General features: G+C 65.0%; 113 protein-coding genes and 2 pseudogenes (1 of these 115 cut by a window edge). 64 read left to right on the top strand and 51 right to left on the bottom strand.

The features are described 5' to 3' along the window. The 5 genes in view from ASD35_RS18435 to ASD35_RS18415 are tightly spaced (at most 59 nt apart) and all read left to right on the top strand, a layout consistent with a single transcriptional unit that may run on beyond the window. Positions 1-66 carry the final stretch of a fumarylacetoacetate hydrolase family protein gene (locus ASD35_RS18435; RefSeq protein WP_056876433.1) on the top strand. 804 nt of this gene lie to the left of the window's left edge, so 66 of the gene's 870 nt are visible here — the last part of the coding sequence; its start codon lies off the left edge, out of view; the stop codon is at positions 64-66. 3 nt (positions 67-69) lie between these two features. Next, positions 70-3,066 (top strand): molybdopterin-dependent oxidoreductase, encoded by a 2,997-nt coding sequence (locus tag ASD35_RS18430; protein WP_056876432.1) that lies wholly within the window; start codon positions 70-72, stop codon positions 3,064-3,066. A 10-nt stretch (positions 3,067-3,076) separates the two neighbouring features. Further along, the gene (locus ASD35_RS18425; RefSeq protein WP_056876431.1) at positions 3,077-3,922 is read left to right on the top strand and encodes a 4Fe-4S dicluster domain-containing protein; all 846 of its coding nucleotides are present in this window, start codon (positions 3,077-3,079) and stop codon (positions 3,920-3,922) included. Positions 3,923-3,981: 59 nt separating this feature from the next. Next, positions 3,982-5,436 (top strand): aldehyde dehydrogenase, encoded by a 1,455-nt coding sequence (locus ASD35_RS18420; RefSeq protein ID WP_056876430.1) that lies wholly within the window; start codon positions 3,982-3,984, stop codon positions 5,434-5,436. Positions 5,437-5,452: 16 nt separating this feature from the next. Beyond that, complete coding sequence (locus tag ASD35_RS18415) at positions 5,453-6,349, top strand: acetoacetate decarboxylase family protein (RefSeq protein ID WP_056876429.1); 897 nt, start codon at positions 5,453-5,455, stop codon at positions 6,347-6,349. A gap of 21 nt (positions 6,350-6,370) precedes the next feature. Here ASD35_RS18415 and ASD35_RS18410 read toward each other — a convergent pair whose 3' ends face one another. Both ASD35_RS18410 and norR read right to left on the bottom strand, forming a co-directional pair. Continuing rightward, positions 6,371-7,330 carry a helix-turn-helix transcriptional regulator gene (locus tag ASD35_RS18410; protein ID WP_056876428.1) on the bottom strand — a complete coding sequence of 320 codons (960 nt, stop codon included), beginning with the start codon at positions 7,328-7,330 and terminating at the stop codon, positions 6,371-6,373. Between the two features lie 210 nt (positions 7,331-7,540). Beyond that, positions 7,541-9,055 (bottom strand): nitric oxide reductase transcriptional regulator NorR, encoded by a 1,515-nt coding sequence (norR, locus tag ASD35_RS18405; protein WP_056876427.1) that lies wholly within the window; start codon positions 9,053-9,055, stop codon positions 7,541-7,543. A gap of 160 nt (positions 9,056-9,215) precedes the next feature. On the opposite strand from norR, the gene hmpA reads away from it, so the two are divergent. Further along, complete coding sequence (hmpA, locus tag ASD35_RS18400) at positions 9,216-10,400, top strand: NO-inducible flavohemoprotein (protein ID WP_056876426.1); 1,185 nt, start codon at positions 9,216-9,218, stop codon at positions 10,398-10,400. Between the two features lie 416 nt (positions 10,401-10,816). On the opposite strand, the gene ASD35_RS18395 is transcribed toward hmpA, so the two are convergent. Further along, a complete protein-coding gene (locus ASD35_RS18395; protein ID WP_056876425.1) occupies positions 10,817-12,049 on the bottom strand; it encodes a tyrosine-type recombinase/integrase in 1,233 nt (410 codons plus the stop codon). Positions 12,050-12,153: 104 nt separating this feature from the next. Here ASD35_RS18395 and ASD35_RS18390 point away from each other — a divergent pair, with 104 nt between their 5' ends. The 4 genes from ASD35_RS18390 to ASD35_RS18375 all read left to right on the top strand — a co-directional run bounded on the left by ASD35_RS18390 (position 12,154) and on the right by ASD35_RS18375 (position 14,328). Continuing rightward, positions 12,154-13,200: a DNA-binding protein gene (locus ASD35_RS18390; protein ID WP_056876424.1), complete on the top strand. Its 1,047-nt coding sequence runs from the start codon at positions 12,154-12,156 to the stop codon at positions 13,198-13,200. A 41-nt stretch (positions 13,201-13,241) separates the two neighbouring features. Then, complete coding sequence (locus tag ASD35_RS18385; protein WP_157275656.1) at positions 13,242-13,559, top strand: hypothetical protein; 318 nt, start codon at positions 13,242-13,244, stop codon at positions 13,557-13,559. A 179-nt stretch (positions 13,560-13,738) separates the two neighbouring features. Further along, a complete protein-coding gene (locus ASD35_RS18380; protein ID WP_056876422.1) occupies positions 13,739-14,068 on the top strand; it encodes a helix-turn-helix domain-containing protein in 330 nt (109 codons plus the stop codon). 5 nt (positions 14,069-14,073) lie between these two features. After that, positions 14,074-14,328: a helix-turn-helix domain-containing protein gene (locus tag ASD35_RS18375; RefSeq protein ID WP_056876421.1), complete on the top strand. Its 255-nt coding sequence runs from the start codon at positions 14,074-14,076 to the stop codon at positions 14,326-14,328. A gap of 11 nt (positions 14,329-14,339) precedes the next feature. Here the strand turns inward: ASD35_RS18375 and ASD35_RS18370 are convergent, their stop codons facing one another. Beyond that, complete coding sequence (locus tag ASD35_RS18370; protein ID WP_056876420.1) at positions 14,340-14,666, bottom strand: helix-turn-helix domain-containing protein; 327 nt, start codon at positions 14,664-14,666, stop codon at positions 14,340-14,342. 131 nt (positions 14,667-14,797) lie between these two features. Here ASD35_RS18370 and ASD35_RS18365 point away from each other — a divergent pair, with 131 nt between their 5' ends. The 3 genes and pseudogenes from ASD35_RS18365 to ASD35_RS18355 all read left to right on the top strand — a co-directional run. Next, positions 14,798-15,298, top strand: coding sequence for a hypothetical protein (locus ASD35_RS18365; RefSeq protein ID WP_157275655.1), 501 nt, complete (start codon positions 14,798-14,800; stop codon positions 15,296-15,298). Next, positions 15,295-15,636, top strand: a complete 342-nt coding sequence (locus ASD35_RS18360) for a hypothetical protein (RefSeq protein ID WP_056876418.1) — start codon at positions 15,295-15,297, stop codon at positions 15,634-15,636. Before ASD35_RS18365 ends, ASD35_RS18360 begins: the two co-directional genes overlap by 4 nt. Before the next feature lie 706 nt (positions 15,637-16,342). Then, positions 16,343-17,011, top strand: a pseudogene (locus ASD35_RS18355) (transposase); the annotation flags it as partial. Between the two features lie 122 nt (positions 17,012-17,133). On the opposite strand, the gene ASD35_RS27365 reads toward ASD35_RS18355, so the two are convergent. Continuing rightward, on the bottom strand, positions 17,134-17,355 hold the full coding sequence (locus ASD35_RS27365) for a hypothetical protein (protein WP_157275654.1): 222 nt from the start codon (positions 17,353-17,355) through the stop codon (positions 17,134-17,136). A 245-nt stretch (positions 17,356-17,600) separates the two neighbouring features. Here ASD35_RS27365 and ASD35_RS18350 point away from each other — a divergent pair, with 245 nt between their 5' ends. From ASD35_RS18350 to ASD35_RS18335, 4 genes are all read left to right on the top strand, one after another. Beyond that, positions 17,601-18,104 (top strand): hypothetical protein, encoded by a 504-nt coding sequence (locus tag ASD35_RS18350; RefSeq protein ID WP_056876417.1) that lies wholly within the window; start codon positions 17,601-17,603, stop codon positions 18,102-18,104. A 235-nt stretch (positions 18,105-18,339) separates the two neighbouring features. Continuing rightward, positions 18,340-18,606, top strand: a complete 267-nt coding sequence (locus ASD35_RS27360; RefSeq protein WP_162254493.1) for a hypothetical protein — start codon at positions 18,340-18,342, stop codon at positions 18,604-18,606. A 566-nt stretch (positions 18,607-19,172) separates the two neighbouring features. After that, positions 19,173-20,492: a hypothetical protein gene (locus ASD35_RS18340; RefSeq protein WP_157275652.1), complete on the top strand. Its 1,320-nt coding sequence runs from the start codon at positions 19,173-19,175 to the stop codon at positions 20,490-20,492. Continuing rightward, on the top strand, positions 20,482-20,796 hold the full coding sequence (locus ASD35_RS18335; RefSeq protein ID WP_056876414.1) for a hypothetical protein: 315 nt from the start codon (positions 20,482-20,484) through the stop codon (positions 20,794-20,796). Before ASD35_RS18340 ends, ASD35_RS18335 begins: the two co-directional genes overlap by 11 nt. Here ASD35_RS18335 and ASD35_RS18330 read toward each other — a convergent pair. The 4 genes from ASD35_RS18330 to ASD35_RS18315 all read right to left on the bottom strand — a co-directional run bounded on the left by ASD35_RS18330 (position 20,793) and on the right by ASD35_RS18315 (position 24,176). Continuing rightward, positions 20,793-21,419, bottom strand: a complete 627-nt coding sequence (locus ASD35_RS18330; protein WP_056876413.1) for a hypothetical protein — start codon at positions 21,417-21,419, stop codon at positions 20,793-20,795. The genes ASD35_RS18335 and ASD35_RS18330 overlap by 4 nt on opposite strands. Next, positions 21,416-22,543 (bottom strand): XRE family transcriptional regulator, encoded by a 1,128-nt coding sequence (locus ASD35_RS18325; protein ID WP_056876412.1) that lies wholly within the window; start codon positions 22,541-22,543, stop codon positions 21,416-21,418. Before ASD35_RS18325 ends, ASD35_RS18330 begins: the two co-directional genes overlap by 4 nt. Before the next feature lie 119 nt (positions 22,544-22,662). Next, positions 22,663-23,427, bottom strand: a complete 765-nt coding sequence (locus ASD35_RS18320) for a hypothetical protein (RefSeq protein ID WP_056876411.1) — start codon at positions 23,425-23,427, stop codon at positions 22,663-22,665. Next, entirely contained in the window at positions 23,427-24,176 is a 750-nt protein-coding gene (locus ASD35_RS18315) for a hypothetical protein (protein WP_056876410.1), read from the bottom strand. Before ASD35_RS18315 ends, ASD35_RS18320 begins: the two co-directional genes overlap by 1 nt. A 211-nt stretch (positions 24,177-24,387) precedes the next feature. Here ASD35_RS18315 and ASD35_RS18310 point away from each other — a divergent pair, with 211 nt between their 5' ends. The 5 genes from ASD35_RS18310 to ASD35_RS27660 all read left to right on the top strand — a co-directional run bounded on the left by ASD35_RS18310 (position 24,388) and on the right by ASD35_RS27660 (position 31,172). Continuing rightward, positions 24,388-24,771 (top strand): hypothetical protein, encoded by a 384-nt coding sequence (locus tag ASD35_RS18310; protein ID WP_056876409.1) that lies wholly within the window; start codon positions 24,388-24,390, stop codon positions 24,769-24,771. A gap of 77 nt (positions 24,772-24,848) precedes the next feature. Further along, positions 24,849-26,081: a TolC family protein gene (locus ASD35_RS18305; protein ID WP_056876408.1), complete on the top strand. Its 1,233-nt coding sequence runs from the start codon at positions 24,849-24,851 to the stop codon at positions 26,079-26,081. Then, the gene (locus ASD35_RS18300; protein WP_056876407.1) at positions 26,078-27,553 is read left to right on the top strand and encodes an efflux RND transporter periplasmic adaptor subunit; all 1,476 of its coding nucleotides are present in this window, start codon (positions 26,078-26,080) and stop codon (positions 27,551-27,553) included. The genes ASD35_RS18305 and ASD35_RS18300 overlap by 4 nt, the downstream gene beginning before the upstream one ends. Further along, positions 27,550-30,669, top strand: coding sequence for an efflux RND transporter permease subunit (locus ASD35_RS18295; RefSeq protein WP_056876406.1), 3,120 nt, complete (start codon positions 27,550-27,552; stop codon positions 30,667-30,669). The genes ASD35_RS18300 and ASD35_RS18295 overlap by 4 nt, the downstream gene beginning before the upstream one ends. A gap of 86 nt (positions 30,670-30,755) precedes the next feature. After that, positions 30,756-31,172: an N-acetyltransferase family protein gene (locus tag ASD35_RS27660; protein ID WP_369819237.1), complete on the top strand. Its 417-nt coding sequence runs from the start codon at positions 30,756-30,758 to the stop codon at positions 31,170-31,172. Positions 31,173-31,569: 397 nt separating this feature from the next. On the opposite strand, the gene ASD35_RS18285 is transcribed toward ASD35_RS27660, so the two are convergent. Next, positions 31,570-31,788 carry a hypothetical protein gene (locus ASD35_RS18285; RefSeq protein ID WP_056876404.1) on the bottom strand — a complete coding sequence of 73 codons (219 nt, stop codon included), beginning with the start codon at positions 31,786-31,788 and terminating at the stop codon, positions 31,570-31,572. A gap of 54 nt (positions 31,789-31,842) precedes the next feature. On the opposite strand from ASD35_RS18285, the gene ASD35_RS18280 reads away from it, so the two are divergent. From ASD35_RS18280 to ASD35_RS18255, 6 genes are all read left to right on the top strand, one after another. Then, positions 31,843-32,163, top strand: coding sequence for a hypothetical protein (locus tag ASD35_RS18280; RefSeq protein ID WP_056876403.1), 321 nt, complete (start codon positions 31,843-31,845; stop codon positions 32,161-32,163). Continuing rightward, positions 32,163-33,068 (top strand): hypothetical protein, encoded by a 906-nt coding sequence (locus tag ASD35_RS18275; RefSeq protein ID WP_056876402.1) that lies wholly within the window; start codon positions 32,163-32,165, stop codon positions 33,066-33,068. The genes ASD35_RS18280 and ASD35_RS18275 overlap by 1 nt, the downstream gene beginning before the upstream one ends. A gap of 105 nt (positions 33,069-33,173) precedes the next feature. Next, on the top strand, positions 33,174-33,965 hold the full coding sequence (locus ASD35_RS18270) for a HipA family kinase (RefSeq protein WP_157275651.1): 792 nt from the start codon (positions 33,174-33,176) through the stop codon (positions 33,963-33,965). A 7-nt stretch (positions 33,966-33,972) separates the two neighbouring features. Beyond that, entirely contained in the window at positions 33,973-34,890 is a 918-nt protein-coding gene (locus ASD35_RS18265; RefSeq protein ID WP_056876400.1) for a hypothetical protein, read from the top strand. Between the two features lie 16 nt (positions 34,891-34,906). Next, a complete protein-coding gene (mauJ, locus tag ASD35_RS18260) occupies positions 34,907-36,310 on the top strand; it encodes a methylamine utilization protein MauJ (RefSeq protein WP_056876399.1) in 1,404 nt (467 codons plus the stop codon). Positions 36,311-36,321: 11 nt separating this feature from the next. After that, positions 36,322-37,092, top strand: a complete 771-nt coding sequence (locus ASD35_RS18255; RefSeq protein ID WP_056876398.1) for a serine protease — start codon at positions 36,322-36,324, stop codon at positions 37,090-37,092. Positions 37,093-37,769: 677 nt separating this feature from the next. Here the strand turns inward: ASD35_RS18255 and ASD35_RS18245 are convergent. Continuing rightward, positions 37,770-38,084, bottom strand: a complete 315-nt coding sequence (locus ASD35_RS18245) for an H-NS family nucleoid-associated regulatory protein (protein ID WP_162254492.1) — start codon at positions 38,082-38,084, stop codon at positions 37,770-37,772. Positions 38,085-38,599: 515 nt separating this feature from the next. Between ASD35_RS18245 and ASD35_RS18240 the strand changes: the two genes are divergently transcribed. Both ASD35_RS18240 and ASD35_RS18235 read left to right on the top strand, forming a co-directional pair. After that, on the top strand, positions 38,600-38,884 hold the full coding sequence (locus ASD35_RS18240; RefSeq protein WP_056876395.1) for a hypothetical protein: 285 nt from the start codon (positions 38,600-38,602) through the stop codon (positions 38,882-38,884). Next, positions 38,881-39,903, top strand: a complete 1,023-nt coding sequence (locus ASD35_RS18235) for a hypothetical protein (RefSeq protein ID WP_056876394.1) — start codon at positions 38,881-38,883, stop codon at positions 39,901-39,903. The genes ASD35_RS18240 and ASD35_RS18235 overlap by 4 nt, the downstream gene beginning before the upstream one ends. Before the next feature lie 165 nt (positions 39,904-40,068). On the opposite strand, the gene ASD35_RS18230 is transcribed toward ASD35_RS18235, so the two are convergent. The 6 genes from ASD35_RS18230 to ASD35_RS18205 form a co-directional block, all read right to left on the bottom strand. Next, positions 40,069-40,965 carry a serine protease gene (locus ASD35_RS18230; protein ID WP_056876393.1) on the bottom strand — a complete coding sequence of 299 codons (897 nt, stop codon included), beginning with the start codon at positions 40,963-40,965 and terminating at the stop codon, positions 40,069-40,071. 11 nt (positions 40,966-40,976) lie between these two features. Beyond that, the gene (locus ASD35_RS18225) at positions 40,977-42,383 is read right to left on the bottom strand and encodes a dsDNA nuclease domain-containing protein (RefSeq protein ID WP_056876392.1); all 1,407 of its coding nucleotides are present in this window, start codon (positions 42,381-42,383) and stop codon (positions 40,977-40,979) included. Beyond that, positions 42,380-42,850 (bottom strand): Mov34/MPN/PAD-1 family protein, encoded by a 471-nt coding sequence (locus ASD35_RS18220; RefSeq protein WP_056876391.1) that lies wholly within the window; start codon positions 42,848-42,850, stop codon positions 42,380-42,382. The genes ASD35_RS18225 and ASD35_RS18220 overlap by 4 nt, the downstream gene beginning before the upstream one ends. Further along, on the bottom strand, positions 42,847-44,568 hold the full coding sequence (locus ASD35_RS18215; RefSeq protein ID WP_056876390.1) for a ThiF family adenylyltransferase: 1,722 nt from the start codon (positions 44,566-44,568) through the stop codon (positions 42,847-42,849). The genes ASD35_RS18220 and ASD35_RS18215 overlap by 4 nt, the downstream gene beginning before the upstream one ends. Next, entirely contained in the window at positions 44,568-45,596 is a 1,029-nt protein-coding gene (locus tag ASD35_RS18210; protein WP_056876389.1) for a nucleotidyltransferase, read from the bottom strand. Before ASD35_RS18210 ends, ASD35_RS18215 begins: the two co-directional genes overlap by 1 nt. A gap of 249 nt (positions 45,597-45,845) precedes the next feature. Then, a complete protein-coding gene (locus ASD35_RS18205) occupies positions 45,846-46,121 on the bottom strand; it encodes a hypothetical protein (protein ID WP_157275650.1) in 276 nt (91 codons plus the stop codon). Between the two features lie 376 nt (positions 46,122-46,497). Here ASD35_RS18205 and ASD35_RS18200 point away from each other — a divergent pair, with 376 nt between their 5' ends. From ASD35_RS18200 to ASD35_RS18150, 11 genes and pseudogenes are all read left to right on the top strand, one after another. After that, positions 46,498-46,839, top strand: a complete 342-nt coding sequence (locus tag ASD35_RS18200) for a hypothetical protein (protein ID WP_056876387.1) — start codon at positions 46,498-46,500, stop codon at positions 46,837-46,839. Positions 46,840-47,029: 190 nt separating this feature from the next. Beyond that, positions 47,030-47,488, top strand: a pseudogene (locus ASD35_RS18195) (efflux RND transporter permease subunit); the annotation flags it as partial. Positions 47,489-47,723: 235 nt separating this feature from the next. Next, positions 47,724-48,050, top strand: coding sequence for a helix-turn-helix transcriptional regulator (locus tag ASD35_RS18190; RefSeq protein WP_056876385.1), 327 nt, complete (start codon positions 47,724-47,726; stop codon positions 48,048-48,050). 12 nt (positions 48,051-48,062) lie between these two features. Next, positions 48,063-48,557: an arsenate reductase ArsC gene (locus ASD35_RS18185; RefSeq protein ID WP_056876384.1), complete on the top strand. Its 495-nt coding sequence runs from the start codon at positions 48,063-48,065 to the stop codon at positions 48,555-48,557. Between the two features lie 7 nt (positions 48,558-48,564). Continuing rightward, positions 48,565-49,068 (top strand): arsenate reductase ArsC, encoded by a 504-nt coding sequence (locus ASD35_RS18180; protein ID WP_056876383.1) that lies wholly within the window; start codon positions 48,565-48,567, stop codon positions 49,066-49,068. Between the two features lie 2 nt (positions 49,069-49,070). Further along, the gene (locus tag ASD35_RS18175; protein WP_056876382.1) at positions 49,071-49,763 is read left to right on the top strand and encodes an MIP/aquaporin family protein; all 693 of its coding nucleotides are present in this window, start codon (positions 49,071-49,073) and stop codon (positions 49,761-49,763) included. Then, entirely contained in the window at positions 49,756-50,487 is a 732-nt protein-coding gene (arsH, locus tag ASD35_RS18170; protein ID WP_056876381.1) for an arsenical resistance protein ArsH, read from the top strand. Before ASD35_RS18175 ends, arsH begins: the two co-directional genes overlap by 8 nt. A gap of 105 nt (positions 50,488-50,592) precedes the next feature. Continuing rightward, entirely contained in the window at positions 50,593-51,090 is a 498-nt protein-coding gene (locus ASD35_RS18165; protein ID WP_056876380.1) for a MarR family winged helix-turn-helix transcriptional regulator, read from the top strand. After that, positions 51,081-52,964 carry an arsenic resistance N-acetyltransferase ArsN2 gene (arsN2, locus tag ASD35_RS18160; RefSeq protein WP_082580269.1) on the top strand — a complete coding sequence of 628 codons (1,884 nt, stop codon included), beginning with the start codon at positions 51,081-51,083 and terminating at the stop codon, positions 52,962-52,964. The genes ASD35_RS18165 and arsN2 overlap by 10 nt, the downstream gene beginning before the upstream one ends. Before the next feature lie 2 nt (positions 52,965-52,966). After that, on the top strand, positions 52,967-54,172 hold the full coding sequence (locus tag ASD35_RS18155) for an MFS transporter (RefSeq protein ID WP_056876379.1): 1,206 nt from the start codon (positions 52,967-52,969) through the stop codon (positions 54,170-54,172). After that, a complete protein-coding gene (locus ASD35_RS18150) occupies positions 54,169-54,705 on the top strand; it encodes an arsinothricin resistance N-acetyltransferase ArsN1 family B (RefSeq protein WP_056876378.1) in 537 nt (178 codons plus the stop codon). Before ASD35_RS18155 ends, ASD35_RS18150 begins: the two co-directional genes overlap by 4 nt. 47 nt (positions 54,706-54,752) lie before the next feature. On the opposite strand, the gene ASD35_RS18145 is transcribed toward ASD35_RS18150, so the two are convergent. Continuing rightward, positions 54,753-55,538: a sulfite exporter TauE/SafE family protein gene (locus ASD35_RS18145; RefSeq protein ID WP_056876377.1), complete on the bottom strand. Its 786-nt coding sequence runs from the start codon at positions 55,536-55,538 to the stop codon at positions 54,753-54,755. A 114-nt stretch (positions 55,539-55,652) separates the two neighbouring features. Further along, entirely contained in the window at positions 55,653-55,988 is a 336-nt protein-coding gene (locus tag ASD35_RS18140) for a YnfA family protein (protein ID WP_200956071.1), read from the bottom strand. Positions 55,989-56,338: 350 nt separating this feature from the next. Between ASD35_RS18140 and ASD35_RS18135 the strand changes: the two genes are divergently transcribed. Together ASD35_RS18135 and ASD35_RS18130 are read left to right on the top strand one after the other, a co-directional pair. Beyond that, a complete protein-coding gene (locus ASD35_RS18135; protein WP_157275649.1) occupies positions 56,339-56,698 on the top strand; it encodes a hypothetical protein in 360 nt (119 codons plus the stop codon). Between the two features lie 9 nt (positions 56,699-56,707). Next, the gene (locus ASD35_RS18130; protein WP_056876375.1) at positions 56,708-57,178 is read left to right on the top strand and encodes a helix-turn-helix domain-containing protein; all 471 of its coding nucleotides are present in this window, start codon (positions 56,708-56,710) and stop codon (positions 57,176-57,178) included. 18 nt (positions 57,179-57,196) lie between these two features. On the opposite strand, the gene cadR is transcribed toward ASD35_RS18130, so the two are convergent. Next, positions 57,197-57,649, bottom strand: coding sequence for a Cd(II)/Pb(II)-responsive transcriptional regulator (gene cadR / locus ASD35_RS18125; protein WP_056876374.1), 453 nt, complete (start codon positions 57,647-57,649; stop codon positions 57,197-57,199). 93 nt (positions 57,650-57,742) lie between these two features. On the opposite strand from cadR, the gene ASD35_RS18120 reads away from it, so the two are divergent. The 7 genes from ASD35_RS18120 to ASD35_RS18090 all read left to right on the top strand — a co-directional run bounded on the left by ASD35_RS18120 (position 57,743) and on the right by ASD35_RS18090 (position 69,163). After that, a complete protein-coding gene (locus ASD35_RS18120) occupies positions 57,743-60,025 on the top strand; it encodes a heavy metal translocating P-type ATPase (protein ID WP_082580268.1) in 2,283 nt (760 codons plus the stop codon). A 55-nt stretch (positions 60,026-60,080) separates the two neighbouring features. Then, positions 60,081-62,021, top strand: a complete 1,941-nt coding sequence (locus ASD35_RS18115) for a cytochrome c/FTR1 family iron permease (RefSeq protein ID WP_056876372.1) — start codon at positions 60,081-60,083, stop codon at positions 62,019-62,021. A 51-nt stretch (positions 62,022-62,072) separates the two neighbouring features. Beyond that, a complete protein-coding gene (gene czcI, locus ASD35_RS18110) occupies positions 62,073-62,459 on the top strand; it encodes a cation efflux protein, CzcI family (protein ID WP_056876371.1) in 387 nt (128 codons plus the stop codon). Positions 62,460-62,528: 69 nt separating this feature from the next. Further along, positions 62,529-63,746: a TolC family protein gene (locus ASD35_RS18105; RefSeq protein WP_056876370.1), complete on the top strand. Its 1,218-nt coding sequence runs from the start codon at positions 62,529-62,531 to the stop codon at positions 63,744-63,746. Positions 63,747-63,760: 14 nt separating this feature from the next. Then, positions 63,761-65,002, top strand: a complete 1,242-nt coding sequence (locus ASD35_RS18100) for an efflux RND transporter periplasmic adaptor subunit (protein ID WP_056876369.1) — start codon at positions 63,761-63,763, stop codon at positions 65,000-65,002. A gap of 14 nt (positions 65,003-65,016) precedes the next feature. After that, positions 65,017-68,181: a CusA/CzcA family heavy metal efflux RND transporter gene (locus tag ASD35_RS18095; protein ID WP_056876368.1), complete on the top strand. Its 3,165-nt coding sequence runs from the start codon at positions 65,017-65,019 to the stop codon at positions 68,179-68,181. 10 nt (positions 68,182-68,191) lie between these two features. Next, positions 68,192-69,163 carry a cation diffusion facilitator family transporter gene (locus ASD35_RS18090; RefSeq protein ID WP_056877414.1) on the top strand — a complete coding sequence of 324 codons (972 nt, stop codon included), beginning with the start codon at positions 68,192-68,194 and terminating at the stop codon, positions 69,161-69,163. 241 nt (positions 69,164-69,404) lie between these two features. Here ASD35_RS18090 and ASD35_RS18085 read toward each other — a convergent pair whose 3' ends face one another. Further along, positions 69,405-69,989, bottom strand: coding sequence for a hypothetical protein (locus tag ASD35_RS18085; RefSeq protein WP_056876367.1), 585 nt, complete (start codon positions 69,987-69,989; stop codon positions 69,405-69,407). 72 nt (positions 69,990-70,061) lie between these two features. Further along, positions 70,062-70,619, bottom strand: coding sequence for a TetR/AcrR family transcriptional regulator (locus ASD35_RS18080; protein ID WP_056876366.1), 558 nt, complete (start codon positions 70,617-70,619; stop codon positions 70,062-70,064). Positions 70,620-70,734: 115 nt separating this feature from the next. Here ASD35_RS18080 and ASD35_RS18075 point away from each other — a divergent pair, with 115 nt between their 5' ends. Next, on the top strand, positions 70,735-71,352 hold the full coding sequence (locus ASD35_RS18075; RefSeq protein ID WP_056876365.1) for a hypothetical protein: 618 nt from the start codon (positions 70,735-70,737) through the stop codon (positions 71,350-71,352). A gap of 193 nt (positions 71,353-71,545) precedes the next feature. Here ASD35_RS18075 and ASD35_RS18070 read toward each other — a convergent pair whose 3' ends face one another. The 17 genes from ASD35_RS18070 to ASD35_RS17995 form a co-directional block, all read right to left on the bottom strand. Beyond that, positions 71,546-71,908 carry a hypothetical protein gene (locus tag ASD35_RS18070; RefSeq protein ID WP_157275648.1) on the bottom strand — a complete coding sequence of 121 codons (363 nt, stop codon included), beginning with the start codon at positions 71,906-71,908 and terminating at the stop codon, positions 71,546-71,548. Positions 71,909-72,028: 120 nt separating this feature from the next. Then, a complete protein-coding gene (locus ASD35_RS18065; RefSeq protein WP_056876363.1) occupies positions 72,029-75,160 on the bottom strand; it encodes an efflux RND transporter permease subunit in 3,132 nt (1,043 codons plus the stop codon). Continuing rightward, positions 75,157-76,674, bottom strand: a complete 1,518-nt coding sequence (locus ASD35_RS18060; RefSeq protein ID WP_056876362.1) for an efflux RND transporter periplasmic adaptor subunit — start codon at positions 76,672-76,674, stop codon at positions 75,157-75,159. The genes ASD35_RS18065 and ASD35_RS18060 overlap by 4 nt, the downstream gene beginning before the upstream one ends. 4 nt (positions 76,675-76,678) lie before the next feature. Beyond that, positions 76,679-77,884, bottom strand: a complete 1,206-nt coding sequence (locus ASD35_RS18055) for a TolC family protein (protein ID WP_162254491.1) — start codon at positions 77,882-77,884, stop codon at positions 76,679-76,681. 148 nt (positions 77,885-78,032) lie between these two features. Beyond that, positions 78,033-78,440 (bottom strand): hypothetical protein, encoded by a 408-nt coding sequence (locus ASD35_RS18050; RefSeq protein ID WP_056876360.1) that lies wholly within the window; start codon positions 78,438-78,440, stop codon positions 78,033-78,035. 99 nt (positions 78,441-78,539) lie between these two features. After that, complete coding sequence (locus ASD35_RS18045) at positions 78,540-78,887, bottom strand: DUF305 domain-containing protein (protein ID WP_082580266.1); 348 nt, start codon at positions 78,885-78,887, stop codon at positions 78,540-78,542. Between the two features lie 97 nt (positions 78,888-78,984). Then, the gene (locus tag ASD35_RS18040; RefSeq protein WP_056876358.1) at positions 78,985-79,383 is read right to left on the bottom strand and encodes a hypothetical protein; all 399 of its coding nucleotides are present in this window, start codon (positions 79,381-79,383) and stop codon (positions 78,985-78,987) included. Between the two features lie 62 nt (positions 79,384-79,445). Further along, positions 79,446-81,854, bottom strand: a complete 2,409-nt coding sequence (locus tag ASD35_RS18035) for a copper-translocating P-type ATPase (protein WP_082580265.1) — start codon at positions 81,852-81,854, stop codon at positions 79,446-79,448. A gap of 13 nt (positions 81,855-81,867) precedes the next feature. Beyond that, positions 81,868-82,164: a hypothetical protein gene (locus tag ASD35_RS18030; RefSeq protein WP_157275647.1), complete on the bottom strand. Its 297-nt coding sequence runs from the start codon at positions 82,162-82,164 to the stop codon at positions 81,868-81,870. A gap of 216 nt (positions 82,165-82,380) precedes the next feature. Beyond that, entirely contained in the window at positions 82,381-82,722 is a 342-nt protein-coding gene (locus ASD35_RS18025) for a copper-binding protein (RefSeq protein WP_056876356.1), read from the bottom strand. A 32-nt stretch (positions 82,723-82,754) separates the two neighbouring features. Next, positions 82,755-83,246 (bottom strand): plastocyanin/azurin family copper-binding protein, encoded by a 492-nt coding sequence (locus ASD35_RS18020; RefSeq protein WP_056876355.1) that lies wholly within the window; start codon positions 83,244-83,246, stop codon positions 82,755-82,757. A gap of 11 nt (positions 83,247-83,257) precedes the next feature. Then, positions 83,258-84,625: a multicopper oxidase family protein gene (locus tag ASD35_RS18015; RefSeq protein WP_056876354.1), complete on the bottom strand. Its 1,368-nt coding sequence runs from the start codon at positions 84,623-84,625 to the stop codon at positions 83,258-83,260. An 11-nt stretch (positions 84,626-84,636) separates the two neighbouring features. Continuing rightward, a complete protein-coding gene (locus tag ASD35_RS18010; RefSeq protein WP_056876353.1) occupies positions 84,637-86,034 on the bottom strand; it encodes a TolC family protein in 1,398 nt (465 codons plus the stop codon). After that, entirely contained in the window at positions 86,031-86,372 is a 342-nt protein-coding gene (locus ASD35_RS27355) for a hypothetical protein (RefSeq protein WP_157275646.1), read from the bottom strand. The genes ASD35_RS18010 and ASD35_RS27355 overlap by 4 nt, the downstream gene beginning before the upstream one ends. Before the next feature lie 116 nt (positions 86,373-86,488). Further along, on the bottom strand, positions 86,489-86,875 hold the full coding sequence (locus ASD35_RS18005; protein WP_056876352.1) for a DUF2946 family protein: 387 nt from the start codon (positions 86,873-86,875) through the stop codon (positions 86,489-86,491). A 145-nt stretch (positions 86,876-87,020) separates the two neighbouring features. Then, positions 87,021-87,485, bottom strand: a complete 465-nt coding sequence (gene cueR / locus ASD35_RS18000) for a Cu(I)-responsive transcriptional regulator (RefSeq protein WP_200956087.1) — start codon at positions 87,483-87,485, stop codon at positions 87,021-87,023. Positions 87,486-87,517: 32 nt separating this feature from the next. After that, entirely contained in the window at positions 87,518-89,929 is a 2,412-nt protein-coding gene (locus tag ASD35_RS17995; protein WP_056876351.1) for a heavy metal translocating P-type ATPase, read from the bottom strand. A gap of 175 nt (positions 89,930-90,104) precedes the next feature. Here ASD35_RS17995 and ASD35_RS17990 point away from each other — a divergent pair, with 175 nt between their 5' ends. From ASD35_RS17990 to ASD35_RS17980, 3 genes are all read left to right on the top strand, one after another. Beyond that, complete coding sequence (locus ASD35_RS17990; RefSeq protein ID WP_056876350.1) at positions 90,105-90,365, top strand: heavy-metal-associated domain-containing protein; 261 nt, start codon at positions 90,105-90,107, stop codon at positions 90,363-90,365. 109 nt (positions 90,366-90,474) lie between these two features. Continuing rightward, positions 90,475-90,702, top strand: coding sequence for a DUF2933 domain-containing protein (locus tag ASD35_RS17985; RefSeq protein WP_200956070.1), 228 nt, complete (start codon positions 90,475-90,477; stop codon positions 90,700-90,702). A gap of 491 nt (positions 90,703-91,193) precedes the next feature. After that, positions 91,194-92,198, top strand: a complete 1,005-nt coding sequence (locus ASD35_RS17980; protein WP_235538391.1) for a three-Cys-motif partner protein TcmP — start codon at positions 91,194-91,196, stop codon at positions 92,196-92,198. Positions 92,199-92,214: 16 nt separating this feature from the next. On the opposite strand, the gene ASD35_RS17975 is transcribed toward ASD35_RS17980, so the two are convergent. From ASD35_RS17975 to ASD35_RS17965, 3 genes are all read right to left on the bottom strand, one after another. Then, the gene (locus ASD35_RS17975; RefSeq protein WP_056876348.1) at positions 92,215-92,964 is read right to left on the bottom strand and encodes a phage Gp37/Gp68 family protein; all 750 of its coding nucleotides are present in this window, start codon (positions 92,962-92,964) and stop codon (positions 92,215-92,217) included. Further along, entirely contained in the window at positions 92,961-93,767 is an 807-nt protein-coding gene (locus tag ASD35_RS17970) for a SprT-like domain-containing protein (protein WP_082580263.1), read from the bottom strand. Before ASD35_RS17970 ends, ASD35_RS17975 begins: the two co-directional genes overlap by 4 nt. 69 nt (positions 93,768-93,836) lie before the next feature. Further along, complete coding sequence (locus tag ASD35_RS17965) at positions 93,837-95,261, bottom strand: hypothetical protein (RefSeq protein WP_157275645.1); 1,425 nt, start codon at positions 95,259-95,261, stop codon at positions 93,837-93,839. 89 nt (positions 95,262-95,350) lie between these two features. On the opposite strand from ASD35_RS17965, the gene ASD35_RS17960 reads away from it, so the two are divergent. Continuing rightward, a complete protein-coding gene (locus ASD35_RS17960; protein WP_056876346.1) occupies positions 95,351-96,523 on the top strand; it encodes a hypothetical protein in 1,173 nt (390 codons plus the stop codon). Positions 96,524-96,544: 21 nt separating this feature from the next. Here the strand turns inward: ASD35_RS17960 and ASD35_RS17955 are convergent, their stop codons facing one another. Further along, positions 96,545-97,777, bottom strand: coding sequence for a tyrosine-type recombinase/integrase (locus tag ASD35_RS17955; protein WP_056876345.1), 1,233 nt, complete (start codon positions 97,775-97,777; stop codon positions 96,545-96,547). Positions 97,778-97,881: 104 nt separating this feature from the next. Between ASD35_RS17955 and ASD35_RS17950 the strand changes: the two genes are divergently transcribed. Next, positions 97,882-98,913, top strand: coding sequence for a DNA-binding protein (locus ASD35_RS17950; protein WP_056876344.1), 1,032 nt, complete (start codon positions 97,882-97,884; stop codon positions 98,911-98,913). Positions 98,914-98,969: 56 nt separating this feature from the next. On the opposite strand, the gene ASD35_RS17945 is transcribed toward ASD35_RS17950, so the two are convergent. Continuing rightward, positions 98,970-99,236: a helix-turn-helix domain-containing protein gene (locus ASD35_RS17945; protein ID WP_235538390.1), complete on the bottom strand. Its 267-nt coding sequence runs from the start codon at positions 99,234-99,236 to the stop codon at positions 98,970-98,972. Positions 99,237-99,325: 89 nt separating this feature from the next. On the opposite strand from ASD35_RS17945, the gene ASD35_RS17940 reads away from it, so the two are divergent. After that, on the top strand, positions 99,326-99,676 hold the full coding sequence (locus tag ASD35_RS17940) for a hypothetical protein (protein ID WP_056876342.1): 351 nt from the start codon (positions 99,326-99,328) through the stop codon (positions 99,674-99,676). 344 nt (positions 99,677-100,020) lie between these two features. Next, positions 100,021-100,308, top strand: coding sequence for a helix-turn-helix domain-containing protein (locus ASD35_RS17935; protein WP_056876341.1), 288 nt, complete (start codon positions 100,021-100,023; stop codon positions 100,306-100,308). A 24-nt stretch (positions 100,309-100,332) separates the two neighbouring features. On the opposite strand, the gene ASD35_RS17930 is transcribed toward ASD35_RS17935, so the two are convergent. Together ASD35_RS17930 and ASD35_RS17925 are read right to left on the bottom strand one after the other, a co-directional pair. After that, on the bottom strand, positions 100,333-100,632 hold the full coding sequence (locus ASD35_RS17930) for a BPSL0761 family protein (protein WP_056876340.1): 300 nt from the start codon (positions 100,630-100,632) through the stop codon (positions 100,333-100,335). After that, positions 100,629-101,030: a helix-turn-helix domain-containing protein gene (locus ASD35_RS17925; RefSeq protein ID WP_056876339.1), complete on the bottom strand. Its 402-nt coding sequence runs from the start codon at positions 101,028-101,030 to the stop codon at positions 100,629-100,631. The genes ASD35_RS17930 and ASD35_RS17925 overlap by 4 nt, the downstream gene beginning before the upstream one ends. A gap of 135 nt (positions 101,031-101,165) precedes the next feature. On the opposite strand from ASD35_RS17925, the gene ASD35_RS17920 reads away from it, so the two are divergent. From ASD35_RS17920 to ASD35_RS17910, 4 genes are read left to right on the top strand one after another with little or no spacing between them, the layout of a single operon-like run. Then, complete coding sequence (locus tag ASD35_RS17920) at positions 101,166-101,678, top strand: hypothetical protein (protein ID WP_157275644.1); 513 nt, start codon at positions 101,166-101,168, stop codon at positions 101,676-101,678. Between the two features lie 11 nt (positions 101,679-101,689). Further along, the gene (locus ASD35_RS27350; protein ID WP_157275643.1) at positions 101,690-102,310 is read left to right on the top strand and encodes an HAD domain-containing protein; all 621 of its coding nucleotides are present in this window, start codon (positions 101,690-101,692) and stop codon (positions 102,308-102,310) included. After that, positions 102,307-102,705 (top strand): hypothetical protein, encoded by a 399-nt coding sequence (locus ASD35_RS27345; protein ID WP_157275642.1) that lies wholly within the window; start codon positions 102,307-102,309, stop codon positions 102,703-102,705. The genes ASD35_RS27350 and ASD35_RS27345 overlap by 4 nt, the downstream gene beginning before the upstream one ends. Positions 102,706-102,733: 28 nt before the next feature. Next, a complete protein-coding gene (locus ASD35_RS17910) occupies positions 102,734-103,000 on the top strand; it encodes an antitoxin Xre/MbcA/ParS toxin-binding domain-containing protein (protein WP_056876336.1) in 267 nt (88 codons plus the stop codon). Positions 103,001-103,014: 14 nt separating this feature from the next. On the opposite strand, the gene ASD35_RS17905 is transcribed toward ASD35_RS17910, so the two are convergent. From ASD35_RS17905 to ASD35_RS17890, 4 genes are all read right to left on the bottom strand, one after another. Beyond that, positions 103,015-103,359 carry a hypothetical protein gene (locus ASD35_RS17905; RefSeq protein WP_056876335.1) on the bottom strand — a complete coding sequence of 115 codons (345 nt, stop codon included), beginning with the start codon at positions 103,357-103,359 and terminating at the stop codon, positions 103,015-103,017. Positions 103,360-103,431: 72 nt separating this feature from the next. Next, positions 103,432-104,130 (bottom strand): hypothetical protein, encoded by a 699-nt coding sequence (locus ASD35_RS17900; protein WP_056876334.1) that lies wholly within the window; start codon positions 104,128-104,130, stop codon positions 103,432-103,434. After that, positions 104,127-105,254 carry a HEPN-associated N-terminal domain-containing protein gene (locus ASD35_RS17895; RefSeq protein ID WP_056876333.1) on the bottom strand — a complete coding sequence of 376 codons (1,128 nt, stop codon included), beginning with the start codon at positions 105,252-105,254 and terminating at the stop codon, positions 104,127-104,129. The genes ASD35_RS17900 and ASD35_RS17895 overlap by 4 nt, the downstream gene beginning before the upstream one ends. Then, a complete protein-coding gene (locus tag ASD35_RS17890; protein ID WP_082580262.1) occupies positions 105,247-106,221 on the bottom strand; it encodes a DUF4238 domain-containing protein in 975 nt (324 codons plus the stop codon). Before ASD35_RS17890 ends, ASD35_RS17895 begins: the two co-directional genes overlap by 8 nt. A 219-nt stretch (positions 106,222-106,440) precedes the next feature. On the opposite strand from ASD35_RS17890, the gene ASD35_RS17885 reads away from it, so the two are divergent. Then, positions 106,441-107,526, top strand: a complete 1,086-nt coding sequence (locus ASD35_RS17885) for a hypothetical protein (protein WP_157275641.1) — start codon at positions 106,441-106,443, stop codon at positions 107,524-107,526. A 75-nt stretch (positions 107,527-107,601) separates the two neighbouring features. Here the strand turns inward: ASD35_RS17885 and ASD35_RS17880 are convergent, their stop codons facing one another. Beyond that, positions 107,602-110,571 (bottom strand): Tn3 family transposase, encoded by a 2,970-nt coding sequence (locus ASD35_RS17880; protein WP_082580261.1) that lies wholly within the window; start codon positions 110,569-110,571, stop codon positions 107,602-107,604. 260 nt (positions 110,572-110,831) lie between these two features. On the opposite strand from ASD35_RS17880, the gene ASD35_RS27340 reads away from it, so the two are divergent. Then, positions 110,832-111,113 carry a hypothetical protein gene (locus ASD35_RS27340; RefSeq protein ID WP_157275640.1) on the top strand — a complete coding sequence of 94 codons (282 nt, stop codon included), beginning with the start codon at positions 110,832-110,834 and terminating at the stop codon, positions 111,111-111,113. Positions 111,114-111,307: the final 194 nt, after the last annotated feature.

The raw sequence follows: 111,307 nt of genomic DNA, 5'->3' as shown, positions 1-111,307 counted from the left end.
AAGGTCGCCATCGAGGGCCTGGGTCACATCGAGAACCCGGTGCGAGCCGAACCTCCGCAGGCCTGAGCGATGCAACGCGCAGTCCTTCGCACCATCCTGTTCGCGCTCGGGCCGATGCTCAATCGCGCAGCGCGGCGACCCGCCTTCCGCGCCTTCCTTTCGCGCCACGACGCGGTGGTCCAGATCGGCCTGAAGGACGGCAGCGTCGTGCGGCACTACTTCATCGCTGGCGGCAAGGTCCGCAGTGTGGCCGGTGCGCATCCGAACCCGGTAGTGCGCATGGTGTTCAAGGACCTGCGCACCGCACTGGCCATGCTGAAGCCGGCGGCCGACATGGGCGAAGTGGTGCATGCGGCCAAGAACTTCAAGGTCATGGTGATGGGGCCCGACCCGCTGGCCACCTGGTTCATGCAGCTGATGAACCTGTCGCAGACGTCGGCCTTGAAGATGGGCACGCCGCTGCCGGACGGCTGCACCCGCTACACGACGATGACCAACGGCGGACCGCTGTTCGTGCACGTGAAGGCGGGGCGCATCGTGCGCCTGGTGCCGATCGAGTTCGATGCCTGGGACGGCGCCAGCTGGACGGTGACGGCCCGCGGCCGGCGCTTCTCGCCGCGCCGCATGGCCACCGTGGCGTCGCACGCGCTGGCGCTGAAGTCGGCGGTGTACTCGCCCGACCGCATCCTCACGCCGATGAAGCGCGTCGACTTCGACCCGAACGGCGAGCGCAACCCGCACAACCGCGGCAAGAGCGGCTATGTGCCGATCACGTGGGACGAGGCGCTGGACCTCGTCGCCAGGGAGATCGTGCGGCAGAAGCAGGTCCACGGCGCCGGGGCGATGACGCTGGCGCACGGTTCGCACCACCAGTGGGGCAACGTGGGCTACTACCTCAGCGCGCTGCTGCGCTTTGGCAACCTCGTCGGCTTCACGCGTGTGGCGGCCAACCCCGACAGCTGGGAAGGCTGGTACTGGGGGGCCATGCACCACTGGGGCCATGCGCAGCGCGTGGGCATCGCCGGCAGCTACGGCACGGTGGAAGACTGCCTGCAGGAATCCGAGCTGATGGTGTTCTGGTCCAGCGACCCGGAGTCGACGCGCGGTGCCTATTCCGCGCACGAGGGCACCGAGCGGCGCCAATGGGCGCGCGAGCTGGGCATCGAGTTCGTGCACATCGACCCGCACCTCAACCCGACCGCCGCCTGGCTGGGCGGGCGCTGGGTGCCGATCAAGCCCGGCACCGATGCCGCGCTGGCCCAGGCCATCATGCAGGTCTGGGTTGCAGAGGGTCTCTACGACAAGGACTACGTGGCCCAGCGCACCACGGGCTTCGAGACCTGGCGCGACCACCTGATGGGCGTGGACGACGGCGTGCCCAAGACGCCCGAGTGGCAGGAGGCGGAGACCGGCGTGCCGGCCAAGGACGTGCGCGCCCTCGCGCGGCTGATGGCGCGCAAGAAGCTCTACCTGGCCGCCGGCGCCGCCGGCGGGGGCTTCGGCGGGGCAGGGCGCGGCGCCACCGGGGCGCAATGGGCGCGCTGCATGGTGATGCTCATGGCCATGCGCGGCCTGGGCAAGCCGGGCATCAACTTCGGCAATCTGGAGTCAGGGGCTCCGGTGGACCTGGAGTTCTACTTCCCTGGCTACGCCGACGGCGGCATCTCCGGGGAGCTGAACTGGAACGGCAATGCGGTCAACAACTACCAGAAGATGCCGCATGTCATCACCGTCAACCCGGTGCGGCAGTTGGTGCCCAAGCAGAAGTTCCCCGAGGCCATCATCGAAGGGCGCGCCAGCGGCTACCTGTGGGATGGCCTGGCCACCGAGATCCAGTTCACGCCGTTCGAATATCCGATGCCGGGCTATCCGCGCATCCACATGATCTACAAGTACGGCGGCTCGTGGTTCAGCACCCTGACCGAGTCGAAGCGCATGGAGGCGGCCTACCGCCACGAGAGTATCGAGTTCGTGGTCAACCAGTCGATCTGGATGGAGGGCGAGGCCCAGTTCGCCGACGTGATCCTGCCGGCGTGCACGCAGTTCGAGCGTTATGACATCGGCGAATGGTGCAACGGCGGAGGTTACCTGCCGCACGGCTTCAACAACGTGAACCACCGTGTCGTCGCGCTGCAGCACAAGTGCATCGAGCCGCTGGGCGAATCCAAGTCAGACTACGAGATCTTCAGCCTGATCCTGCAGCGCCTGGGGCTGGGCGCCATGTTCACCGAAGGCTGCAGCGAACTGGACTGGTGCAAGCGCGTTTTCGACTCCTCCGACGTGGCGCAGCACATCTCCTGGGCCGAGTTCTGCCGCAAGGGCTACCACGTGGTGTCGGCCGAGCAGGAGCCGATGCGCTCGCCGGTGCTGCTGCGCTGGTTCGCCGAGGGGCGCATGAAGGACATCGCCGAGGCGCAACCCTTGCCCTCGCAATGGGCGGGCGAGTTCGGCCAGGGCCTGCAGACGCCCAGCGGCAAGCTGGAGTTCATGCCCACCACGCTGGCGCGCCATGATGCGCACAACCCCGAGCGTCCCGTGCTCAACCGCTATATGCCGTCATGGGAGGGGCCGCGCAGCGAGCATGCGCGCAGCTGGCCGCTGCAGCTCATTGCCACGCACTCGCGCTACAGCTTTCACACCCACGTGGACGGCAAGGGTGGCTTCCTCGACGACATTGAGGACCACCGCGTGCGCATAGCCGGCCATCCCTTCTGGCTGGTTCGGCTGAACGTGGCCGACGCCGCCGCGCGCGGCATCGCCCACCACGACCTGGTGAAGGTGCACAACGCGCGCGGCGCGGTGATCTGCGCCGCCGACGTGTCCACCCTGGTGGCACCGGGCGTGGTCAAGTCCTTCGAGTCCAGCGCCCGCTATACGCCGGTGCAGTCCGACCAGGGTGTGGTCGACATTGGCGGCAGCCTGAACGTGCTGGTGCCCTCACGCACAGCGATGCAGGGCACGCACAGCATGGCGCCCAACGCCTGCATGGTGCAGGTCGAGAAATGGACCGGACAACTGGGGCAGCCGGTGTCATCCGCCCATCCCGTCGCCGAAACGATCGCCTGAAGCCAGACACATGGACAAGTGGAACCTCATCATCGACGTGGCCGAGTGCCACAACTGCCACAACTGCGTGCTGTCGGCCAAGGACGAGTTCGTCGGCAATGACTTCCCCGGCTACAGCGCGCCGCATGCGGCCCACGGGCCGGCGGTCATCCGCATCGAGCGCCGGGTGCGCGGCAGCGGCCATCTCAGCGATGCTGCCTACCTGCCGCGGCTGTGCAACCACTGCGACGACGGCCCCTGCCTGAAGGCCGGCGCGGACGGGTCGGTGCGCAAGCGCCACGACGGCATCGTGATCTTCGACCCCGTCAAGGCCAAGGGCCGGCGCGACCTGGTCGACGCCTGTCCCTATGGCGCCGTGGTGTGGAACGAGGAGCAGCAGTTGCCGCAGACCTGGTTCTTCGACGCCCATCTGCTGGATCAGGGCTGGGCCGCCCCGCGCGCCGCCACCGCGTGCCCGACGCGCGCGCTGCAGGCCGTGCGCGCCACTGACGCCGCCATGGCCGAGCGGTCGCAGCGCGAAGGCCTGCGCGTGCTGCAGCCGGAACTCGGCACGCGGCCACGCGTGCACTACCGCAATCTGCACCGCATCGACTGCCTGTTCATCGGCGGCAGCGTCGTCGCCACGGTCGATGGTCGCGTCGAATGCGTGGAAGACGCCGAGGTCAGCCTCGCGCAGGGCGGGCGCGCCGTGGCCACGACGCGCACCGATGCGTTCGGGGACTTCCGCTTCGACGGTCTCGCGACCGGCAGCGGCGCGTTCACCGTCGACGTGCACCACGCACAACGGGGCCAGGCACAGGTGGCGGTGGTGCTGAGCGACCACAGCATCACGCTGCCGACGGTGCGCCTGAATTGACGACCACCCAACCCGGGCCCAGCGGCTCGCCATCCCTTCCATCTCTGCAAGGAGCAACCATGTTTGACGTCCAGCTGCTGATCGCCGGGCAATCGCGCCCGGCGTCCTCCGGCGCCACCTTCGAGCGCCGCAATCCATTGTCCGAAGCCGTCGTCACGCGGGCCGCCGCGGCGACCCCGGAGGATGCGGTTGCCGCCATCGAGGCAGCGGCCGCAGCCTTCCCCGAATGGTCGCGCCAGGGCCCGGGCGCACGCCGCAGCCTGCTGCTCAAGGCGGCGGCCATTCTGCAAGCCAAGACGCCCCAGTTCATCGAGGCGGTGGCCGCCGAAACCGGCGCAAGTGCCATGTGGGGCGGCTTCAACGCCCACCTGGCCGCCGGCATGCTGCAGGAAGCCGCCGCCCTGACGACGCAGATCAGCGGCGAGGTCATTCCCTCGGACGTTCCCGGCAACCTCGCCATGGCCGTGCGCCAGCCCGTCGGCGTCGTGCTGGGCATGGCGCCCTGGAACGCGCCGGTGATCCTGGGCGTGCGTGCCATCGCCACACCACTGGCCTGCGGCAACACGGTCGTGCTCAAGGGCTCCGAGTTGTGCCCGCGTACCCACCAGCTGATCGTCGAATCGCTGCAGGAAGCCGGCATGCCGGCCGGCGTGGTGAATTTCGTCACCAACGCACCGGCCGATGCGGGTGCCGTGGTCGAAGCGATGATCGCCCATCCCGCGGTGCGCCGCGTCAACTTCACCGGCTCTACCCGCGTGGGCCGCATCATTGCGCAGGCCTGCGCCAGGCACCTCAAGCCTGTGGTCCTGGAACTGGGCGGCAAGGCGCCGCTGCTGGTGCTGGACGACGCCGATCTCGATGCCGCGGTCGACGCCGCCGCCTTCGGCGCCTTCATGAACTCCGGGCAGATCTGCATGTCCACCGAACGCATCGTCGTCGATGCCAAGGTGGCCGATGACTTCGTCGACAAGCTCGTTGCCAAGGTCAAGGCGCTGCCGCTGGGCGACCCGCGCGGACCGGCGCCCGTGGTCCTCGGCTCGGTGGTCGACATGGCCACCGTGGCACGCTGCAATGCACTGATCGACGACGCGCTGGCCAAGGGCGCCAGGCTGCTGTGCGGCGGCAAGGCGCAGGACACCCTGTTCCCCGCCACGCTGCTGGACGGCGTGACGCCGGCCATGAAGATCTACGATGAGGAATCCTTCGGCCCAGTCAAGGGCATCGTGCGGGTGGAAGGCGCAGAAGCCGCGATTGCCTGCGCCAACGACAACGAATACGGGCTCTCGGCTGCCGTCTTCGGTCGCGACGTCGCACGTGCGCTGGAGGTGGCCAGGCGCGTCGAGTCGGGCATCTGCCATGTCAACGGCCCCACCGTGCACGACGAGGCGCAGATGCCCTTCGGCGGCGTGAAGGCCAGCGGCATCGGCCGTTTCGGTGGCCGCGCCGGGGTTCACGAGTTCACCGAGCTGCGCTGGCTGACGGTGCAGACCACGCCGCGCCACTACCCCTTCTGACGTCCCCGAGGAACCCATGAGCTTCGAATTCAAACCCAATGTGCGCTATCGCATGCCCGTCATGTTCGGCCCGGCCCCCGGCCCGCGGCAGAAGGCGACCGGTGTGCCCTGGGAGGCGCAGGAAAGCGGCACGGCCAACGTGCAATGGGCCACCATCGCCTATCGCTCCGACCCCGCGATGCTGGAGGCGCTGCTGCCGCCGGGCTTCACGCTCGCCGAGCCGGTGGTCCATGTGACGTTGGGCTTCTTCCGAAACCTGTACTGGCTGGCTGGCCGCGGCTACGGCATCGTCAACGTCGAGATCCCGGTCGTGTGCAGCGGGCGCGATCAGCGCATCGAAGGCGGCTTGTGCCTGGTGCTGTGGGAGGGGCGCCCGGACGCCATCACCACCGGCCGCGAAGAACTGGGATTCCCGAAGTTGTATGCCGATATCCCGGATGTCCGGCTCGATGCGGACAGCGGGCGCATCGGCGGCCGCGCGTCCTGGTTCGAGCACACCTTCTTCGAGATGGAGATGCAGGGCCTCAAGGAGGTCGAGGTCGCCCCGCAGGACCGCCGCTTGCTCGGTCCGAAGGGCGGCTCGATCTTCTACAAGTACATGCCACGCACCGGGCCCTTCGGCAGCGGCGGCTGCGACGTGTCCTATGTGACCTGCGCGCACCCCTTGCCCGGCGAGGAGCGCAGCGCACAGACGATCAAGTTCGGCGAAGCCCATTACCGGAAGTGGCGCGCAGAAGGTGGCGCCCTGCGGTGGCACCGTGCCAGCTTCGAGCAGTTGCCCACAACCTTCCATGTGGTCAACGGCATCGCCGACTTGCCGATCATCGAATACCTGAGCGCCGAAATGATCGAGTTCAGCGCCCCGGGCAACGCAGTGGCCACCAACGGGCTGCGCGTGCTGGAGATGAGCTGAAAGCCTGAGATTCGTCCTTCTCTAGGACGAGCCCAGCCGAGTCGCGAATGCCGCCTTGTCGGTGACGCCGAGCTTCACGTAGGCCGAACGCAGGTGATGCCTCACGGTGGCCGGCGACAGGTCCAGCGCCAGCGCCACCTCGCGGTAGGACTGGCCGGCGGCAAAGGCGTTTGCGACCTCGCGCTCGCGGCGGGTCAGCATGTCGCGCGGCTCTCGTCGACGCATGGACACGAAGACGTGGTCACCGACCCAATGAATGGCGGCATGCAACTGGCGGCCGAGGAACTCCGTCTTTCTGCCCACGATGCGCTCGACCAGCGGTGCGGGCAGCCTCGGCCCCGTCCATCCCGGCCATTCGAGCCTCAGCATGTCCGCAGCGCTCGCCTCGCCGACCCTCAGCAGCCCCAACGTGTCAGTCGCCAGAAGGGCCGTGCGCTCGGGATTGCGCCGCATGGTCAATTCGTCGGCCAATGCCATGTCCAGCCCTGCGGCCAGATGCGGACTCAGCAACTCGAGGACGTCCAGCTCGCGTGCGGAAAAGCGCGGTGTCGGGCTGCTGCGCGCAAGGGAAACGAAACCGGAAACGCCCAGTTCTGCATCGACATCGGCGATGCAGACCGACTGGGCGATTCCCATGTACTCGGTCAGCAGGGCCGTGCTCGGTTGCGACATCAAGTCGTTCTGCCCGAAGTAGTGCGCACGGCCGGGATCGGTAACGACCCGCCGCGCGACTACGTTATCCGGGTCCGACAGGTTCAGCCGCTCGGCGATGTCGACCGGCAGGCGGTACGGGAACGAACAGTGGACATGGTGAACGCCCTGCGCGAAAGAGCCCCGCCCCCACCACGCGGCGTCGAAGGCAATGTGCCTGGCAACGACGTCGAGCGCGCGACGCTGATAGTCCTCGACATCACCGCAGCGCGAAGCGGCGTAGATCTGGCGGATCGTCTCGCTCAGCTCAGCGAGGGTCAGGTCACTCATGTCGGCGTGAAAACCAATGGTGCAGATGAAGGATTCAGGTGTGACCCGCTATCACTACGCTTGCTCGGCGGACTCGGGGCAATCGGGCCTTGCACGGGCTTAGTCTTACGGTCACGAGAATATCGATGATCGACCGCAGCATGTGCATGGCCCCAATCGAAAGGTCAACTCATGGCTCAGCAGGTGCCGTCGGAATGACACGGTAGGCCCTCAGCCGCTGCGCTGCAAGCCCAGCCGCTTGGCCAGGCGCAGCAGATTGCTTCTGTCCATGCCCGCATCGCGAGCTGCTGCGGCCAGACTGCCGCCGTGCCGGAGCAGCGCCGCCTCTATCCACTGCCGCTGGAAGGACTCCGTGACTTCCCTCAGCCCCTGGCCGGGCGCTGCCTGCATCGGCGCCGCCGGAGCCGACAACGCGGCGGAGGCTTCCGCCGCCCCCTCCAGGCCCAGGTGGCGCAGCTCGATGGCAGTCCAACGGCCGCCGGGCGCCTGCTCGGCCCAGGCCCGCAATGCCGCGCGGCTGATGAGGTGCTCGAGCTCACGGACGTTGCCCGGCCATCCCTGCCTCAGCAACGCGGCCGAGGCCTCGGGCGCCAGCCTTAGGTTACGGGCGCCCAGGCGGTGCTGGTTCTCCTCGAGGAATCCGCCGGCCAGGGTCAGCAAGTCGCGGCCGCGGTCACGCAGTGGCGGCACCAGCAGCGGGTAGACCGACAGTCGGTGGTACAGGTCGGCGCGGAAGCGGCCGCGGGCGACTTCGTGGCCCAGGTCGCGGTTGGTGGCTGCCAGCACGCGGACGTCCACGCGGAGCAGCCGGTCGCTGCCAGGTCGCTGCACCTCACCGCTCTGCAGCACGCGCAGCAGCTTGGCCTGCACGGCCAGCGGCAGCTCGCCTACCTCATCAAGGAACAGCGTGCCGCCGTCGGCCAGCTCGAACTTGCCGACGCGATCCGCTACCGCGCCGGTGAAGGCACCGCGCTTGTGGCCGAACAGCTCGCTGTCCGCCAGCGTCTCGGGCAGCGCGGCGCAGTTGATCTGCACCAGCGGCCGGGCGGAGCGGGCCGAGCGGGCGTGCAGGCGCTGCGCCACCAACTCCTTGCCGACGCCGGTCTCGCCGAGGATGAGCACGGTCAAGTCGGACGCCGCCACCGTGTCGATCTCCCGCTTCAGCTGGTTCATCGCTGCGCTCTTGCCGAGCAGCTCACGTGGACGCCCGCCCTGCCAGTGCTCCTGCGCGACGGCCTGGGCTTGCGCGGCACGGGCCGCCAGCGCCTCTATGGTCTGCTGCGCGGCAATGCCGGATTCGAGCAGGTTGGCGACGACCTGCAGGCGGCCCGGATCGATGCGGTCGAAGGCCTTGGGGTCGAGCGCATCCAGCGTCACCAGGCCCCACAAGCGGCCCTCGTGGTGCAACGGCATGCCCATGCAGTCGTGCACGGCTTGCAAAGCCTGCTGATTGGCCAGCAGGCCGTCGTAGGGATCGGGCAGCCCGGCATCGGCGGCAAAGCGCAGCCCTTGGGGACCGCTGGCCAGCAGCCGCGCCAAGCGCGGGTGCGCCGCGGCCGGAAAGCGCCGCCCCAGCGCCTCTTCCGCCAGCCCGTCCACGGCCACTGGCTGCAACACCGCCTCGCCGACCTGTTCGGGCAGCAGGCGCAGTAGCGCAACGGCGTCGCAGGCGATCAGACCCCTCACCGCTGCGAGCAGCTCGCGGTAGTGGCTATCTGTTGTCATATTGACCATTCGCTGTCACTTCGACCTGGCTTGCATCTCGGTCTATTTGACCTGCATCAGTAAAACTCGTTGTGCAGCAAGGTCTTGCGGTCGAGTCCCATCAGGCACGGTTCTTGGCTATCGAGAGGTATCTATCACCCAGACAGTTAGGAGCCTCTTCATGTTTTCGACAAAGACCATTGCACTGATTCAGGCCACCGTGCCGCTGCTGAAAGCGCGCGGCGAAGAAATTACCCGCCACTTCTACCGGACCATGCTGGACGAGCATCCCGAGCTGAAGGCCTTCTTCAACGAGGCGCATCAGGCACAGGGCACGCAGGCCCGCGCACTGGCCGGCGCAGTGCTGGCCTATGCCAGCCACATCGACCGCCTGGAGGCCCTGGCGCCGGCGCTGCCGCGCATCATCCAGAAACATGTAGCGCTGGGCGTGCAGCCTGAGCACTACCCCATCGTGGGAGGCGTTCTGCTGCGCGCCATCCGCCATGTGCTGGGCGAGGTGGCGACGGACGAGATCATGGCCGCCTGGGCCGAGGCCTACGACGCCCTTGCACGGCTGCTGATCGACGCTGAGGAAGCGGTCTATGCGCAGACAGCGGCGCAGCCCGGCGGCTGGCGCGGCGAACGCACGATGCGCGTCATGCGCAAGGTGCGGGAGAGCGACATCATCACTTCGTTCTACCTCGTGCCAACCGACGCCCGGCCACTGCCGGCCTTCCGCGCTGGCCAGTACCTTACGCTGGCGCTGGACATCCACGGCAGCCGGCTGAAGCGCAACTACTCGCTGTCCGACGGGCCGCATCAGCCCTGGTACCGCATCAGCGTCAAACGTGAGGACGGCGGCATGGCGTCCAACTGGCTGCACGACCACGTCGAGGCCGGCGCCCTCCTGAAGGTGCAGCCGCCAGCGGGCGAGTTCACGCTGGACGACCAGGCCCAACGCCCGCTGCTGCTGGTAACGGGCGGCGTGGGCATCACGCCAGCGATGTCCATGCTGGAGGCTGCAGCGGCCAGCGGCAGGTCAATTCGATTCATCCACGCCGCGCGGCACGGCGGTGCGCATGCCTTCCGCGAACGCGTCGACGAGCTGGCGCGGGCTCATCGCAATGTGGAGGTGGTCTATGTCTACGACGAGCCGCGTGCCGGAGACCGTCCGCACGCGGTGGGCCGCGTCGACCGCGAGTTGCTAGCACGCCATATGCCCGCCGACCGCGATGTCGATGTGTACCTGCTGGGTCCAAAGTCTTTCATGCGGTCGGTCTATGCGCACGGCTTGGCGCTGGGCGTACAGGCGGCACAGCTTCGCTACGAGTTCTTCGGCCCCGCCGAGGATCTGCTGGCCGCCTGACCCGCGCCAGAAGGCACAGACGAGGGGCCGCCTTCAAGCGGGCTAGGCGTTGTCCTGTAGACGGCAATGCGCAGCCCAAGCGCTAGCTTGACTGGCGGCCGAAATGACGTCGGAACATGACCCATGTGCAGTGATCCGGCGCATTGCCTCTCGCAGTCCAGCCCTCACGCGCTCGCGGCAAGAGGGGGGTCTCTTCGCCCACATGCGATTTGAACCCTCGAGGCGCTTACGCGCCCCGGGTCTCCATCGCCTGAATCAGTGTGCTCGTGAAGCGCGATTCGGCTGGCTGCGCGTGAGGACCCACGGAGAAGGGCCCGGGCGCGAGCGCGCCCGGCTGGCGGTGGACGAATGGGGCAACTCCGCAAAGGAGGAACTGCTGGCTAAGACGGCTACGACACCTGTTGAGGGCGGCCCCGCTACCAGCTGATTCGGTGAGACGCGTTTACGGCGTCATGGCGCGCATCGTCCTCGCCATGCACGTAGATGTTCGTGGTCGAAAGCGTGGTGTGGCCCAGCGTGTCACGCACATGACGTAGGTCAATGTCGTTGGCCAGGTTGGACCCGGCGGTGTGGCGCAACCAGTGCGCCGACGCCGCGCTGAGCTTATTGGCCTGCTCTTGGCTCCGGCCTTCCTTCAGCCAGCGGTCGGCCGCTGCGGCGAAAACCTCCTTCAAGATGCCATGCACCGCGCTACGCGTCATGGGTTCTGGCCATACCGGCGCCGGGTGGCTTGAGCGGCGCCACGCAACGGGGAAGACCAATGGCGACGGCTCACCAGGCTGTGGCAATTCCGGCAACTCCAGCGCGCGCCGGTAGGCCATCAACTCGACCATCAGCTCAGTCGTCGCCGGCACCATGCGTTGTTTGTCGCCTTTGCCCAGCACCTCCAACCACCAGCGCTGTTCGCCGCTCTTGTGATTCGAGCGCATGTAGAAGTCGCCCATCCTGTTGCCGACCACCTCTGAAATGCGCAGGCCACCGAGGAAGAAGATGCTGAAGAGCCAACGTGCGCGCGCGTAGACCGCGCGCTGGCGCGGCGTTTCCTGGGGCATCGCCAGGATGGTGCCGCGCACAACTTCCCACAGATCGGTTTCAAGGAAACGCGTGACGCGCGGCTTCGGCGCCTTGCCACGGCGCTTGCTCAGCGACAGCGGGTTGCCAGCCAAGTAGCCGGCTTCCACCAGCCACGAGAACAGCGAGTTGAGCACCGTCATTGCTTGGCGGGTGGAGGCCTCAGAGAGCGGTCCGGCGAAAGGCCGCCAGTCGGGACTGCGACGACTAGCCTTGCGTCCTGGCGCCATCACCCACCGCTCAGCCGGCTGTGGGTTGGACAGGAAACGCCGGTACATCAGCAGGTCCTCGTGAGACAGCGAGGAAAGCGGCTTCGCCCGTTCGGCGACGCTCCACAGCAGCAGGCGTTCGGCCTCGTGGCGGCTGTTCGCTAGCGTGTTGGCGCTGTCGGCAAACCGGGCCAACCACGCCAGTACAGCTTCCTGATCTGTGGTCGCAGAGATCTGCTGATGGCCTGAGCGCGAGCGATTCGTACCGTCTCGACCCGACAACCCATCGAGCACGACGATTTCGCCTAGTGGTGCGAGTTCGGCGAGAGTCAGCGCACCCGTCGAAGGCGGTTTTTCGGACTCACGCATTTCGCTTAGCCGCATTTAAGAGATTTTTGACACTATAGGACTAATGTCAAAACAATTTCATCAAAGGGTGGATATATAACGTATTACGTCATACTATCAACGCCGTGAGCACCGAAACCGAAATCCTGTCCGAAGTCGAGGCCTTGAAGGCCAAATTCAGCGAAACGCGAGCCCTGTACCGCGAGGTCTGCGCGCTGCTGTTTTTCAGGTTCGGGATCACGCCGACAGCGAACAAGCTCTACCAATACGTCCGGCGAGGGTCGATGAACGTGCCGACCGACGAGGTGGGGAAGTTCTGGGACGACCTTCGGCACCGCGCGCGCGTGGACATCCAGCATCCGGATCTGCCGGGCCCCATCAAGGCCGTGGCCGCCGAAGCCATCGCTGCACTTTGGAGCCAGGCGACAGAGGCGGCCCGGGGGGAGTTGGCCGCGGCAAGGCTCGAGCTCCAGGCCGACACCGAACGCGCCCAGCAGGCCCAGGCGGCCGCTGAGCAGGCGCTGGCGTCAGCACAAGCTGCCACCGAGCAGCTCCGTGCCGAGCTCGCTCAGGCGAAAGAACGGGTGCGACAAGCTCAGGCCGAGCTTGAATCCGAGCGCCGTGGCCACGCTGGCACGCAGGCGCGCGTACAGCAGATGCAGAGCCAGCTTGAAGAGGCCGGCCGGCAGCAACAAGCGCTGCAGGACGGATTTACCGCGGAACTGGCCAAAACGCGTGAAGCGGTCGAGGCTGCCAACGAGCGCGCCGCCGGCGCTGAGCGGCGCGCGCTCAAGGAAGTCGAGCAGGAGCGCCAGGCGCGGGCTCGGGCCGACACCGCTGCCGAAGCGGCACGCCAGCGGCTGGCCGAGGTGGAAGCTGCCGCCCGGGAGCAAGCTGTCCAGCATGCCGCCAAGGCGACGCGGCTGGAGATCGACGCCAACCAGGCCAAGCTGGCACTGAATATGGCCGCCCAAGCTCGAGACGAGCTGAACCGGGAGGTTGCCACACTTCAGCAGCAGCTCGCCGACCGCCAGCAGGCCGCCTCGCGGTACCAAGCCGAAGCCAAGACACTGCAGGCCCTGATCGAGCGGTTGACGCCGCCACCCGCACCTGAAGGTGGCGCGTCAACCGGGCGCACCACACGTCGCAAAGCAGGCTCCGGCAAGACGTGAGCGAGGCGACGGAGAGCACGGCCGGCCCGAAGCTGGTGGCAGTGGCCAAGACCATCAAAGACCTTGATGACCTGGTTCGTCTGGTCGTTGCGGGGCTCATCGCTGCGAAGCCGTGGCAGCGGCAGCTCGCCGCGCGCCTTGGCGAGGTCGACCGACTGCTCCAGATGCTGCGGCTGACCATCGCGATGGAAAAGCCGGACACCGAGATTGCCGCAGCGGCACTGGATGTCGCGGCGGCCTGTCGCAGGACGGCGGCCTGCCTCGCCGGCAGCAGGGCCACCAATCCCGCACTGCAGGCGGTGGCGCTGGTCAGCGACCTCGGCGAAAGGCTACGCACCGCTTTCAGCTCGGTGCTATAGCGACCGCCAGCCAACGACCCATCCTGGTCGCTATCAGGGTCAGTAGTGGTTCCGCGGGACAGCGGCCGATACGGTCCAGATGGGCTCAGTTTGGCCAAATTCGCGTACGCAAACGCACCTTATAAGGTGTAGTCCATTAAGGTGCGTGATGAGCCAATGCGGGCCGGAATCGACCCGCGATGAGTCTCAAGGCAGCACCCCCCAAATTCGGCCAGGCGCTTCGCGCCGTGCGGCTCGAGCGCGGGCTGTCCCAGGAAGATTTCTACGAGGTCTCTGGTCGCACGCACCTCAGCCGCCTGGAGAACCAGGGCGCGAGCCCGTCGCTGAACAAGGTTGCCCAACTGGCGCAGACAATGGGCGTCCATCCCTTGACCCTGCTGACGCTGTCGTTCTGCAACAAGGGCACCCCGGCAGAAATCGACAAGGTCCTGGCCGCTGTCCGCGACGAGATCGCCTCGTTCGAGAACCTGCGGCTGGGCACGCGAGACAGGCATCGCCGGACGACGTGAACCCGATGCCGCTGGCGGCCGACACCGCCTTCGCTGCAGAGCTGGCCCAGCTCCGGCTACAGGCGGGACTGAGCCGGCGAGAGTTGGCTGAGCAGGTTGGCATCGAGACAGCCGACGTCGGTCTCAGTGAAGCAGGACAGCGCCACGTCGACGTGGTCGAGCTGTTTTGGTGGTGCCAAGTCTGCGGGTCCTCGCTCGAGGGCTTTGCCGAGCGCATGGATAGGCGCCTGGCGCGGGCCACGGGTTCAGACCACCACTGAGCGGGCCCGGCTCACTTCTCTCCCGAAGCCCGCCGACCGTTTGCCGCCCCGGCAGCACGCTTGCGCGGCCGCTTGGGCAGACGGACGCTGCTGAGCCAGCGCAGCTCATCGTCCAGGTCCTGCAGGAACTCCATGAAGCTGTAGTCCAACGCCTCGATCCACTCCCGCAGCTCGATGACGTTGAGGGTGGTGGCGCCGCTCTCGACATAGCTGACCCAGCCTTGGCTGCGGCCCAGCAGGTCGCCGAGGTCGGACTGGCGCAATTGGCGTGACTCGCGCAGGCCTTTGAGCTTCTTCAAGAAGGCTTCGTTGTGGCGGCTGTACAGGGATTTGGACATGGATTTCTCTCAGCCTCGCACCGTATCCCAGCCGTCTCCATATCAAGAATTTGCATACGGCGTGCGAGCCCCAAGAATCAGCGTCTTCAAAGACTTCGCTGACGGATCGTCCCGCCGGCCACAGCCGACTCATGTTCGTTTCGCACCCCGAGCACAAGTTCCCGATCCCTCCCGCCCTCGATGACCGGGGCACTCAATATTGGCGCATGGTGGAACTGAGCCTGCACGCGCCATGGTTCCTGCTTTCGGTGGAGTTCGTCGATCCGGATGAGCCCGACCTGAGCATCACCCGCACCTTGTGCATCGCCTGGGAGTACGACCTGGCAGACGTGCTGCGCTCGCTCGACGCCGACAGGGTGAAGGGCATCGTCTGCATGATGCCGGCCTGGCAGTCACCTACGAGGCAATGGTGGTCTCGCGAGATCCGAGAGGTTTGGGTTCACAGCTCGCCCAGTGGCCAGCACATCGTGCTGGCCGACACCGCCGGCAAGGAATTCGATTGCGGGCTCATCCCAGAGCACGTCGGCGGTGTCGAGAAGGAACTGCTGCTGCGCGTCGACCCGAAGCCGGCCGGCCAGGCGCCCAACCGCCGGGCGCGCCGTGCCGCCCGCCACGGGAAGAAGAGCTCGTGAGCGGCGCAGGCAGCAAGGGTGCCCACGGCGGCGTGTCTGGCGGGCGCGACGAGCATCACGTCGCGCGCCACTTCGTGATTTGCAAGGAGATCATGCTGGGCTTCTTCAATGGCCGAGAGCAGTACGACGTTTTGATCGATCCCGGCCAGGGAACGCTGATGTTCGATGGCAGCGATATCTACTGGCTGATCGACAACGAGCAGCGGATGTCGGACACGATCAACCACGCCATCGGCATCTGGCTTCGCGACGGCAGCATCGAAGAAGTGATGGCGCCACCAAGTCCATCAACAGCTGCCGGATCCGACGAGCCCCCAGGTCGAAAGCATGAGGAGTAAACAGCCCCCATCAACGGTGGCTCGGCTGAAGCGCCGTCCCGACGGAAGCCAGCAAGTTGTCCTGCCAGAAGGCACTGTGCCGTGGCGGCTGGGCCAGCGCGTGTGGCTTCAGGCTAGTCTTGGTCGGATTGAAGTCTCTCCAAAGCCGCAAGGTCGCCGTGGCGATCGCCGACACACCGGCCGTATTCGGCGGGGCTTCAAATCGCTGCTGACCGACGGCTAGCGGTGGTGCTCGTGGTGACGAGGTTCCCGCAAATCCCGCTGCATGCGGAAGTTCCGCATTCAGCGGGAACGTGCGGATTTGCGGGGTAGAGGTCTTGATTTCGCTGCGCCTCGGACCTTTGCGATGGCCAGGGGCTTTGGCGAGCCAGCCATAAGACCGGCAGTGCCCTTCGGCTCGGTCACACTCAGCGCGAGGACGTGATCGCGCATGAGCCCGGCCCCGAACACGCGCGCCGCCTTCTCTGCGAGCTCGGCGGAAATGGTGACGAACTTGCTGCGGGCTGCGACGCAACCTGAGCACACAGTCCGGCGTCTTTTAAGCACCTAGTCTGGCGACTGTTGGCCATCTCGGCCAAACATGTCGGTCCGCCCGTCCGAGACCGGCTAGATACCGCTTCAGGCTGAGGCTGTGTGAAAACCCTCCTGGCGGTTCGATCTTCGCTGTCTAGATTCAACGTATCGATCGGACACGATGGAGGCAGAGATGGCGCGATTCGTCGAAGGTCAGGGCCGGCATCAGGTGACGTTGTTGCCGGAATGTCTGGATGACTTCGTGGCTGAAGACAACCCGGTCCGAGTCGTGGATGCCTACGTCGATGAGCTCGATCTTGGCAGCCTCGGGTTTGCCGGCGTGACGCCCGCAGAGACTGGCCGGCCGGCCTATCACCCGGCGGTCCTGCTCAAGATCTATATCTACGGCTACCTCAATCGCGTTCAGTCAAGCCGACGTCTTGAGCGCGAGGCGCAGCGCAATGTCGAGTTGATGTGGTTGACCGAGCGTCTTGCCCCGGACTTCAAAACCATTGCCGACTTCCGCCGGGACAACGGACCGGGCATCCGCAAGGTCTGCCACCGCTTCGTGGAGCTGTGCCGGCGCCTGAAGCTGCTCAGCGGTGATGGTGTGGCCGTCGACGGCAGCAAGTTCAAGGCGGTGAACAGCCGCGACCAGAACTTCACTGTCACCAAGATCCAGAAGAGGCGCCAGCAGATCGAGGAGAGCATCGAGCGCTATCTGGCCGCTCTCGACACCGCGGACAGGACGCTGCCGCTGATGGAATTCGGCCCCAGGTCTGCCCAGCTCAACTACAAGCTGGACTCGCTACGCGAGCAGATGAGAAGGCTCGATCAGATGGAGGTGGAGCTGGCGCAGTCAGGCATGCAAATTCACAAGCGATTTGATGGTTATGAGCAGCGGACACGCTGCTCAGCCGATCGCACTAGCCGCGCAACATCGCTGGAATACGCAACAGCTCGCGGCGAGCCCGTGGTGCGGATTTAACCTTTGGTGAGGGCACTTGCGAACACAGGATCGAAGACGCCCCGCTCTGCACGAAAGTCTTCTTCCATCAGGCGTTCGAAATCCGGGCTTCCGAACTCGCGTCCGACAGCGGGCATCCGATCCCACATCTGGTCTTCCAGCAAGCCCTCAATGCGCCGCATGAGCAACATTTCGGTGCGCCGGTTGATCAAGGTACGGCGCTGTCGTTGTGATGTCATTGGGTGTTGCGCCTCAGATAAGACGGCCCTGATCAGCTGGCGCCGGCATTCCCTTCACCCATGGCGCACTCGCAACGAAAGTGCTTGGCCGCGGTGAGCACCTTGGCGTGGCGCGTTCGTGGATGTGACATCGCTAGAGTGGTTGCAGCCTGGGTCAGCTCACGCTGATCTAAGGCTTGACCCTGCATGACCTCTACGGGCGTTAGGCCCTCTAGGTCAGCGCGAGGCAGGCGGAAGAAGGTCAGGTGACGTTCACCAGCCAGTCCATCCAAGATGGCGAGCACGCCGGCAAGGGGCTCGCCAACAATTCCCTCCAGAGCCTGAAATGCTGGATACAGCCTGCCGCGTCGCCGACCAGCTGGCAGAACAGAGAAGAGGGCGCCATCCTTCTCTCGAATCCAAACCATGTCTTCGCTCAGGCCATGAAGTTCCTGCCCCAGTTGCCTGGCGGTGAGCAAGCGCATCGGATCGGCCGGAGGCAGCGCGACGCCTCGAGTAGCAAACCGATTGAGCGAGGCCCAGAGCCCTTCGAGGTCGAGCTCATCATCGTCACACAGGCCCGGATTCTTCAGCATGATCCCTCGGATCTGTGCGGCAAGATTGGCCGCCAGAGTCGGCAGATCGCGGTACTCAATCCGACGGCCGCCACGGAGGTCGCGTACGAGTGGGGCTTTGGCCGTTTGCGTCATTCCAGCTCCTCGGTGCTGTGCGCTTCGCTCAGTGCATCCGTCTTGATCATCCAGTATTGAATCAATACCCGATGCATTACGCGATCATGTCGCTAAGTACTTGATTTTACTGGCGTTTGTTCTAGATTTGAGGGTGAACAGAGAGCGGGCGACCCGCTGGCACGCGCCTGGGCTGACATGACGTTTCTGGCGCGACGCCAGCTTCCCGGTCGTGCCCAGCAGAGCACGGTGCCGTCACGGAGTGCGCTGCAGCAATCTGCTCCTTGGCGGCGCAAACCAAGGGGAAGCGTTGGACATGTCGACGGTGATTCGCGACTTCATTGCTGGGCAGCGTTCTGCGCTGGCGCAGTTGGAGGCATTCGCCGGCACGCCAGCGTACGCGCGTTTACTGAAGATCCTTCGGCCGCTGACCGACGGGGACCCTGAAGCGGGTCTCGCTGCGTGGCTCGTCGAGCATGACGAAAGTCTTGGCGCTCGACCAGTCGAGATCGCTGGCAGGCCTGGCGGCCTGGAGCTTGTCGCCATGCGCCTCGAGCGCATGGCTGGCCACGTTTGCGCTTGACATGGGAAACGGCACGCGACGCGCCAGCGGCCAATCCACAAGTGGTAGGTGCGCCAGGCGTCGCTGGATTCCGAGGGGAGTTTCGTCGCAGCTGGCAGTTCAGCTGAATTGCGTCGCAACTCATGAATGCGACGGCAAAGGCCTCAACTGCTGGAGACGCCAGAACGAGGGGAATGCTGTCGCGTTTCGGGACTTTTCAGGTGGAACTTTGTGTCGGACGACTAACAGCAGGCCTACCACTCTAGGGGGGGTCCTAGAACTTCCCGCGCTAAGTTGGCGTCCCGCCGAATATTCATTCGGAACAGTCCATTTTCTGGGTGGAACCCCACCCCCAGGCTGCAGACCGCTTTTTGCGCCAAAACCGAGCATTGCGGCCGTCGGCGCCTCCCAGCCGGCCAGCCGCCACCCAATTCGGGACTGCGTCGTCATCCGCCACCCAAAGATGGCTTACGTCGGCTCGCACCACCCAATTCGGGACTGAAAACGCAAGACCGTACTGCGTTTCAGGGGATGCTTTTCGAGTCGTTTAGGGTGCTTCAGGCTCTGGGTTTTCGGATGACGCGCCCATGGACTTCGCTTCTCCACACTGGCTTACCTCGCTTGAAAGCAATGCTCGACCCTGGCTTCAGGAGACGGCCGTCGCTGAAGGCAGCGTCTTTGTTGGCAAGCAGGCGGCACAAGCGTTCCTGAAAGCGGAATGGCCCGAGTTGTCGCAGGGGGCGCGTTCAATCCTGGCGGATGTAGCAACGGCTGCGGCCTACGGGCATCCGAGCAAGAACGCGGCCGCCGCCTTGCAACGTGACGACCTGCCTGCTGAAGAGCTCACTCGAGATGCCTTGAGGCGCAGCAGGCTACTTTCGAGGCGGCTGGCGGCCTTGGATGGCCCACCACTGGCCCAGAGTGCGGAGGACCCTGAAGGCGTCCAGGCCCTGGTCAACGTCTCGCTCGGCTTACCTAAGACCTACCTGGCGAGGCTCGCCGCTGAATTCGTTCCGGTGGTGCTGCAGCAGAAGCTCCCGCCTCGCGTGGCTTTGGAGTTCCTGCGACCGGTGCCGCGGGACTTGCTCTTTCGTGCACGACAGATGCAATGCGAGGTGAGGGAGTCGAAGTTCCGCAAGCTCCACACCGGCAGCTTGCCCGCAGGTGTTGATTCGTGGCCGGGTAGCCAGGCCTTGCTCAGCACCGTGCAGCACCTCAGCGCCCACTACACCGCTGAGTGGTCGCCGGACGGACGGCGTGGCGTGAACCACGCTCTCCTCGAGGCGTTGAGCTGGCATCCGCCAAGTAGAAATTTGGGCTTGGAGGTCCAGAGCATCTTCCGCTCCATAGCTGTCTTGCAGTCAACCTACGACGACAGTGTGCTGGCTGGCGCAAGGAAGCTGGTCGAAGAGGCGGTAGCGTGGGTCAACCGGGCAAATTGGAAGCACATTCGCATTGAGCTGGTCGCTGAAGCTGCCGACTACTTGACCGTGGGCTGGCCTTGCCCCGCATGCATGGTGCGCTTGCGAACAGAACCCAACGTGCACCGGCAATTGCCGCCATACAGGCGCTCCTGCCGATGCACTGCGATGCGCTGGTGCTGGTCAGACACACCCCCTCATCCGCTGGCACAGCAACTGCGGCGCGCGCAGCACCGCTGTCGGCTCTGGGCAGTGCTCAGCGGACTTGGCGTGACGCAAAAGCTCAACGTCTTCGAGGTGTTGGACGCAGTGCAGCAAGACGTGAACGCCGTCTGGCGCGTCCAACAGACACAGCGCAACTTCAAGGATGCTGCGAGGGCACGTTGGTCGAGGCTAACTGCGGCGCAACCGTCCAATGCGGCGGAAGCTCATCGGGTGAGCCAGGTCGAGACTACCCTCGAGAGGGAGGTGCCTGATGGCTTCTGAACAGTTGGTGTTTCGTACCGTCTACGTCGACCCGGACGTAGACACAGCGTTGCGAGCGATGGCAACTTCCGAGGGCATCGGCAAGGGCCTGATGTTTCGCCGATTCCTAGCGGCCGGCCTGAGGAAGAACCGAGGTAGGAAGCTACAGCCCGGGCGAAATGACACCATCCTCGCCATGAGGGCTGTCTACGTCCCTGCCGACCTGGAAGGGCGAGTCAGTGTGTTGGCCTTCAAGAGCCGGATGGGAAAGACTGCTGTCATCCGTCAGCTCTTGCGGCTTGGCCACAAAGCGCTTGCGGCCTAAGGCTTGCCGATGAGCTTCGGCGCAGGGCGCTTGAAGACCTTCTTGAAATCACCCGCCCAGCCGGTGTGCGGCAGGTCAATGGCATTGCTCCATTGCTGCATGATGGCGTCGACCTTGGCGTCATTCACGAAGCCCTGGTCGAGGAAGTACTTCAGAATCTTCAGCGACGACATCGTCGGAAGGCCCAGGTCCTTGGCAACGAGCGTCAATGCCAGTTCGTCAGTCAGGATGCCGTATTGGAAGTGGTACGCCACAGCCAACACGGCGAGGTCCGGCACCGAAAGGAACGGCAACTCCTCCCCGTCGCGGTCGTACTTGCGACGGCTCGAAATCTCACCCTCCAGGAACTCCTCGGAATGTTCCAACAGGAACTCCTTCGAGTCCTCGATGTCCAGCAGCTCCTGCTTGGTGGTCTTGAGTTGCCACTTCTTGCGAAGGCTGGGGTGCGGGTCCCGGTTTAGCCACAAGAACTTACGGCGCAGCCGGGTGCCCGCGAGTTCCGGGTCCGTCTCGGCGATGGAGCGAAGCTCGTAGTGCGGGTGCCCGCCCCAGAAGTTCGGATGAACGCTTGCAGCCAGTCGGAGGTACGCGCAGCTATCAACGATGAGGAACTTCGCTGTCATGCAAGCTCGGCGACGATTTGCTTGGCGTCGACGAGCGAGCAATCAAGGATGCCCTGAACGTAGGTGACGGAGGGCTTGGCTTCGCGGATGTAGGACTTCAGGGCGCCGTACACCGGGGAGTGGAACACCGACTCACTGATATGAATCAGCTGGTCCAGGTCGATGTCTTCACCTTCAAAGAAGACGCTTGAAGCCAGAGGAGGCTTGCTCATCTCCATCACCTGATAGAGCGCCTTGTCTTCATTGACGATTCGCGTCAGTCCATGCCGGTCGGCATAACGGTCCAACTGCTTGGCTACGCAGACCATGGAAATTTCCAGGCTGTCAGCAACCGATTTGATTCGGTCCATCCTCCTGCTCTTTGCACGCATCGGCTGCAGCTCCTCGTACAACGCCTTGCAGGCAACGTCCGGGAAGAGCAGGGCGCCAGCGAAGCCATCAGCAAAGTCCTCACCAGCGTCACCCGGCAAGGAGGTGAAGGTGTAGGTGTGTCCGAGCTCGTGCGCCAGCCAAAACTTCAGGTCAACCATCCGCGTGTCGAGATTCAGGTAGACCCACGTGGTCGCCGTCTTCGGCAGGTAGATGTGGATGGCGTTCTCGTGGCCCTTGCGGTGCCCCCACAGCACCGGGACGATTACCGCCTGCAGCTTGCGGAACACATTGGCGATGGTCGGAACATTGATGGCGCCAGCCTCTTGGACGCCCATCTCTTTGCGAATGACCCGAGCAACTGCCTGGAGGTAGTCGTAGTCGTCGTGCGGGTTCTTCAGCGCCGGAGGCGTGTGGATGGCGTCGAAGGGCAGATGGCGAACCATCGCTTCGAGCATCTTCCCGCGGTGACGAGCGCGCGCGACGTGGCTGCTCTGCGCCTGCTTGCCACGAGCCATGCGAAACGCCACCTGCGGCTGCACCGCAGCCTGCTCAGTCCGGCCCAACAGCACAGCACGGCTGAGCTTGAGCAGGATGGACAGCTTAAGCAGCTTGTCGGTGCGGGGCACGGACTCGCCGTTGAGCCACTTGGAGACGCTTTCCCGAGACACCTGCATCTCCTTGGCCAGCGCGGCGGGGGAGAGCCCCTTCGCGTCCATGGCAGCCTGGATGGCTTCGGTGTTCAGTGTCGTCATTAAGTCCCCTTGAGCGGTCGGTGATGATAGTGGATTTGTCAACTTTCGTCAACCGTGTAGGGACTGCTGTTATCCCTTTCCCGAGCGCTGTGGCAGGCCTGCTTAGATGGATTCGCGCCTTACAGAGAGATGACACGCAGGATGGAAGATGCCGGGACCGCGGTGTTCTCACCATCGAAATTGGCGATGGAGCTGCCCGTCGGTCCGCCATGGAGGGCGCATGACCTCAGATAGCAGAGCGCCACCCCGATATGAAACTCTGGGCTGAATGCCGGCGTCACGAACTTCACCACCGTAGGCTGCCACGCAGCTTCAAAGGCCGGCAGCAAGTCTCGCCCGCAAGATGCCTGGACCTCCAGGCACAGGTCCTCGATGATTTCCGGCATGTCCACATAGGAGTGCTGGCCCGTCGCATGGGCGTTCAGCGCGGTCTCCAAGACGAACATCGCGAAGGGGCCGAACTCGGTACCGCTCGTCAACTTATGCTGCAGCTGGAACGTCAGTCCATCTCCACGCGCGAACGCGGTGGCCACCTCCTGCCGGTCAGTGTCGTTGGTCAGCGTCTCGTGGATGCTGCGCTTCAGGGACTCAAGTGCCAGCGGCAGCGGCAGGATGCCGTCGGCGAAGTTGGTCCCAGGCGGCACGCGGGTACCGTGGAACCAGCACAGCTCTTCAGGCACCTGCGGCGTGCCCAACGCTGCGCACGCCCGCTGGTAGACGAACTCGTCGAACTGCGGCAACCGCTGATAGTCCCGGCTGAATTCCTCGTCGACCGACGCGTCACTCAGGAAGGCGCGTAGTCTTTCGACGCTGCAGCCGAACAGCTGGCGCAGCGAATCGAAGGCGGACTCGCGACTCTCGCAATCCAGGCGCACGCCCGGCATCACATGATGAGCTTGCCGCGGTCACCAAAGCCCTGCGGCTTCACGTCGAGCTCGGCCAGTTGCTCGAGGAACGGCTTGCGGCACCGGAAGCCATTGGTGGTGGACTGCAGCCATGCCCCGTTGCGCCTCTCGAGCCAGGTGGTCCCAAATACGTCGCCGGCGGTGAACCCCGCTTCGAAGTAGCGCACCCTGTCTCCCTTGGGATTCACAGCGACATGGACAGCGAGTTCGTCGAACCCAGCGTCGGCGATTGAGCCGCGGGCCGGCAGGCCATTGGGCAGCACGAAGTCAAACAGGTGGCCGGAGCGCATGTTGTCGTCAAACCGGTCGTCGCCCGGCCGCAGCGTGAACAGCTTTTGTTCCAGTGCTGCGTTGACGCCGCAGACCATGAGGTTGCGCCATGCACGTTCGCGAGGCGTCTTGTATTCAATGTCATAGCCCGACGTCGGCATGGTCTTGGTCACGCCGTACTGGTCGTGCCACAGGTCGAAATCGAACTCAGGGTCCTTCGGGTCCAACGGATAGCCGAACTGCGTCAGGCGCGTAAGGAACTGCTCGGGGTCAAGCAGGTAGAAGGGACGGTCTTCTTCCGGGCCGGTCATAGCGGCCTTCAGAGCCGCATGCGTGCGAAAACCCATGCTGGACGCCAGCGCTTCGGTCAGGTGGGAAGACTTGACCTCAACGAACTCGTCCATCAGACGCTTCTTGAGGTGGGCGAGGGGAGCCTCGCAGAGGGAAATGGCAGCCATGGCGGCACTCCAATCAGGTGTCGTCGACGGTTCCCGATTACGCATCGACGCGGATTGAAGTCCGTTCGGCGGCGAAGAAGAAGACTGCTTAAACCCGGGAACAGGTTGGGCTCAGTCGGCCTTGATTGAAGGATAGCAAAGGAGATTTGTCTTGGCGAGCTTCCCTTGGCCGCAACCGGCATAAAGGCGTCGCGCTAAACTTCTTGTGACCATGCTCCGCCGCTCCACCCGTCGCCTGACCACCGCGTTCTTCGTGGTGCTGTCGCTGCTGTTTTCACAGCTGGCGCTGGCGAACTACGTCTGCCCGCAACAGGCAGACCCGGCCGCGATGGCGGAAATGATGGCTGCTGGCACGCCATGCGTGGGCATGGACCAGGACCAGCCGGGGCTGTGCGCAGAGCATTCCTCCAGCGCAGCCCAGTCGTTCGAGGCCGTCAAGGTCCCGACCGTGTCGCTGCCGATGGTGGTCCAGGTGATGGAACTGCCGCTGCTGCTCGACGCTGTCGAAGCCGCGACTGTCCCGGCTGCAGCCACCACCGAGGCGCAGCCGCCTCCGGACCCACTCTTCCTCTCCACGCTCAGACTCCGAGTCTGACCAGCTCCGTCGACTGACAGGCGCCGGTGCGGCACGTCCGCATCCCGGCAACGCCGCCGCTCGTCCACGGAGTTTTCATGCCATCACCACGTTTCCTGCGTGCAGTAGCCCTGACTGCTGCCTTGCTGCCCGTCCTTTGCGCAGCAGCACCCCTGACGCTCGACCAGGCCCTTGAGCTGGCCGTTCAGCGTTCCGAATCCGCTCGAGCAGCCCGCGCTGGTGCCACCAGCGCCACTGAAACCGCTCGTGCCGCTAGTCAACTGCCTGACCCTGTCCTGCGGGCTGGCGTCGACAACCTTCCCATCTCTGGAACGGACAGATTCAGCTCGCGAGACTCGATGACGATGAAGCGCATCGGCGTCAGCCAGGAATGGCTTTCGGCCGAGAAGCGTGCCGCACGCCAGGCCGCTGCCGACGCGATGGCTGGTCGGGAAGCCGCCGCCGTGTCGGCAGCTGCAGCCGAAGTCCGCCTTCAGGCTGGTCTGGCCTACCTGGACGCCTGGTTCGCGGGCGAGACGCTCAAGCTCACCGCGCTGACGGAGCACCACGCTCACGAGGAGCTGGAGGCCGCGCGCGCAAGGCTGTCCTCTGCCACCGGAAACAGCCAAGAAGTCCTCGCGCTGACTGGCGCCCAAGGCGTCGCCGAAGACGAGACGGCCGAAGTGCGGCAGCAGCAGGCCGCCGCAATGGCCGCACTGGAGCGCTGGGTAGGCACCAAGGCAGACGACCTGGCTGCGCCAAGCTCCCTCTCGACGCCGGAAGAGCAGGCCTACGTGGCCAGCCATCCCACCGTCCTTGCCGCACATTTAGATGCCGACGTGGCCCGCAAGGAGGCCGAGCTGGCACGGACCAGCCGCAACCCGAACTGGTCATGGGAGGTCAGCTACGGCCAGCGCGCCGGCTACCCCGACATGGTCTCCGTCGGCGTCAGCATCCCCCTGACCGTCGCGCCCGCACGGCGCCAAGACCGCGACATCGCTTCCAAGCTGGCCCTGACCGAGAAGGCGGAAGCCGCACTGGCTGAGGCCACCCGCATGGCCACCGGCGAATACCGCGCCCTGGCTAGCGACGCTAAGCGCTTGGCCGACCGCATCGAGCGCTACCGCGCGAGCGTTGTCGTTGCCGCGCAGCAGCGCACGTTCGCTGCCATGGCGGCCTATCGCTCGAATCAGGTTCCCCTGATGACGTTGTTCGAGGCTCGCCACGCCGAGGTCGAGGCGCAGCGAAAGCTGTTCTCCCTCCAACGCGACCTGGCCAAGACCCAGGCCCAGCTCGCCCTGAAACCCATCCTCGAAGGAGCCGCACGATGAAGCGCGCAACCCTTGCCGCCGCGCTCGTCGCCGGTGGTGCACTACTGGCTGCTGGCGGGTTCTACGCGGGCCGTTCCACACAACCCACCGCCGCCGCACCGGAGTCGCCCTCGTCCACGGCAGAGCGCAAGCCGCTGTACTGGCATGACCCCATGGTTCCAGGCCCGCGCTTCGACAAGCCGGGCAAGTCGCCGTTCATGGACATGCAACTCGTGCCTGTCTACGCCGACGAGGCGGGCGACGGTGGCGTCAAGGTCAGCCCGACGGTGCAGCAGAACCTGGGCGTGCGGACTGCTGTCGTCAAGAAGGCCGATGTGTCCTCGTCGTTCGACGCCGTGGGCACCGTGCAGTTCGACGAACGGCTGAACGTCGCTGTGCAGACCCGCGTCGCTGGGTTCGTCGAGCGCTTGGCGGTTCGCGCACCTATGGAACAGGTTCGCAAGGGCCAGGCCCTGGCCACAGTCTTCGCGCCCGAATGGCTCGGGCCGCAGAACGAGTTGCTGGCGCTGAAGCGGGCTGGCGTCGCCCCGGACTTGATTGCGGCGACGCGAGACCGGCTGCGTGCCATGTCCATCCCTGACGGGCTCGTCCGCCAGAGCGAGGAGACGGGCATCGCACAAGCTCGGTTCACGCTCAGCGCACCGGCAGGTGGCGTGGTGGCTGAGCTGGGCGTACGCGAAGGTGTCGCTGTGTCTCCGGGCATGACGCTCTTCCGCATCGCAGGTCTGGAGAAGGTCTGGGCAGTGGCCGAAGTGCCTGAAGCGCAAGCCGTGCGCCTGGTGCGCGGCCAGAAGGTCAAGGCCGAACTGCAGGCCGACGCCTCGCAGACCTTCAGCGGCGAGCTGAAGGAAATCATTCCCCAGGTCAGCGCCAACACGCGAACCCTGCAGGCGCGCTTCGAGGTCGACAACCGGTCCGGAAAGCTGACCCCAGGAATGCTGCTGCGTCTGCAGGTAGCAGGTGCCACCTCGTCGCGCCTGGTCGTTCCTGCTGAGGCCGTCATCCGCACGGGTACGCGGGCCGTGGCCATTGTTCGCAAGAACGGCAGCGCCTTCGAGCCGCGCGAGGTCAAGCTCGGTACAGACCTCGGCGACCAGGTGGAAGTGCTCGATGGTCTACGTGAAGGCGACGAGGTGGTCACCAGCGGCCAGTTCCTCATCGACTCCGAGGCCCGGCTGAAGTCGGTGCTCGGCGCCATGGGCGCCGCGCCAGCAGCATCCGAACCGGCAATGGCCATGCCCTCCGTCTTCAGCGCCGACGGGAAGGTGGAAAGCGTCGAAGCCGGCAGCTTCACCATCAGTCACGGGCCTGTTCCCGAGTTGAAATGGCCTGCCATGACCATGGCGTTCTATAGGGCCGGTCCCACGGTTTTCGCAGACATCAAGCCTGGCGACTCCGTCCACTTCGAGTTCAAGAAGCAGCGCGACGACTACGTGCTGGTCTCGGTCCAACGGGTGGGAGGCATCAAGTGATTGCCTCGCTCATTCGGTGGTCGGTCACCAACCGCTTCCTCGTCCTCATCGCGACAGCCTTCCTGGTTGCTGCGGGTCTGTGGTCTGTAGCTCGAACGCCAGTCGATGCGCTGCCGGACTTGTCGGACACCCAGGTCATTGTGCGCACGACCTACCCCGGCAAACCGCCTCAGGTGGTCGAGGACCTGGTGACCTACCCACTGACCACGACCATGCTCAGCGTGCCAGGCGCGAAGACAGTGCGCGGCTACAGCTTCTTTGGCGACTCCTTCGTCTACATCCTGTTTGACGACAAGACCGACCCATACTGGGCCCGGTCGCGCGTCGTGGAGTACCTTAACCAAGTGCAGGGCCGTCTGCCGGCCGGTGCGACTGCAGCGCTGGGCCCGGACGCAACGGGCGTCGGCTGGGTCTACGAATACGCGCTCGTCGACCGCAGCGGCAAGACCGATATCGGCCAGCTCCGCGCGCTCAACGACTGGTTCCTGAAGTTCGAACTGAAGACCGTGCCGGACGTATCCGAGGTCGCCAGCATCGGCGGCATGGTGCGTCAGTACCAGGTGGTGCTCGACCCCGACCGTATGCGCGCTTTGGGCATCACGCACGCCATGGTTGTCCAAGCACTGCAGAAGGCCAACCAGTCGTCGGGAGGCTCGGTCGTGGAAATGGCCGAGACAGAGTACATGGTGCGCTCGCGCGGCTTCCTGAAGTCGCTGGAAGATTTCCGCACGATTCCCCTGGCAGTCAACGGAGCAACACCGGTGCTGCTGCGGGACGTGGCGACGGTTCAGGTCGGCCCGGAGATGCGGCGCGGCATCGCCGAGTTGGACGGCGAAGGCGAAGTGACCGGAGGGGTGGTGGTCATGCGCTCGGGCAAGAACGCTCGCACCACCATCGCAGCAGTCAAGGCGAAGCTGGAGGCGCTCAAGCCCAGCCTTCCTAAGGGCGTCGAAGTCATTGAGACCTACGACCGGTCCAAGCTCATTGACCGCGCCGTCGACAACCTGCGCGTGAAGCTCCTCGAAGAATTCGTTGTCGTCGCGGTGGTCTGCGCCGTATTCCTTTTCCACCTGCGCTCCGCTTTGGTGGCAGTGGTCACGCTTCCTGTCGGCGTGCTCACTGCGTTCATCGTGATGCACTGGCAAGGTGTCAGCGCGAACATCCTGTCGCTGGGCGGCGTGGCTATCGCGCTGGGCGCGATGGTCGACGCCTCGGTCGTCCTGGTCGAGGCGGTACATAAGCACCTTGAGCACTTCGAGGACAAGCATGGTCGACCACCGACATTGACTGAACGCTGGGAGCTGGTCACCCAGGCGTCAATGGAGGTGGGGCCGGCGCTGTTCTTCTCGCTGCTGGTCATCACGTTGTCCTTCTTGCCCGTCTTCACCCTCGAAGCCCAGGAAGGGCGCTTGTTCTCGCCGCTGGCCTTCACCAAGACCTATTCGATGGCTGCGGCCGCGGGCCTGTCGGTGACGCTGGTCCCGGTGCTGATGGGATACCTCATCCGTGGCCGCATCCCTAAGGAGACGGCGAACCCGGTGAATCGCTTCCTCATCGCCACCTACCGGCCGGCGCTGGAGGCGGTGCTGCGTTTCCCCAGAGCCACGCTAGCCGTCGCAGCGGTGGTGCTTGCGGTGACGGCCATCCCCGTCATGCGGCTGGGTGGCGAGTTCATGCCGCCGCTGGATGAGGGGGACCTGCTCTACATGCCCTCGGCACTGCCTGGCATCTCGGTGTCGAAGGCGTCTGAGCTGCTTCAGCAGACGGACCGGCTCATCAAAACTGTGCCCGAGGTCGAACGGGTCTTCGGCAAGTCGGGACGTGCCGACACCGCCACCGACCCGGCGCCGCTGGAGATGTTCGAGACCACCATCCAGTTCAAACCACGCGAGCAGTGGCGCGCGGGCATGACGCCCGACAAGCTCGTCGAGGAACTCGACCGTGTCGTCAAGGTGCCGGGCCTATCGAACGTCTGGGTGCCGCCCATCCGCAACCGCATCGACATGCTGGCTACTGGCATCAAGAGCCCAGTAGGCGTCAAGGTCGCCGGCGCCGACCTGGCGACCATCGACCGACTGGCGACGCAGATTGAATCGGCCGTGAAAGGCGTGCCCGGCGTTTCATCGGCGCTGGCTGAGCGGTTGACCGGCGGGCGATACATCGACGTTGACGTCGACCGCGCTGCGGCCGCGCGCTTCGGGCTGTCAGTGGCGGATGTTCAGGCCGTGGTGTCCACGGCCATCGGTGGGGACAACGTGGGCGAGGTCATCCAAGGCAGAGAACGCTTCCCCATCAACGTCCGCTACCCCCGCGAGGTACGCGACTCGCTGGAGCGGCTGCGCCAGCTGCCCTTCGTGACCGAAAAGGGCGCGACGGTGCTGCTTCAGGACGTGGCCCGCATCTCCATCGAAGAGGGGCCGCCTATGGTTCGCAGCGAAAACGCGCGGCTTTCCGGCTGGGTGTACGTCGATGTCCGAGGGCGCGACCTGCGCTCGGTCGTCCACGAGATGCAGGAGGTTGTCGGCAAACAGGTGGCGCTGCCGCCCGGCTACTCCGTTTCGTGGTCGGGGCAGTTCGAGTACCTGGAGCGAGCCACCGAGCGCTTGAAGGTCGTCGTGCCGGTCACCCTGGCCATCATCTTCGTTCTGCTCTATCTGCTGTTCCGTTCGGCAGGCGACGCCGCGTTGGTCATGGCGGCGGTCCCGTTCTCCCTCGTGGGCGGCTTCTGGCTCATCTGGGTCTTGGGGCACGCCATCTCCGTGGCAACGGCCGTGGGCTTCATCGCCTTGGCCGGCGTGGCTGCGGAGTTTGGAGTGGTGATGCTGGTCTACCTGCAGAACGCTTGGAAGCAGCGGCTGGCTGCTGGCGAGCCGGAGAACGAGGAGACTTTGCTTGCCGCCATCCGTGAAGGCGCGGTGCTACGGGTGCGGCCGAAGGCCATGACGGTGGCGGTCGTGATGGCTGGCCTGCTGCCCATCCTGTTTGGACACGGCACCGGCTCTGAGGTCATGACCCGAATCGCCGCGCCCATGGTTGGCGGGATGGTTACGGCACCGCTGCTGAGCATGTTGGTGGTGCCGGCTGCCTGGTACCTGATGCGACGTCGCGTCCGGTAGATTCGTCGATTCTCGGCATATCAAGACCTCTGGGGAAATTGACGTTGAATTGGACTCTTCGACCGGCCGTTGGTACGGACGCGGAAGTGGTGGCAGCGCATGGTTGCTACCGGGCGGACGACGCTGCGCGGCGGCCCTCATACGCTGCTTGGGTCCGCCCTCGGATAGAGGCTGGCAGCTATGTTGGCGTGCTCGCCGTTGACGGCGACGTGGTCGTGGGCGGTGCCGGCGCCGTGCTGCTGGACTGGGGTCCGACGCGTGCAAACCCCGGCGGGCAGATGGCGCGCGTCGTGAACGTGTTCACCTTGGAGAACTGGCGCAGGCGAGGCATCGCTCGTGCGCTGCTTCAAGAGGTGCTGCGGCGTTGCGAAGACCTGGGGGTTTGCGAACTCAACCTCGGCGCGACCGAGGCCGGCCGCGAGCTGTACCGCTCGCTTGGCTTCAATGAATATCCGGCAGAGATGCGGCGCCGGGTGAGTCCCCCTGTTCCGCCACGCAGCTAGGGCAAGTCACTCGCTCCAGCCAGCTGCCTGCCGAACCCGCCTCGCCCAGGTGAACCACTCGTCGAATGAGCTGAAGACAGCGGGGCTCGGGGCGTAGTACCCAGCCGCGCCTCGCTCGCCAAGCGCATGGTCTGCTTGGTCTAGTTGAAGTCGGCCAGCCGCCAAAGACGTTGCAGCCGAGCTGGGGTGGTCGGCCAGCGACTTCGTCTCTTCTGCCGATAGCGCGGTCAGCAGTGCGCAATAGCCTGCTTGGTACGCGGAACTCGCAGCTGAATAGGAAGGGCGGCCTCGCGCGTCGGCCTGCAGCGCGAACCGCCAATGGTCGTCACTCTGCCGCCGCAGCGCTGCCACCCGCGTGGCGGCGTCAGGTGCTGGGTGCTCTGCTGCGGCGCTCATGTCATTCTTCGTTGGTTCCAGCAACCGGCTTACGGAGCTTCGCGGCCAGCTCAACCCGGCCGCCGTTCACGTACATCGTCCCGTCAACGACCTCGATGAGCATGTCGCCCCATTGGCTGTTCCAGACGTAGCGCAGCACGCCCTCGGTGGCCAGGCCAAGCTCAGCCTGAGGGGTAGGCTCAGCACGCAGCAAGACTTCGGGCAGCAGCGGGGCATTCATGGGAAATACTGTATAAAATAACAGTATACGCCCGCAATTCTGGCGGGCAAGTGCATGAGCCCAGAACCAATCGTCCTCGAGGCGCCCGCCGAACTACGCCTGGCGTTGGAACCGCTGCTACCAACGCTCGTAGGGCAGGGCGTGGAGCGGCTGGTCGTGTTCAGCTACTGCCGGCCTGGTGAGCCCAAGTTTTGGTTGGCCTACCTGTTCGTTGATGGCAAGAGGCACAGCCTCGGCACGCCGGACTTGCTGACCCTGCCACTCGATGCGCAGGTGCTAGACCTTGTCCGGCAGCTCGAAACTTTCCGAGTGCCTCCGACATCGCTTGCCGCCGAGCTGTTGGGCACATTCATCCCAGCCAACAACACTGACTGATGAATCTTGAAATCGCTCGTAGTGCAGTGCGCGAAGCGTTGGAGTCGCTGACGTCTCCGGCGAGTTTCCAGCAACGTTTGACGTACGCAGGACTGGCGCTGGCCGGCTTGCGAGTCGACGGACTGCCGCCAGAACTCGCCGTGCGGGCCACGGTCCTTGAGCGCGCGTTCTGCAGCTGGCCTGACAGCCTGCCGGTGGGAGACGAAGGCACCGTTGAGCAGCTTGTGCGGATGCTTCCAGAGCAACGACAGCGGGAGCTGGTCTCGATGGTCACCAGCGTGCACGGTGCCCTCTGCGAGCTCGCTGGCGCTATGCCGCGCTTTGCGCAGGTGCCAGATGCCGTGGGTGCGGACTTCGTCCTCCCCGAAGCGGACCGGTGGGAGTTCTTGTATTGGCAGCTTTCCCATCACGACTCGCCGCAGCAGCGGGCCCAGTATGTCCGGTACGCCCAGGGGTTCTTGCCGAACTTCCCGGCCGACGCTCTGCTCGAATGGCCTGGCCGGCATGGGTATCAAAGCATGCATCGTTGGGCTTTCCTCGGGCTGGAGAACCTGCGGTTTGAGTTGCAGCGCTGGTCTATTCAGGACTTGAAGCGCATCCGCGCCTACGACGATGGCTTCATTGACGTCGGGCCTGACTCGCATGGCGCGTACCACGTGGGCCGGCAGGGCGACTGGGCAGCCGAACAGATTCGGCAGCATGGCACTTGGGGTGCTCCCATCCTGGTGCTGTCGCACAGCGAAGAGTTAGAGCTCGAACACCGGGTCAAGCTGGCCCCGGGCTTCACCCTCATTGAAGGGCACACACGCCTCTCGCGGATGCTGAACATGCCGACGAACGAGCGCCGCGATGACGGGCACCAGGTGCTTGTTGTCCGTCGGCAAGCCCGGACGTCCGCGACCTGACGTATGCCTATAGGGCGGACTTCGGCTCAGCGAAAACGCCGACGGTAGAACGATGACATTCCACCTTAGCGTGTGTAACACTGATGCGCAGGGAGGACTCTGCGCATGCCGTCAATTGCACTGCTAGCAGCCGGAGCGAAGCTCAAGCGCCAAGAATCAGGCGCTGGCGTCAACTCAACGTTGATTGGGGATGTCCATTTGCTGGACTCCTCGACGAAGCCGGCCTACGTCAAGTTGCTCGAAGGCCGTCGTTTTGCCAACGAACTTCTGGCGCTGGAGTTGGCCGCCAGGCTCGAACTGGCGGTACCGCAGGCGTTCGTCGTGCGGATTCGACGCCGCGACCACGAGGAGCTGTTCGAGAAACTGGGCCTGGCCTTCGATGAGGTCTATGGCTTCGGCACCGCGGCGCTGGCGGCCAGCTCATTGGCTCGGTCCTTCAACGTCAACGACCCGAACTTCATCAAGTGGTTCTTCGTCACGCTGAAGCAGTGGAAGGACATCGTCGCCTTCGACGCCTGGGTCGCCAATGAGGACCGGCATACCAACAACCTGCTAATCGACAAACAGCTCAAGCTTTGGCTCATTGACCATGACCTTGCGCTGGGTGGACGGCGCGATATCAGCACCCTTGTGCCTGAAGCAGTCACCACCAACAGGTTGGTGAATGATTTCGGCACGTTGGTCGATGTGCGGCACCGCCATGAGGTCGTTGACGAGTGCCACCGCTTTCAGGCAGCGGCCAACGCCATCGACGTTTCGGCAGCAGCTGCGGCGAGCGAGGCTGGCCTGTTTGTCAGCGAACAAGAGCTGAATCAACTCATCCTATACGTGGAGCGACGCCGCGCCCTGGTGCCGGGTCTCCTGGCCGACGCGCTTGGCGTCTCCCTACTTACGTGAGCGCCACATGATTCCAGTCAAACCCATTGCCCTGCAGTTTCCGGACCCCGAGTGGTTCAAGCCGGTGAGCATCCTGCCGCTGTATGTTGAACCTGTCGTTGATTCGGGCGAGCGCCTGTGCGTAGCGGTGCTGGCCAAGGACGCCGAGCGCACCAAGAGCTTGCCGGTGCCAAGCCTGCGCCGGCTGCGGTGCCTGTATGGCGATGCTTACCGCACGCTCGAAATGGCGGCGGTCTACTCCTTGAAGGCGCTGGAAGTTCATGTTGCTGAGCACGGCATGACCGACGAAGGCGTTGCATCGTGGGTGTCACCAGTCGACGGCATGGCCGTGGGCCCGGTGCGGCACACCACCAGCCGGTCCCTCGACTACGCGCTCGAGTACTACTTGCGCCGCTACTCATCCTTGGCCGCCACGGCGAACGTGCAAGACGATGAAGCGAGGGAAGAGCGCAGCGCCAGCATGTCCGGCTCGCGGTTGGAGCGCCTGGTTCGAGAAGCCGTGCTTGAGGCCAAGCCTACCTTCTCGGACCGGTTCGACCGGAAGTACTGGGTCAAGGAAGGCGCGAGGCCGCTGCGCTTGGCGTTCGCAGGCGAGCACCTTGTAGCCAACTTCGCGTTGCTGCATCCGACGGTGTTGTCTGGCGCCGTGCGGCTGTCGAAGGCCAAGCTCTGGGACCTGGCTCAAGCGCGCGACGGCGTGACGGCGGGCTGGTTCGGCGAGGACCGACCGATTTCATTTGAGCTGCTGCTCCAGCGACCTGACGACAAGGACCCGATGGTCAGCGAGCGCGGCCTGGCGCTGGTCAGCGAGGCGTTCGAGGAGCTGGAGGCTGAGGCCGACAAGCTCGAGCTACGCAGTCGTTCGTTGGCCTCGGCGGCAGCCATGGCGACCTTCGTCATCGAGCAGGAATTGCTCGCGGCCTGACTGGCGCAACACACCGATGCAGACGCCTTACGTCCCGCATCTTCACGGGGACGCCGCGCAGGCGAAGCTCCGGTCGAAGCAAGGCTGGCTGACCGTCGGGGTGGCCTCGTCGATTCCTTGGCCCCAAGAAGATGTCTGGGTGCTGTACGACGGCCACGAATACGTGTTGCGCGGCAAGAAGGCCGGCGAAGAAAACCAGTCGCCCTGCATCTCAACGCCTTGTTCCCGCGGTGACCTGGACGTCGCAAAGACGCGCGCCTATCTTTTCGCGTCGGTGCTTGGGTGGTTCAAAGGAGGGCATGTCGACGTGACGGGCAGCGTCTGGGGCTCTGGGCCTGTGCGATACGGCTCGCGCGATACCTTCACAACCACGCTCGACGGCACGAAGTTCTTTGACTGCAACTACATGCCCGTCATCCGAGACGACCAGGTGCGGAAAGCCTTGGCCTTTATGCGCGAGGGCAGGCGCCTGCGGCATATCCATGAGCCCTACTCGTTCCTGAGCTTCTTCAAGGTCGTCGAGTCGCAGTTCAACTCCAAGGACCGCGTGGCCTGGATTGGCGCCAATCTTGATTTGCTGGATGGCGACGCCGCGAAGCGGGTGGTGGAACTGAAAGGGCAGGGTGTCGATGTCAGCAAGCACCTGTTCGATTCGGGTCGTTGTGCTGTGGCCCATGCCAGTCTGAATGGGGCCATCGTCGACCCGGACATTCCAGCAGACCGCCGCCGCATCGCCGAGGACCTTGATGTCATTGCCGGGCTTGCGAGCCGGTACATCAAGGTCGAGGCCGGCGTGCCCGACGAAATGGAACTCTACGAGAAGCGTGACCGCACGACACCGTGGCACTCACTGCTTCCGGCGGAAACCCTCGCCCGGCTGCAGGCCGGCGAAGAGGTGGACGACCCTGCCGCGCTTGGTCCGCTAGAGAACAACAAGGTCTCCGTACGCCTGTGGCCGGATGAGGCTCCCGAATGCATGCGCAACATGAAGCTTGCGGCCGAGGCCTATGAGCCCGGCGTGGTCTTCTTCCTTGCTGTCAGCGAGCGCGAGACCCTGGTGCTGCGCTTTGCTGTGGATTTCGCAAACGGGCGGGTTCATACGCTGCTGGAGGAGGGTGGGCTGACTCAGCAGTTCAACGAAGTCACAGAGGCGGAAGTCGAACACTTCACGCGCTATTTCCACAGCGTGATTGGGAACAGGTTGGTCGAGCTCTGCGTCGACGGTGTCGACCCCGTGCCTTGTGAGGTTGTCATTCCCATGAACATCATTCCCCAGGCGCCGGAGAAGATGGTCGCGATGGCGTTGGAACAGTTCCGGCAGCGCAAGGCGCAGGCGGCCGCCGCGGCGGCAACAGCAGGTGCGGCGGATGGGGTGCCCGCCTCATCTGGAGCAGATGGTCCTGAAGGGCCGGCCAAGTAAGGCGCAGCCACGTGTGGGAGAAGCCCAAGACCCCTGAGGAAGCCAAGGCGTTGGCCGCTGGTCCCGCTGGCGTCGAGTTTGAGAAGTTCCCGCTCAAGTTCGCCATGCCGGCCTACTTCGGCGCCCGGCCGCAGCCTGGGAAGCCAGTGACGGTCAACAGCGGCACGGCTTCACTTATCCGAATCAGCGGGCAGCCGTACGCGCTGACTTGCTCACACGTGCTGGAGGGCTACCGCCAGCGCTTGGCCGAGGGCGAATGCATCTTCCAACTCGGCAACTGCGAGCTGAACCCCGTGGCGCAGTTGAAGGCCGAGGACAAAGGCTTGGATTACGCGCTCATCGGGCTGACGGAGGCGCAGGTAAAGGAAATCGCCAAACCCGGCGGACCGTTCGATGGCACATGCTTCTACGAGGTCGGCCAGTGGCCTCCGGGCGAAGTGAAGGAGGGCGACTTTGTCGCCTTCGGTGGATTCCCTGGTGCGCTGCGCAAGGCCGCGTCTTTTGATGAGCTGTCGTTCGGAAGCTTCAGCAGCGGCGCATCTCGAGTCACGTCAGCCCATGAGGACCATCTGGTGTCGCAGTTTGAACGCGAGTTCTGGGTGACGCACGGGCATGAGGCGGTGCCCGAGTCCATTGGCGGCATGAGCGGCGGGCCGGTGTTCGCCATCCGAATCAGCGCCGAGACTGAAATCCTGACCTACGAGTTCGTGGGCCACATCACTGAGATTCACGAGAGCTACGAGCTGCTGTATGTGCGGCTTGCCCGAACTCTTCCGTTTTGATTCAGGAGCACCTCACGCATGCCGATGCTCGCCTTTCTGCCTTGGTTGAACATCAAGGCGCCCATCGTCCAAGGTCCCTTCCACCTCTTCTCACAGGGCGTCGGCGACGTTCCGCCTGATGGCGTCGCCACGCAGGTGTCCGCCGAGACCATCGGCAAGGTGCTCTCACAGTACCGTGAGTCGGCCAACTTTCCTCTGAGGGCGGTCACGGTGCTCCAGTACGACGGCCGTCCGCTGGGCGCTGACTTCGACGAAGCCGAGAGGTCCGCCATATTCCGTTTCGGACAGCACCTTGCTGTCAGTGGCCTCAGCGACCGCCGCTTCATCGGTGGCTTCATGGATGGGTATACGGCCTCGGGGCACTACCAGGTGGTCATCCAGGCTTTTACTGAGCCCTACACCGGGAGCGTCAGCCTGACCCACCGTCGCAAGGACGGTCATTCGAATGTGATGCTGGGCCAAAGCGACGTGCACTTCCTGCGTCCGGCACATCTGGTAGGCCAGGGCGAGCCCAACATCAAACTGCAATTGCTGTCAGCCCTGCAGTCTNGAATCGCGGAGGCCCGTTGGTTTAAGTCAGACGGTCGCGGCCTGACCAGCGCGTTGACGATGGGGGTGATGTCGGTTTTCTTTGAATCGTCGACATAAATCGACAAAACTCAAACACCGACAGTGACTTATCCCGAATATGCGGGGTTCTTGAAATCCTCTAAAGCGGCGCCAGCCAGGATCGCCTCGTTGAGCCAAAGAGGCCGCCGTCCCCTGCCGGACCAGACGTTGCCTGCCCGGTCGCAGTACGGGATGCTTGGGTCCACAGGATCAGGTTCCATCGCTGAGCCGAGTGCTTCCTCAGAGAACACGTCGCGGGGTTCAAGCCCATACTTTTCGACGACCTCCTTCACCAGGTCGATGATCTCTTCCTGCTCGGCTAGGCTCGAAAGCGCTTCCTGCAGACGCTCCTTCATCGCTGTGACGGCTTTGACCTTCGGCATCGTGGCGCTCCATAGCACCGCCCTCGGCGTGCCATGCATTAGGTTTCGATGACTTAGTCTATCCAGCCGTGGCGCAGCTGAACGCACACGACGAGTCGTTGAGCCTGCAGTGGCCGGCCCATCACAATGGCGGCGCGGCCCTGGAGGAACAACCTTGTCACTGCAACAAACGAAGCAGCACCTGCTCACGCTCGTCGCCGACCCCGACAACAAGGTGACCGCCTTGTCGGGCAAATGGGGCACCGGCACAAGACGTACATGTTGACCGAGCTCATGGACGAGACCATGGCTACCGCGCTATCCGTATCCCTGTTCGGGCTACTCCGAGCCTTGGTTTCACAACCACCGGGAGCTGCGCGGCGGTGCCTTCGTCACGCATGCGCGCATGCACCACGCTACCGCAACTTCTTCCAGCCGCACCGGAACGACGTTTTCGCAAGGTTCCGTACCGCGGCGATTTAGCGGTTCGCCCGGGTGCCGACGACAATTCGGCACCTTCACGAGAAAGCCACCTCATGGCGTCAGGCGTCTACAAGTTCTTTGCGGACGAGAATTCCATCAATCGGTTCATGTCGAAAAACATGCCGAGCACGGATGCGCTGAGCGCGCTTGCGCGCTGGACCAACGCCGCTGCCGGCCGCAGCTTCGACAAGCTGGAAGACACGGACGACCACATAGTGGCGCGCCTGTCTTGGAGCGATGAAGACGATAGCGCCGGTGGCAGCCTGCAAGGATTGCTGCTGTCTCTTGGGCTGGAGCACGAGTACCTGCCGTCCGGCCATCCGACGAAGGGTGCATGAGCGACACCGACGAGCAGTCGGCGCAAGCCCTGCCTGAAACCTCCATGCCGCAGGTGCTGGTGGTCGACACCCACGGCATCGACGCACCGGAGGCCGAGGCGGTCGTCGCGGAGGCCGTGCGCGGCGCGGTCGAGCACATCGGCAGGATGGTGGACCTCTCGACCCTGGACGGCGTCACTGTCGCGGCCGACCATGGCGCCGCCATCAAGGACCTGGACCGCGGGCATCCCGACCTGCGCGCTGTGTCCGTCACCAACGGCAACGCCGTGGGAATGGGCATGACGGTCATGGTGGTCAGGGAAGGCCAGTTGAGGTCACACATCTTCCTCGGGCTTCAGGCGGTCGCGCCTCTTGTCCTGCCGGATCGCCCAAGTGACTACGCTGCACATTTGATCGCCCACGAATGCACGCACGTCGAAGTGACTGCCCGGTTTGACCGCTGTTTTCCCGGGCACCTCCTGAACCGCAACCTCAGCGTCGTCGAGGAGATCCGCTGGGACGTGGCGCTCGGCTGCATAGACGAATACCTCGTGACCCACATTTGCGCCACAGCCGGCGCCGACATGACGGAACCCTACGAGGTCCTTTTCCTCGAGGCTCTGGCGCAATGTCCGGCTGAGGCCAATGACGCAGTCCGCGCTTTTGCCGGGCATGGCGACAGGTTCCAAGCGCTGCAGGGCGTGCTCAGAGCCTATGGCACGCTGATCAAGCGCGCGGCCTATCACCTCGGCAACCTTGACGGTCATGGCAAGTCGACCGACGACCTGCCGCAGACGCAGGACGCCTTGGCCAAACACTGGCTGGGGCCCTACATCCTGCGATTTCACGAGGCATTCAAGCGGACCGCCAGCGGCTATGGCAAGTGGCCGGACGCCACGCCTTTCATGGAGATCGCCATCCTCTACGAGGAGCTTCTCGCTGAGGTGGGTGTGATCTACGAGGAAACCGGCCGCCGCCGCCTATGGATCGATCTCTCCGGCGCCGTGGCGCGCGTGAGTCTCCAACCGGCCAAGGGCTAGGCTGCTTCGGGCTGTCCCTTCGGCCGCTCGGAGGGATCTGGAATGAGATCGGCCAGCCGGCGCCGGTAGTCGGGTGCTCGGTCCCCGCGAAGCGCTCCCACCCCACAGGAAGCTGGTCAACGTCACGCACGACATCCTCGTGCCGGACACTTCTCCGTCAACGGCTCAGGTGGATGCCCGTTCCGCTTGTTGGCCCTGAGGCACGTCCGGCTGGCCAGCAGCGGTTGCTGCAGCGGCCTGACGGGCTGCGTTGTCAGCGATAGCGGCGTCGAACAGTTCGCCGAGCACGGACACGTGCCAGACGATGCCGATGTCCGACTCCTCATTGACCCGGCCGGAGTAGATGCCGAGAAACTCCCACGTTGGATTTGGATCGAGGCTCGCCACAGGCCTGCCTTCGCGCATCGTCCTTGCGCCCTGCACGCGGAAGGCAATGACGGGGGAACCCGACTGCCCTTGGCGGCTCCTGCAGTCGATGAAGAACTTTGGGCGCTCGGGGGACATAAACGTCAGATCCTGCGCCAGGAAGCCGGTCGCCCAGATCGGGAAGCGCGCGTGGCTGGCCAGCCCAAACGGGAAGCCAATGACGCTCACCGGCTCTGCCGGAGACAGCACCATTTGCTTCCGGTCGAGGTCACCGTCCAAGTAGTACGGAATCCGTGCGACGTCGCTGCCCCAGGACAGGTTCAACGCAACCACGTCTGCATCCGCGCCCAGCCGCGGATGTTCGATCCAATAGGGCTCACTAGTATTTCGGTACAGAGGCAGGCGAATCTGCTTCCACTCGCGCAGCGCCGTTCCCTCCTTGTGGAAGTGGATGACGATGGCGTTTGGCACTGCGCCATGCTTCTTGTCCAGCGGCTTTCCGGTCACCTGGTGTCGGCCGGTGACGACGTGGCGGTTGGTGAGCAAGACGCAGGGCGTGTCCATCGATCTCGTCAGGAGAAAGCCAGTAGTCGAACCGAGGAGCTGGTCGTCGAAATACGCCTCGATGAAAAGCGATTTCAGCGACGGGATCTCGATCTGCGGTTCGCTGAGGGGGGCTTCGCTGGGCTGATCCATGCCGCGGCCTATCACTGAGTCAGGAGCGCCGTCGGCTGGTAGGCGTTGACCACCCAGTCGTACAACTGGATCGGGCCGACGCCGTTGAGGCGGTGGCCGAGCGCCATCGCGAAGACGGACGGCGCCTTCACGAAGAGATGGATGCGCTGCAGTTGATGCGCGGCGCGGAAGGCGACGAGGGCCGCCTTGGCTTCATGAACGGCGGTATTCAACGCCGGCAGCCCATCGATGACGCCTGCACCCTCGATGTGCAGCTGTGGCGCGCCGGCTAGGCCAAAGTTCACCGCCGACGCAGCGACATCGGCGCGGCCAGGATAGGGGAAGCTGATCGACACCACGCCTTCCTGGCCGACGCCGGCGATCTCAATCGGCGGTGTGAAGAACGCGGCTGCTGCACGGTCGTGCTTCGCCGTGTCGAAGGCGGCACCGGCGTTGTGTTCCATCTGCAGCGTGAAGCCGCGCGTTGCCGAAAAGCAGTAGCCGACGGTAGCTGCCAGCGACATCCGCTGCTTTGCCGACAGAGCCACCGCGGTGCGAGCCCGGCTGGCGTGCAAAAAGTCGGCCACGCCCTTGATTTGGGATTGCAGGTCTGCCCAGGCCTGGCCACCCAACTGGCCACGGGCATCGCCATTGAACCTGCCGACGTCGAGCGAGAGTTGCTCGATGTTCGACGACGCGAACGGCAGAAGCTGAACCGCGCTGGCAGCGGCCAGCCACGCTGCGGCCTGGTCCGGCGCACATTGCACCAGCGCTGCTTCCAGGTCGCTCCGATGGACGACGCCTTTGACCGACTGGTCGATCAATGTCCTGCAGCGGGTCTCGAAGGCAGCGTTCTCCTTGCCGCGCATGTCATCGAGCACAGGCACGTGGCGGCTGCGAGCCGCCAAGAATGCGCCGCTGACGTTGTTGTCGATGTACTGCGTGAAGGCCACCCGCTCCCTCACGAAGCGCGCGATCGAAGCGGTCTGGCCCATGGCGATGATCGCGTCCTCGACTTCCTGCTGGGCCGCCAGCAGGATGGCGGAGTCCGGGTTCAGGGAGGTGGCCACGCCGCGCAGGCGGTCCAGCTTGCTGAACAGCGGCGAGAAAGTGCCGGCGTAGTCGCCGCACACCAGAACAAACCGAACGAATTCGTCGGGAGAGGCGTCGTGCATCTGGACGAAGCGTGCGACCTCGGCCCAGACTTCGTTGACGGTGAGCTGGTCACGCTTGGCCTCGATGGCCGTGCAGACCGTGCCGCCGCTCGGGCGGTGGTAGCGGAGTTCGATATCCCCCAAACATTCGCTGACGACGTGGCTGAAGGCGCCCTGGGACAGGAGTTCCGGGATCTTCTCCAACAGGTAGGCATCCTGGTACTCGAAACCCACGCGCGCGACGACGCCTCCGGTGGCCTGGCGTTCAAACAGCGGTGAATTCACAGAGGGCCTTCAAAGACAAGGGTGGACGCGGTGACCGTGCCGTCGGGTAGATAGGTGTGCGCGCTGCCCTCCAGGCGGCCATTGCGGCCGAGCTTGAAGATGAGCAGCACGACGAAGGTGGCGCCGACCTTCGGGTTGGTGACGATGTCGAGCATCGAGCGGTGGTCGGTGCCGCTGGGCTGAACCGAGAAGCTCGGGTGCGAGTGCCATTCGCCGAGATAATTGAACCTGGTGTAGTCGTGGCCGGACTGCTTGAAGAACTGGCCGAGCGCACGCAACGCCGAGCGCGTACCGCGCACGAAGCTGGCGAACCGGCCGCCGCCTTGGACGGTGAGGTGTCGCACAGCGAAGTGGTTGTGCCCTACGTGTTCGCCCATCAACACGCCACCACACTCATTCGTGCCAGCGTCCTGCAGCGCGGTGACAAGGGTGTGTTGGACGTCGGACGGCACGTTGACCGTGATCATGCCGGCGCGGCCTGGAATTTCGACATGACCTCCTTGAGCGCCTCGATGTCGATACCGAGCTCCTGCGCCGTCGGCTCAGCATTTGCGGGGGCCGGGCAACCAATCTGGTGGGTGTCGAAGGGAGCTTCGAAGATCCAGGCCTGCTGGAAACCAATCAGGTAAGCCGGAACCGGGAAGCGATAGGGGGCACCGCACAGCCCGTCAACGATGAACTGCGTCATAGACGCGGCCAGCTGGCTGACTTCAGCATCACCGGCCACCAGAACTTCCCCATCTTCTTCGGCCTCGTAGCCTTGCGCCCGCTTGAACGGCGCCTCAGGCTGCTGGGCGAGGTAGTCGTGGATGGCCGCCCGAACCGTAAGAGGGTCTGCATCGTGACCCGGCAGGCTGCGGGCCATCAGCGCGCCGATGCCGCCGGCGAACACCTCGCCCCAGGCGCAGGCGACCTTGCGGCGCGTGCAGATGGCGGCGATCGACGAGAACACCCGCGGGTTGGCCGTGGCGTCAATGACCAGGTCACATGCCGCGACCTGCTCTAGCACGGCCGTGTTCAGTGAAGCACTCTCCTGGCCGGCAAACCGGAAGGCCTTGCTCTGGATTTCGGCGTCGGGGCACACCAAGAGCATCGCCGCCTTGAGCGCCTCGGCCTTGCCGTGTCCCACCGACCGCCAGTCCAGCTGGTGTCGTACCAGGTTGCCCGGCATCAGCACGTCGTCGTCGACCAGGGTGAAGCGGGTGACCCCTGATCGCGCAAGCGACAGCGCTACCTTGCTGCCGAGCGAGCCGCAGCCGACGATGGCGACGCGCTTCTGCCCTAGCACCGCATGGCGCTCGGGTTGGCGGGCGCGCTGATCGCTCTTGGCCTCCAGCACAACGTAGTCGTAGGCGTGCGGGCTCTCACCCGCGCTGAATGCGATCGGTCGAAGGTCGCCTTGCGCATTGACCAGCAGGAGGAACCACACGCGGTCATCGTCGTCTGGCCACGGCCATGCGCCCTTGGTTTTCAGGAAGTCGCGCGCCGCGGCGGGCGTGCAGCAGGGGTTGGGAAGGCTGGCCCATTCGTCCACCTTAACCACCCAGCCGTTGCGGATCCAGGTCATATCGGGGCTGCCAATTTCCGGCGGCAGCCCGGCCAGCAGCGGATCCGTGTCCTCGCCCACCTTGGTCGGCAAGGTCACCAACGTGGCCAGGCGGCCCGTCGTCGCGGTCACCAGAGGGATGGTCGTGCGAGGGGAAGCCGTGATCGCCGCCGTGAGCTCCGAGGTGGCCAGGAAGCGCGTCACTTCGCCGCGCATGCGCTGGCCCAGGGTCAGGTCGTGCCGCGACGGCGCTTGGATCCCCACCAGCGTGCCGAGCTTTTCGTAGACCAGCAAGAGGATGGTGCTGCGGACAAGATCAGCGCCGGTGACGCTTGGAACCCAGTTGTCGGGGCCCCATTCCAAGCACAGCGTGCCGGTGGCGGGATAGCGATGAGTGCTCCAGGCCTCGTCCTGGTTGCGAGGGCGCACATAGGCGGGGGCTTCGGGGAAGAGCGCGGGGTAGACGAGTTCGGCCGCGTAGACCTTGTCTTTCACCGTGAAATCGAAATGGACGCGGACGTCGTGGTCCGGCGTCATGCCCCACTGGATGCTGTCGAGCATGCTCAGCTCAGCGACGAGCGCATCCAGCGCGCGCACCTCTTCGCGCATGCGCTGGGTCTGCTCGACAAGGAGTCGCATCAGGCGAAGCCCGGCGGCTTGTTGGGCGGTGTCACGGCGCGGGCAGGAAAGCCGATGCCCAGGCCGCCGGCCGCGGCGGTAGCGGCTGAGGCGGGTGCAGCGTCGCGCAGCAGGCTGCCGCTGCGTGGGGCGGACTTGCGGAAGCGGTCACCGAACACTTGCTGCCACATGCCGAGCGCCTTGTCGGCGTCCGGCTCCTTCTGCGCGCGCCGGATGAGCTTGGCGTGCTTCTCGGCCATGTCGTAGAAGCGCTTGAACTCGTCGGCTTGCACGCGCGAGAAGACGTTGTTGCCCTCGACGCTGGGGTCGGCCAGGCTCGGGACCGTGCCGAGCAAGGCGTTCCAGGCGTATTCCGACACGATGCGTTCCAGCAGCTTGACGAAGAGCTCCTCGTAGCGGGTTTCTTTGTAGTCCATCAGCTCGGCCACGATGGTCTCGAGGATGAAGCCCTTCGGCCGGCGCAGGTTGGGCAGGTTTTCGCGGCGCCACCACTTCACCAGCTTGACCAACGGCTTGAAGTTGCCATTGGCCTTCTTGTTGATCTTGATTGCCCAGTCAGTGTGGCCCATGGGATTGGTGGGGATCCATTCCTGGGTGCTCTTGTCCGCGATCAGCCAGCCGCCGGTTTGCCAGGGGTTAGGGATGATGGGCACAACGTCCATCTCGACGCTGGTGAGCGTGACGCAGATCGAGCGACGGTTGGATTCGACGCTGGCGTAGCCCAGGCTCTTCACCGCCCTGTGCAGACTCTTGATGACATCGCTGGGGGTGTCGGTGCGCTTGTGCTTTGTGACGACGATGATGTCCACATCCGGGCGGCGCAGCACGCCGTTGGTCATGCGCGGGCGCAACGCCGTGTCACGCGCATAGGACCCCGACAGGAAAGTGTTGTCGTGGATCAGGCTGTAAGTCGCATGGCCTGCGAGGTTGGCCCGAAGGGTGTTGTGGGCGGAACTGCACACCGCCGTCGTGCTGGGGCTGGGCTCGATCTCCCGCAGGAAATCGATGAACTGCTGCTGCGTGGGCATCGATGCCTTTCATTAGCACTCGCGACCGGCGAGTGATGACACTATATGCAGGGTCGAATTGCGATTCAACCACTATATATAGTGTTCTATCTGAGGCCACCCCGAGAGCCACACCATGCGCGACAGCGACTTCTCCCGCACCTGCATCGGCTCCAAAAGCATGTGCGGGCGCGTCACCGCTGATCAAGCGCCGTCCAACTCAGGGAGTTTTCCCTGGTCGGCCGCAAGCCCCCTGGCCACTGGTGAAGGTCAGGCGGCTACCAACTCGCGGCGCAGCATCTCGACCGAGCTCATGCGCGACGTCCGCTCTTCCTGGTGAGCCCGGTGCTGAGCTTCTTGCGCCAGCGACTGACTCAGCTTGGCCTGCAGGTCCTCTCTGGACGCAATCGTGCGCCGAGCTGCCCGGATGGTCGCGGCGAACTGAGAGCGCAGGATCAGCATCTGCTTCAGAGCACCGTCATGCCTGGCGGGAAAGACTGCCCACCAGTTGATGATGCTGTCGACGTCTTTGAGGTCCAAGAACATGGTGGCTCTAGTGGTCAGTGCCCCGAATTGAAGGGGCATGAAGATACTGTAATTGCATACAGCACCTCACGCAAGCGCAGATAGGAGATAGGCAGTGAGCCGTCCACCGCGGCGCCCCGCTTGTCGTCGGTGCCGCAGCCGTCATTGCTCGCCGGGGGATCAGGACCGCGAAAAAGCTGCGAAGGCGCTGGCAGCTGCGCCAGCGACATCGCCGGCAGCCCACCCGCTGCCGCACCCGCGATTTCACTACCCAACCCCGGGGCGCATCCATAGGACCCTCGCCACAGGCCTCGGTGAACCGCGGCTCACGAACCTGCAGCGACGCGCCCATCTCGGGTTCCCGGTGGGCGGCGCACGAAAGATTGACACTCGCGCCATGAACGAAATGTCGTATGCCGACGCGCTCGATGCGGGGCTTGAGCCCATCTCGTATCGAGCCGATGTAGTGGAGTCCCTGGGAGAGGGCCAGTTCGGTGGCTGCTTGGATGCCCTTGTGTGGTCGAAGCGCCAACCCTGCCTGATGGCGCTGTTGACCCTGGACACCGGCGTCCGCGTCCAAGTGGTTGGCTTCCAGCGGCATACACGGCGAGACTTGCCCGAGTACCTTGGGTTTCGTTTGTTGATTCCCGGCCAGCGTGTCACGCTAGTGATCGATCAAGGAGTGCGCGGAGGGCTCCGACCGTTGGTGATTGCAGAGGCTGCTGTCGCTGCGACGTGATTCGCCAGTGCGCAACCCAAGAGGGGACCGATGAACAAGGAAGACCTGCTCAAGCTGCTTGGCAACCACGAAGGCGACTTCGTCGAGCGCAAGGTGGAAGGCGCTCGCGACTCGGAACTACGCCAGACCGTTTGTGCTTTCGCCAACAGCGTGCCGGAGGGTCGCGTCGCCGTGCTGTTCGTCGGCATCCCTGATAAGACAGGTGCCGTTCTCGCTAGCGGGCGGCTTTTGGCTGATCTGGGTGTTGGGGCATGCGATCTCGGTCGCGACAGCGGTCGGCTTCATCGCGCTGTCGGGCGTGGCGGCCGAGTTCGGAGTGGTGATGCTGGTCTACCTGAAGCAGGCCTACGAGCAGCGCCTGGCGGCCGGTGCCGAGGACGACGAACACACCCTTCTGGCGGCAATTCGTGAAGGCGCGGTCCAGCGCGTGCGCCCCAAAGCAATGACAGTCGCCGTGATCATGGCCGGCTTGCTACCGGTGCTCTTTGGCCACGGCACCGGCTCCGAGGTCATGACCCGCATCGCCGCACCCATGGTCGGCGCCATGGTCAGCGCGCCGCTGCTGAGCATGTTCGTCATCCCTGCGGCGTGGTGGCTGCTTCACAGGCGGCGCTTGCTCTGGAAGGCCCCGGCAGCGCTGCTGGTCTGAGGCGAAGTTTTGCTCGGGCACCAGGTTGAACGGCAGTCCCGACCCAAGGATCACCCTAGGAGCCTGGATAGTGTTCGTGCGGCTACCGCGCCATTCTCAGGCCGACGAAAACAGGCTGCGCCAACTTTCGGCCGACGGCCGCTCAGACCATCGTCTGAGAGGTGCATGACCGTCAGTTCAAGCTAGCCAGCCAAAGGTTCTTGCGCAACTTCCATCATTCGACAATAATCAAATCATGGAAGAAAACGACGTCATCAAAGGCCTCGCCGCCCTGGCCCAGCCGCTGCGCCTGCAGGTCTTTCGCGCCCTGGTGGTCGTTGGCGATGCGGGTCTGACCCCTGGCGCCATCCACGAAGCCTTGGGAACGCCACCAGCGACCTTGTCCTTCCACCTGAAGGAACTGGTCAACGCCGGCCTGGTTACCCAGGAGCGTGCCAGCCGCAACCTGATCTACCGCGCCAACTACGAGCGCATGAACGGGTTGCTGAGCTACCTCACCCAAAACTGCTGCCAGGGCGAAGCTTGCGCCGTGGACTCCACCGCCGTTTCCTGCGACTGCTGACCGGAATTCGCCATGCTTGACAACACCTTCAACGTCCTCTTCATCTGCACCGGCAACTCGGCGCGCTCCATCCTCGCTGAGGGTCTGATGAACAACCTGGGCGAGCGGCGCTTCAAGGCCTACTCGGCCGGCAGCCGCCCGACCGGCGTCGTCAACCCGCTGGCGTTGCAGACACTGGGATCGCTGCACATCCCGACCGACGGCTTTCGAAGCAAGGGCTGGGACGAGTTCGCCGTGGCTGGCTCGCCCATCATGGACTTCGTCTTCACCGTCTGCGACTCGGCCGCCGGCGAGGTCTGTCCTGTGTGGCCTGGCCAACCCATGACCGCTCACTGGGGCGTGCCCGATCCCGCGGCCGTGGAGGGCACCGAGGCCACCAAGCTCCAGGCTTTCCGCGACGTCGCCATCACCCTCAAGCGGCGCATCGAGTTGCTGCTGGCGCTGCCCATCAACAAGCTGGAGCCGCTGGCCATCCAGCACGAAATCAAGCAGATCGGCACCCGCTGAGCCTCCTATGACCACCCACGTCCTCATCCTCTGCACCCATAACTCTGCCCGTAGCGTCCTCAGCGAGGGCATGCTCAATCACTGGGCGAAGAAGCTCAGCCGCGACGTGCAAGCGCACAGCGCTGGCAGCGCTCCGAGTGGGCGCATCAACCCCTTCGCCGTCGAGGCGCTGAACAACGCTGGCATCGACACCGCGGGCTACTACAGCAAGAGCTGGGACGAGTTCAGCCAGGACGGCGCGCCGCCCCTGTCCATCGTCATCACCGTCTGCGACAGCGCCGCGGCCGAGCAGTGCCCAGTCTTCTTCGGGGGCAACAGCCAGCCGGTGAAGGTGCATTGGGGCTACCCGGATCCGTCCAATGCAGAGGGTGGCGATGAAGGCAAGCGCCGCGCCTTCGAGCTGACTCGTCAGGCCATCGGCTATCGGATGCTGCAGTTGCTGCAGCTGCCGCTGGACACGATGAGCAAGGCCGAGCTGCAGCAGGCCCTCGTCGAGATCTCGAAGGCCTGACCATGAGCCTGTCCCGCAAGTTCCTCGCCGAAGGCCTGGGCACCGCGCTGCTGCTGGCTGTGGTAGTCGGCTCCGGCGTCATGGCCGAGCGCCTGTCCGGCGGCAACGTCGCCATCGCGCTGTTGGCCAACACGCTCGCGACCGTGGGGGGCCTCTACATCCTCATCGAGGTGTTCGGCCCCATCAGCGGCGCTCATTTCAACCCCGCCGTCAGCGCCGTCATGGCCTGGCGCGGCGAAATGCCGGTGGCCGCCCTGGCGCCCTACATCGCGATCCAGCTCATCGGCGCCATGCTGGGTGCTTGGCTCGCGCACGCCATGTTCGACATGACCATCGTGCAGTTCTCCACCAAGCTGCGCACCGGTACCGGCCAATGGATCGCAGAGGGCGTCGCCACCTTCGGCCTGCTGCTCGTCATCCTGCGCGCGCCCGGCTCCCGCGTGGCCGCCATGGTCGCCGCCTACATCGGTGCGGCCTACTGGTTCACTGCATCGACGTCTTTCGCCAACCCGGCCGCCGTGTTCGGCCGCATGTTCAGCGACAGCTTCGCCGGCATTGCGCCCACCAGCGCACCGGGCTTTGTCATCGCTGAGCTGATCGGCGCCGCCCTGGCCGTGGGCGTCCATCAACTGCTGTCCGCGCCGGCCGCCGCTGCAGCCACTTCGACCACCGCTGGCGAGGCACGCCATGTCTGAGCCCCTGTTCGCTGACGCCACCTTCCCGGCGCTGCGCGCCGACCTGTTCGACGTGCCCACCCAGGAGCGGCTGGCCGTGCTGGCCCCGTCGCAGCATCGGCCGCGCATCCTCATGCTGTACGGGTCCCTCCGCGAGCGTTCCTACAGCCGGCTGTTGACCTTTGAGGCCGCCCGCCTGCTGGAGGCCATGGGCGCCGAGGTGCGCATCTTCAACCCCAGCGGCCTGCCGCTGCCTGACGACGCACCCGACACCCACCCCAAGGTCCAGGAGCTGCGTGAGCTTGCCGCCTGGTCGGAAGGCATGGTCTGGACCTCGCCCGAACGCCACGGCGCGATGACCGGCGTCATGAAGGCCCAGATCGACTGGATTCCGCTGTCATCGGGCGCGGTGCGGCCCACCCAGGGCAAGACGCTGGCCGTCATGCAGGTGTCCGGCGGATCGCAGTCCTTCAACGCGGTCAACCAGATGCGCGTGTTGGGCCGCTGGATGCGCATGCTGACCATCCCCAACCAGTCGTCGGTGGCCAAGGCCTTCGGCGAGTTCACCGAGGACGGTCGAATGAAGCCCTCGTCCTTCTACGACCGCGTCGTGGATGTGATGGAGGAGCTGTTCAAGTTCACGCTGCTGACCCGTGACCTGGGTCCGTACCTTGTGGACCGCTACAGCGAGCGCAAGGAGAGTGCTGATGAGCTGTCCAGGCGTGTGAACCAGCGCGCCATCTGACACCCGACGGGGCCGATGTCCCGTTTCTCTGGCCCAGGTAGTTGCTATTGACAACGAAGAAGGTGAGGCCCAACATGCGCCCAGATAGTTGCTACCCACATCCAAATGAACGAATCCAGCTCCGCCAGTCTGTTGCGCGAAGTTGCCCGCATGTACACCCGCGCCCAGCGCGTCGTGGCCGACTGTTGCCGCACGACCAACACGCAGTGCCACCTGCTGACCGAGCTGGGGCGCTCCGGGCCGCTGCCGCTGTCCGAGCTGGGCACGCGGGTCAGCCTGGAGAAGAGCTGGGTGTCGCGTGCCGTGGAGGCCATGGCAGCCCGTGGCTTGGTGACCAAGGAGCCGAACCCGTCCGACGCAAGGAGCTGGCTCGTCACGCTCACCGCCGAAGGCGAGCGCACCGTCCGTGAGCTGAACCAGACCCTCGACGAGCACGCCCAGCGACTGCTGGCGTCCTTGAGCGCCCGCGAGCGCGACGCCGTCGAGAACTCATTGCTGACGCTCCTGAAGGCCCTGCGCGAAGACCCGGCTGCCATGTGCTGCCTGCCGCCCCAAGCAGAAGCCCTGAAGGAGCCATCCAAGGATTCCAAACCATGTTGCTGAACAACTCCATCTCCCTGCGCCAAGCCGGCGCGTCTGACTGGCCCGCCGTCGAAGCCCTGCTGCTGGCCAACAAGCTACCCACCGATGGCGCGCAAGCGCATCTACCCACCTATCTGCTCGCCACGAGCAATGGCGAGGTCGTCGGCTGCGCCGGCGCCGAGGTCTACGGCCAGGTTGCGCTGCTGCGCTCGGTCGCCATCGCACCCGGCCTGCAGAAGCAAGGCATCGGACGTCTGCTGGTCGAGCGGCTCCTGCTGGAGGCACGCTCCCGCGACATCGCGGCGCTGTACTTGCTAACCGTCACGGCGCCGGAGTACTTCGCGCAGTACGGCTTCAAGCGCATGAAGATCGAGGACGCGCCTCAGGCGCTGAAGGCCTCGGCCGAGTTCCAGGGTGCCTGCCCAGCCTGCGCCGCGCTGATGGCGCTGACGCTGCGCGACGCGCCGGCTGTCGATGCCGGTCTGCCCGTGGCGGTGCTCGGTGCCGGGCCCGTCGGCCTCGCTGCCGTGGCCCAGCTCGTGGAGCGCGGCCTTCCGTTCGTCGCGCTGGAGGCCGGCGAGCAGGTCGGCGCCAACCTGCGCGACTACGGCCACGTGCAGCTCTTCTCGCCCTGGCAGTTCGACGTCGACCACGCCATGGCCCGGCTGCTGGCGCCCACCGGTTGGACCGCGCCGCCGGCCGCCGAGTTGCCTCGCGCTGGCGAGGTCGCCGAGCGGGTGATGCAGCCGTTCGCAGCGCTGCCCCAGGTGGCGCCGTTCATCAAGCTGGGCGCGCGCGTGCTGGCAGTGAGCCGCGAGGGCTTCGACAAGGTGAAGAGCGCCGGCCGCGATCAAGCCGCCTTCCTCGTGCGCTACGAGCAGGACGGTCAGGTGCTGGAGCTGCGCGCCAGCGCCGTCATCGACGCGACGGGCACATGGAACCAGCCCAACCCGGTGGGCGCCAATGGTCTGCAGGTGATCGGCGAGGCCGAGGTTCAGGACCGCATCTTCTACGGCATCCCCGATGTGGCCGGCGCGCTGCGCAGCCGATATGAAGGCAAGCGCACGCTGGTGGTCGGCGCTGGCCACTCGGCCGCGAACGCGCTACTGTCGCTGGCGGAGCTGGCCAAACAATCACCAGCCACACGCCTAGCCTGGGCAGTTCGTTCGCCAGCCCTGCAGCGCGTCTTCGGTGGCGGTGACGCCGACGCGCTGCCCGCCCGCGGCGCACTGGGCGCATCGCTGCGTCGGCTGCGCGACGACGGCGCCTTGGAGTTCTTCAGCAGCCTGCGCGTCACGCGCATCGAGCGCGTTGGCGATCAACTGCGCCTCACCGGCCTGGACGCCAAGCAGCAGTCCGTCGTCGTGGACGGTGTCGACGAGATCATCTGCGCCACTGGCCAGCGCCCCGATCTGTCGCTAACGAGCGAACTGCGCTTGAAGCTGGACACGTGGTTGGAGTCCACCGAAGCGTTGGGCCCGCTGATCGACCCCAACCTGCACAGCTGCGGCACCGTGCGCCCGCACGGCCATCGAGAGCTGGCCCACCCGGAGCCCGGCTTCTATACGGTCGGTGTGAAGAGCTACGGCCGCGCGCCGACATTCCTGATGGCCACCGGCTTCGAGCAGGCACGCTCCGTCGTTGCCGCCATTGCTGGCGACCTGGTGGCGGCGGACCGCGTGGAGCTGGAACTGCCGGAGACGGGCGTCTGCTCGGCCAACCTGACGCCGGCCGGCGCGGCTACAGGCTGCTGCGGTCCTGCGCCTGAAGCCGTGGCGGTTGCGGCACCCGTCGCTGCACCCAAGCGCGGCTGTGGTCCGAGCAGCTGCGGGCCCAAGGCAGTGCCCGAGGTTGCGGCACTGGCTCCTGCGCAAGCCTCTCGCTGCTGCGGCTGACGATGTCGGCCAGCCGCACGCGCGTTGTCGCCACACTGGGCACGGCTCAGACGCTGGCCTGGGCTTCGTCCTACTACCTGCCGGCGATGCTCGCGCGACCGATGGCGGCCGAGTTGGGCGTGTCCCAGCCCACCGTGTTTGCGGCGTTTTCTGCGGCCCTGGTGGTGTCAGCCCTGACCGGCCCGCACAGCGGCCGGCGTATCGACCGCTGGGGTGGTCGGCCGGTGTTGATGGTCACCAGCGTGCTGTTCGCGCTGGGCCTCGTGCTGATGGCCGTGGCGGGCGGGCCTGTGGGCCTGTTCGCGGCCTGGGCCGTCATGGGTCTGGCGATGGGCAGCGGGCTCTACGAGGCTGCATTTGCGTCGCTCGTGCGGCTGTATGGCCACGACGCGCGCGGCGCCATCACCGGCATCACGCTGATCTCCGGCTTCGCGAGCACGGTCGGCTGGCCGCTGACCGCGGCGCTTGAACATGCGTGGGGCTGGCGTGGCGCCTGCTGGGCCTGGGCCGGGCTGCACCTGTTGATAGGGCTGCCGCTCAACGCCTGGCTGCCGCGGGCAGAGCAGCCCGTGATGGCCACCGAGGGTAGCGCGACGGCCAGCGCTGAAGCACAGCCCACCGAACCGCCGCTGGCCACCGCCGTGCTGCTGGCCTGGGTGTTCGCCGTGACCTGGTTCGTCAGCACCGCTATGGCGGCCCACCTGCCAGGGCTGCTGGGGGCCGTGGGTACGGCGCCGGGCGCGGTGGTCGCCATCGGCGCGCTGGTGGGACCGGCGCAGGTGGCCGGACGGTTGTTGGAGTTCGGTTTCTTGCGCCGGCTGCACCCGTTGCATTCGGCACGCGTGGCCGCGTTGATGCATCCGTTGGGCGCGGCGCTGCTGGCCGTGCTGGGCGCGCCGGTCGCCGCGGCGTTCGCCCTGCTGCACGGCGCGGGCAACGGCATCCTCACCATCGCCAAGGGCACGCTGCCGTTGGCGCTCTTTGGCACCGCCGGCTACGGACACCGCCAAGGGTTGCTCATGTTGCCGGCACGACTGGCGCAGGCGCTGGCCCCGTGGCTGTTCGGCGTGCTGCTCGCCCATTTCGGCACCGCTGCACTGTGGTTCTCGGCAGGGCTGGCGCTCAGCGCGCTGGCAGCATTGATGCTCATCCACGTACCCGCCCGCACGGCCGAACCGAATACCACCCCGTTGGAAGACATCGCATGAAGATCCGCACCGCCACCCCTGACGACGCCGCGGCAGTGGCCGCCATCTACGGCCCCATCGTGCAGCACACGACGATCTCCTTCGAGGTCGACCCGCCTGACGCTGCCGAGATGCGTGCCCGCATCGAAAAGACGCTGGCCACGCTGCCGTGGCTGGTTGCCGAGGATGCAACCGGAGCCATCTGCGGCTACGTCTACGCCAGCAAGCACAAGGAACGCGCCGCCTACCAGTGGTCGGTGGATACCACCGTCTACGTGCGCGACGACATGCGCGGCCAGGGCGTGGGCCGGTCGCTCTATGCCCGTCTGCTGCCGCTGCTGGCCGAGCTAGGTTACTGCCAGGCCTTCGCTGGCGTGGCGCTGCCCAACGCCGGTAGTGTGGGCCTGCATGAGGCGCTGGGTTTTGAGGCCATCGGGACGTACCGCAACGTGGGCTTCAAGCACGGTGCTTGGCGCGATGTTGGATGGTGGCAGCTCAGCCTTGGCATGCCGGAGGCGCCAACAGTGCCGGCGATGTTCAGCGGCTTGGCATGACAAGGTTTCATCTCATGCCACGTTGCTTCTTTCCTTTCCGGTCTCGACTACTTGTGCCGCCAGACCTTGACCGCCGAGACCACCAGGATGGCAGCCAGTAGCGGCAGCAGCACCGCCGAAGGCATGACCCCGAGCAAGGCCCCGCCGATCCCGGCACCGACCAGTGAGCCAGCGGCCATGACAAGCACGAACTGCTTGTTCTGCCCCAGCACCTGGAAGCTGCTGTCGCGGCTGTAGCGCGTGAAGCCGACGATCATGGTTGGCAGGCTCACCGCCAGCGACAGGCTGCCGGCAAGCTTGATCTCGGCACCGAAGAGCAGGACTAATGTCGGAATCAGCAGTTCACCGCCGGCCACGCCCATCAGCGAGGCCACCACGCCGATGCCGAAGCCAGCCACCAGGCCAGCCGCCCATTGAGCGGGTCCGACCAGCAGCGGCTCACCGTGGCCAGGCAGCCAATGCTCGGCCGCCAGCGCCACGGCAATGAGCAGCAGCAGCGCGGCAATGACCTTGTAGAGGGTCTGGTGGCGCATACGCGTGGCCCAGCCGGCGCCAAGCCAAGCACCCGCAAGGCTGCCGGCCAGCAGGTTGAGGACGGTCTGCCAATGCGCGAGCACGACGTCCAGCGGGACCGTCCGGGTGCGGAACACCAGCGCCGCCGCGACAACGACCAGGCTCATCGCCTTGTTCAGGATGACCGCATGTAGCGCGGCGAACCCGAAGAGGCCGATCAGCAATGGCAGCCGGAATTCGGCACCACCCAAGCCGATCAGTCCTCCCAACGTGCCGATGGCCGCGCCAGCAGCGAACACCGTCGCCATCCCGTTCTTCATTCGATCTCCCGCATGCTTCAGCTGCAAGCCGTTTGCCAGCAACAGGGGCGAAGTGTCATCCCGAGGCACTGCAAATGCGCGGCGGCTGCAGCCGTCGATCAGATCAGACTTGCTCTAGCTCCGACCCTGTGGCCAGAACATGATGACGCCCATGCCGACGAAGCAGATGGCTACGCCCACCAAGTCGCTTCTGGATGGCTCGATCTTGTCCACCAGCCACAGCCAGAGAATGGCAACGCCGATGTAGACCCCGCCGTAGGCCGCATAGACGCGCCCGGCGGCCGTGGGATGTTGGGCCAGCAGCCATGCGAACAACGCGAGGCTCAACGCCGCCGGCAGCAGCATCCAGGGCGACTTGCCCTGCTTCAACCACAGGTAGGGCAGATAGCAGCCGACGATCTCGGCCAACGCCGTCGCGACGAACAAGCCGAAGGTCTTGAGGATTTCCATCAGCTCATTGTCCTCAGACGGCGTTGGCAAGAATCGCTTGCTCCTCAAGTGGCTTGAGGTTCTACCTTGTCGATCTGATCATCAAGGAGCCCTCATGAAACCCTGGAAACTTGCTCTTGGCCTTGGGGCCGCCTGCGCCGCGTGCTGCGCTATCCCGCTGCTGGGCATCGCTGGCGGGCTAGCAGCGTTTGGAAGTGCGCTGTGGGCATGTGCCGACGAGTTCCTGCCCGCTGCAGCCGTCCTGGCCGTGATCGCGCTAGGCCTGCTTGGCGCTTTGTGGTGGAAGCGACGCGACGCCGCCCACCGTGCCAAGTGCGAGTGCGCCGAGGCGTGTTCCACGGAGGCCCAGCATGCTTGCCGCTGAGCCGGCGCCGATTGCCTGCACGTTGGGTCCATCTGAGATGGGGCCTCGCCTGGTGCGGATTCGTCAGCTCACACAGGCGTTTCTGCGCTCTCACGAGCTCAGAGGCTCGACGCTGCACTTGGTCTACGACCCTGGTGTCCAGGACGAGTTGGCGCAGGTCGTGGAACTGGAAAGAAGCTGCTGCACCTTCCTGGAGTTCCGATTGACGTCCAACGCCGACGCCGTTCGACTGGACATCACAGGCCCCGAGCAAAACGCTGCCAGCGCGCGCTGGCTGTTCTCCCAGTTCCTGCCCGCTGCGGAAGCTGAAAGCCGGTCAGGTTCGGGCTGCGGGTGCAAACGCTAAGCTGAGCGCATGAACAAGCCGCCGAACCGCTCCATTGGCGTGGTCGCCCAGCAGACCGGCTGCTCGGTGCCGACGATCCGGTACTACGAGGAGATCGGGCTGCTGCCGCCGGGGCCGCGCACGGACGCCGGCCGGCGGGTCTACGGCGACGCTGCCGTAGGTCGCCTGACCTTCATCCGGCGCTGCCGCGATTTCGGGTTCTCCATCGATCAGGTGCGCGAGCTGGTGAGCCTGGTCGACGAACCCGATCGGCCTTGCGTTGAGGTGCGCGACATCGCGGCGCTGCACCTGGACCAGGTTCGGGAGAAGCTTGCTGAGCTGCAGGCGCTCGAAGCCAACATGACCCAGTTCGTGCAGAGCTGCGATACGGCATGCGCTGGCGGGGCTGCCGTCGACTGCACGATCCTGGAAGACCTCGCTGTGCCAGGCGGTCGAGCGGGCGTTGCAGTCGATCGCAGTTGCTGCACGAGTCAACGCTGACTCTGTTCCTTTCCGTGATCAGTGCTTGTGCACGGAGCGTAGATGGGTGCCGGGCTGCTCGGCAGGCGATGACTCTTGCGACGCCTCTGCCAAGCCGGCAAGGATGCCGCATTGGTCAGCCGGCCGGACATCGCCGCACCGCTGCCTGAGCTCCTTCAATTGCTTTTCAAGCGTACGCAGTTCTTTGATGCGCTTGGACACGTGGCTGATGTGTTCGTCGAGCAGCGCATTGACGTCACCACAATCCTCACCGGGAGCATCCTTGAAGCGCAGCAGGGCCCGCACCTCATCCAATGACATATCGAGGCCGCGGCAGTAGCGGATGAACTGCAGCCGCTCCAGGTGCGGCGGCTCGTACACGCGAAAGTTCCCCTGCGTCCGGCCCGGCGCGGGCAGCAAGCCCTCGCGCTCGTAGAAGCGAATGGTCTCGATAGGCGTGGACGACGCGGTGGACAGGTCACCAATCTTCATGATTTCTCCGACTATCCAGCAGAAAGTGTAGGGGCTTGACTCTGTAGCAGCTACAGGTTGTCAAATACCTTCGCACCCGACACACGAGCAAGCATGAGCACCCACGAGCACGCGCACGGCGACCATGCCGACCTTCACGATGAGCACGACCATGCGCATGGGGCTGGACAAGCCCATGGGAGCGAGTCCAGCCATGCGCACCCCCAGGAGTCGCCATGCTGCGGCTCGGCCTGCGGCGCAGAGACCAGGGCCCCAGTCGCCGCGACGTCCGGGAGCGGCCTGCTGCTCCGCATCCCCGCCATGGACTGTCCGACCGAGGAGGGCCAGATACGCCGGGCGCTGGAGCGCTTCCCTGAGGTGCGCGGTTTGCGGTTCGACCTCCCCGCACGCGCGTTGGACATCGACGCCCCGCAAGCAACCTGGGAGCCAGTCATTGCCGCCATCAATGGCATCGGCTTCAAGACGGAGACGCTGTCAGCACCGCCTCCTGCGGAGGACACAGCCAAGGCTCAGCGCGCCGAACTGATTCGCCTGGTGGCGGCGCTGCTCGTTGCCGTCGGCGCGGAGCTGGTCCACTTCGTCGCGCCGGACACCTTGGCCTGGAAGGCCGTGGGTATGGCCATCGCGGCAGGTGCTATTGCGCTGTCGGGTCTTGCAGTGTTCCGCAAAGGCCTTTCAGCCCTCTTGCACGGGCAGCTCAACATCAACGCCCTGATGTCTGTGGCCGTCGCCGGTGCATTTGCCATTGGGCAGTGGCCGGAAGCCGCGATGGTGATGGCGCTGTATTCCCTGGCTGAACTCATCGAGGCGCGCTCGGTCGAGAGGGCGCGCAACGCGATCACCGGCCTGCTGGCGTTGTCACCGCCGCAAGTGGAGGTGCGCCAGACTGACGGCGCCTGGGCCAGCGTGGACGCCAAGACCGTTGCGGTGGGCTCGACCGCCCGCGTCAAGCCTGGCGAGCGCTTCGCCCTCGATGGCCGCGTCACCGCCGGTCAGAGTGCCGTCGACCAGTCCCCAGTCACCGGCGAAAGTATTCCTGTCGACAAGGCGCCAGGCGACAGCGTCTTCGCGGGGACCATCAATCAGAGCGGCTCGCTCGAGTTCGAAGTGACCAAGTCCGCCAGCGACACAGTGCTGGCCGGCATCATTCATGCCGTCGAACAAGCACAAGGCCAGCGCGCGCCAACTCAACGTTTCGTCGACAAGTTCGCGGCCATCTACACGCCGGCCATCTTCGTGCTGGCGCTTGCTGTCGCTGTCGGAACGCCTTTCCTCATGGGTTGGCCCTGGCTGACCGCGCTCTACAAGGCGTTGGTCCTGCTAGTCATCGCCTGCCCGTGCGCTCTCGTCATCTCGACGCCTGTGACCGTCGTCAGTGGCTTGGCTGCTGCGGCCCGTCGCGGCATCCTCATCAAGGGCGGTGTCCACCTTGAGGAGGCTCGCAAGCTCAAGGTGGTCGCGCTGGACAAGACCGGTACGCTGACCGAGGGCAAGCCGCGACTCGTCGCCCACGCGGCCTTGCCGCAGGACCTGCCGGAAGCGGAGGTGCTGCGCATCGCCAAGAGCCTGGCCTCGCGCTCAGACCACCCCGTGTCCAAGGCCGTCGCGACCGGGCTGGACGGCGAGGCACTTCCCGTCGAAGACTTCGGAGCCGACATGGGCCGAGGCGTTCACGGCACTGTCAATGGCCGCCAGTACATCCTTGGTAATCACCGTTGGGTGCATGAGCGAGGCCTGTGCTCCGCCGAGCTGGAGGCGCGACTCGAGGAGCACGAGGCCCAGGGTCGTACGCTGTCCTTGCTGGCAGACCAAGAGCGCGTCCTGGGGCTTTTTGCGGTCGCTGACACCGTCAAGGAGACGAGCAAGCAGGCGGTTGCTGACCTGAAAGCGCTGGGTATCCACTCCATCATGCTGACCGGCGACAACCCATCGACGGCGAAGGCGATTGGCAGCCAAGTCGGCATCGACGACGTTCAGGCCAATCTGCTGCCGGAGGACAAGCTCAAGGTGATTTCCGAGCTCGGTCAGGCTCAATCGACTGGCATGGTCGGCGACGGCGTAAATGATTCACCGGCTCTCGCTGCAGCAGCGGTGGGGTTTTCGATGGGCGGTGCCGGCACGGATACGGCGAAGGAAGCGGCCGACGTGCTAATCATGAACGACGACCTGCGCAAGGTGCCCGAGACCATTAGGCTGTCCAAGCGCACGTACGCCATCCTGTGGCAGAACATCACCATCGCGCTTGGCATCAAGGCCGTGTTCTTCGTGCTGGCAGTGTTCGGCAGCGCCACCATGTGGATGGCTGTCTTCGCTGATATGGGCGCGAGCCTGCTGGTGGTTTTCAACGGGTTGCGCTTGTTGAAAAGCTCTCGTTAAGTCCTCGACCGAATGGCTCGCGTTGCGCGGGCCATCTTTTTGCACAAGAACCGAAATGAGTCTCACTAAGACAGTCCAACGCAGCGCCAAGGCCCTCGCCGTCCTCGCTGCGTTCATCTTCTCAGGCGTTTCGCAAGCGTCGGAAGCCGATGTGAAGCGCGTTTGGCAGATCCTCGACTACCTGGCCGTCGACTACGCCGGTGCCGTCAAAGAAGGCAAGGTCGTTTCGCAGTCCGAGTACGACGAGATGAAGGAGTTCGTGCTGACGGCGCGAACCAAAATCGAAGGACTGGAAGCGAGGGGCGAAAAGGCCGCGCTGATTGCTCAGGCTACCGAGCTTGAGGCGGCCATCGGCGCCCGAGCTGAGGCAAGCAAGGTCGGCACGCTGTCCAAGGCTCTGGCCAGACACCTTGTCGCTACCTATCCCGTCCCTCTGGCGCCGTCGACCATCCCGGATGTGGCACTTGGAGCGAAGGTCTACGCCGAAAACTGCGCGAGCTGCCACGGCACGACTGGCAACGGCCTGGGGCCTGTGGGTAAGGCATTGAACCCTCTGCCCGTCGCGTTCACCGACAAGGAGCGTGCACGCCAACGCAGCCTCTTTGCGCTCTACCAAGCTGTGTCGCAAGGCATCGCCGGAACGGCCATGCCCGCGTTCGGTCAGCTTTCCGAAGAAGACCGGTGGGCCGTTGCCACCTACCTCGGCACCTTCGCGCATGACGGCGGAGAGGTCGGGCAGGGCAAGAAGGTGTGGGCTGAAGGAGAGAAGGCGAAAGCCGCTGTTCCCAACGTCGACCGCTTCGTCGGTCTGACGCAGAACGACTTGGCCGAGTCGCTTGGCGAAAAGGATGCGAGCGCTGTGATGGCCTATCTGCATGCGAATCCCGATGCGCTGAGCCAGGCTGCAACCGGCAGCTTGTCGCTGGCGCGCAAGCAGCTCAAGGACAGCCTGGCCGCGTACAAGGCCGGCGACCTCAAGAAGGCACAGGACCTTGCCCTGTCGTCCTATCTGGATGGTGTTGAGCCCTACGAGCATGCACTCGCGGCCAAGGATGGCTCGTTGAGGAACCAGATTGAAGTGGCGATGGGCCGCTACCGGTCGAGCATCTCGGACAGGTCCCCTGTCGACCAAGTGGCCGCATCGGCGGCCGACGTGGAACAGCTCTTCACGCTGGGCGACAAGGTGCTTGCGGACTCAAAGGCGGACTGGACAGCTGCCTTCCTGGGCAGCCTCACCATCCTGCTGCGCGAGGGTCTTGAGGCCCTGCTCGTCGTGGTTGCCATGATTGCGTTCCTGCGCAAAGCGGAACGTCCAGATGTGCTTGGCTATGTCCACGCCGGCTGGGTGACGGCGCTCCTTGCCGGCGCGGCGACGTGGGGTGCTGCGACGTACCTCGTCACCATCAGTGGAGCGAACCGTGAAGTGACTGAGGGGTTGTCGAGCCTCTTCGCTGCGGCAGTGCTCGTGAGCGTTGGCGTGTGGATGCACCAGAAGAGCGTTGCCGGGCAGTGGCAGGCGTATCTGCGCGAGCGCATGTCTGCGGCCCTGAACCGCAAGTCAGCATTCTTCATGTTTGGCCTGGCCTTCATCGCGGTGTATCGCGAGGTCTTCGAGACCATCCTGTTCTACGCGGCGCTTTGGGGCCAGGGCAACGACCACGCCATCCTGGCCGGGCTGGCTGCAGGCATCTTGGCCTTGGTAGCAATCACCGTCCTGCTTCTGCGCTTCAGCGCAACATTGCCCATCGGCAAGTTCTTCTCCGCCAGCTCCTGGCTCGTCGCCGTGCTCGCCGTCGTTCTCACCGGCAAGGGGGTCGCAGCTTTGCAGGAGGCCGGTTGGATTGTCCCGAGCGCGCTGCCGTCCCCTCGCCTTGAACTCCTGGGGGTGTACCCATCCACCATCGGTCTCGCCGCCCAGGCGGTCGTTCTGGCGTTCGTGCTGGGGTTCTTCCTCTGGCACGGACGTGCCTCATCCAAGCCGGAGCAGCAGGGGTGATGGCGTGCGACGGGCGCCGGCAAAAGCCGAACCGCTAGACTGCCAACACTGATGACCATCCGTCGCCTCCACCGCCTGACCACCGCCTTCCTGGTGGCGCTGTCATTCCTGCTGCCTCTTCAGGTCGCCTGGGGCGCTGCGGCCGCGTACTGTGAGCATGAGACGACGACGCAAGGTGCCAAGCACTTCGGCCACCACCAGCACGAGCACAAGGCAGACGCACACGAGGCTGAAGCTAAGAAACCCATGGCGAAGAAGTTGGTCGTGGACAACGACTGTGCTTCTTGCCACATCAGCAGTTCGGCCATAGCCGCCGATGCACTGGCAGGCCTGTGGCCCACCGGCCTTGCGACCGGCTTGGTCGCCGTCACCTCTGACGCTCTTGCGTCCGCGCCCACCAGGGCGCCAGACCGCCCTCAGTGGCGCCGTCTCGCCTAGCCGGCGAGACAGGAGGACTTCCAACCACACCCGTCCCGCCGAATCCCTGGTTTCAACCTATGAGATTCGATGAGAAGAATTCTTTGGCCGCTCGGGCTGGCGGCCGCATTGCTCAGCCCTTTCACCGTCCGCGCCCAGCAGGCGACGGAAACACTCACCCTCGAACAGGCACTCGACCTGGCGACATCGCGAAGCTTCGTGGTGTCGGCGGCGCAGCGAGAGCTTGAAGCCCACGACGGCTCCGTCCGGCAGGCCGGTGCATTCCGGAACCCGGAACTCGCTGCAAGCGTCGAGGACACCCGTAGCGCGACGCGAACCACAACGACGACGCTGAACATTCCGTTGGAACTGGGTGGCAAACGCGCTGCCCGTGTCAACGCTGCTGAGCGTGCCCGCGACCTTGCGCAGGTCGAGCTGACCAACGCGAAGGCCCAGGTTCGTTCATCGGCCATCGCGGCGTACTTCGCGGTGCTCGCAGGTCAGGAGCGCTCAAAGCTTGCCGGCAACTCGGCTGACCTCGCCACGAGCGGCGCCCAGGCCGTATCCAAGCGTGTAGCGGCCGGCAAGGTTTCGCCGGTGGATGCCACCCGCGCCCAGGTCGACCAGGCCAATGCACAGCTCGAACTCGCCGAAGCACAAGCGGAGCTGACGACCGCCCGCCATGCACTGGCCAACCTCTGGGGCGACGCAGAGCCACGGTTCGTTCGCGTCGCAGGCGACATCAACGTCATCCCGGAACGCGCACCTCTGCCCGAGCTGATGGGCCGGCTCGAGGAGGCTCCGGCGCTGCTGGCCGCCCGTACCGAGGTGGAGCGCCGCAAGGCGCTGGTGGGTGTCGAGCGCAGCAAGGCGACGCCGGACGTGACGCTGAGCGTTGGCGCGAAGCGCGACAACGAACTGGGACGGACGCAGGCCATCCTCGGCCTGTCTATCCCGTTGCCGCTCTTTGACCGCAACCAGGGCGCGGTCTACGAAGCCAGCAAGCGCGCCGACAAGGCAGAGGACGAGTTCCAGGCCGCGCGTCTGCGTGTTCTTTCCGAACTGCAGACAGCGGCGGCGCAGTTGTCCATTGCCCGCACATCGTTGCAGGCGCTGCAGTCGACGGTCCTGCCCGCTGCGCAGCAGGCCTACGACTCAGCTAGCAAGGGCTTCGAAGCCGGCAAGTTCGGCTTCCTTGACGTCATCGACGCGCAGCGATCCCTGCTGCAAGCCCGAGCGCGCTACCTGAGCACGCTCTCCAACGCATACCAAGCCGCCACGGCCATCGACCGCCTGCTCGGTCGCTGAAACGGAACACGAACATGGCAATCACGAAGAAACAACGCATCGCGATGGCGGTCATCGTCCTTGTTGGCATCTTGGCCGGCGGCGGACTGCTGCTCACCGAACGGCACAAAACCGGCGAAGAGGCAGAGCATGCCGAAGAGTCCGGCCACGCACACAAGGAGGGCGACGACGACAAGAAGGCGGCGCCGGCTGCCAAGGAAGCACACGAGGAGCATGAAGAGCGCACGGTCAAGCTGACCGAGGACCAGGTCAAGAAGGCGGGCATCGCGATGCAAGTCGCAGGCCCGGCAAAGCTCCAAGCCGCCGCCGAGTTCACCGGCGAAATCCGGTTCAACGAGGACCGCACGGCCCACGTCGTGCCCCGCCTGGCAGGTGTGGCCGAGCAGGTCGTCGCCAATCTCGGCCAGTCGGTGCGCAAGGGCGAGGTGCTGGCCGTCATCGCCAGCAACTCGCTGTCCGAGCAGCGCAGCGAGCTGCTGACCGCCCAGGAGCGCCGTGACGCCGCCCGCGTCACCTACGAGCGCGAGAAGAAGCTCTGGCAGGAGAAGATTTCTGCCGAGCAGGACTACCTGCAGGCCCAGTCTGCCATGCGTGAAGCGGACATCGCGGTCCGCAACGCGACCCAGAAGCTTGCTGCCGTCGGCGCACCTGGCGCGACTGGCTCGTCGGCGAACCTCAACCGCTTCGAGCTGCGCGCGCCGTTCGACGGCACCGTGGTCGAGAAGCACCTGGCGCTCGGCGAGGCGGTCAAGGAAGACGCCAGCATCTTCACCGTCTCCGACCTCCGGTCGGTCTGGGCGGAGTTCAACGTCGCGCCCAAGGACCTGGCCACGGTTCGTGTCGGCCAGCGCGTGTCGGTCTCGTCGACCGCGTTCGAGAGCAAGGTCGAAGGGACCATCTCCTACGTCGGCGCGCTGCTGGGCGAACAGACCCGCACCGCCCGCGCCCGCGTAACGCTGACCAATCCGGATGGCGCATGGCGTCCCGGTCTCTTCGTGACCGTCGCTGTCTACGGCGAGAACCAGGACGTCCCCCTGACGGTGCCGGCAGACGCGGTCCAGACCATCGAGAACCAGGCGATGGTCTTCAAGGCCGTGTCCGGCGGTTTCGAGGCAACGCCCGTCAAGGTAGGCCGCTCAGACGGTCGTGCGGTCGAGGTGCTCAGCGGTCTCAAGGCTGGCGACCAGGTCGCGTCCAAGAACACCTTTGTCCTCAAGTCCGAACTGGGTAAAGCCAGCGCGGGCCACGAACACTGAGCGGGAGGACGGACATGTTTGAACGCATCATCCGCTTCTGCATCGAACAGCGCTGGCTGGTCATGCTCGCCGTGCTGGCCATGGCAGCCCTCGGGGCCTACAGCTACACCAAGCTGCCCATCGACGCCGTCGTCGACATCTCCAACGTGCAGGTCGTCGTCAACAGCCAGGCACCCGGCTATTCGCCGCTGGAGACCGAACAGCGCGTCACCTATCCCATCGAGACCGTCATGGCCGGCCTGCCTGGCCTAGAGCAGACGCGCTCCCTGTCGCGCTACGGCCTGTCCCAGGTCACCGTCATCTTCAAGGACGGCACCGACGTCTACTTCGCGCGCCAGCTCGTCAACCAACGACTGCAGGAGGCACGCGAGCGGCTGCCTGCCGGTGTGACGCCGAGCATGGGACCCATCTCCACGGGTCTTGGAGAAATCTACCTGTGGACGGTCGAGGCGGCGAAGGGCGCCAGGAAGCCCGACGGCACGGCTTACACGCCCACCGACCTGCGCGAAATCCAGGACTGGGTCGTCAAGCCGCAGCTGCGCAACGTGCCCGGCGTCACCGAAATCAACTCTATCGGCGGCTTTGCGAAGCAATACGTCGTGGCGCCCAACCTTGAGCGCCTCGGCGCCTTCGGCCTCAGCCTGGTCGACGTCGTCAACGCGCTGGAGAAGAACAACTCCAACCTCGGCGCCGGCTACATCGAGCGGCGTGGCGAGCAGTACCTCGTGCGCGCGCCGGGTCAGGTCAAGTCTATGGAGGACATTGGCGAAATCATCGTCGGCACCGCGCAAGGGCAACCCATCCGTGTGCGCGACGTCGCAGCCGTGGAACTGGGTCGGGAGCTGCGCACCGGCGCCGCCACCGAAAACGGTCAGGAGGTGGTGCTCGGCACCGTCTTCATGCTGATGGGCGAGAACAGCCGCACTGTCTCGCGGGCCGTGGACAAGCAGATGGAGGCCGTCAACAAGACGCTGCCGGCCGGGGTCAAGGCCGTCACGGTCTACGACCGGACCACGCTGGTCGACAAAGCCATCAAGACCGTTCAGAAGAACCTGGTCGAAGGCGCGCTGCTGGTCATCGCGGTGCTGTTCGCCTTCCTGGGCAACTTCCGGGCCGCGCTCATCACGGCGATGGTCATCCCGCTGTCGATGCTCTTCACCTTCACCGGCATGGTCAAGTACGGCATCAGCGCCAACCTGATGAGCCTGGGTGCATTGGACTTCGGCATCATCGTGGACGGCGCGGTGGTCATCATCGAGAACGCGGTGCGCCGGCTGGCGCACGTCCAGGCGCACAAGGGCCGGTCGCTGACGCGCGCCGAGCGCTTCCACGAGGTGTTCGCGGCAGCCAAGGAGGCTCGTCGGCCGCTGCTCTTCGGGCAGCTCATCATCATGGTGGTCTACGTGCCAATCCTCGCCCTGACCGGCGTGGAGGGCAAGATGTTCCATCCGATGGCCTACACGGTGCTGCTCGCCCTGCTCGGCGCGATGGTGCTGTCGGTGACCTTCGTCCCCGCTGCCGTGGCGCTGTTCATCGGTGAGCGTGTGACCGAGAAGGAGAACCGCCTGATGGAGTGGGCCAAGCGCCGCTACGAGCCCGCGCTCAAGGCGACCCTGGGCAACGCGCCCGTCGTGATGACGCTCGTCACGGTCGTGGTGGCCCTGTCGGTCATCGTGGCCACCAAACTGGGCAGCGAGTTCGTGCCCAATCTCAACGAAGGCGACTTCGCCATCCAGGCACTGCGCATTCCGGGCACGAGCCTGACGCAGTCGGTAGAAATGCAGAAGCAGCTCGAGTCGACGCTCATGGCCAAGTTCCCTGAGATTGAACGCATCTTTGCGCGCACTGGCACCGCTGAGATTGCTTCGGACCCTATGCCGCCGAACATCAGCGACGGCTACATCATGCTCAGACCGATGGACCAGTGGCCCGAACCGCGCAAGACGCGCGACGAGCTGCTGGCCGCCATCCGCGACGAAGCGGCCAAGGTCCCTGGCAACAACTACGAGTTCTCGCAGCCGATTCAGCTCCGCTTCAACGAACTCATCAGCGGCGTGCGTTCCGATGTGGCGGTCAAGGTATTCGGTGACGACAACGACGCTCTGAACGAGACGGCCAACAAGATTGCGGCCGCGCTGCAGAAAGTGCCAGGCGCAACCGAAGTGAAGGTCGAACAGACGACCGGCTTGCCCATGCTCTCGGTCAACATCGACCGCGCCAAGGCCACGCGATACGGCCTGAACATGACCGACGTGCAGGAGGCTGTGGCGACGGCCGTCGGCGGGCGAGAAGCCGGCACCTTCTTCCAGGGTGACCGACGCTTCGACATCCTCGTGCGGCTGCCGGAAGACGTGCGTCAGGACGTCGAGGCGCTTAAGCGCCTCCCCATCCCGTTGCCGAAGTCTGGTGCTGAAGGCCGCGCGTCGTACATCCCGCTTGGGGAAGTGGCGACGCTTGAAGTTGCGCCGGGGCCCAACCAGGTCTCCCGGGAGAACGGCAAGCGCCGGGTGGTGGTCAGCGCCAACGTGACGGGTCGAGACCTCGGATCCTTCGTGGCCGATGCGCAGGCTGCGATGGCGAGCGTGAAGGTGCCGACGGGCTATTGGACCGCTTGGGGCGGCACCTTCGAGCAACTGCAGTCCGCGTCGCAGCGCTTGCAGGTTGTGGTGCCGCTGGCCCTGGCCATGGTCTTCGCGCTCCTCTTCACTATGTTCGGCAACGCCAAGGACGGCCTCTTGGTCTTCACCGGCATCCCGTTTGCCCTCACCGGTGGTGTGCTGGCACTTTGGCTTCGAGGCATCCCGCTTTCGATTTCGGCGGCGGTCGGCTTCATCGCCTTGTCCGGTGTCGCAGTGCTCAACGGGCTGGTCATGCTGTCATTCATCCGCAGCCTCCGCGAGGAGGGAAAGAGCCTTGATGAGGCCATCTGGGAAGGCGCTTTGACGCGGCTGCGTCCTGTGCTGATGACGGCCTTGGTTGCCTCGCTTGGCTTCGTGCCCATGGCAATCGCCACCGGCACCGGCGCCGAAGTGCAGCGCCCACTGGCCACGGTCGTCATTGGCGGCATCCTGTCTTCGACGGCGCTGACGCTGCTGGTGCTACCGCTGCTGTATCGGTGGGCACACCGGCGGGATGACGACGAGGTCGAAGCTCCAGTTGCGACCCCGGTAAAGGCCTAAGGAGATGACGATGTCAGACGACCACGGTCACGGGTCGGCGGGCCACGACCACGCAGCGGGCGCGAACCAGCGCTCGCTACGGATTGCCTTAGCGCTCACGACAGTGTTCCTGCTCGTCGAGCTGGTCGGCGGCATCGTGTCGCAGAGCCTCGCGCTCATCTCCGACGCGGCGCATATGTTCACGGACGTCGCGGCGCTGGCCATTGCACTTGCGGCCATCCGGATAGCCAAGCGGCCAGCCGATGCCCGAAGGACCTTCGGCTACCACCGCTTCGAAATCCTGGCCGCAGCGTTCAACGCCATGCTGCTGTTCGGCGTGGCGGTCTACATCCTCTACGAGGCCTACCTGCGCATCAAGGCGCCGCCAGAAATCCAGTCGACGGCGATGCTCGTCATCGCCGTCATCGGCTTGCTGGTCAATCTCATCAGCATGCGCGTCCTTCAGGGCGGCCAGGAGTCGAGCCTGAACGTGAAGGGTGCCTACCTCGAGGTGTGGGCCGACATGATTGGCTCGGTCGGCGTCATCGTCGGCGCGGTCATCTTGAAGTTCACGGGCTGGGCCTGGGTCGACTCAGCGGTCGCCATCCTCATTGGGCTGTGGGTCGTACCTCGGACGTGGACGTTGCTCAAGGCGAGCGTCAACATCCTGCTGGAAGGGGTGCCCGAAGACGTCGACATGGTTGAGCTGAAGAAGCTTCTGCTGGCAGTGCCTGGCGTCAAAAGCCTGCACGACCTGCACGTCTGGGCGGTGACGAGCGGCAAGAGCACGCTCACGGTCCACCTTGTGACGGAGCCGGAGGTGAACGCTGAAAAGCAAATCCTTCCCGAGGTGCGCAGGCGCCTGGCGGAGACATTTGGCATCCACCACGTCACCGTGCAGTGTGAGGTCGAGGCGTGTGGTCAGACCGACGAGGAGGACCATTTCAAGAGCGCTACGGCGGCGCTTGCAGAGAAGCACGACGCCGCTCCACCCATCGCCTGACCACCTCGTTCATCGTGATGCTGTCGTTGCTGTTCTCACCGATGGTTTCGCAGGCTGCGTCTGCCCGCAACAGGCTGACCCGGCTGTGGCGATGATGCCGGCCGGCGCGCTCCGCGAAGGCATGTACATGGACCAGCCGGCGCCGCGTGCGAAGCATTCCTCCGACGCCGCCCAGTCCGTCAAGGCAGTCAAGGTTTCGCTCGTGTAGGTGGATTGGCCCGCGCTGGCAGTAGTTTCGACCTCAAACGCCGCGTGGCTCGAACAGCTGATTGATGAGCTCCGAACACACCAGCAGCACCGTGCCACCCTTCATGTGGAGCATGTTCGTGCCGTGCGCAAGGTCGTTTCGCAGCGAGCGCATGGCCTCGGCTATCGTGGTCGCGTAGTCCTCGACTTGGGCATTCCTCGGAGGTACCTGTGTGTTTGGTGGATACACCTGCCGCTCGGGATCGCGGCCATAGGTGAACCCGCTGGACGTAATCAGACCGGTGCTCATCGCGTCCTTTAGCAGAGACTGGAAGTTGCGCGAGGCCGGAGCCGCCAACCGCACGCGCAGTGCAAACTCGACCGAGATGTAGGCATGCAGTTCGGCCGCCACGTTGAACGGGTAGCAGTACCAGGAATACGCGAGCAGGTTCTGCGCCATCGCGAAGTGTGATCGCACTTCATCTGGCACGGCCGGGTGCAGCCTGGTGCGTTCCGCCATCTCGTAGATATCCGACGCCTGCATCGGCCGGTATGGGCTGAAAGGCGTGTCCCGAACAACGAAAAACCGTTGACGCTCGTCGGGCTCGGACAATTGGTCCAGTGCTTTGAGTTCTTCCATGGCGCCAGATTCTCGGGGCCCTCGGGCCATCGCCGCGCCGGCGCTAGAACGCCTCCCGGCCGCAACACCCTTTTAGGGCTGACCGGTGGTCCGGATGCCACTCGCCAGCCTGCGAAACGCGGCGTCCACCTCTTCAGCCGGCAGCCGCGCCCCTTCGTCCAGCCAACCGACGAGCACCGCCATGAAAGCGCCAGCGAAGAACCGTGTCGCCAACTCCAGCTCTGCTGCCGGCAGCGCCCTGGTCGCGAGCAACTCCCTTTCAACTTGGTCGTGAACCACGCCGGTCAATGCCTGCAGGGACACCTCACGGCCGCGACCGCGGCCAAGCGCTCGAATGTGGCGCAGATGCGCTTTCGCGTGCCCCAGTAGAGGCAGGCTGAAAGAAAACGCCAGCTCGTAGGACAGCGGCATGTCCTTCAATCGTGCCGCCAGGACTCGCACGCCGCTGCGCTTGAGATCGTCCTTTCCACGAAAGTGCTCGTAGAAAGTGGAGCGGCCGACGTTGGCGCTCTCGCACAGCTCCTCCACCGTGATCGCTTCATAGTCCTTGCGCTCGGTCAGCGTGAGCAACGCCTGCTGTAGCGCGCACTGCGTGCGGGAGATGCGGCGATCTGGCTCTGGCAATGGCATGGGCGGCAGACAAATGGTGACCTGTGTCCGGATCCGGACGCCGAAGCACGGCTGTTCATTGACCTGCCGCCCACCTCTTCATACCGTGTCGTCAACACAGGAAACGACACGACCCATGCAACTCACCGGCTCCTGGCGCAAGGCGCTGATGCTCGTACACCTGATCGGTTCACTGGGCTGGATGGGAGCAATCGCGACCTATTTTGCGCTTGCCGCCAAGGGACTCGATGGTCCAACTGAGTTCGCCACGCGCGCGGCTTACCTCGGCATGCAAGACGTTGGCTGGCATGTCGTGATGCCGCTGGGCATCGCGTCAGTGGCCAGTGGCCTCGTCCAGGCACTGGTCACGCCGTGGGGGGTGGTGCGCCATGCCTGGATCGTCGTCAAACTGGTCATCAGCGTCGCGGCCCTGGGCATCCTGCTGCTGCACATGGGCCCCACCGACGATCTCGCGGCTGCGGCCGCTCAAGGGCCGATGCTGCCCTCGGACCTCAGGGGGCTGCGGCTGCAGCTGGTGTGGGACTCGGCGGCCGCCTTGGTCGCATTGGTGGTCGCTGCGGCTCTGGGGACCTACAAGCCAAATGGTCAGATCGCCTGGGCGCGCCGAGGCGATGCTTCGTCGACGGCGGCCAAGCCGGGTCGATGGCTCAAGACTCTCATGATCGCCACGGCCGTCGCCGCAGTGTTCATCATCGGCGCCCATTTGACAGGGCACAGCCCCCATCAACATTGAGGACCGGTGGCTCACGAGGGCGTTGTCCCGAAGCCGCCCGGCCTATCGATGCGTCATCAAATGCAGCGAACACGGCGCAAGCTTAGCAAGCGCTTCAAGGCGTTCACGCGCCCTGCGCTCCATGGCAGGCGCGGGCTCTGCACATGCCCGGAACGGAGACGCCGGTGGCACAGGTGAGTGCCACCAGACACGTTCAGGTGCCAGCGTTGCGCTGGAGGTCGAACTTCATCTTGGCCTCGCCGCCTGCCTTGTTGCTCCACATCCAACAGAAATCCTGGGCGACCGGCGCGTTCAGCTCGCCATTGGCCTGCTGACTCCCGTCAATTTTGGCCGGGAAGACCACCTTTTTGCCCTCGTGATAGTGGATGTTGAAGTCGAGCCGCAAATCCGTCTCGAAGGACCAATGCACGACCGCCTTGGCGGGCAGCTTGCCGCAGACCTCGGCGAACTTGCCGGGCGCTACCGTCAGCTCCTTGGCGAAACGGCCGTCCGCGCCCCATTCGATAGTGATGACGTCGGCGCGAGCAGCGCCGCCCCACAAGGCAATGGCGCCCAAGGCGGACAGGAGGAGATGTTTCATAACCCGTGACTGTACGGATACACAAAGGCAGCATGCCAAGGGCAAGACCCGTTGACCTTCCCACGGGGGCAAGCCTTAAGCAATAAACGGCGCGGCTCACAGTGAAGCCTTGCGCCTTGCACGAATCAGAACAAACGCGGCCGGCACGACGAACAACGACAGCAGCGGCGCTGTGACCATGCCGCCAAGCATGGGTGCGGCGATCCGGCTCATGACCTCCGACCCGGTGCCTGATCCCCAAACGATGGGCAGCAGGCCGGCAAGGATCACCGCCACGGTCATTGCCTTGGGTCGCACTCGCAATACGGCGCCCTCGCGGACGGCGTCGAGCACCACGTCGCGGGTGATGGACAGGCCGGCGCGCATCCGGTCTTCGAGCGCGTGCTTGAGATACAGCAGCATCACCACGCCGAACTCGGCCGACACGCCCGCCAGCGCGATGAAGCCCACGCCGGTGGCCACGGACAGGTTGTAGCCCAGCAGGTAGAGGAACCAGACCCCGCCAGTCAACGCGAGCGGCAGCGTGGCCATGATCAACGCGGCGTCCTCGGCGCTCCGGAACGTCAGGTACAGCAGCACGAAGATGATGAGCAGCGTTGCGGGCACGACGACCTTGAGCCGCTCGTTGGCGCGCTCCATGTACTCGAACTGCCCGGAGTACGCCAGGCTCATGCCCGACTCCAGGTGCACCTGCTGAGCCACGGCGCGCCGCAGGTCGCCAGCGACCGATGCCAGGTCGCGGCCGCGCACGTCGACGTAGACCCAGCCGGACGGCCGGGCGTTCTCGCTCTTGAGCATGGGCGCTCCGTCAACGATCGCGACGGTGGCCAGGCTGCCCAGCGTCACCTGCTGGCCGCCGGGCGTGAGCACGGCCAGGTTGCGCAGCTTTTCCGGCGTGTCGCGCAGCTCGCGTGGGTAGCGCAGGTTGATCGGGAAGCGGGCCAGGCCTTCGACGGTCTCGCCGACGTTCTCTCCGCCGATGGCACCCGACACCACCGACTGGACGTCGCTCACGTTCATGCCGTAGCGAGCAGCAGCCGCGCGGTCGATCTGCACGTCGACGTAGCGGCCGCCGGTCAGGCGCTCGGCCAGCGCAGAGCTGACACCAGGCACATTCTTCGCCACGGCCTCGATCTGGGCCGCAACCCGGTCGATGGCGGTCAGATCCGTGGCGGATACCTTGACCCCGATCGGGCTCTTGATACCGGTGGCCAGCATGTCGATGCGGTTGCGGATCGGCGGGATCCAGATGTTGCTCAGTCCTGGCACCTTCACCGTGCGGTCCAGTTCCTCCACCAGCTTCTCCGGCGTCATGCCCGGGCGCCACTGCTCGCGCGGCTTGAGCTGGACCGTGGTCTCGAACATCTCCAACGGCGCGGGGTCGGTGGCGGTCTCTGCCCGTCCGGCCTTGCCAAACACCCTTTGCACCTCGGGCACGGTCTTGATCATGCGGTCGGTGATCTGCAGCAGTTCGGCGGCTTTCTGGGCGGACAGGCCAGGCAGCGCAGACGGCATGTACAGCAGGTCGCCCTCGTCCAGGGGCGGCAGGAACTCGCCGCCCAGACGCATCAGGGGCCAGAGGGTCGTCGCGAACACCGCCACGGCCACCAGGATCGTGGCCTTGGGCCAGCGCAACACCGCCTCCAGCGCAGGCCGATACATCGTGATCAGTCCCCGCGTGATGGGGTTGCGCCGCTCGTCGGGAATGCGCCCGCGGATCCAGTAGCCCATCAGCACCGGGATCAGCGTGACCGACAGCCCCGCGGCAGCCGCCATCGCGTAGGTCTTGGTGTAGGCCAGCGGGCCGAACAACCGCCCCTCCTGCGCCTGCAGCGTGAAGACCGGGACAAAGGACAGGGTGATGATGAGCAGCGAGAAGAACAGCGCCGGTCCCACCTCGACGGCCGCGTCGGTGATGACCAGCCAACGGGCCTCACCCTTGAGTTCTTCGCCCGGATGCGCGTGCTGCCAGGCCTCCAGCTTCTTGTGGGCGTTCTCGATCATGACCACGGCTGCGTCCACCATGGCGCCGACGGCAATGGCGATGCCGCCCAGCGACATGATGTTGGCGTTCAGCCCCTGCTGCTGCATGACCAGGAAGGCCGCCATCACGCCCAGCGGCAGCGAGATGATGGCCACCAGCGCCGAGCGCAAATGCCACAGGAACACCGCACAGACCAGCGCGACGACGATGAATTCCTCGACCAGCTTCATCGACAGGTTGTCGATGGCGCGCTGGATCAGCGAGCTGCGGTCATAGGTCGTGACGATCTCGACGCCTTTGGGCAGGCTGGCCTGCAACTGCTTGAGCTTGTCCTTGAGCGCGGCAATCGTCGCCTGGGCGTTCTTGCCGGTGCGCAGGATCACCACGCCCCCCACCGCCTCGCCTTCGCCGTCCAGCTCGGTGATGCCGCGGCGCATCTCCGGCCCGATCTGGATGGTGGCGACCTGGCCCAGCAGGACCGGCACGCCGTTGCGGCTGGCCAGCACGATGCTGCGAAAGTCGTCGAGTGACTTGAGGAAGCCACTGGCACGCACCATGTACTCGGCCTCGGCCAGCTCCAGCACCGCGCCGCCGCTCTCCTGGTTGCCGTTCATCAGTGCCTCGCGCACCTGGTTATGCGTCACGCCGTAGGCGATCAGCTTGGCCGGATCCATGACCACCTGGTACTGCTTGACCATGCCGCCGACGGTGGCGACCTCGGCGACATTGGCGACGGCCTTCAGCTCGAACTTGAGGAACCAGTCCTGCAGCGCGCGCAGTTGCGACAGATCGTGCTGCCCGCTGCGGTCCACCAGCGCGTATTGGAAGACCCAGCCCACGCCGGTCGCATCGGGCCCGAGCGAGGGTTTGGCCGTCGCCGGCAACCTGCTCTGGACCTGGTTCAGGTACTCCAGCACGCGGGAGCGTGCCCAGTACAGGTCGGTGCCGTCCTCGAAGATCACGTAGACGAAGGAGTCCCCGAAGAAGGAGAACGCCCGCACGGCCTTGGCTCCCGGCACCGACAGCATGGTCGTTGCCAGCGGGTAGGTGACCTGGTTCTCGACGATCTGTGGTGCCTGGCCGGGGTAGCTGGTGCGGATGATGACCTGCACGTCCGACAAGTCCGGCAGCGCGTCGATGGGCGTGGCGCGCAGCGACAGCACGCCGGCGACGGCGAGGAAGAGCGTGGCCAGCAGCACCAGGAAGCGGTTGCCGACTGACCAGCGGATCAACGCGGCGATCATTTGGCGCCTCCCTGGGCTTCACGGCGCAGGGCGATCACCTCGTAGCCGTCCTGGCTCTCACGGAAGGAGAACCGGACGACGTCGCCCGGCTTGAAGCCCTTGCCAAGCCCTGGCTGGGCGAGACGGAAGTCCATCTGCATCGCCGGCCACTGGAGCGCGGGCACCGCCTCATGGTCCAGCGTGACCTGCTGCCCGGTGAACGCCACGACCTTGCCGACCGCTTCAAGCGTTGATGTGGCCGATGCCGGCCCCGATGCGGCGCTGGCGGCCGGTACACCGGGGTCCGCCTGCCGCTGCATCACGCCTTGCATGCTGGCCTCGGAGTCGATGAGGAACTGCCCTGAAGCGACGACCTGCTGGCCTGGCTGCAAGCCCTGCAGCACCTCCAGCTTGTCGCCCAGCTCGCGGCCCAGGCGCACCTGGACCGGCGTGAATCGCCCGGGCTGCTCGACGACGTAGACGATCGCGCGCTGGCCGGTGCGGATGACCGCCTCGGCGGGGACAACCAGTGCTTCCTCGCTGGACGCACCCAGCTGCATCCTGGCGAACATGCCGGCCCGCAAGCGCCCCTGGGGATTGGGCAGCTCAGCCCTGACGCGCAGCGTGCGCGTCTCGCTGCTGGCTTCCGGAAGCACCGCGCTGATCTTGCCGCGCAGCGTCTCGCCTGGGAAAGCGGCCAGCACCACTTCGACGGACTCGCCCACCCGGACCGTGCCGGCCTGGGCTTCTGGCAATGCGGCCTCGATCCAGACTTTGGACAGTCCCGTGATGCGGGCCAGGCTCATGCCCTGGGACACGGTCATGCCCTGACGAACCATCAGCTCCTGCACCAGGCCACCCGTTGGCGCATGCACGGTCGTCAGCGCCTGGACCTGACCGGTGCGCTCCACCTGCTGGATCAGGGAGACCGGCATGCCCATGAGCACGAGGCGCTGGCGCGCCGCAGAGGTCAAGGCTTCGTCGCCGGTACGGCGCACCGCCAGGAACTCCTGCTGGGCGCCGGCCCATTCCGGTACCAGCAGTTCGGCAATGAAGGCGCCGGCAGCCACGACGTCACCGGGTGCCAGGCGGGCGACCCGCTGGACAAAGCCTGCCGTGCGGGCCTGCAAGATCGAGACGTCGCGTTCGTTGAGCTGGACCGTGGCCGGGACCTGCAGCGTGGTGCCGATGCGCAGCCTTTCTGCAGTTGCGGTGCGCACGCCGAGCATCTGAGCCACGCGTGGATCGACGGCCACGCCGCCGGCCGGCGAGTCGCCGGCGTACTTCGGGACCAGCTGCATGTCCATGAAGGGCGACTTGCCTGGCTTGTCGAACTTCTGCTGCGGCACCATGGGGTCGTACCAATAGAGAACCTTGCGATCACCGGTCGCCGCACTGGTGGCGGCAGCTGGCGAGACCTCGGAGTGGGCAGCGGGCGACACACCGGCACGCCACTGGGCGATGCCATAGCCGAGCCCGGCGCCGAGGACGACGAGCAGCGCGGCCGCGGCAGACAACTTCTTATTGGAGGTCATGGGGTCACTCCGCAATGAGATAGGCCAGGCGGGCCTGCTGGGCGAGCACCTGGGCTTGAAGATCGAGATCGCGCAACTGCGCCTCGACGGCGTTCTTGCGCGCGGCGAGCACGGCGCCGAGGTCGGCGCGACCCGACTGGTAGCTGGCCAGGGTCACCTGGGCGCGCTCCTGCGCGAGGGGCAAGGCAACGCTGCGCTGGCGCTGCTGCACGCGCTCCAGGCGCTGCAGCTCGGCCACCTGGCCGTCCACGTCGGCACGGATTCGGCGCAGCGCGTCCTCGCGTTCGGCCTGCAGCCGCTCCACCTCCTTTTGGCGCGAGGCGATCACGGGTTCCTGACGTGTGGACCTGGAAACCGGCAGCTCGAAGGTCAACTGGAAGGACACCATGTCCCCGAAGGCCCGGGCGCGGTTGCCGTAGGCCACCTCCCAGCCCCAATCGCCTCGACGCATGGCCACGGCCTCGTCAAGATCAGCGCGGGCCATGGCCAGCATCGGGTTGAAGGCAAGAAGTTCGGCGTGCCGATCAAGCCCACCGAGCAATCGGGCGAGATCGGGTCGCAGCACAGGCGCCTCGGAGGAGGTTGTCAGGTCCGACTGCTCCCCCGTCCACCGACGCAACTGGGCACGCGCCTGCTCGACACCAGCCTGGAGCTCGTCCCGGCGGTCGTCCAGGTCCAGCAGTTCCTGCCGTGCCATCAGCGCGTCGGCAGGCGTCACGGCGCCAGACGCCACGCGTGCGGCCAGGGTGTCCTGCAGGAGTCGGTTTTCCTGCTCAAGGGTGGCAAAGGCGGCCAGCCTGCGCTCGGCGAAGTGCAAGTTGAGCCAGGCCAGCGCAGCCTCGCGGCGCACGGCCAGGCGTTCGGCCTCCAGCATCGCGCGCTCGCGCTCCGCCTTGGCGCCAGCTGCGTCGCGCTGTGCTGCCCGCTTGGCGGCGTTGGGCACGTCCTGCATGAAGCCGACCCGGCGCATCGTCATCGACTCCCGGTTCCAGCTGAACCGCTCCGGCCCGGAGATCGGAAAGTTCTCGACGCCGACTGCCAGCTTCGGATCGGGCAGCTGCCCGGCAGCCGTGCGTGCCTGTTGCGCGCCGTCGGCGGCGGCCTGGCGCGCTGTCAGCGCCGCCGAGCGCTGCTCGGCCAGCAGCTGCGCCTGCTCGAAGCTCAGTGGTGCGGCATGGGCCGCTGATGCGACCAGCAAGACCGCGGCCACGATGCTGGCCGCGATGAGAGAACGGGACTGCGGTCCCGCTCGTAAGAAGTTGGCCATGGTGGCTCTCCACAAAGACCCTGGAAGCGATCGAGGACGATCGCGAGACGCGGATGCACCGCCGCTCAGGCGGCAGCACGGACGTCAGGGCTCAAATGCGGAAGACCTGGAGGGCGAGATAGACCGGCGGCGTGCCGTCAGGCGGGCCGGTATGGGCGGTGATGACCGCCGGAAGTGCCTCGACCGCTTCGGGCGCAAGCCAGAGGGCCAGGCGGGTCAGCAGCGGGTCGAGGATGACCGTGGGCGCCAGATCCGGTGCCGGCACGTTGTTGACCGTCTGCTTGTCGCGGTCGCAGTGCGCCTTGCACAACTGCGGCTGCTGGGTGTCCATTGAGGACGCCTGGTCACAGTCGGACATGCCGGCCATGGCGACCATCGGCGTCGACTGCGACCCGGCAGGTGCCGGGCAGGCGTAGGCCGCCGTCGAGAGTTGCAGGCACACCAGCACCAGCGCGAGCATGCTCGCGAACCAGCGTCGGTAGGCCTTCTTCAACTTCATGTCGCGAGTTTAGCGATTGGGACGGGGACTGTGGCGGCGTCGACTTGCGCCAACGCAAAGCCTTGCGTCTTTTGGCGGGTTGGCAACGGCGGCCAGGCCTCACTTGCTCTTCTGCAGCCAAGCATCCAGCTTGGCGATTTCCTGCGTCTGATCCTTGATCATCTTCTGGGCCATGGCCTTCAGTTCAGCCGACTTGCCGTGCTCGACCTCAGCCTTGGCCATGTCCAGCGCTTGCTGGTGATGCATCTTCATCATCATGGCGAAGTCCTTGTCGGTGTCGCCGGTCATCTTCATGCCCTGCATCTGCTGCATGCCAGACATCATGGCCTTGTTCATTTGCTCGGAGCCGTGGTTGGTTGGCTGAGCCAACGCAGCACTGCTCAAACCAACGGCGAGGACAACCGGACAGAGAGCGAAACGGACCGAGGTGGCAAGAAGGCGGTTCATGGAAAGTCTCCTGAATAGCGGGCGCGGCGGGGGATCCCGCCTCAGGGCGCAGCAATCAGCGCTCCCGTTGCTGGCGCGTTGCTGGCGTTCGCGGCAGCTACGTGCCCTGGCGTGCCGACGAAGCGAAACCGAGCCCTGCCGCCCAAAGGCCGACGGGCAGCAACAGCACCCACCGAAAGTCGGAGTCGATCGCAAAGTTGACCGCACTCATCAGTGCAACCGTCAGCGCACCGCTGACCGCCACAGTCACCAGCGTGCTGGGGCGTTCCCATAGGGCGCTGCGGGCGAGATGCAGGGTGAGCACGCCGGCTCCAGCCATGAAGCCGCCCATCACGATGAAGACGTGACCCAGCCAGCGCTCCAACCCTGGCAACTGCGCGCGGATCGCCGCCGGTTCCAGACCGATGTAGCGCACATCCTCGGGCAGCAACGCCGGGCGCACAAAAATGAAGTACAGCCCGAGTCCGACTATCCACAGGCCGTTCAGGGTGATCAACGTGCGTGCGACCCGCTGACGGCGATTCAGCGCTGGCACGGTCGGCTGGACCGTACGGCTGTTCACTTGGCGCCCCGAAGCCGCAGCGAATTGAAAACCACGCTGACCGAAGACAGGCTCATGGCCAGCGCCGCAATCATGGGCGACAGCAGCCACCCGGTGAACGGGTACAGCGCTCCGGCCGCCAGCGGTACGCCCAGGGCGTTGTAGACGAAGGCGAACATCAGGTTCTGTCGCATGTTGGCGATGGTCGCCTGCGAGATGCCGCGAGCGCGGGCGATGCCCCGGAGATCGCCCTTGACCAGGGTTACCTGGGCGCTGTTCATGGCCACGTCGGTGCCGGTACCCATCGCCACACCCACGTCGGCCTTGGCGAGCGCAGGGGCATCGTTGATGCCGTCACCCGCCATGCCGACGACGCGGCCTTCGCGCTGCAACCTGTCGACCAGCGCCAGCTTGTCGGCGGGCTTGACCTCGCCGTACACCTCGTCGATGCCCAGCTGCTTGGCGACTGACTTGGCGGTGGTCAGGCCGTCGCCCGTGGCCATCACCACCCGCATCCCTGCATCCTGGAGGCTCTTCACCGCCTCTGGCGTGCTTGGCTTGATCGGATCCGAGACCGCCAGGATGCCCAGCAGCTGCCCGTCACGAGCCAGAAACATGACGCTGCTGCCGCGCTGACGCATTTCCTCCGCGGGACCATGAAGCGGCGTCACGTCGACACCGTCCTGCTCCATCAGGGCGGTATTGCCGAGCACCAGCTTTTGCCCGTCGATCCCGCCGCGCACGCCGATGCCGGTCGAGGACTCGAAATCAACTGCTGCCGACAGGGTCAGGTTCCGGCTGCGCGCGGCGTCCACGATCGCGTGCGCCAGCGGATGCTCGCTGCCCTGGTCAAGGCTCGCTGCAAGGCGCAGCACCTCGTCCTCGGTCGCGCCCGGGGTCGCCACCGCGCGGTCGAAAGCTGGCTTCCCTTCAGTGAGCGTGCCCGTCTTGTCGACGATCATCGTGTCGACGCGCCGGAAGTTCTCGATGGCCGACGCATCGCGGAACAGGATGCCCTGTGTGGCCGCCTTGCCTGTGGCCACCATGATGGACATCGGCGTCGCAAGGCCCAGCGCACAGGGGCAGGCAATGATGAGCACCGACACCGCGTTGATGAGCCCGAACTGCCAGCCTTGCTCGCCGCCTAGCAACCCCCAGGCGAAAAATGAAGCCAGGGCGATACCGATCACGACCAACACGAACCAGCCGGCGACCTGGTCGGCCATGCGCTGCATGGGCGCCTTTGAGCGCTGGGCCTGCGCCACCATCTGCACGATCTGGGACAGCATGGTCTGCGACCCGACCCGCTCGGACTTCATGACCAGCGAGCCCGAGGTGTTGATGGTGGCGCCGATGACCTTGTCACCGGGGCGCTTCGTGACGGGCACCGGCTCGCCGGTCAACATGGCCTCGTCGACGGCGCTCGTGCCTTCGAGCACGACGCCATCCACCGGTACCTTTTCGCCCGGCCGGATGCGCAGACGGTCACCCACATGCACATCGGTAAGCGGTACGTCCGCCTCGCTGCCGTCGGGCTCGATGCGACGGGCGGTCTTGGGGGAGAGACGAAGCAGCGACTTGATGGCGGCGGAGGTTTGGGACCGCGCCTTCAACTCCAGCATCTGGCCCAACAGGGTGAGCGAGATGATGACTGCGGCCGCCTCGAAATAGACGCCGATGCGGCCGTGAGCGGTGAAGCTGGTCGGGAAGAGCTGCGGTGCGACCGTCGCCACGACGCTGTAGGCGAACGCCGCGCCGGTGCCGATACCGATGAGCGTCCACATGTTCGGGCTGCGGTGCAGGAACGACTGCAGGCAGCGCACAAAGAACGGCCAGCCGGCCCAGAGCACCACCGGCAACGAGAGCAGCAATTCCAGCCAGCTTTGCTGGGCCGGGGCCATGAGGCCGAAGCGGTGCCCGGCCATGGCCAAGGTCGTGACCACCACCGTCAGCGGCAGCGTCCACCAGAAGCGTCGGGAGAAGTCGCGCAGTTCGGGGTTGTCGTCGTCCGCCGTTGCCTCGGGGATCAACGGCTCCAGCGTCATGCCGCACTTGGGGCAGCTGCCGGGATGGTCCTGCCGGATCTCAGGGTGCATTGGGCAGGTGTAGATGGTGCCCGCCATTGCTGGCGCATCGGCGGGCGCAGCTGCTGGAGAAGCACCGGCAGCGACGGCCGTGGGACGCAATGCAGTGGCGGGACCGTCGTGGTGATGAGCATGCCCATGGTCATGGCCACGCGGTGTCGCCGTGTCGATGCGGTTGCCTTCGGCCTGGCCTTCGGGCACCAGGTGCATGCCGCATTTGGGGCAATCGCCGGGCCGGTCCTGGCGGACCTCTGGATGCATCGGGCAGGTGTAGACCGTGGCGCTGTGGGGCTCGGAGACGGTGGCAGCGGTGAGCCCGCCGTGGTTGTGGTGGTGATCCATATCTTTCTCCGTTCTATCCCTGTGCCACACGCCAGACCAGCGCAATGCCCAGCAGGGCAAGGGCAATCCAGCAACCCGCGAAGAGCCACCGACTCCAGCGCGGCTGGATTTGGCCGCGTTGCAGACGCTGCTTGAGAACCATGCCGGTGGCATGAGTGAGCGCGCCGACAACCAGGATGGCAGGCGCGTCGTCAGCCAGGCGGGGCCACAACAGTGCGATTCCGGCGCCCAGCACAGCCGCGCCCGCCGTCGAAAGCAGCTCCGCGGCCTTCAGGGCGCCAGGGACCGAGCTCGACACCTGCATGGTCACGGGCGCTTTCCAAGGGAGACACCTTGACGGGATCCAGCGGGTGACATGTTCATGAAGTCCATACTCACTGAAATGCTTTGAACGCTGATTGACCTCGATCAAGCCATTGGGTTCGGCGGCAGGCGCACAACATCGACAGCCTGCGCACCTGGCCGCCATAGTCGCCGGCGAAGCGGCCAGCGCGAAGCCAGCCGCTTCGCTGACCGATCTCTGGCATCACTTGGTTGGCTGGATGGCCGTGACAGTGAAGGCGCCGTTCACCTTGTCCGCAGTGAACTTGACCTTGTCGCCCTCCTTGAGGCTGTCCAGCATCTTCGGGTCCGCGACCTTGAAGACCATGGTCATGGCTGGCATGGCGAGGTTCTCCAGGGGCCCGTGGCGCAGCGTCAGCTTGCCCTGCGCCTTATCTACCTTGCGCACCTCCCCGTCGCTCAGGGGCGCGGCGGCCGTCGCCGGGTGGTGAGCTGCATGGTCGGCGGCGGACGCGGGAGTTGTCTGTGCGGTGGCGCTCAGGGCGGTGGCGGACGAGACGATGGCGATGATGTGGGTGAGTTTCATGTCGTGAGTCCTTTCAGGGTGGGTTGGGCGATCTACTTGACGGTCAGCCTGCCGACCATGCCGGCTTCGAAATGCCCCGGCTGCAGGCAGGCGAACTGGAACTCACCGGGCTTGGTGAACTGCCAGACGATTTCGCCGCGCTTGCCGGGCTTGACGTGGGCGATGCTGGGGTCGGCGTGTTCCATGTCGGGAAACTTCTTCATCAACTCCGCGTGCTCGACGAGGGCCTTCTTGGTCCCCAGCACCATCTCGTGCAGAAGCTTGCCGTCGTTGTGCACGACGAACTTGACGGTTTCGCCGCGCTTGACGGCAAGGTTTGCCGGCGTGAACCGCATGTTGTCGGCCATGTCGACCTTGATCGTGCGCGTGACCTTTTTTGGGTCGCCTTCCTGGCCGAAATCGGTGGCCTCCACCTTCGCGGGATCGAACTTGCGCGGCTTCGCGTGTTCTTCGTCGCCGTGGGCAAAGGCCGCGGACGAGGCGGCCACCAGCGCGGCCAGGGTCAGAACGTGTAGCTTCTTCATGGGGTCTTCTTTCAATGGCCTTGGTGGCCGCTGGGCTTGCGAACTTGCAGGGGCTTGGTGTCGCCCTTGGGCGTGGCAGCGCGCTCAGGCTCGGGCATCTCAGCGGTGTATTCGTTGGCGATCGTGCCGGCCGGGTGCTTGTAGGGGCCGGGGTCGGTGTAGTCCCCGCGCTTGACGTCGTCGCGCACCTTCACGACGCTGAACATGCCGCCCATGCCCACCGGCCCGAACGGGCCGGTGCCGGTCATCATCGGCAGCGTGTTGTCCGGGATGGGCATCTCCATCTCGGCCATGTCGTGCATGCCCTTGTCGCCCATGACCATGTAATCGGGGACGAGCTTCGTGATCTTCCTGGCGACCTCGGTGTGGTCGACGCCGATCATGGTGGGCACGTTGTGTCCCATAGCGTTCATCGTGTGGTGGCTCTTGTGGCAGTGGATGGCCCAGTCGCCCGCGACGGCGTCGAACTCGAAGGCACGCATCTGGCCCACCGCCACGTCCGTCGTGACCTCGGGCCAACGCGCGCTTTTGGGAACCCAACCACCATCCGTGCCGGTCACCTCGAAGTGGGGACCGTGCATGTGGATGGGGTGGTTGGTCATCGTCAGGTTGCCCACCCGGATGCGCACCCTTTCACCCGTTCGCGCGACGAAGGGGTCGATGCCCGGGAAGGCCCGGCTGTTCCATGTCCACAGGTTGAAGTCGAGCATGGTGTTCACGCGCGGCGTCGCGCTGCCCGGCTCGATGTCGTAGGCGTTCAGGATGAAGCCGTAGTCGCGGTCGACGCGGTACTGCTTCGGGTCCTTGGGATGGATGATGAACAAGCCCATCATCCCCATCGCCATCTGGACCATCTCGTCGGCATGCGGGTGGTACATGTGCGTGCCCGGGCGTTGCAACACGAACTCGTACATGAAGGTCTTGCCCACGGCGATGGGCGGCTGGGTGAGTCCGGTTACGCCGTCCATCCCCGAGGGCAGCAGCACGCCGTGCCAGTGCACGCTCGTCACCTCGGGAAGCTTGTTGGTGACGAAGATGCGGACGCGATCGCCTTCGACGGCCTCGATGGTCGGCCCGGGGCTGGAGCCGTTGTAGCCCCAAAGGTTGGCGTTCATGCCGGGTGCAATCTCCCGGACGACCGGCTCTGCGACCAGGTGGAACTCCTTGACGCCATCCTTCATTCGCCAGGGCAGCGACCAGCCGTTGAGCGTCACCAGTGGATTGAAGGGCCGGCCGTTTGGAGGCGGCGGTGGAATCTGCGTCGTCGCCGCTGTCTGGATGACGGCTTCCGGAAGGGACGCGGCCCCCACGCGGCTGACTGCGGCTGCGCCAATGAAGGTGGCACCGGCCGTCTTGAAGAAGGTTCTGCGGTTGTTCATGTCGATGTCTTTCAGTGACCGGCTTGCTCGGCGGCCGCGGCCTTCGCAGGACCCATGGCGGGGCTGCCGCTGGGCGAACGGCCCGTCAGCGCTGTTTGCAAATTGGTCTCGGCAATCCAGTAGTCGCGCTGGGCTTCGATGGCGGCAGTCACGGTTGAGACCTGGTCGCGTGCATCCGCGAGCAACTCGAAGACGCTGGAGAGCATCCCGTTGTAGCGAAGCAGGTTCTCTTCCGAGATGCGCTTGCGCAGAGGAACAACCTCTTCGCGATAGTGCCGCGCCAGGTCGAACGCCGTCCGGTAGGCCGAGTAGGACTCGCGCACTTCGGACCGCGCGTTGACGGCGACTTCAGCCGTTCGATGGACCGACTGCATGTAGATGGCTTCCGCCCGGGCCGTGCGGGTTGAACCGAAGTCGAAGAGCGGCAGCTCCAGCTCGATTTCAAAACCGTTCTTCCGCGGTTCGCCCGTCTCGCTCATGTTGGCGTAGCCAGCATGGAGGACATTGATGAAACGCGTGCTCCGAGTCAGTCCCAGCGACTTGGCCGTGGCCTCCGTACCGCGCTTGGCCATCAGCACATCCAGACGCTTGTCGATGGCGGTCTGCTCGGCGTCCTTCGGTTCGACGGGCGTCTTCGGCAGTTCGGGCAGATGCTCGGAGAGTTGGAAAGTGAGCTGGTCGCCCGACAGGCCCAGCGCTCGCACCAGCCGCTCCCTCTCCGCGACCGCCTGATGGCGCGCGCGTGCCAGGTTGGCAGTCGCATCGGCATAGAAGGACTGCTCGCGCATCTGGGCGAGCTTGCTGAAGTTGCCCGCCTTCAGCATGCGCCGCGCCAGGTCGTTAGAAGCGTCTGCCGCGTCCTTGACCTGCTCGTAGTAGCCCACGAGGTCCTGGGCGGCGACTGCGCCGAAGAACGCCTTGCGCGCTTCCGCCGCCACGCCGACAGCGTCAAAGGCGGCCTGGTACTGCGCCTGTTCGAGCTGTCGCTGCGCCACCTGGCTCGCGACGGGCAGTGTCAGCAGGCCGAGGAAGTTGAACATCACCGAGCGGTCGATCTCCGTCACACCGTGACCACTGAGGCGACCAAAGGAGAAGGTCGGATTGGCCAGGCGGCCCGCGCGCACGCGGTCGGCCTCGGCGATACCAAGCTCCGAGAAGCTTGCCTGCAAGCCTCGGCTGTTCAGAAGCGCAACCTCGACCGCGCCGTCAGCGGTCAGCTGCTGCTTGAGCAGTTCCGCAACGCGAACGCTCGCGGAGTCGACGTCCGTCGCGTAGCGCTGGAGGCTGACGCTCTGGCCGGTGCGCTCTTTCGTCAGTTCGGTAACCTTGCCGGCCCCGCCGTCCGGGGAGAACGACGCGCAGCCTGCCAGCAGGAGGGCCGCTAGAGCGGCGGCGGTCAACTTCATCATTGCTTGCCTCCATGCTGGTGATGTGCGCCGTGCTGCGGCATGGCCGGCTTGGATGCGGCCGGAGCTGGCGCCGAAGCCGCGGCCGGCATCCCCGGCATGTTGTGGCCAGCGTGCCCACTGCCGCCCGCCGCTTGAGCGCGCAGGTCGTCATTGAGTGCTCGCCAGTCCCCTGGCTTCGCGTCTTGCCAGGGCTTGTAGTCAGTGAAGGCCGATTGGTAGCGCAGCGCGGGCGCGGGCGCCTTCGCGGCCGCAGGGTCAGCTCGACCCGTTTGCCCAAGCGCAAGCAGGGGCAGGCACAGCGCCGCCACGGGCACGAGCCCGAAAAAGAGGTTGTTCATTGTTCGAAACCATGTGGTTCATCGGCTCGGCATCGCCATAGCCAGAGGACTCCCGCGCGCCGGCCTACTGGCGGACGCACGAGCCCAGTCAGGCCTCCCTGGGAGGCCTAGGTGGGTCAGATGGTTCGGGGTGGGCGCTCCTGGCGGTCCGAGAGGAAGCTCGGCGCAGGAGTCGAGAAATCCGGGAACTTGACGCTGGGAAGAGCCGCGGGCTCTGGCAGCTGGGGCGCATTGCTCACCAAAGGCGTCAATGAACAGAAGGCCGAACACATGTTGCACTTGTCCACAGCACTATGGTCATGCCCGTCATGGTGGCCGGCGCCGCCATGGTCGTGCGCCGCCTCTTGGTGGTCCATGTCGTGGTGGTGCGCGTCTTGAGCGATGCGCAGTTCGCTCTGCATGCCCGAGCTGCCGACCGGGCACAGCATGGCTGCAGCCACCGCACCCCTGATGGGGAGCAGTACAGCCAGCAGCAGCAGGAACCAGATCCGGATGGTCTTCACACGCAAGGCAACAAATAGGACAGGTGTCAGGCTATCGGGGTCTCGAGCGACCCCGTTTCACAAAGCATCGTAAACCCTGCCACTGTGACAAGGTCAAGCGGTTAGCGCCTCGTTTCATCTTCGAGGAGCATGCCTGCGGACTGGTCTAGCTTGCCTTCAGGGGGTGACGCCCAGGTCGTAAGCCTGACGTCTTGCCGTGCGCCGCATGCTGCACCGCCGGGGCGTCTTGCGCGAGCGTATCGATGATGGGGCAGTCCGGGCGCTCGTCACCGTGGCAGCACTGAACGAGATGTTCGAGCGTCGCCTTCATCGCATGCAGTTCCTTGAGCTTCTCGTCCAGTTCCACGATGTGGGCCTGAGCCAATGCCCGAACTTGGCGACTGGGACGTTTGCGGTTCTGCCACAGGCTGAGCAGTTCGCGGATTTGCTCGATGGAGAACCCGAGGTCGCGGGACTGGCGTATGAACCGCAGCGTGGAGACCTCCTTGTCGGTGTACTGCCGGTACCCCGACTCGGTCCGCGCCGCTTCCGGGAACAGGCCGACGCTTTCATAGTGCCGAATCATCTTGGCCGACACGCCCGATGCCTTCGCCGCTTCGCCGATGTTCATGCTCATCTGTCTGGTCCTCATCTGGTCGTGATTCACGATGCAGGGGTATCGGTCGCGCCGCGCCAGCGGCGCAGGGTCAGCGCGTTGGCCACGACGCTCACGCTGCTGAAGGCCATCGCTGCTCCGGCAATCACCGGGTTCAGCAGCCCGAGTGCCGCCAGCGGGATGCCCAACACGTTGTAGCCGAAGGCCCAGAACAAGCCCTGCTTAATTTTTGAGTATGTGCGGCGCGACACGTCGAGCGAGTCCGCCACCAGCCGCGGGTCGCCGCGCATCAGCGTGATACCGGCTGTCTCGGTCGCAACGTCGGCGCCTCCTGCCATCGCGTACGACACGGATGCCGCCGCCAGCGCCGGGCCGTCGTTCAGGCCGTCGCCGACAAAAGCGACCACCTCACCGGCGTCGCGCAACGCCTTGACGACGCTCGCCTTGTCACCGGGCAAGACCTCGGCGTGGACCTCGTCGATGCCCAACTGCCTCGCCACGGCTTCAGCAGCTCCTCGGTTGTCGCCCGTCAACATGACGGTCCTGATGCCGAGTTCATGAAGCCTGGCCACGGCCGCGCCGGCTGTCGCTTTGACCGTATCTCCAAACGCCAGGAGGCCGAGCACGCGCCGTTCGTCACCTTGTGAGCCGATGAGCCAGGACACGGTCTTGCCTTGGCCTTCGAGCTGGTAAGCGGCATGCCGCGCCGAGCCTTCCTCCAGCCCCAGTTCCCGCAGCAGGCGGGTGCTGCCGAGGGTCAACCTCTGGCCGCGCACGAGCCCCTCCACACCACGACCTGGCAGCGCCGCGACCTGGTGCGCCTCGGGCACCGACACGCGTTCATCGCGCACCCTGTCCATGATCGCGGCGGCCAGCGGGTGGCTGCTCGACCGTTGGAGTGCCGCGGCGAAGCGCAGCACGTCTTCGCGCGTTACTCCCTCGGCGGGCTCTATCGCCGCGAGCGAGGGCTTGCCCTCGGTCAATGTGCCCGTCTTGTCGAAGGCAACGACCGTCACCGCGTGCGCGACTTCGAGCGCCTCGGCGTCCTTGATGAGGATGCCGTGGCGGGCCGCCACGCCGGTGCCGGCCATGATGGCGGTTGGAGTCGCCAGGCCGAGAGCGCAGGGGCATGCAATGACCAAGACCGCCACAGCGTTGATGAGAGCCGCCTCCCAATTTCCGGTGAACCCCACCCACCCAAGGAAGGTTGCCAGGGCGATGCCCAGCACCACGGGGACGAACACCGCGCTGACCCGGTCGACGATGCGTTGGATGGGCGCCTTGGCCGCCTGGGCCGACTCGACCATGCGGATGATGCGGGCCAAGGTCGTCTCAGCGCCGATGGCGGTCGTGCGGACGAGCAGTACGCCTTCGGCGTTGACTGCGCCTCCTGTCACCTTGTCGCCGACGTTCTTGGCAATGGGAAGGCTCTCGCCCGTGATGAGCGATTCATCGATGTGGCTGCGACCTTCGACGATTTCGCCGTCCACCGCCACGCGATCACCTGGCCGGACGATGACCAGCTCGCCGACGGCCACCTGGTCCACAGGTATGTCGGACTCGACGCCGTTGCGGCGCACCCGTGCCGTGGCAGGCTTCAGGGCGTTGAGCGCGCGGATGGCATCGGCGGTTTGGCGCTTGGCACGGTGCTCCAACCACTTGCCCAACAGCACCAGCGTAATGACGGCTGCGGAAGCCTCGAAGTACAGATGGGGCATGCCGTGCTCGGCATGTTTGATGAGCAGGTAGATGGACAAGCCGTAGGCCGCAGACGTGCCGAGGGCGACGAGGAGGTCCATGTTGCCCGTCTTCGCCATCACCGCCTTCCAGCCGGCGCGGTAGAAGCGCCATCCCAGCCAGAACTGCACCGGCGTCGCGAGAGCGAGCTGCACCCAGCCGTTCAGCGCCCACGCAACGCCGAAGAGCTGCAGCAGCATCGGGGCAATCAGCGGCAGGGTCAGCGCGCCGCTGGCAGCCACAGGCCACCAATCGGCGGCTTTGCTGGGCGGCTGCTTCCCTTCGTTCTTCAGCTCGTGCGCGATGTAGCCAGCCTTGTCGACCGCCGCCTTCAGCACAGCGACAGGGACGGTAGAGAGCGCTTTCACCGAGGCCCGTTCCGTACCGAGGTTGACCGAGGCGCTGGAAACACCCGCGACCTTCATCAGCGCGCGCTCCACGCGGCCGACGCAGGACGCGCACGTCATGCCCTCGACCTGCAGGACGGTCTGCGAGGTGGCAACGTCGTAACCCGCCTTGCGAACCGCAGCGGCGAGCACGTCCGCGCTGACCGAACTGTCAGAACTGACCGTGGCTTCCTCGGTCGCCAGGTTGACGCTGGCCGACTGCACGCCCGGCACCGCTTCGAGAGTCTTCTCGACGCGCATGACACAGGAAGCGCAGGTCATGCCCGTGACTTGAAGCTTGATGCCGTGCGGATTGGAGAGTGCGGCGATGCTCATGGCGACCTCAGATGCTGTTCGATGACGGCATCGTCAAGGTTCCAACATTGGCAAGGTCAAGGGGCCGTGGAATTTGTTCACTTTCTTTAGGGATTCTGCGCCGGTATGGCTTGACCTTCCAACTGTAGGAGGCTCGAAAGTCCAGCTGTCACCAACCCAGTCCCAGGAGGACACCATGATTGCCTTCGAAGTTAACGACATGACCTGCGGTCACTGCGTCAGCACCATCACCAAGGCGCTGAAGGCCGTGGACAACGCAGCCACTGTGCAGATCGACCTGGCAACTCATCGCGTGCAGGTCGAGCCCAGCTCCGCCGATGCGGAGGAGCTGGCTGAAGCCATCAAGGACGCGGGATACAGCCCGACATCCATCGCGCCGACCAACGTCACGTCCGAAAAGCCGGCAGGTAGTTGCTGCGGCTGCGGCAGTCGCTGAACCAAAGGGGCTATGGTCCGCGTCATCAGCATCCGGAGTTGACGCGGATCAAGCACCTGCGGACGGTCTCGATCAAAGCTCTCGTTGCAGCCAACGAAAGGAACACGCCATGGACAACATGCAGCCAACCCGCAAGGCCGTATGGCAGACACCGGCGGGTGCGTTCATGCTCGTCGCTGGCCTCGTCGGCCTGTATTACCTGCTGACCGAGCATCTGACGCACTTCACGCAGGCGATTCCCTTCCTGTTCCTCTTGGCGTGCCCGCTGATGCATCTGTTTGGGCATCACCACGGCGGGCATCACCAGCAGGGCAACGACACCCGAGAAAAGAAGTAGCGGCTGGTTTGACGCCCCGCCACCTCGGCAGACGGTCTGTCGGCGGGGGCACAACTCAAGCCAGCGCCTGCACCGGCACGCGCACCGGCAGATCCTGGCGCACCCAGTTCGTGGCAGCCAGTGCGTGCATCCCCTGTGCGTGGATCTCCGGGTCGCCGTCGAGAGATCGCAGCGTGCACAGGATGTAGATCGTCAGGCCCTCCGGCGAGCCCCGGTTCGAATGCGCGCATGAACATGCGGGCCTGCAAGGCCCAGGTTTCACCACCGATACCGTTGGTGAACACATTGCGATGGACCTTGACCGGCGCCCACTTGCCGCCGTGCTCGACCCTGCCTCCAGACACCCGCCAGCCGCAAAAGAAAAACCCCGGACGCAATGCCGGGGTTGCAAAGCCCTATCGCTGTCACGACCAGGCTCCTGCTCAGGGAGGAAAAGCAGGGAGACGGGCGGAAGCCGCGCCTCGGAAGCGAATGTAGCAGCGACGAACGACGTGACTGATGCCCTGGCGCGACATCCGGGCGCGCCGCCGGGTGCACCTGAGCGCCCCTCCCGCCACGCTGGCCGGTTAGCGGCGATCATGGCGCGCCGTCGCAGGTCAAGCGTCGGCGCCAGTTCATGCAGCAATCCCAGGGAGGGCTTGATGGTGAAGCAACGTTTCGTTCTGCCGGTCGACCCAGACCCGTGTCCAGACTTGAAGGTTGAACGCGGGCCAAAGGAGACGGGCGTTGGACGGTGGGTGCCCGACGACAAGCACACACTGCTGGCCAAGTGGCTTGGCGGCACGCGCCAGGCCCGCGCCAAGTGGCCGCAGCGTGTCTACATCGACCCGTTCTGCGGCCCCGGGCGCATCCAGGTTGAAGGCGAATCCTTCACACGCGACGGTGGTGCGCTGGTGGCCTGGCGTCGCTCCCAGGCACACGGGGTGCCATTCACCCGCATGCTCATTGGCGATATCGAGCCCGAGCGCGCCCAGGCTTGCGCCGCCCGCCTGCGGGCGCTCAACGCGCCGGTCCAGGAGTTCACCGGCCCCGCGGCAGAGACGGCCCCCAGGATGGCTGCCACAGTGCCGTCGGGCGCCCTGGTTCTGGCCTACATCGACCCCTACAACCTCTCGTACCTGAGCTTCGGCATCCTGCAGGCCCTGGCCAAGCTGCCCAAGGTGGACCTGCTGGTGCACTTCAGCACGATGGACCTCCAGCGCAACGTCGACATCGCGCTCGACGACGCCCGGGCACGGTTCGACGACGCTGCGCCAGGATGGCGAACCCACGTCGACCATTCACAAATGGCCAAGGTCAGCCTGCGGGAAGCCTTCTTCAACTACTGGTTGGATGCGGTGAAGAAGCTCGACTTCACGTCAGCCCGGCACATGCCGTTGATTCGTGGCGACCGCAACGCGCCGCTGTATCGGCTGGTGGAGTTCAGCCGCCATCCCCTGGCCAACAAGGTCTGGGACGACGTGGCCAAGCCGGCCAACCTCGAGCTGTTCGGTTGAGTGCCGGCCTGGAGGGTCACACCAAGGCTTCGACCTCGGGCATCGCGTCCCACGTCCGGCCCAGCAGCTCGCGGCCGTTGGCATGCTTGGACCGCTTCTTGCCGTCTGCGCCCCAGCCGCCCCATTGCTTGAAGAAGAAGGCCACGCGCTGCTCTTCGCATTGCCGGCGCACGTCCTCGACCCAGCCGGGGTCCATCGGCCGCGCCTTCGCTCCGGACTCCCCGCCGACGATGACCCAATGGATGTCCGCCAGGTCGAGCGGGCCCACGTGCTCCAGCAGTGGCTCGACCGACAGGAAGCGGATGCGGGCGGGCACCTGGCGCAGGTGGTCAATGCGCGGCACGCCATGCTTGCGGTTTTCGACAGACACGCCCATCCAGGCGTTCGGCGGCACCTGGCGGCCGCGGGCGAAGAAGCGCGCCATGCGCTGGGCACGCTTGGTGAGGATCTGGTAAGTGTGCTGCGGCGTGCGCGCGACGACGTCCAGCACCTGCTCGATGTAGGCGTCCGGTACCTTCTCGTGGAACAGGTCGGACATCGAGTTCAGGAAGTAGATCGTCCGCTTGTTGCGCTTGAGAGGATCGCCCAGCCGGTTCGGCAGCAGCGTCAGCGTGAAGCCGTTCTCGTAGCCGGGCGCACCCATGGCCTTCAGGCGCCGTGCCATTGTCTCGGCGTAGCAGTTCTTGCAGCCCGGGGAGATCTTGGTGCACCCCACGACGGGGTTCCAGGTCTGTTCGGTCCACTCGATGCGGCTGATGGTGGTCATGAGCGTCTCCGTGAGGGGGTAAGCGGGGAACGCGGCTTGGAGCGGCCGATGGCCAGCACCAATTCGCGAGCGTCCAGGGTTTCGGGCACAAGTTCAAGCCCGCAGGTGAGGCAGGCCAGGCGCAACGCCGGCTTGCCCCAGACGTTGATGGTGCAGCCCGGGCAGGTGTACTTGTCTCTGTTGCTGCGGTTAACCGCCGACGCGGCCAGGGCCTTGGGAACCACCTGGACACCTTCAGCGGAGGCGATAGCCAGCGCGCTGGCGGTGACCGGCCCCAGCTTCTCGGCCGTGGCCACGGGATGCAGCGGCTGGGGCGGTGTGAAGCGGTCGAACCAGGTAATGCCGAACCGGTGCTTGCCGACCAGTTCGTCGACGGCCACGACGAAGCGGCTGTTCGGGATCACGTAGTCCGCCATCACGTCGCCAACCCGCCGGCCGCCCGGCTCGCCGGTGCTGGACGGCATCAGGCCGATGGACTCCATCTTGTCCGCCCACTGCGCGTTGTGATACCTCGCGCGGCCGGGCGCGCCGTAATGCGCCTGCCAGAGGTGGACCATTTCATGGGCGATGGTCTGCAGCGTCTCGATCACCGGGACTAGGGCGAAGTACTCAGGGTTGAGGGCAATCTCGTCGGTCGTGTGGCCAGAGCGGTTGCCGAAGCGTGCGGCGCTGAAGTAGCCGTAGGTGCGTTTCTCGCGCTGAAGCGTCAGCAGGCAAGGCGGCAGCTTGTCTTCGAACAGTGCCTTGTTGAAGAAGTCGTACGCCCCTCGCAGTTCGTCGTAGGTGGTGGCGGTGGGCTCCATGTGTGGATTGTGCAATCCACAAACATGCCAAACAAGCGGCACCTGGCGTCGGCACTCGTCTTCGTGGCGCTACGGGTACAGGTTCCAGTGACTGCCTGATCTCATTGGGGTGCTAGATGGCACCACCACCGTGTGCGGCACGGCCGTGAGGTCGACCCCATCGATCTGGAATTGGTCGACCGTTTCGTCCATCTCGAACATCAGATCGCTGCGCTGGTTGCCGAGCAGGCGGTGGAAACGCACTGCAACCACGGGCTTCTCGGTGATGAAAGCGGGCACACGCGCCATCACCTTCTCCGTCCTTCTCCGCTCCGTGGCCGCACCCTCCATGGTTTCCGCGGCGACGTGAATGATGGATGGCCGGTCGGCGGGCACCTGCTTGACCGCCTTCGACAACAGCTTCGTGATGTCCTTGGCCTTCTTGTCGATGGAGGCTTCTGCGTCGACCTCACGGGTGAAGCCGCTCGCGTAGGCCACGTCGGCGATGTAGGTCCCGAGTACAGGTACGTCACACCAGGCCAGATGAGACGTCTTGACCATGTGCTGGATGGTCGTGGCCGAGTTCTCAGGCGCCCAGTCACCTCCCAGGACTTTGGCGAGCATCGGCGAGTTCGCCTTGACTTGATATCGATCGAAGTGCCGCCGGACCGCGTGGCGGTCGATGAGCCGCGCCCTGATGGTTGCCAGCTCGCTGTCGTGCAGGACCTCCTCCTGGCGCCTAAGCGGCAGGCCCGCCCGAAGCACGTCTTCGAGGAACGAAGGCGGCAGGTCTTTGAGCTCGACGTGAAAATCGCCCCGCATCCAGATCCACTGACGGTTTGCCAGGAGAAGAGGTTTGGCGCGGTCCCACTGGCGCAAGAACAGGTTGCGCTCGGTTAAGGCGTAGTCCGTGGACCGCTCCTGGCGCTTGCACTCCACGAAGAACTCTTGCGATCCCCGCTGCACGCGCATGTCAGCCGTCTTCGTTGGCCCCTCCTCAATCAGCGTCACCTGCCAGCCGGCCTCGGCGTAGGCCAGCGCCACTAGGATTTCGAACAGCAGGCCGTCGGGCTCCTGCTTGTAGTCGTGAACAAGCTCACCCAGCTTGCGGTGAAGACCCTCGACCTTGCCTGCGTGGTGCCATCTGGACCCGAGGCCAACGATGAAGGGCAGGATTCGCTGAGCCTGGCTGATGTCCGTGCACGCCGGGTCGTCCAAGGCTTGTTGGGCGAGGAACAGGTACCAGCCGATCTCGTCGTCTCGAATCCGGACGGAGGGCGCCGTCTCCAGCATTGGCCCTGGGGCGCGATCACGTAGCGACTGCAGGATCAGCGACCGCCGCACCTGCCATTGCTCGGCGCCGATCCGGTCCAGAAAGGGCTGCAAGCCTGCCTGCAGGAACTGTCGCCGATTGGCATCCATGACGCCGAGTCCCGACACGAACTCAGTCTTCAGTCGGCCAAGGGCTTCAGCCTTGCGCTGCTCTGGTGTGCCACGTCGACGCGCATCTCCCATAAAACTCTCCCTGTGGTCGCTCCGATTGCCTTCGGATAATCGCCGAACGCCGCCGACAGCGCGGCGCCAATAAAGCATGGGAGGGAGCGATGCCGATCACTGCGTATTCCAACGAAGCCAAGCGCGAACTGGACCTTGAACAGTGGCTGGCGCTGAACGCGTACTCGCCCCAAGCGGATCCGCAGCTCCTCGCGATGCCCGATGAACTTCGGGCAAAGGCGACCCGTGACATCGAGTGCAGCGGTTGTCGCGCGCGCGGAGCGCTCCTTGTTCGGGGCGCTCTGTCTCGAGCGAACGGCAAGCCTGTGGGCCAGGCGCATTTCCGCTTCGGGACAGCAGGCGGCGCCAACCCCCACCATCCCCTCTGCGACTTTGTCGAGGAGGGCAAGGAGCGGCGCAACGACTATCTGGCCAGCTTCGCCAGCGACCGATCCGCCTTGACGCGCGCCGTTCGGGACCTGGTCTGCCGTGGCATTCAAGGCGGCATGTTCACGCAGGGGGACATGCGTGAGATGCGGCTGTGGTTCCTGGAAGAGCGCGCTCGGCACGCGGTAACGCTGGACGTCACGCCGGCGCTGCTGCAATGGTGCGCGGACATGCAGGCGACTGAGGAAGGCTGGTCTCCGGATCAGTTGCCGTTCAGCCCCGAGCACGGGCGTCTGCCTGGGTTCGATTGGGACCGGGCTGCGAACCGAGAGTGGAAGAGCCGAAACAAGCACCTCTTCAAGGCCGTCCAGTTCCGCGTCCATTTCAGGCGCAGCACGCTCAAGCGGCCATTGCAGCTGTTGGAACAGCATGCGGGGGCAACTGTGTTGGACCCGTCTGTGCTGCGGGAAAAGTACGAGGCGGTCATCCTGGTTGCGGGGTTCGCGGCGGGCTACGTCTTCAAGGTCGCCGCCACCAAGCCACCTACGTTGTTCCGAGGGCATGTTTCCGACTGGGGAGCCGCGGGCCATGCCTTGCTGGCCCTGAGTTCCTTGCTGCTGTACCTCAACGAATGGGACGCCGACCGAGCTGGCGCGGCCTTTGCGCTTTTGGCAGGCCTTGCGCCGTCGACGAGCGGCCTTGAAGGCAACCTGATCGGTCTGAACCCATTTCACGACTACCCGGCGTGGCAAGTCATCAATTCAGCTCGGCATGTGGCGGCCGTGCGAACCGACGCCCGGCCCGTGGTCGAGCAGGTCGACGACATCAAAGCGGAATTGAAGGCCGCCTACGGCGCGTGGGCTGCCGGCCAGCAAGGCGGCGCCGACCCTGGATAGCCGCAGTCCGGCCTGACAGGCCTACCAGCTAATCCGGTGTGCAGAGCTGACCGCCGCGTGTCGGGCATCGTCCTCACCGTGCACGTAGATGCTCGTCGTCGCAATCGTTGCGTGGCCCAGCGTGTCGCGCACGTGGTGCAGCTCAATCCCGTTGGCCAAGTTGCTGCCAGCGGTGTGGCGCAGCCAGTGTGATGACGCCGAGCGCAGCTTCTCGGCCTGGGCCTCGCCGCGGCCGTCCTTCAGCCATCGCTCGGCAGCCAATTCGAAGACCTCCTTGACGATGCCATGCACCGCGCTGCGCGTCATGGGCCGGGGCCAGGCCGGCGTCGGATGCTTGGACCGGAGCCACGCCACAGGGAACAGCATTGGGGATGGCTCGTCTGGCGGCGGAAGGTCGCTCAGCTCCAATGAGCGCCGGTACGCCATCAACTCGACCATGAGTTCGGTGGTGGCTGGCACGAGTCGCTCCTTCTCGCCCTTGCCAAGCACCTGCAGCCACCAACGTTGCTCACCGGTCTTGGCGTCCGAGCGCATGAAGAAGTCACCCATGCCGTTCCCAACGACCTCCGAAATCCGCAGGCCGCCCAGGAAGAGGAGCGTGAAGAGCCACCGCGCACGCGAGTAAACCGCGCGCTGGCGGGGCGATTCCTGCGGCAGGGCCGTGATGGTCTGGCGGACGGCATCCCAGAGGTCGGCCTCCAGGAAACGCGTCACGCGTGGTGGTGGCGCCTTTCGCCGGCGACGGCTCAGCGCCATGGGGTTGCCGGCCAGGTATCCGGCCTCCACCAGCCAGGTGAACATTGAGTTCAGCACGATCATGGACTGGCGGATGCTTGCTTCTGACAGCGGGCCGGCAAACGGCCGCCAGGCGGGATTGCGCCTTGGCAGCCTTCGTCCCTGCGGCATCACCCACCGCTCGGCCGGCAACGGATTGGCCAGGAAGCGCCGGTACATCAGCAGGTCTTCGTGAGCCAGCGATGACAGCGGCTTTGCTCGCTCGCTGATGCTCCACAGCAGCAGGCGTTCAGCCTCGCGGCGGCTGTTCGCCAGCGTGTTGGCGCTGTCAGCGAACCGGGCCAACCACGCCAGCACAGCTTCCTGGTCGGTGGTCGCAGAAATCTGCTGATGGCCTGAGTGCGAGCGATTCGTGCCGTCTCGACCTGACAAGCCATCGAGCACGACGATTTCGCCGAGCGGCGCGAGTTCGGCGAGAGCCAGCGCATCCGTCGAAGGCGGTTTTTCGGACTCACGCATTTCGTTCGACCGCTTTTCAGAGCTTTTTGACACTATACCAATAATGTCAAAAGTCCTGTTATGGGGATTGGATATCTAACGTATTACGCCGTACTATCAACGCCATGAGCACCGAATCCGAGATCCTGGCCGAAGTGGAACTCCTGAAGGCCAAATTCAGCGATACGCGAGCCTTGTACCGCGAGGTCTGCGCATTGCTGTTCTTCAGGTTCGGGATCACGCCAACCGCCAACAAGCTTTACCAGTATGTGCGGCGCGGGTCGATGAACGTACCGACCGAAGAAGTGGGCAAGTTCTGGGACGACCTCCGTCACAAGGCACGTGTCGACATCGAGCATCCAGATCTGCCGGACGAAGTGAAAGCGACGGCGGCCGAGGCCATTGCGGCCCTATGGCGCCAGGCGTCAGAAGTTGCCAGGTCCGAACTCGCTGGGGCACGGCTCGAGTTGCAGGCCGATGCCGAGCGGGCTCGCGAGGCCCAGGCAACCGCCGAGCAGGCCGTCCTTGAGGCCCAGGATTCCATGGCGCAACTGCGTGGTGAGATTGCCCAGCGTGACGAAGCCCTCCGCGCCGTGCAGGCTGACCTGGAAGCCGAGCGTCGCGCCCACGCCGGCGCGCAGGGCCGCGCGCAGGAAATGCAGGCCCAGATCGAACAGGCCCGGATCCAGCTGCAGCGCCACCAAGAAGCCTTCAGCGCGGATTTGGCCAAGGCACGAGGTGACATCGAGGCAGCGCAGGAGCGCGCTGGCGCGGCCGAGCGCCGGGCGCTCCTGGAGATCGATCAGGAGCGTCAAGCGCGGGCACGGGCCGACAAGGCCGCCGAGGGCCTGCGCGACAAGTTGGCTGAGGCAGAGGGCCGTGAACGTCAGCGGTCCCTGGAACAGGCTGAAGCGACCACCCGAGCGCAGATGGAGCTGAGCGCCAAGAGCACGGCGCTGGCTCGTGCGCTGGAAAGCCAGGAGACGCTGGAACGCGAGGCCGCCGAGCTTCGCCAGAGGCTCAACGAAACCCAGCAGGCGGGGGCAAGGCACGAAGCCGAGGCCCAGACCCTCAGGGCGATGGTCGAGAGGTTGACGCCGCGCACGACGGGCTCTGAAACGCCGGCCAAGAGCCGTCGCAAGCCCAGCGGATCGTGAGCTTGCCTGCTACAGCTGGGAGGTCCGCGGCTTGGCCTGGCGCCTGGCGCTCGACGTCATTCGTCTTCGTCGGCTCCGAAGCGCTCCTTAACTTCTTCGAGGGTCGGCATGCGCGCCGGCTCCAGTCGGATGTTGAGCTGCAACACCGACAGCACAGCGAAGAGCGAGGCCACCGATGTGTCGTGTCCAGACTCCAGGCGATAGATCACATCGCGGACCCGACCGGCCTTGGCGGCCACGTCTGTGATGCTGAGGCCAGCCGCTTTCCGCGCCCGCTTGAGCATTGGCCCCAGATCGGCCGGGATGCGCACGATGTCGTTCATGGACGACATGATCAGGCACCTGCCCGGGAAGCGGTACGGGTCGTGTCGTCTTGGAACGACATATTCTGGATGGCGCACGACTGATCGACATGCAGCTGGATCCGTCCGTTCTTGCCAGTCTGGCCAGACTCATCCGCGATTTGCATGAGCTGGTCACGCTGCTGAAGTCGGGACTTTCGCGCGCGAAACCTTGGCAGCGCCAGCTGGCTGGCCATCTGGCCGAGGTCGACCAGCAGTTGCAGGTGCTGCGCCTGACCGTTGCCATGGAGCGGCATGACGCGGAGATCGTGGAGGCCGCCGAGCGGGTGACCAGCGCGTGTCGGCTGACAGCCGCGGCGCTTGCGGGTTCACGCGTCGACCCAACCACCCGCACGGCAGTCCATCTGATCGTGGACCTGGCCTCACGCATCTACGCCGCGCTCAGCCAACTCCAGGGCTGATTTCCCGCGCGGGAAATTTGCGGCGACGCGCGCAGAGCACTCTCCTGGAAGCCGAATTTCGTCGGCAACTGAGAAAAAAATAAATGGACGCCTCTGTGGGCGAGCGCTAAGTCATTGATTCTTGGCCGAATTTCCCCCGCATTTTTGAGAAAAACAGGAAATGGCCAAGTCAGGCTGCCAACCTTGGTAGTCGCAAGCCCATGCCACCAGACCTACCGTGAGCCGCTGTCACGCAGCCGGCGGGATCGGCTATCAACTGCCGCCAACGCTCTGGGTTTGATGGCGTTTTCCCATATTTCGACATCTCTCTGATCCTGCCCGGTTGCACAAGCAACCGCTGCTGGATGAGAAGCCCGCTTCACAACGACAAATACGCGCTCTTCCTCGAGGAGTTCAAGGAGCTCCGGGAGAAAAAAGGCTGGAGCCAACGCGAGCTGGCCGCTGCACTGGGTGTCGGCCAGGACCTGGTCAGCCGTTGCGAGGCCGGCAAGCGAAGGGTCGACGTGTTCGAACTGGCGCTGTGGTGCCAGGCCTGCGGCACCACGCTCGAGAAGTTCGTGAAGCGTCTGGACAAGCGCATCCGCAGCAATCAGCTGCCCGGCCTGCTGCGCCCTGACGAGGCCGACGAATAGGCAAGTTCCGTGGCCGGCCGCCCCTCAGACGAAGTGCCTGAGAACCACCCGTAGGCTGTACTTGCGCTGCTCCGTGCTGGACGCGTGATGTTGGACTTGCATGAACAGCCACTTGGCGGCCAACAGGATCTGCATGTGCTCCTCCTGCAGCCGGCTGAGATCGCCGTCATCGCTGTCCTGCAACCGCTCGAGGGCTGGATAGCCGGCATACAGGGCGGCCGCTTCAGTGCGCCATTCAGGTGGCACGACGCTGTCCTGGGCCAGCTCTTCCAAGGTCTCGCGTCCCCAGATGAGGTTGCGACGCCGCTCCTCGGTCGTGGTCATCGCTGAACACGGCTCTTGGTGGCCTTGCTGTTGACTGCCTTGCGGTTCGGCGCCGGCGTTGGCAGGACTTTGTCGAGCGGCACGCCCTGCAACATCTGGATCAGCGCGCCACGTGGGCGGCGCTGGCGCGGCTTGCGCAGGCGCAGCTTTTCGAGCTCGCGCAGCTCGGCGTCGAGTTCCTTCACGAACCGCATGAACTTGTAGTCCAGCGCATCGAGCCACTGGCGCAGCTCGATGATGTCGAGGGTGGTTTCGCCGCACTCGACGTAGCTCACCCATCCTTGGCTGCGGCCCAGCAGCTTGCCGAGGTCGGCCTGACGAAGCTGGCGCGACTCGCGCAGCTGGCGGAGCTTGTCCAGGTAAATCTTGTTGTGACGGCTGTGCAGACTTTTGAACATGGGTCTCTCTCAGCTTCGCACCGTAGCTGACCCGCCGCCATATCAAGAATTTGGATATGGCGAGGCCGTCGGAACAATTTGCTGGAGTTCAACAATCGAGCCGCTGAACCCCTGACTGTTCACGGCCACAGCGACATGTTCGTTTCCCAGCCGGAGTACGAGTTCCCGTTCCCTCCCGATCTGACCCATCCGGGCAGCCAGCACTGGCGCATCGTCGAGCTGACCCTGCACGCGCCTTGGTTCCTCGTGTCAGTGGAGATCATCGACCCCGAGCATCCGGACTGCTCCCTGACCCGCACGCTGTGTATCGCCTGGGATTCCGATCTGGCGGAGTTGCTCGGCACGCTGGAGCCTGGCCGGGTCAAGGGCCTTGTCTGCATGATGCCGGCCTGGCAGTCACCGAGCGGCCAATGGACCTCGCGCGAGATCCGTGAGGTGTGGCGCTGCCGGTCAGCCGCTGGACACAGTGTGGTGCTGGCCGACACGGCCGGCGAGAAATTCGATTGCGGCATGGTGCCTGACCATCAGGAGCCCATCGAGCAGGAACTGATCCTGCGCATCTCCCCGCCGGCAACAACGCGCCAGCGGCGGGCGCAGCCTCGCAGTCGCCACTCTCGTCGCGCTGGCGCCCGCAAGAGCGTCACGTAAGCGTGGCCGAGATGGACGACGCAGCCACCCCGACCGGCCCGCGCACGGCCAACAACATGGCAAGCCCATGTCGAACGGTTTTTCTCGACTTGGACGAAGTGCTGTGCATTGGCCAGGCCGAGGCTTGCTTGAGCCTATCTCTGGCGTTTGGGCGCGGCGAGATACCCAGTTCGCAGGAGCTGGCATCTCTTTTCAGCCCCGCCGCGCGCAACGCACTCGCGATGGCCCATAGACGATCAGAGGGCGCGAAGTACGTGATCAGCAGCACTTGGCGCGAACACCTGTCCCGTGAACAGATGGTGATGGTGTTGGTTGGAGGCGGCCTCCAGTTCGTCGCTGAGAACCTGCATGCAGGAAACGCCTGGCGATGCATTCCAAAACGGGTTTACCGCGAGCGGCGAGCTGAGATCCTGCACTGGCTCAACACCCATCACCAAGGCGAACCGTTTGTCGTGCTTGATGACCTGAACAGCGCAGACCAGCTCACGTCCGTTCACGAGCACCCCCAGTGCCCGCTGTTTGGTCGCGTGGTCTTTTGCACGCCCGGCGTCGGCCTCACAGCGGATCACGTAGATGCCATCGTCAGCGCGCTGCGAAGGCCAGTCGCCACCGGTGAACCTCAACAACCATGAGCAATGACAACTCGGCCAGCACGGCTCTAAAACTTGAAGATATCGGGATAGCCTTCCAGAACGAGCGCGACGCACCACCACCCGAGCACGAACCGAGCTTGAACGTCGACTCCTGGCGCCTGATAAAGGCGCCATCCGGCGAGCTCCATCTCGGCACGCTCCGAGACCGTCAGGCCGACCGCGCTGTGGTTCGCCTGACTTCGGCCCTCGCATGGTTCGACATGTCAGAGCGCGCGGTAACGACGGCATCGGGACGCCGATACGTGCTCCTCGGACCGCCAGAACACCGGCCATTGGAGTGCATGGCGATCCGCAACGGCGCCGCGCAGCTGGGCTTGTCCGGCGGCATCGACATCAGCGACCAGTTCTGGGCGCAGATGCAGCCTGCCGAGTAGCCATGGCACTCACCCGGAGACTGGGCTCATGATGGGACCAAGCATTGCGGCCTTCATCGCCGAGCAACGTGAGCTGCTGGACCGCCTGGACCGCTTCGCGGCCACGCCGGACTATCGGCGCCTGCTGGCCAGCATCGCTCCGCTGGCCGCCGGTGACCTGGAGCCGTGGCTCGGCCAATGGCTGATCACCCCTTCTTTCGGCCTTGGAGAAAGGCCCATCGACCTGGTGCAGCAGGGTCGCCTAGAGATCGTTGAGCAGCTGTTGGGAAGGATCGGCGGCGGCGTGGTCAGCTAGATGAACCGCTGGCGTCAGAACAGTTCGACGCGCACCAGCCGATAGGTGAAATAGGCCATCGACAGCGCCGACGACAACAACATGACGCCTGCAATCAACGAGACGCCTTGCTGCAAGGGCATGAGGCCTGTGGCCGGCGCGAGCTGAGCGGCGACGACGTCCAGGAAGTGCTGGACGGCCATGGCGACCACGCCGGTGCCCAAGCCGATCACGAGGCTATAGAACCAGCCCCTGCGCAGCGCCTTCACCTCGGCGGTGTAGTGATCATCGTGGCGATGGGCCTTCATGCCCTGCAGGAAGTTGTGCAGGTTCAGCACAGCGCCCATCACCGCCATCATCAAGTTTTCGAGCAGTCGCATCGGATCTCCCTGGTTTGGACCGATTTCAGCATGGGATGCCTGTGGCCGGCCACTTACCGTGGCGGCGCTCCATCACTCGGGCATCGCGTTGGCCAGCGCCATGCGCACCTCGTCATCGTCAGCCGGGCCCAACAGCACGATCCAAGCGGTCTCAGGGTTGGCCGGCAGTCTGACATCGTCCTTGCCAGGCTCGAAGGCCAGGCCGATCTTGACGTGAATCCAGAGCACGTCCTTCAGATACTTGACCTCTGTTTCCAGCCGTACCCGGGATTGCTCAATCAGCAGCCGGCGCCGCTCGACGCCTTCCTCGTCAAAGGGATTGGGGGCGTGCAGGAACTCCCCGGCCACCTCGTAGATCTCGACAAACCTCTCGAGCGCCTCTTTCTCCTTGCCAGCCTCGAAGTGCTTGGTGCCGTCTTTCAGCAGCAGCATGTCGCCCAACGGCCTGGGCAGATAGTGAGGCGTGATCTCAGCCAGGCGCCTCAGGATCTGGCCGACCTTCCAGTCGCGCCGGTAGTTCGGGTTGTCCTTTGCCTCCGCTCGCAGCGTGGCGTAGCGGCCCTCGTCGGCCATCACACCTCCGAAGGCGACCAGTTCCACGATCTTGCGGACCTGCAGCCACATGAACTCATTGTCGAGGTCTGCCGTCAGAGTCCGCGGCTTCTTGGCGCCCAGCACCCGGTCGATGGCGCGCAGGCGCTGCTTGATCTCCACCATGGCCACTCGGTAGCGCTCGTGGGGCTGGATGGATGGGTCGCTTGAGTCGTTCATGGGAACTGCTTGGCTACGTCGGCGCCCACGAATTCCAGCCAAGGCTCAACCGGGCGCCCCCAGCCAGGTTCGTCCAAACCCAGCTGGCGCGCCGACGCGAATAGCGCCACGTTCCAGCCGGCTTTATGGACAGTGCTTCCATAGGCAATGCCGTCGATGCGCCCACCCTTGAAGTCGTGGTCGCGCATGAACTCCGTGACCACCTGTGATGGGAGATAGTCGATGTGGACCCGATCGTCTCGTTCCACTGGGACCATGATGTCGGCCGCGAATTCACGCAGGAACTTCGTTGCCAGCCGATCCTCGCGATCGTCCTCGGCAAAAAAGCCTGGTATGGGAGGCAGCGTGCGCAGGTCCAGGACGCGAAGCGGCCTGAGCGCTCGCCAGGTCCCAACATGGGCGGCCTCGACCCGCGTCTCCATCAATGCCGTCGTGGCGCTGGACGCCAGATAGAGCATCGGGATGCCGGGCGGATTCATCCGGTTGCTTTGGGTCGCGTACTTCACCGGTGGGGGGCCAAACGCCGCGGCGTTGGCATCAGCATCGCTCTTGAGATCGGTTCTGGCACGGCACAGCGTGGTCCCTGCAGCGATGTTGCGGATCAGCCCAAGTCGGGAGCTGATGCGGGCGATGGTGGCCAGCAAGCTCGCCGGCGTATAGGAGTCACGGTCATCGCGACCAGTTTCCTGGAAGAAGAATCGGCGGCGGTGCTTGATGGTGTCGCAGAACTCGTCCCAGCTCGAGCCAAGCGCACGATCAAAGTCCAGCGTCGTCCAGTCGTACTCGCACCAGGTCTGGTCGGGCAACGCGCTCACCAAGGCCCGGCGCAACACGTCCTTGCGATCACGAGGGAACTCGAGTTGCGTCTCGTCTAAGACGTCGTGGGTGTCCCAGAGCTCAGATCCTTGGTAGCCACCCTCGCGGGATTCGTAGGGAAGTTCGTCAACGGCCAAGCTCCACCATCGATGCAGGTGCGATTCGACATGATCGGCAAAGGCCCTGAAGTCGGCCGTGGGCGCGTCGGACCGCTCGCAGAAATCACAGCCGCGCGGGCCATCTTGCTGGCGGATCCAGCGCTGGAGGTCGTCATCTCCGATGCATTCCGAACAGACGTTGTCAGCCACTGCGACTCCCGGCCACTGGCGGATGTTGGTAGGACACGATGCGGTGCGCGCTCATCAACAGCACGCCGTTGCCGGTAGGAAACTTCTGGACGATGGCATCCACGCGGTGATGGCGGTGGCGTTCGATGAACCCGTCCGTCCATGCCAGACGCTGCTGGCAGTAAACAGCGGTGTCGGCCGCCTGGACGATCAGCGAATTGATGTGACGGACCTCGGACCGGCTCAGTGACCTGAAGCGCCACCTCGCGCGAGGAAAACTGAAGTCCTGCGGGACGTCGTGACCGCCCAGCGTCGGCCAGATCCTGACAGCCAGGTTGGGGGACAGCGGCACCACTTTGTTCGTCAGCTGAAGATCGGCGGTCGTCTCCAACGCGATTGGGAAGTCGCTGGTGAAGAAGGGGCTGTCGGCGTGGCGGTTGGCCAGGATTTCCCAGTTGCAGTTGCCCAGGCTGTTGATCAGGTCGTGGAAGGCGGTGACGCCGATAGCCTGTGGGTAACGATCGTCGGTGCTGATCTCGACCTGGCCCGAATCCAGCAAATCCGTGAGGCTGGTGCCCTCAAGCCCGGGCGGCGGTGGCCCGAACTTGCCATGCGCATCGAGCATGCGGGCCGTCACGTTGCCTATCGCGTCCATCGGTGCCGAACCGAGGCGGCGGCCTGTGGGAGACAACAGGAAGACCATGGCAACGAATCCCGACACGGCGAAGATCTCGAAAGCTCCGATGCTCCCAGCGCCCAGATTGGCGATGGCGCTGCCGTATCTCGGTTCGACGTCTTTCAGCAGCTCCTCGATGGCGCGAGGCTCCGAGAGGAATTCGTTAGTGCTGCCGTCCATGACACGGCACTGCGACTGCGAGTTGCAGGGGAAGGCTTGCAGCGTGGCCTTCTGGATGCCGACCATTCTCTGGTCACCAGGGGCATAGAAATGCCGCAGGTGAACCTGGGGAACGAAGTGATCAAGAGGCACGGTTCAACTGGGCCAGGCCCTTCGAAGCATGGCTGATCCGCCCGCAACGGCGGCTGTCCCGGCGCTCGCCGCAGACCCATCGGCCCCTCCAAAGATCACGCTTTTCTCCCTCTGCTTGTTTGAGCAGATCTTCGCAGAGGCTCCCGATGCAAGTCAGTGACTGGATCTGCGCAATTGAACCGCAGCGTCTTTTGGTCGTCGTGACGGTAGCCTTGGCGCATGAGATACGTTCGCTACGAAGAAACCGGTCCAGATGGGCAGCCCACTGGTCGTGAAGTACTCATTGAGGGCCGCGACCTGGCGCCGATGGGTTATGACGCCTTGGTCGCTCGCACGCTCAACCGAGCGTCTCCCATCACCCTCAAGCTGCTCGACGCCCAGGTGGTGAAAAGCTCTATGGAGGAGATGCCGCCGGGCAATGCCAGCTTCTTGGAAACCACCGTTGGCACCGACATCACGGTGCGGCACATCGGTCTGGTTCGCGGGGGCTGGTTACCGGCAGGCCTGGCGGTGACCACCGGCAACGTCATCATGCCGGACCGGTGCACGCTGACGGAGCTGCGCGGGCGGTTCAAGGCGGGCGGCATGGAAAAGGTTGGCCGCGACTTCGTCGACTGGCTGGACGATCCCAACGCCCGAATCAACCCGGTGCTGCTGGCCCTGGAGGGCAACCAGCGCGAGTACCCAACAGGTGCGCAGATCGAATCGCAGATGGCCGAACACGTCGGGCTGCTCCGCTCGCTGCTGCCCCAGGCGACCATCATTGGCGATGCGCCCGAGGTCATGGCGGCGATCAAGCAGCTTGCTGAGGAGCAGCGCGCCCCGTCGGAGCGCACCATCGAGTTCCTACTGGCGACTGCACCGTTGCTGCGTCACCAAGTCAGCCGCGAACGTTTGCCATCGGTCATGGGCGCGATCGCCGAAGCGGCGCGCCGACGTGGCTTGTCCCTGACCGACATCGCCGTGGCATGTGCCATGAGCGCGGCGGCAGTGAGCGGCGGCCGCAACGCTGCCAAGCGCGCTCTCAAGTTCACCGTACCGAGCTACAGCCGCCAGGACGCGTTCAACGCCATGGCCGACTTGCGCAGCTTGAAGGCCTTCGCGGCCCTGCTTGCCGTAGTTCCGACCGGGCGCCCGGTGCTGTGTACGAGCGACAAGGATCTGGCTTTGGTGTGGTGCGGCTTGAACCTCGCGGAGTTCAATGCTGGCGAGGGCGCGCCGGTCGTCAAAGCCAGGCCGCTGGATGCGTTCCTGCCGCCGGCGGCCGGTCAGATCTACCAAGGCCTGATGGAAGATCACCCATGACTCGTTGCACCGGGTCCACAGAGCCGAGGCAGCTCGGCCGGCGAACAGGCAGGCCAGGATGGTGACGTTGCAAGTTCAGGCGGCTCGGCGCTTGTCGTTCGATGCTTCTTCGGCGTTGCTGAGTAGGACCGTTGCGTACTTCTCGATGCTGAAGCTCATCGTGCCGCGAAAGTTGATGTTGCCGAAGAACACCGGCCCGATCCGCCGAATGATGTCGTCGGTGACGCCTTCGCCCTGTGCCTTGTATTCGGCATAGATCTCGCTGAGCCTCTTGGTGTTCCAGGCAATGATCAGGTTGGTGAGCAGGACGTGCGAACCTGAAATCGCTTTGAGCTCGTCGCGCCTGCGGCCGCGTTCGGCTGCCAGGCGACCGTAGTACACGGCCCGCTGCAGCTGGTGCACCGACTCACCGCGGTTCAGCAGGGTATGGATCTCACGGCGGAACTCCTCCTTCGTGAAGTAGTCGCACAGGTAGATGGAGCGCAGCAGCCGCCCGTAGTGATCCAGCGCCCGATGAAGCTTGTCCCCAACGGCGGCAGAGCCGTTGCGAGCCAGCGCCCAGCTCACGCTGACGCGCCCGGTCAGGATGGAGGCGATCAGGCGCAAGATCAGGTCCCAGCCGCGCTCGATGGCGCGTTCAGACACATTGGGAAGCGCGACCAGGTCCAGCGGCTCCGGGATGTTGGTGGTGCGGGGCACCCAGAGCTTGCAGTCCGGCAAGCCCGCCAGCTGCGGGCACAGGTCAAAACGCAGCATCTTCGCGACCGCCATGGCCCCGTAGGTATAGCCATGGGTGTCGACAGCCAGCAACTGGATCTTGATGCGGTCTTCGCTGGTGGTGCTGTTGTAGCGCTCGACGCCCTCGACAGCCGCGCCGGCCTGGCGGGTCATGAGCACGATGGGCTGGTCGTAGAAGATCGGGTAGCTGCCCAGAACGTGCGTGTACAGCCCGGCCGCCGGTGTCTTGCGCCTCGGGTCGGTACGGGCCATGCCAAGGTGCCGGGTGGCGTCCAAGGCCATCATGTCCGCCGACGCCTTGCTGCCGTCGCTCCAGTGCTTCACGATGGGGTGGCTCTGCTGGTAGGCCACCACGGCGTTGTTGGCAGCGCGCAGGCGGCCGGGCGTCTCCAGCAAGCGCATGGAAGCCGTCACCTCGGCCACCGATACGCTGCTGACCATGGCTGCTGCAGCTTTGGCGTCGATCTCCGTGCCATGCGCCAGTGACGCGGCGTAGAGCGAGATCAGTTCATTCGCAGTTTTGGCGTCCCGCCCGAGCAGCTTGGAACTGAAACGCGTCTGGGCGTCCATCTCCAAGATCAGGTCGGGCAGCTGCACCGCCCCGATCTTCTTCTGGAGATCCTGTTTTGTTCTCGTGAGCTCCTTATCTTCTGGCAGCGCCGCAAAAGCAGGGATGTGTACTGAGCCCTCGGCATCGATCTCCAGGAGACCCTTGGCAACATCCTCAGCCACCCGGGCCAAGCCGTCGTTGAGCAGAGCCTTCGCACGGCTGATGGCCACCTTCGCATCCATCTCCAGGCCGAACGCCTTGCAGATCTTCTCCTTGTCGCGCTCCCATTCCTCATCGGGTATCAGGCTGTCGATTCGGCTGCGGAAGCTGGCGCTGTGATTCACCCAGAGGCGGCCGCCAAGAAGGCCCTTGCGGATGCGCTGAGCAGCGCAGGCCCGAAAGGCGTTCAAAGCAGCGACGCGATCCTCGCTATCGACCAGAGGCCGCCAGCGTGCGTCCACCGCAGAGCAGTCCCAGTCCTTGGGCAACTCTTTGAGCCCGTCCTTGCGCAGCTGCTTGAGTTGTTCGACGAGCTTGAGGTCTGTCTTGGCGTCATCACCTTCGATGTTCAGGCAGTCGATGGTGTCCAGGACGGTCGACACCCGCACGCCTTGCTCGACGAGGTATTCACGCACGACTTCAGCGTGATTGACCTTGGGCATGTTGAGCACCTCAGTGCCCAGCTTCAGGATCTCAGCGATACGCTCGTCGGCCGTTTTCGTGGCGTCCTTGGCGAGGTTGACGATCGACTGGACCGAGTCCCGATAGATGCCACTGCGCTTGGCCTGTTTCCCCTGCAGCCGCTTGGCGCCCTGACGGACCAGGTCCCCAGTGCGGCGGTTCATCCGGTGGATGACCTCATCGGTCAGCTCCCACAGGGTGGCCTTCAGGAAGCACACGACCTCGACGATCTGCGTTTCCAGCACGCGCCGGCTTGTCTCGGAGGGCGGCCGATGAGCCACGCGCTGCGCAAAGGCCTGGATGCGGGTCTGGGACAAGGAACTGATGTTCCATTGGTCGACGCCAAGCGTGCGCAGGTAGTCGACGCGGGACGACACCTCCTCGAGATTCTTGACGCCATGCTTGCCGGCCGATGTTTTCAGCCACTCAAGGACGGTGGTGCCCTCCGTGGGGCCAGGCTCGAACATGGTCTTCAGGACCATGCGCTGGCGGGTCGGCTTGATGGCCGCGTTGATTACGTCCTGCGCCAGCGTCTCGATGGCTCTGAACGCCGCGTTTGAATGGCCTTCCAGCGTCGACTTGCCGGGCAGAACCACGCGATGCTCGTAGAGCCATTCCTCGGCGAAGGTCGTCAGCTCGGCCTGCGTAGCCGCATCTCGGGCCCGCAGGGCCAGCGTGGAGGTGAGCTGCTTCTCCACGTCGGCGTCGTAGTTCACAAATCCGAGCGTGTCGCGCGCCCAAGCTCGTTGCTCCCGCAGCGCTCGCTCGACGGAGGTGTCGGCTGTGTTGCCTACCTTGCCCTTGTAGATGGACTTGATGGTGGCGATGGCCGTGGAGTCCGCCCCAATCTGGTTGGACAGGCACTTGACCATGTTGGGCGGGAAGGTGTCCGTGGCACCTGCTTGCCGTCCAGTGAGGGCCAGATGGACAAGCTGAAGCGCGTAACCCAGGCGCAGGTCGCGCGGCGGCCGGCCGCGTTTGAGGTTGCCGTCTTCGTCTAACCGGCTGATGGAGGGCAGCGCCGAAATCTGCTCCTCAGTGAGAGTGCAGTGCTCGGCAGCCTCGGCTTCCGACATCTTCGGAAGAGGCTGTTTACCCAGGTACTTGTATCGGTAGCTCGCCACGACACCCCCAATCAGGAACGCGGGCGACTATAGGGACCGGTCTGCGCTTGCGTAACTGTCAAGGTTGACACTGCTGCAAACCCTAACAACCCGGGATTTACTCCACCCGGAACAGCCCTGCCGAGCGACGCCGGAGCGGTCGCAACGCCGTGGCTGGACGCAGTACCAGCGACTCTCCGTGCGACTAGAGTTGCGCTTATGAAGGTGCGCGCATGAAGCGAGTTCAAATCGCTCCCGGCAAGTTCGTCACCATCTCCCCTGAGTTGGCGGAGAAGGTGGCGCACCTGTTCGCGACTGGCCTAACGCGTGACCAAGTCCGCGAAATCAAAGCCGCTGAGCCTCGGTTTGCCACGGGCTTGATGCTCGGCTCGTCCAAGCCCCTGGCCCTTGCTCGGCTGAGGACTGGTGTATCGACTGCTGTGGCAGAGGTCTCCGTGTCTGCGCCGGCTTCCAGCGTCACAGTGCCGGCTGATGAGCCGGCCGGAGAGAACTGAGTCTCCGAAAGCGAAACCAGTTCGAGCAGGGGGTGACCATCCACGCTGGACGGTTTGGGTTGCGGTAAGTGGTTGTCCCCACAGCTGAATCGCATTTACGTCGACGATTCAGGAAAAACCGAGATCACCCCCGATGGTAGCTGGCCTCGAACTCGGCCGGCGGGACGTAGCCCAGCGGCTCCATCAATCGGTGG

The organism is Pelomonas sp. Root1444 (assembly GCF_001426885.1).
In the GTDB taxonomy this organism is placed as follows: domain Bacteria; phylum Pseudomonadota; class Gammaproteobacteria; order Burkholderiales; family Burkholderiaceae_C; genus Pelomonas.
Note: the sequence above shows the minus strand (reverse complement) of the source record. Positions and strands in the feature narration are given on the sequence as shown.

Excerpts from the sequence above, each read along its gene's own strand:
- ASD35_RS18430 (WP_056876432.1), top strand. The coding sequence starts at position 70 with ATGCAACGCGCAGTCCTTCGCACCATCCTGTTCGCGCTCGGGCCGATG.
- ASD35_RS18425 (WP_056876431.1), top strand. The coding sequence starts at position 3,077 with ATGGACAAGTGGAACCTCATCATCGACGTGGCCGAGTGCCACAACTGC.
- ASD35_RS18420 (WP_056876430.1), top strand. The coding sequence starts at position 3,982 with ATGTTTGACGTCCAGCTGCTGATCGCCGGGCAATCGCGCCCGGCGTCC.
- ASD35_RS18415 (WP_056876429.1), top strand. The coding sequence starts at position 5,453 with ATGAGCTTCGAATTCAAACCCAATGTGCGCTATCGCATGCCCGTCATG.
- ASD35_RS18410 (WP_056876428.1), bottom strand. The coding sequence starts at position 7,330 with ATGAGTGACCTGACCCTCGCTGAGCTGAGCGAGACGATCCGCCAGATC.
- norR (WP_056876427.1), bottom strand. The coding sequence starts at position 9,055 with ATGACAACAGATAGCCACTACCGCGAGCTGCTCGCAGCGGTGAGGGGT.
- hmpA (WP_056876426.1), top strand. The coding sequence starts at position 9,216 with ATGTTTTCGACAAAGACCATTGCACTGATTCAGGCCACCGTGCCGCTG.
- ASD35_RS18395 (WP_056876425.1), bottom strand. The coding sequence starts at position 12,049 with ATGCGTGAGTCCGAAAAACCGCCTTCGACGGGTGCGCTGACTCTCGCC.
- ASD35_RS18380 (WP_056876422.1), top strand. The coding sequence starts at position 13,739 with ATGAGTCTCAAGGCAGCACCCCCCAAATTCGGCCAGGCGCTTCGCGCC.
- ASD35_RS18375 (WP_056876421.1), top strand. The coding sequence starts at position 14,074 with ATGCCGCTGGCGGCCGACACCGCCTTCGCTGCAGAGCTGGCCCAGCTC.
- ASD35_RS18370 (WP_056876420.1), bottom strand. The coding sequence starts at position 14,666 with ATGTCCAAATCCCTGTACAGCCGCCACAACGAAGCCTTCTTGAAGAAG.
- ASD35_RS18365 (WP_157275655.1), top strand. The coding sequence starts at position 14,798 with ATGTTCGTTTCGCACCCCGAGCACAAGTTCCCGATCCCTCCCGCCCTC.
- ASD35_RS27365 (WP_157275654.1), bottom strand. The coding sequence starts at position 17,355 with ATGACATCACAACGACAGCGCCGTACCTTGATCAACCGGCGCACCGAA.
- ASD35_RS27360 (WP_162254493.1), top strand. The coding sequence starts at position 18,340 with ATGTCGACGGTGATTCGCGACTTCATTGCTGGGCAGCGTTCTGCGCTG.
- ASD35_RS18340 (WP_157275652.1), top strand. The coding sequence starts at position 19,173 with ATGGACTTCGCTTCTCCACACTGGCTTACCTCGCTTGAAAGCAATGCT.
- ASD35_RS18335 (WP_056876414.1), top strand. The coding sequence starts at position 20,482 with ATGGCTTCTGAACAGTTGGTGTTTCGTACCGTCTACGTCGACCCGGAC.
- ASD35_RS18330 (WP_056876413.1), bottom strand. The coding sequence starts at position 21,419 with ATGACAGCGAAGTTCCTCATCGTTGATAGCTGCGCGTACCTCCGACTG.
- ASD35_RS18325 (WP_056876412.1), bottom strand. The coding sequence starts at position 22,543 with ATGACGACACTGAACACCGAAGCCATCCAGGCTGCCATGGACGCGAAG.
- ASD35_RS18320 (WP_056876411.1), bottom strand. The coding sequence starts at position 23,427 with ATGCCGGGCGTGCGCCTGGATTGCGAGAGTCGCGAGTCCGCCTTCGAT.
- ASD35_RS18315 (WP_056876410.1), bottom strand. The coding sequence starts at position 24,176 with ATGGCTGCCATTTCCCTCTGCGAGGCTCCCCTCGCCCACCTCAAGAAG.
- ASD35_RS18310 (WP_056876409.1), top strand. The coding sequence starts at position 24,388 with ATGCTCCGCCGCTCCACCCGTCGCCTGACCACCGCGTTCTTCGTGGTG.
- ASD35_RS18305 (WP_056876408.1), top strand. The coding sequence starts at position 24,849 with ATGCCATCACCACGTTTCCTGCGTGCAGTAGCCCTGACTGCTGCCTTG.
- ASD35_RS18300 (WP_056876407.1), top strand. The coding sequence starts at position 26,078 with ATGAAGCGCGCAACCCTTGCCGCCGCGCTCGTCGCCGGTGGTGCACTA.
- ASD35_RS18285 (WP_056876404.1), bottom strand. The coding sequence starts at position 31,788 with ATGAATGCCCCGCTGCTGCCCGAAGTCTTGCTGCGTGCTGAGCCTACC.
- ASD35_RS18280 (WP_056876403.1), top strand. The coding sequence starts at position 31,843 with ATGAGCCCAGAACCAATCGTCCTCGAGGCGCCCGCCGAACTACGCCTG.
- ASD35_RS18275 (WP_056876402.1), top strand. The coding sequence starts at position 32,163 with ATGAATCTTGAAATCGCTCGTAGTGCAGTGCGCGAAGCGTTGGAGTCG.
- ASD35_RS18270 (WP_157275651.1), top strand. The coding sequence starts at position 33,174 with ATGCCGTCAATTGCACTGCTAGCAGCCGGAGCGAAGCTCAAGCGCCAA.
- ASD35_RS18265 (WP_056876400.1), top strand. The coding sequence starts at position 33,973 with ATGATTCCAGTCAAACCCATTGCCCTGCAGTTTCCGGACCCCGAGTGG.
- mauJ (WP_056876399.1), top strand. The coding sequence starts at position 34,907 with ATGCAGACGCCTTACGTCCCGCATCTTCACGGGGACGCCGCGCAGGCG.
- ASD35_RS18245 (WP_162254492.1), bottom strand. The coding sequence starts at position 38,084 with ATGCCGAAGGTCAAAGCCGTCACAGCGATGAAGGAGCGTCTGCAGGAA.
- ASD35_RS18240 (WP_056876395.1), top strand. The coding sequence starts at position 38,600 with ATGGCGTCAGGCGTCTACAAGTTCTTTGCGGACGAGAATTCCATCAAT.
- ASD35_RS18235 (WP_056876394.1), top strand. The coding sequence starts at position 38,881 with ATGAGCGACACCGACGAGCAGTCGGCGCAAGCCCTGCCTGAAACCTCC.
- ASD35_RS18230 (WP_056876393.1), bottom strand. The coding sequence starts at position 40,965 with ATGGATCAGCCCAGCGAAGCCCCCCTCAGCGAACCGCAGATCGAGATC.
- ASD35_RS18220 (WP_056876391.1), bottom strand. The coding sequence starts at position 42,850 with ATGATCACGGTCAACGTGCCGTCCGACGTCCAACACACCCTTGTCACC.
- ASD35_RS18215 (WP_056876390.1), bottom strand. The coding sequence starts at position 44,568 with ATGCGACTCCTTGTCGAGCAGACCCAGCGCATGCGCGAAGAGGTGCGC.
- ASD35_RS18210 (WP_056876389.1), bottom strand. The coding sequence starts at position 45,596 with ATGCCCACGCAGCAGCAGTTCATCGATTTCCTGCGGGAGATCGAGCCC.
- ASD35_RS18205 (WP_157275650.1), bottom strand. The coding sequence starts at position 46,121 with ATGTTCTTGGACCTCAAAGACGTCGACAGCATCATCAACTGGTGGGCA.
- ASD35_RS18200 (WP_056876387.1), top strand. The coding sequence starts at position 46,498 with ATGAACGAAATGTCGTATGCCGACGCGCTCGATGCGGGGCTTGAGCCC.
- ASD35_RS18190 (WP_056876385.1), top strand. The coding sequence starts at position 47,724 with ATGGAAGAAAACGACGTCATCAAAGGCCTCGCCGCCCTGGCCCAGCCG.
- ASD35_RS18185 (WP_056876384.1), top strand. The coding sequence starts at position 48,063 with ATGCTTGACAACACCTTCAACGTCCTCTTCATCTGCACCGGCAACTCG.
- ASD35_RS18180 (WP_056876383.1), top strand. The coding sequence starts at position 48,565 with ATGACCACCCACGTCCTCATCCTCTGCACCCATAACTCTGCCCGTAGC.
- ASD35_RS18175 (WP_056876382.1), top strand. The coding sequence starts at position 49,071 with ATGAGCCTGTCCCGCAAGTTCCTCGCCGAAGGCCTGGGCACCGCGCTG.
- arsH (WP_056876381.1), top strand. The coding sequence starts at position 49,756 with ATGTCTGAGCCCCTGTTCGCTGACGCCACCTTCCCGGCGCTGCGCGCC.
- ASD35_RS18165 (WP_056876380.1), top strand. The coding sequence starts at position 50,593 with ATGAACGAATCCAGCTCCGCCAGTCTGTTGCGCGAAGTTGCCCGCATG.
- arsN2 (WP_082580269.1), top strand. The coding sequence starts at position 51,081 with ATGTTGCTGAACAACTCCATCTCCCTGCGCCAAGCCGGCGCGTCTGAC.
- ASD35_RS18155 (WP_056876379.1), top strand. The coding sequence starts at position 52,967 with ATGTCGGCCAGCCGCACGCGCGTTGTCGCCACACTGGGCACGGCTCAG.
- ASD35_RS18150 (WP_056876378.1), top strand. The coding sequence starts at position 54,169 with ATGAAGATCCGCACCGCCACCCCTGACGACGCCGCGGCAGTGGCCGCC.
- ASD35_RS18145 (WP_056876377.1), bottom strand. The coding sequence starts at position 55,538 with ATGAAGAACGGGATGGCGACGGTGTTCGCTGCTGGCGCGGCCATCGGC.
- ASD35_RS18140 (WP_200956071.1), bottom strand. The coding sequence starts at position 55,988 with ATGGAAATCCTCAAGACCTTCGGCTTGTTCGTCGCGACGGCGTTGGCC.
- ASD35_RS18135 (WP_157275649.1), top strand. The coding sequence starts at position 56,339 with ATGCTTGCCGCTGAGCCGGCGCCGATTGCCTGCACGTTGGGTCCATCT.
- ASD35_RS18130 (WP_056876375.1), top strand. The coding sequence starts at position 56,708 with ATGAACAAGCCGCCGAACCGCTCCATTGGCGTGGTCGCCCAGCAGACC.
- cadR (WP_056876374.1), bottom strand. The coding sequence starts at position 57,649 with ATGAAGATTGGTGACCTGTCCACCGCGTCGTCCACGCCTATCGAGACC.
- ASD35_RS18120 (WP_082580268.1), top strand. The coding sequence starts at position 57,743 with ATGAGCACCCACGAGCACGCGCACGGCGACCATGCCGACCTTCACGAT.
- ASD35_RS18115 (WP_056876372.1), top strand. The coding sequence starts at position 60,081 with ATGAGTCTCACTAAGACAGTCCAACGCAGCGCCAAGGCCCTCGCCGTC.
- czcI (WP_056876371.1), top strand. The coding sequence starts at position 62,073 with ATGACCATCCGTCGCCTCCACCGCCTGACCACCGCCTTCCTGGTGGCG.
- ASD35_RS18105 (WP_056876370.1), top strand. The coding sequence starts at position 62,529 with ATGAGAAGAATTCTTTGGCCGCTCGGGCTGGCGGCCGCATTGCTCAGC.
- ASD35_RS18100 (WP_056876369.1), top strand. The coding sequence starts at position 63,761 with ATGGCAATCACGAAGAAACAACGCATCGCGATGGCGGTCATCGTCCTT.
- ASD35_RS18095 (WP_056876368.1), top strand. The coding sequence starts at position 65,017 with ATGTTTGAACGCATCATCCGCTTCTGCATCGAACAGCGCTGGCTGGTC.
- ASD35_RS18090 (WP_056877414.1), top strand. The coding sequence starts at position 68,192 with ATGTCAGACGACCACGGTCACGGGTCGGCGGGCCACGACCACGCAGCG.
- ASD35_RS18085 (WP_056876367.1), bottom strand. The coding sequence starts at position 69,989 with ATGGAAGAACTCAAAGCACTGGACCAATTGTCCGAGCCCGACGAGCGT.
- ASD35_RS18080 (WP_056876366.1), bottom strand. The coding sequence starts at position 70,619 with ATGCCATTGCCAGAGCCAGATCGCCGCATCTCCCGCACGCAGTGCGCG.
- ASD35_RS18075 (WP_056876365.1), top strand. The coding sequence starts at position 70,735 with ATGCAACTCACCGGCTCCTGGCGCAAGGCGCTGATGCTCGTACACCTG.
- ASD35_RS18065 (WP_056876363.1), bottom strand. The coding sequence starts at position 75,160 with ATGATCGCCGCGTTGATCCGCTGGTCAGTCGGCAACCGCTTCCTGGTG.
- ASD35_RS18060 (WP_056876362.1), bottom strand. The coding sequence starts at position 76,674 with ATGACCTCCAATAAGAAGTTGTCTGCCGCGGCCGCGCTGCTCGTCGTC.
- ASD35_RS18050 (WP_056876360.1), bottom strand. The coding sequence starts at position 78,440 with ATGAAGTTGAAGAAGGCCTACCGACGCTGGTTCGCGAGCATGCTCGCG.
- ASD35_RS18045 (WP_082580266.1), bottom strand. The coding sequence starts at position 78,887 with ATGAACCGCCTTCTTGCCACCTCGGTCCGTTTCGCTCTCTGTCCGGTT.
- ASD35_RS18035 (WP_082580265.1), bottom strand. The coding sequence starts at position 81,854 with ATGGATCACCACCACAACCACGGCGGGCTCACCGCTGCCACCGTCTCC.
- ASD35_RS18025 (WP_056876356.1), bottom strand. The coding sequence starts at position 82,722 with ATGAAACTCACCCACATCATCGCCATCGTCTCGTCCGCCACCGCCCTG.
- ASD35_RS18020 (WP_056876355.1), bottom strand. The coding sequence starts at position 83,246 with ATGAAGAAGCTACACGTTCTGACCCTGGCCGCGCTGGTGGCCGCCTCG.
- ASD35_RS18015 (WP_056876354.1), bottom strand. The coding sequence starts at position 84,625 with ATGAACAACCGCAGAACCTTCTTCAAGACGGCCGGTGCCACCTTCATT.
- ASD35_RS18010 (WP_056876353.1), bottom strand. The coding sequence starts at position 86,034 with ATGATGAAGTTGACCGCCGCCGCTCTAGCGGCCCTCCTGCTGGCAGGC.
- ASD35_RS27355 (WP_157275646.1), bottom strand. The coding sequence starts at position 86,372 with ATGAACAACCTCTTTTTCGGGCTCGTGCCCGTGGCGGCGCTGTGCCTG.
- cueR (WP_200956087.1), bottom strand. The coding sequence starts at position 87,485 with ATGAACATCGGCGAAGCGGCGAAGGCATCGGGCGTGTCGGCCAAGATG.
- ASD35_RS17995 (WP_056876351.1), bottom strand. The coding sequence starts at position 89,929 with ATGAGCATCGCCGCACTCTCCAATCCGCACGGCATCAAGCTTCAAGTC.
- ASD35_RS17990 (WP_056876350.1), top strand. The coding sequence starts at position 90,105 with ATGATTGCCTTCGAAGTTAACGACATGACCTGCGGTCACTGCGTCAGC.
- ASD35_RS17985 (WP_200956070.1), top strand. The coding sequence starts at position 90,475 with ATGGACAACATGCAGCCAACCCGCAAGGCCGTATGGCAGACACCGGCG.
- ASD35_RS17975 (WP_056876348.1), bottom strand. The coding sequence starts at position 92,964 with ATGACCACCATCAGCCGCATCGAGTGGACCGAACAGACCTGGAACCCC.
- ASD35_RS17970 (WP_082580263.1), bottom strand. The coding sequence starts at position 93,767 with ATGGAGCCCACCGCCACCACCTACGACGAACTGCGAGGGGCGTACGAC.
- ASD35_RS17965 (WP_157275645.1), bottom strand. The coding sequence starts at position 95,261 with ATGGGAGATGCGCGTCGACGTGGCACACCAGAGCAGCGCAAGGCTGAA.
- ASD35_RS17960 (WP_056876346.1), top strand. The coding sequence starts at position 95,351 with ATGCCGATCACTGCGTATTCCAACGAAGCCAAGCGCGAACTGGACCTT.
- ASD35_RS17955 (WP_056876345.1), bottom strand. The coding sequence starts at position 97,777 with ATGCGTGAGTCCGAAAAACCGCCTTCGACGGATGCGCTGGCTCTCGCC.
- ASD35_RS17950 (WP_056876344.1), top strand. The coding sequence starts at position 97,882 with ATGAGCACCGAATCCGAGATCCTGGCCGAAGTGGAACTCCTGAAGGCC.
- ASD35_RS17945 (WP_235538390.1), bottom strand. The coding sequence starts at position 99,236 with ATGAACGACATCGTGCGCATCCCGGCCGATCTGGGGCCAATGCTCAAG.
- ASD35_RS17940 (WP_056876342.1), top strand. The coding sequence starts at position 99,326 with ATGCAGCTGGATCCGTCCGTTCTTGCCAGTCTGGCCAGACTCATCCGC.
- ASD35_RS17935 (WP_056876341.1), top strand. The coding sequence starts at position 100,021 with ATGAGAAGCCCGCTTCACAACGACAAATACGCGCTCTTCCTCGAGGAG.
- ASD35_RS17930 (WP_056876340.1), bottom strand. The coding sequence starts at position 100,632 with ATGACCACGACCGAGGAGCGGCGTCGCAACCTCATCTGGGGACGCGAG.
- ASD35_RS17925 (WP_056876339.1), bottom strand. The coding sequence starts at position 101,030 with ATGTTCAAAAGTCTGCACAGCCGTCACAACAAGATTTACCTGGACAAG.
- ASD35_RS17920 (WP_157275644.1), top strand. The coding sequence starts at position 101,166 with ATGTTCGTTTCCCAGCCGGAGTACGAGTTCCCGTTCCCTCCCGATCTG.
- ASD35_RS27350 (WP_157275643.1), top strand. The coding sequence starts at position 101,690 with ATGGACGACGCAGCCACCCCGACCGGCCCGCGCACGGCCAACAACATG.
- ASD35_RS27345 (WP_157275642.1), top strand. The coding sequence starts at position 102,307 with ATGAGCAATGACAACTCGGCCAGCACGGCTCTAAAACTTGAAGATATC.
- ASD35_RS17910 (WP_056876336.1), top strand. The coding sequence starts at position 102,734 with ATGATGGGACCAAGCATTGCGGCCTTCATCGCCGAGCAACGTGAGCTG.
- ASD35_RS17905 (WP_056876335.1), bottom strand. The coding sequence starts at position 103,359 with ATGCGACTGCTCGAAAACTTGATGATGGCGGTGATGGGCGCTGTGCTG.
- ASD35_RS17900 (WP_056876334.1), bottom strand. The coding sequence starts at position 104,130 with ATGAACGACTCAAGCGACCCATCCATCCAGCCCCACGAGCGCTACCGA.
- ASD35_RS17885 (WP_157275641.1), top strand. The coding sequence starts at position 106,441 with ATGAGATACGTTCGCTACGAAGAAACCGGTCCAGATGGGCAGCCCACT.
- ASD35_RS17880 (WP_082580261.1), bottom strand. The coding sequence starts at position 110,571 with ATGTCGGAAGCCGAGGCTGCCGAGCACTGCACTCTCACTGAGGAGCAG.
- ASD35_RS27340 (WP_157275640.1), top strand. The coding sequence starts at position 110,832 with ATGAAGCGAGTTCAAATCGCTCCCGGCAAGTTCGTCACCATCTCCCCT.